At 72.6% G+C, this 114,603-nt stretch carries 102 protein-coding genes (2 of these 102 running past the window's edge); 60 read left to right on the top strand and 42 right to left on the bottom strand.

The window, feature by feature from the left end; translation table 11 throughout:
• Together AB0C17_RS14265 and AB0C17_RS14260 are read left to right on the top strand one after the other, a co-directional pair.
• Positions 1-887, top strand: partial view of an ABC transporter ATP-binding protein gene (locus tag AB0C17_RS14265; RefSeq protein ID WP_357478767.1) — the end only. The gene continues 922 nt to the left of window position 1, outside the view; the window shows 887 of its 1,809 coding nt (coding positions 923-1,809); its start codon lies off the left edge, out of view; its stop codon occupies positions 885-887.
• A 34-nt stretch (positions 888-921) separates the two neighbouring features.
• The gene (locus AB0C17_RS14260; protein WP_357478764.1) at positions 922-2,445 is read left to right on the top strand and encodes a class I SAM-dependent methyltransferase; all 1,524 of its coding nucleotides are present in this window, start codon (positions 922-924) and stop codon (positions 2,443-2,445) included.
• 78 nt (positions 2,446-2,523) lie between these two features.
• On the opposite strand, the gene AB0C17_RS14255 is transcribed toward AB0C17_RS14260, so the two are convergent.
• From AB0C17_RS14255 to AB0C17_RS14220, 8 genes are all read right to left on the bottom strand, one after another.
• Positions 2,524-2,886 carry a metalloregulator ArsR/SmtB family transcription factor gene (locus AB0C17_RS14255; protein ID WP_357382801.1) on the bottom strand — a complete coding sequence of 121 codons (363 nt, stop codon included), beginning with the start codon at positions 2,884-2,886 and terminating at the stop codon, positions 2,524-2,526.
• Between the two features lie 94 nt (positions 2,887-2,980).
• Positions 2,981-3,388 carry an arsenate reductase ArsC gene (locus AB0C17_RS14250; RefSeq protein ID WP_357382803.1) on the bottom strand — a complete coding sequence of 136 codons (408 nt, stop codon included), beginning with the start codon at positions 3,386-3,388 and terminating at the stop codon, positions 2,981-2,983.
• Positions 3,389-3,402: 14 nt separating this feature from the next.
• Positions 3,403-4,488, bottom strand: coding sequence for an ACR3 family arsenite efflux transporter (gene arsB, locus AB0C17_RS14245; RefSeq protein ID WP_357478761.1), 1,086 nt, complete (start codon positions 4,486-4,488; stop codon positions 3,403-3,405).
• Positions 4,489-4,520: 32 nt separating this feature from the next.
• Entirely contained in the window at positions 4,521-4,904 is a 384-nt protein-coding gene (locus tag AB0C17_RS14240; RefSeq protein WP_357478758.1) for a metalloregulator ArsR/SmtB family transcription factor, read from the bottom strand.
• Positions 4,905-4,990: 86 nt separating this feature from the next.
• Entirely contained in the window at positions 4,991-5,776 is a 786-nt protein-coding gene (locus tag AB0C17_RS14235) for a DUF2470 domain-containing protein (RefSeq protein ID WP_357478755.1), read from the bottom strand.
• A gap of 152 nt (positions 5,777-5,928) precedes the next feature.
• Positions 5,929-6,225: a DUF1540 domain-containing protein gene (locus tag AB0C17_RS14230; protein WP_357478752.1), complete on the bottom strand. Its 297-nt coding sequence runs from the start codon at positions 6,223-6,225 to the stop codon at positions 5,929-5,931.
• 348 nt (positions 6,226-6,573) lie between these two features.
• Positions 6,574-7,251 (bottom strand): response regulator transcription factor, encoded by a 678-nt coding sequence (locus AB0C17_RS14225; RefSeq protein WP_357382813.1) that lies wholly within the window; start codon positions 7,249-7,251, stop codon positions 6,574-6,576.
• On the bottom strand, positions 7,248-9,203 hold the full coding sequence (locus tag AB0C17_RS14220) for a sensor histidine kinase (protein WP_357478749.1): 1,956 nt from the start codon (positions 9,201-9,203) through the stop codon (positions 7,248-7,250). Before AB0C17_RS14220 ends, AB0C17_RS14225 begins: the two co-directional genes overlap by 4 nt.
• Positions 9,204-9,418: 215 nt before the next feature.
• Here AB0C17_RS14220 and AB0C17_RS14215 point away from each other — a divergent pair, with 215 nt between their 5' ends.
• The 3 genes from AB0C17_RS14215 (at position 9,419) to AB0C17_RS14205 (ending at position 11,328) form a co-directional block, all read left to right on the top strand.
• Positions 9,419-9,598, top strand: coding sequence for a hypothetical protein (locus tag AB0C17_RS14215; protein WP_357478746.1), 180 nt, complete (start codon positions 9,419-9,421; stop codon positions 9,596-9,598).
• Positions 9,595-10,608 carry a cupin-like domain-containing protein gene (locus tag AB0C17_RS14210; RefSeq protein ID WP_357478743.1) on the top strand — a complete coding sequence of 338 codons (1,014 nt, stop codon included), beginning with the start codon at positions 9,595-9,597 and terminating at the stop codon, positions 10,606-10,608. Before AB0C17_RS14215 ends, AB0C17_RS14210 begins: the two co-directional genes overlap by 4 nt.
• Positions 10,609-10,737: 129 nt before the next feature.
• Complete coding sequence (locus tag AB0C17_RS14205; RefSeq protein WP_357382821.1) at positions 10,738-11,328, top strand: VanZ family protein; 591 nt, start codon at positions 10,738-10,740, stop codon at positions 11,326-11,328.
• A gap of 78 nt (positions 11,329-11,406) precedes the next feature.
• On the opposite strand, the gene AB0C17_RS14200 is transcribed toward AB0C17_RS14205, so the two are convergent.
• Positions 11,407-14,112, bottom strand: a complete 2,706-nt coding sequence (locus AB0C17_RS14200) for a sugar-binding protein (RefSeq protein WP_357478740.1) — start codon at positions 14,110-14,112, stop codon at positions 11,407-11,409.
• A 528-nt stretch (positions 14,113-14,640) separates the two neighbouring features.
• Between AB0C17_RS14200 and AB0C17_RS14195 the strand changes: the two genes are divergently transcribed.
• From AB0C17_RS14195 to AB0C17_RS14165, 7 genes are all read left to right on the top strand, one after another.
• Entirely contained in the window at positions 14,641-15,789 is a 1,149-nt protein-coding gene (locus AB0C17_RS14195; protein WP_357478737.1) for an ROK family transcriptional regulator, read from the top strand.
• A 204-nt stretch (positions 15,790-15,993) separates the two neighbouring features.
• Entirely contained in the window at positions 15,994-17,046 is a 1,053-nt protein-coding gene (locus AB0C17_RS14190; RefSeq protein WP_357382827.1) for an extracellular solute-binding protein, read from the top strand.
• Between the two features lie 61 nt (positions 17,047-17,107).
• On the top strand, positions 17,108-18,181 hold the full coding sequence (locus AB0C17_RS14185; RefSeq protein WP_357478733.1) for an ABC transporter ATP-binding protein: 1,074 nt from the start codon (positions 17,108-17,110) through the stop codon (positions 18,179-18,181).
• Positions 18,178-19,926 carry an iron ABC transporter permease gene (locus AB0C17_RS14180; RefSeq protein ID WP_357478730.1) on the top strand — a complete coding sequence of 583 codons (1,749 nt, stop codon included), beginning with the start codon at positions 18,178-18,180 and terminating at the stop codon, positions 19,924-19,926. The genes AB0C17_RS14185 and AB0C17_RS14180 overlap by 4 nt, the downstream gene beginning before the upstream one ends.
• Positions 19,914-20,735: a creatininase family protein gene (locus AB0C17_RS14175; protein ID WP_357382833.1), complete on the top strand. Its 822-nt coding sequence runs from the start codon at positions 19,914-19,916 to the stop codon at positions 20,733-20,735. The genes AB0C17_RS14180 and AB0C17_RS14175 overlap by 13 nt, the downstream gene beginning before the upstream one ends.
• A gap of 47 nt (positions 20,736-20,782) precedes the next feature.
• Positions 20,783-22,237: a lyase family protein gene (locus tag AB0C17_RS14170; protein WP_357478727.1), complete on the top strand. Its 1,455-nt coding sequence runs from the start codon at positions 20,783-20,785 to the stop codon at positions 22,235-22,237.
• 95 nt (positions 22,238-22,332) lie between these two features.
• A complete protein-coding gene (locus tag AB0C17_RS14165) occupies positions 22,333-23,232 on the top strand; it encodes an ROK family protein (RefSeq protein ID WP_357478724.1) in 900 nt (299 codons plus the stop codon).
• A 70-nt stretch (positions 23,233-23,302) separates the two neighbouring features.
• Here AB0C17_RS14165 and AB0C17_RS14160 read toward each other — a convergent pair whose 3' ends face one another.
• The 11 genes from AB0C17_RS14160 to AB0C17_RS14110 are packed head-to-tail and all read right to left on the bottom strand — an operon-like array spanning position 23,303 to position 35,004.
• Entirely contained in the window at positions 23,303-24,052 is a 750-nt protein-coding gene (locus AB0C17_RS14160; RefSeq protein ID WP_357478721.1) for an enoyl-CoA hydratase, read from the bottom strand.
• Positions 24,049-26,163 (bottom strand): acyl-CoA dehydrogenase family protein, encoded by a 2,115-nt coding sequence (locus AB0C17_RS14155; RefSeq protein WP_357478718.1) that lies wholly within the window; start codon positions 26,161-26,163, stop codon positions 24,049-24,051. The genes AB0C17_RS14160 and AB0C17_RS14155 overlap by 4 nt, the downstream gene beginning before the upstream one ends.
• Positions 26,160-26,888, bottom strand: a complete 729-nt coding sequence (locus AB0C17_RS14150) for a co-chaperone HscB (RefSeq protein ID WP_357478715.1) — start codon at positions 26,886-26,888, stop codon at positions 26,160-26,162. Before AB0C17_RS14150 ends, AB0C17_RS14155 begins: the two co-directional genes overlap by 4 nt.
• Positions 26,885-27,679, bottom strand: coding sequence for a CoA-transferase (locus AB0C17_RS14145; protein ID WP_357382845.1), 795 nt, complete (start codon positions 27,677-27,679; stop codon positions 26,885-26,887). Before AB0C17_RS14145 ends, AB0C17_RS14150 begins: the two co-directional genes overlap by 4 nt.
• Positions 27,676-28,491: an SDR family oxidoreductase gene (locus AB0C17_RS14140; protein WP_357478712.1), complete on the bottom strand. Its 816-nt coding sequence runs from the start codon at positions 28,489-28,491 to the stop codon at positions 27,676-27,678. Before AB0C17_RS14140 ends, AB0C17_RS14145 begins: the two co-directional genes overlap by 4 nt.
• Complete coding sequence (locus tag AB0C17_RS14135; protein ID WP_357478709.1) at positions 28,488-29,891, bottom strand: 3-hydroxyacyl-CoA dehydrogenase NAD-binding domain-containing protein; 1,404 nt, start codon at positions 29,889-29,891, stop codon at positions 28,488-28,490. Before AB0C17_RS14135 ends, AB0C17_RS14140 begins: the two co-directional genes overlap by 4 nt.
• Positions 29,888-31,054, bottom strand: a complete 1,167-nt coding sequence (locus tag AB0C17_RS14130; protein WP_357383221.1) for a thiolase family protein — start codon at positions 31,052-31,054, stop codon at positions 29,888-29,890. The genes AB0C17_RS14135 and AB0C17_RS14130 overlap by 4 nt, the downstream gene beginning before the upstream one ends.
• On the bottom strand, positions 31,054-32,388 hold the full coding sequence (locus AB0C17_RS14125; RefSeq protein ID WP_357478707.1) for an AMP-binding protein: 1,335 nt from the start codon (positions 32,386-32,388) through the stop codon (positions 31,054-31,056). Before AB0C17_RS14125 ends, AB0C17_RS14130 begins: the two co-directional genes overlap by 1 nt.
• Complete coding sequence (locus AB0C17_RS14120) at positions 32,385-33,023, bottom strand: TetR/AcrR family transcriptional regulator (RefSeq protein WP_357478704.1); 639 nt, start codon at positions 33,021-33,023, stop codon at positions 32,385-32,387. The genes AB0C17_RS14125 and AB0C17_RS14120 overlap by 4 nt, the downstream gene beginning before the upstream one ends.
• Positions 33,020-33,853, bottom strand: coding sequence for a cyclase family protein (locus tag AB0C17_RS14115; protein WP_357478701.1), 834 nt, complete (start codon positions 33,851-33,853; stop codon positions 33,020-33,022). The genes AB0C17_RS14120 and AB0C17_RS14115 overlap by 4 nt, the downstream gene beginning before the upstream one ends.
• Positions 33,850-35,004 carry an acyl-CoA dehydrogenase family protein gene (locus AB0C17_RS14110; protein WP_357382857.1) on the bottom strand — a complete coding sequence of 385 codons (1,155 nt, stop codon included), beginning with the start codon at positions 35,002-35,004 and terminating at the stop codon, positions 33,850-33,852. The genes AB0C17_RS14115 and AB0C17_RS14110 overlap by 4 nt, the downstream gene beginning before the upstream one ends.
• A 215-nt stretch (positions 35,005-35,219) precedes the next feature.
• On the opposite strand from AB0C17_RS14110, the gene AB0C17_RS14105 reads away from it, so the two are divergent.
• A complete protein-coding gene (locus tag AB0C17_RS14105; protein ID WP_357382859.1) occupies positions 35,220-35,987 on the top strand; it encodes an enoyl-CoA hydratase-related protein in 768 nt (255 codons plus the stop codon).
• Positions 35,988-35,996: 9 nt separating this feature from the next.
• The gene (locus tag AB0C17_RS14100) at positions 35,997-36,626 is read left to right on the top strand and encodes an enoyl-CoA hydratase-related protein (RefSeq protein WP_357467849.1); all 630 of its coding nucleotides are present in this window, start codon (positions 35,997-35,999) and stop codon (positions 36,624-36,626) included.
• Positions 36,627-36,745: 119 nt separating this feature from the next.
• Here the strand turns inward: AB0C17_RS14100 and AB0C17_RS14095 are convergent, their stop codons facing one another.
• From AB0C17_RS14095 to AB0C17_RS14070, 6 genes are all read right to left on the bottom strand, one after another.
• On the bottom strand, positions 36,746-37,165 hold the full coding sequence (locus AB0C17_RS14095) for a heme-binding protein (protein WP_357382863.1): 420 nt from the start codon (positions 37,163-37,165) through the stop codon (positions 36,746-36,748).
• A 38-nt stretch (positions 37,166-37,203) separates the two neighbouring features.
• Positions 37,204-38,409 carry a CaiB/BaiF CoA-transferase family protein gene (locus AB0C17_RS14090; RefSeq protein WP_357467845.1) on the bottom strand — a complete coding sequence of 402 codons (1,206 nt, stop codon included), beginning with the start codon at positions 38,407-38,409 and terminating at the stop codon, positions 37,204-37,206.
• 47 nt (positions 38,410-38,456) lie between these two features.
• The gene (locus AB0C17_RS14085; protein ID WP_357382867.1) at positions 38,457-39,476 is read right to left on the bottom strand and encodes an ABC transporter permease; all 1,020 of its coding nucleotides are present in this window, start codon (positions 39,474-39,476) and stop codon (positions 38,457-38,459) included.
• The gene (locus AB0C17_RS14080) at positions 39,473-40,399 is read right to left on the bottom strand and encodes an ABC transporter permease (RefSeq protein ID WP_357478698.1); all 927 of its coding nucleotides are present in this window, start codon (positions 40,397-40,399) and stop codon (positions 39,473-39,475) included. Before AB0C17_RS14080 ends, AB0C17_RS14085 begins: the two co-directional genes overlap by 4 nt.
• 61 nt (positions 40,400-40,460) lie before the next feature.
• Complete coding sequence (locus AB0C17_RS14075) at positions 40,461-41,570, bottom strand: substrate-binding domain-containing protein (RefSeq protein ID WP_357478695.1); 1,110 nt, start codon at positions 41,568-41,570, stop codon at positions 40,461-40,463.
• Positions 41,571-41,613: 43 nt separating this feature from the next.
• Positions 41,614-42,459 carry an ATP-binding cassette domain-containing protein gene (locus AB0C17_RS14070; protein WP_357478692.1) on the bottom strand — a complete coding sequence of 282 codons (846 nt, stop codon included), beginning with the start codon at positions 42,457-42,459 and terminating at the stop codon, positions 41,614-41,616.
• Positions 42,460-42,795: 336 nt separating this feature from the next.
• On the opposite strand from AB0C17_RS14070, the gene AB0C17_RS14065 reads away from it, so the two are divergent.
• The 13 genes from AB0C17_RS14065 (at position 42,796) to AB0C17_RS14005 (ending at position 54,037) form a co-directional block, all read left to right on the top strand.
• Entirely contained in the window at positions 42,796-43,905 is a 1,110-nt protein-coding gene (locus AB0C17_RS14065; RefSeq protein WP_357382875.1) for an amidohydrolase family protein, read from the top strand.
• Positions 43,902-44,279, top strand: a complete 378-nt coding sequence (locus AB0C17_RS14060; protein ID WP_357382877.1) for a hypothetical protein — start codon at positions 43,902-43,904, stop codon at positions 44,277-44,279. Before AB0C17_RS14065 ends, AB0C17_RS14060 begins: the two co-directional genes overlap by 4 nt.
• Before the next feature lie 266 nt (positions 44,280-44,545).
• A complete protein-coding gene (locus AB0C17_RS14055) occupies positions 44,546-45,754 on the top strand; it encodes a substrate-binding domain-containing protein (protein ID WP_357382879.1) in 1,209 nt (402 codons plus the stop codon).
• Positions 45,751-46,527, top strand: coding sequence for an ATP-binding cassette domain-containing protein (locus AB0C17_RS14050; protein ID WP_357478689.1), 777 nt, complete (start codon positions 45,751-45,753; stop codon positions 46,525-46,527). Before AB0C17_RS14055 ends, AB0C17_RS14050 begins: the two co-directional genes overlap by 4 nt.
• Positions 46,524-47,621, top strand: a complete 1,098-nt coding sequence (locus tag AB0C17_RS14045) for an ABC transporter permease (protein ID WP_357382883.1) — start codon at positions 46,524-46,526, stop codon at positions 47,619-47,621. The genes AB0C17_RS14050 and AB0C17_RS14045 overlap by 4 nt, the downstream gene beginning before the upstream one ends.
• A complete protein-coding gene (locus AB0C17_RS14040; protein ID WP_357382885.1) occupies positions 47,618-48,658 on the top strand; it encodes an amidohydrolase family protein in 1,041 nt (346 codons plus the stop codon). Before AB0C17_RS14045 ends, AB0C17_RS14040 begins: the two co-directional genes overlap by 4 nt.
• On the top strand, positions 48,648-48,947 hold the full coding sequence (locus AB0C17_RS14035; protein ID WP_357382887.1) for a NifU family protein: 300 nt from the start codon (positions 48,648-48,650) through the stop codon (positions 48,945-48,947). Before AB0C17_RS14040 ends, AB0C17_RS14035 begins: the two co-directional genes overlap by 11 nt.
• Positions 48,944-50,152 carry a CoA transferase gene (locus AB0C17_RS14030; protein WP_357382889.1) on the top strand — a complete coding sequence of 403 codons (1,209 nt, stop codon included), beginning with the start codon at positions 48,944-48,946 and terminating at the stop codon, positions 50,150-50,152. Before AB0C17_RS14035 ends, AB0C17_RS14030 begins: the two co-directional genes overlap by 4 nt.
• Before the next feature lie 10 nt (positions 50,153-50,162).
• Positions 50,163-50,594, top strand: coding sequence for a heme-binding protein (locus AB0C17_RS14025; RefSeq protein WP_357382891.1), 432 nt, complete (start codon positions 50,163-50,165; stop codon positions 50,592-50,594).
• Positions 50,591-51,475 (top strand): hydroxymethylglutaryl-CoA lyase, encoded by an 885-nt coding sequence (locus AB0C17_RS14020; RefSeq protein WP_357382894.1) that lies wholly within the window; start codon positions 50,591-50,593, stop codon positions 51,473-51,475. The genes AB0C17_RS14025 and AB0C17_RS14020 overlap by 4 nt, the downstream gene beginning before the upstream one ends.
• Positions 51,472-52,626 (top strand): CoA transferase, encoded by a 1,155-nt coding sequence (locus tag AB0C17_RS14015; RefSeq protein WP_357382896.1) that lies wholly within the window; start codon positions 51,472-51,474, stop codon positions 52,624-52,626. The genes AB0C17_RS14020 and AB0C17_RS14015 overlap by 4 nt, the downstream gene beginning before the upstream one ends.
• Positions 52,623-53,372 carry an SDR family oxidoreductase gene (locus AB0C17_RS14010; RefSeq protein WP_357478687.1) on the top strand — a complete coding sequence of 250 codons (750 nt, stop codon included), beginning with the start codon at positions 52,623-52,625 and terminating at the stop codon, positions 53,370-53,372. Before AB0C17_RS14015 ends, AB0C17_RS14010 begins: the two co-directional genes overlap by 4 nt.
• Positions 53,373-53,401: 29 nt before the next feature.
• On the top strand, positions 53,402-54,037 hold the full coding sequence (locus tag AB0C17_RS14005) for a GntR family transcriptional regulator (RefSeq protein WP_357382900.1): 636 nt from the start codon (positions 53,402-53,404) through the stop codon (positions 54,035-54,037).
• Between the two features lie 56 nt (positions 54,038-54,093).
• On the opposite strand, the gene AB0C17_RS14000 is transcribed toward AB0C17_RS14005, so the two are convergent.
• The 6 genes from AB0C17_RS14000 to AB0C17_RS13975 all read right to left on the bottom strand — a co-directional run bounded on the left by AB0C17_RS14000 (position 54,094) and on the right by AB0C17_RS13975 (position 57,933).
• Positions 54,094-54,678 (bottom strand): TetR/AcrR family transcriptional regulator, encoded by a 585-nt coding sequence (locus AB0C17_RS14000; protein ID WP_357382902.1) that lies wholly within the window; start codon positions 54,676-54,678, stop codon positions 54,094-54,096.
• A 51-nt stretch (positions 54,679-54,729) separates the two neighbouring features.
• Positions 54,730-55,452 carry an ABC transporter ATP-binding protein gene (locus tag AB0C17_RS13995; protein ID WP_357382904.1) on the bottom strand — a complete coding sequence of 241 codons (723 nt, stop codon included), beginning with the start codon at positions 55,450-55,452 and terminating at the stop codon, positions 54,730-54,732.
• On the bottom strand, positions 55,449-56,579 hold the full coding sequence (locus AB0C17_RS13990) for an ABC transporter permease (RefSeq protein ID WP_357382906.1): 1,131 nt from the start codon (positions 56,577-56,579) through the stop codon (positions 55,449-55,451). The genes AB0C17_RS13995 and AB0C17_RS13990 overlap by 4 nt, the downstream gene beginning before the upstream one ends.
• A gap of 134 nt (positions 56,580-56,713) precedes the next feature.
• The gene (locus tag AB0C17_RS13985) at positions 56,714-57,139 is read right to left on the bottom strand and encodes a DUF6069 family protein (RefSeq protein WP_357382908.1); all 426 of its coding nucleotides are present in this window, start codon (positions 57,137-57,139) and stop codon (positions 56,714-56,716) included.
• Positions 57,132-57,599: an SRPBCC domain-containing protein gene (locus tag AB0C17_RS13980; protein ID WP_357382910.1), complete on the bottom strand. Its 468-nt coding sequence runs from the start codon at positions 57,597-57,599 to the stop codon at positions 57,132-57,134. Before AB0C17_RS13980 ends, AB0C17_RS13985 begins: the two co-directional genes overlap by 8 nt.
• Entirely contained in the window at positions 57,553-57,933 is a 381-nt protein-coding gene (locus AB0C17_RS13975) for a metalloregulator ArsR/SmtB family transcription factor (protein WP_357382912.1), read from the bottom strand. Before AB0C17_RS13975 ends, AB0C17_RS13980 begins: the two co-directional genes overlap by 47 nt.
• A 381-nt stretch (positions 57,934-58,314) precedes the next feature.
• Between AB0C17_RS13975 and AB0C17_RS13970 the strand changes: the two genes are divergently transcribed.
• From AB0C17_RS13970 to AB0C17_RS13925, 10 genes are all read left to right on the top strand, one after another.
• Positions 58,315-59,517 (top strand): membrane dipeptidase, encoded by a 1,203-nt coding sequence (locus tag AB0C17_RS13970; RefSeq protein WP_357382914.1) that lies wholly within the window; start codon positions 58,315-58,317, stop codon positions 59,515-59,517.
• Entirely contained in the window at positions 59,514-61,142 is a 1,629-nt protein-coding gene (locus AB0C17_RS13965) for an ABC transporter substrate-binding protein (protein WP_357382916.1), read from the top strand. The genes AB0C17_RS13970 and AB0C17_RS13965 overlap by 4 nt, the downstream gene beginning before the upstream one ends.
• A 34-nt stretch (positions 61,143-61,176) precedes the next feature.
• Positions 61,177-62,130 (top strand): ABC transporter permease, encoded by a 954-nt coding sequence (locus AB0C17_RS13960; RefSeq protein ID WP_043323238.1) that lies wholly within the window; start codon positions 61,177-61,179, stop codon positions 62,128-62,130.
• A 61-nt stretch (positions 62,131-62,191) separates the two neighbouring features.
• On the top strand, positions 62,192-63,073 hold the full coding sequence (locus AB0C17_RS13955) for an ABC transporter permease (RefSeq protein ID WP_262011951.1): 882 nt from the start codon (positions 62,192-62,194) through the stop codon (positions 63,071-63,073).
• 2 nt (positions 63,074-63,075) lie between these two features.
• Positions 63,076-64,257: a Xaa-Pro peptidase family protein gene (locus AB0C17_RS13950; RefSeq protein WP_357382919.1), complete on the top strand. Its 1,182-nt coding sequence runs from the start codon at positions 63,076-63,078 to the stop codon at positions 64,255-64,257.
• Positions 64,254-65,090 (top strand): alpha/beta hydrolase, encoded by an 837-nt coding sequence (locus AB0C17_RS13945; RefSeq protein WP_357382921.1) that lies wholly within the window; start codon positions 64,254-64,256, stop codon positions 65,088-65,090. Before AB0C17_RS13950 ends, AB0C17_RS13945 begins: the two co-directional genes overlap by 4 nt.
• A complete protein-coding gene (locus tag AB0C17_RS13940; protein WP_357478683.1) occupies positions 65,087-66,070 on the top strand; it encodes an ABC transporter ATP-binding protein in 984 nt (327 codons plus the stop codon). Before AB0C17_RS13945 ends, AB0C17_RS13940 begins: the two co-directional genes overlap by 4 nt.
• The gene (locus tag AB0C17_RS13935; protein ID WP_357382925.1) at positions 66,054-67,043 is read left to right on the top strand and encodes a dipeptide ABC transporter ATP-binding protein; all 990 of its coding nucleotides are present in this window, start codon (positions 66,054-66,056) and stop codon (positions 67,041-67,043) included. The genes AB0C17_RS13940 and AB0C17_RS13935 overlap by 17 nt, the downstream gene beginning before the upstream one ends.
• A gap of 29 nt (positions 67,044-67,072) precedes the next feature.
• Positions 67,073-68,275, top strand: coding sequence for a membrane dipeptidase (locus AB0C17_RS13930; RefSeq protein WP_357382927.1), 1,203 nt, complete (start codon positions 67,073-67,075; stop codon positions 68,273-68,275).
• Positions 68,276-68,362: 87 nt separating this feature from the next.
• Entirely contained in the window at positions 68,363-69,118 is a 756-nt protein-coding gene (locus AB0C17_RS13925) for a GntR family transcriptional regulator (protein WP_357382929.1), read from the top strand.
• Between the two features lie 77 nt (positions 69,119-69,195).
• On the opposite strand, the gene AB0C17_RS13920 is transcribed toward AB0C17_RS13925, so the two are convergent.
• A complete protein-coding gene (locus tag AB0C17_RS13920; protein ID WP_357478680.1) occupies positions 69,196-70,563 on the bottom strand; it encodes a PHB depolymerase family esterase in 1,368 nt (455 codons plus the stop codon).
• 238 nt (positions 70,564-70,801) lie between these two features.
• Between AB0C17_RS13920 and AB0C17_RS13915 the strand changes: the two genes are divergently transcribed.
• Positions 70,802-71,773 carry a PaaX family transcriptional regulator C-terminal domain-containing protein gene (locus AB0C17_RS13915; RefSeq protein ID WP_357382933.1) on the top strand — a complete coding sequence of 324 codons (972 nt, stop codon included), beginning with the start codon at positions 70,802-70,804 and terminating at the stop codon, positions 71,771-71,773.
• Positions 71,774-71,782: 9 nt separating this feature from the next.
• Here AB0C17_RS13915 and AB0C17_RS13910 read toward each other — a convergent pair whose 3' ends face one another.
• Positions 71,783-72,457: a 4'-phosphopantetheinyl transferase superfamily protein gene (locus AB0C17_RS13910; RefSeq protein ID WP_357382935.1), complete on the bottom strand. Its 675-nt coding sequence runs from the start codon at positions 72,455-72,457 to the stop codon at positions 71,783-71,785.
• A 109-nt stretch (positions 72,458-72,566) separates the two neighbouring features.
• On the opposite strand from AB0C17_RS13910, the gene AB0C17_RS13905 reads away from it, so the two are divergent.
• Positions 72,567-73,046 carry a hypothetical protein gene (locus AB0C17_RS13905; RefSeq protein ID WP_357382937.1) on the top strand — a complete coding sequence of 160 codons (480 nt, stop codon included), beginning with the start codon at positions 72,567-72,569 and terminating at the stop codon, positions 73,044-73,046.
• Between the two features lie 30 nt (positions 73,047-73,076).
• On the opposite strand, the gene AB0C17_RS13900 is transcribed toward AB0C17_RS13905, so the two are convergent.
• Entirely contained in the window at positions 73,077-74,657 is a 1,581-nt protein-coding gene (locus AB0C17_RS13900) for a ricin-type beta-trefoil lectin domain protein (RefSeq protein WP_357382939.1), read from the bottom strand.
• Positions 74,658-75,160: 503 nt separating this feature from the next.
• On the opposite strand from AB0C17_RS13900, the gene AB0C17_RS13895 reads away from it, so the two are divergent.
• The 4 genes from AB0C17_RS13895 to AB0C17_RS13880 all read left to right on the top strand — a co-directional run bounded on the left by AB0C17_RS13895 (position 75,161) and on the right by AB0C17_RS13880 (position 81,605).
• Positions 75,161-76,162, top strand: a complete 1,002-nt coding sequence (locus AB0C17_RS13895; RefSeq protein ID WP_357382941.1) for a glycoside hydrolase family 11 protein — start codon at positions 75,161-75,163, stop codon at positions 76,160-76,162.
• A 134-nt stretch (positions 76,163-76,296) separates the two neighbouring features.
• Positions 76,297-76,725, top strand: a complete 429-nt coding sequence (locus tag AB0C17_RS13890) for a Fur family transcriptional regulator (protein ID WP_302907400.1) — start codon at positions 76,297-76,299, stop codon at positions 76,723-76,725.
• Positions 76,726-76,747: 22 nt separating this feature from the next.
• On the top strand, positions 76,748-79,024 hold the full coding sequence (gene katG, locus AB0C17_RS13885) for a catalase/peroxidase HPI (RefSeq protein WP_357382944.1): 2,277 nt from the start codon (positions 76,748-76,750) through the stop codon (positions 79,022-79,024).
• Between the two features lie 364 nt (positions 79,025-79,388).
• A complete protein-coding gene (locus tag AB0C17_RS13880) occupies positions 79,389-81,605 on the top strand; it encodes a carbohydrate-binding module family 20 domain-containing protein (RefSeq protein WP_357382946.1) in 2,217 nt (738 codons plus the stop codon).
• Between the two features lie 20 nt (positions 81,606-81,625).
• Here the strand turns inward: AB0C17_RS13880 and AB0C17_RS13875 are convergent, their stop codons facing one another.
• From AB0C17_RS13875 to AB0C17_RS13860, 4 genes are all read right to left on the bottom strand, one after another.
• Complete coding sequence (locus AB0C17_RS13875; protein WP_357382948.1) at positions 81,626-82,801, bottom strand: MFS transporter; 1,176 nt, start codon at positions 82,799-82,801, stop codon at positions 81,626-81,628.
• Positions 82,802-82,880: 79 nt separating this feature from the next.
• Entirely contained in the window at positions 82,881-83,330 is a 450-nt protein-coding gene (locus tag AB0C17_RS13870) for a hypothetical protein (RefSeq protein WP_357383222.1), read from the bottom strand.
• A gap of 58 nt (positions 83,331-83,388) precedes the next feature.
• Entirely contained in the window at positions 83,389-83,577 is a 189-nt protein-coding gene (locus AB0C17_RS13865) for a ribonuclease (RefSeq protein WP_357382950.1), read from the bottom strand.
• A gap of 44 nt (positions 83,578-83,621) precedes the next feature.
• The gene (locus tag AB0C17_RS13860) at positions 83,622-84,434 is read right to left on the bottom strand and encodes a hypothetical protein (RefSeq protein ID WP_357382952.1); all 813 of its coding nucleotides are present in this window, start codon (positions 84,432-84,434) and stop codon (positions 83,622-83,624) included.
• Between the two features lie 111 nt (positions 84,435-84,545).
• On the opposite strand from AB0C17_RS13860, the gene AB0C17_RS13855 reads away from it, so the two are divergent.
• Entirely contained in the window at positions 84,546-87,206 is a 2,661-nt protein-coding gene (locus AB0C17_RS13855; RefSeq protein WP_357382954.1) for a cation-transporting P-type ATPase, read from the top strand.
• Positions 87,207-87,239: 33 nt separating this feature from the next.
• Entirely contained in the window at positions 87,240-88,121 is an 882-nt protein-coding gene (locus AB0C17_RS13850; RefSeq protein ID WP_357382956.1) for a universal stress protein, read from the top strand.
• Between the two features lie 33 nt (positions 88,122-88,154).
• On the opposite strand, the gene AB0C17_RS13845 is transcribed toward AB0C17_RS13850, so the two are convergent.
• Positions 88,155-88,454 carry an STAS domain-containing protein gene (locus AB0C17_RS13845; RefSeq protein ID WP_357382958.1) on the bottom strand — a complete coding sequence of 100 codons (300 nt, stop codon included), beginning with the start codon at positions 88,452-88,454 and terminating at the stop codon, positions 88,155-88,157.
• Positions 88,451-92,596, bottom strand: a complete 4,146-nt coding sequence (locus AB0C17_RS13840) for a SpoIIE family protein phosphatase (protein WP_357478676.1) — start codon at positions 92,594-92,596, stop codon at positions 88,451-88,453. The genes AB0C17_RS13845 and AB0C17_RS13840 overlap by 4 nt, the downstream gene beginning before the upstream one ends.
• Before the next feature lie 298 nt (positions 92,597-92,894).
• Between AB0C17_RS13840 and rph the strand changes: the two genes are divergently transcribed.
• The 7 genes from rph to mmsB all read left to right on the top strand — a co-directional run bounded on the left by rph (position 92,895) and on the right by mmsB (position 102,797).
• Complete coding sequence (rph, locus tag AB0C17_RS13835) at positions 92,895-95,489, top strand: rifamycin-inactivating phosphotransferase (protein WP_357382962.1); 2,595 nt, start codon at positions 92,895-92,897, stop codon at positions 95,487-95,489.
• Positions 95,490-95,537: 48 nt separating this feature from the next.
• Positions 95,538-95,906, top strand: coding sequence for a MerR family transcriptional regulator (locus AB0C17_RS13830; protein ID WP_357382964.1), 369 nt, complete (start codon positions 95,538-95,540; stop codon positions 95,904-95,906).
• A gap of 42 nt (positions 95,907-95,948) precedes the next feature.
• Positions 95,949-97,043, top strand: coding sequence for a 12-oxophytodienoate reductase (locus tag AB0C17_RS13825; protein WP_357478673.1), 1,095 nt, complete (start codon positions 95,949-95,951; stop codon positions 97,041-97,043).
• A gap of 168 nt (positions 97,044-97,211) precedes the next feature.
• On the top strand, positions 97,212-98,591 hold the full coding sequence (locus tag AB0C17_RS13820; RefSeq protein ID WP_357478670.1) for an endo-1,4-beta-xylanase: 1,380 nt from the start codon (positions 97,212-97,214) through the stop codon (positions 98,589-98,591).
• Between the two features lie 199 nt (positions 98,592-98,790).
• Complete coding sequence (gene chvE, locus AB0C17_RS13815; protein ID WP_357382970.1) at positions 98,791-99,930, top strand: multiple monosaccharide ABC transporter substrate-binding protein; 1,140 nt, start codon at positions 98,791-98,793, stop codon at positions 99,928-99,930.
• Between the two features lie 81 nt (positions 99,931-100,011).
• Positions 100,012-101,550 (top strand): multiple monosaccharide ABC transporter ATP-binding protein, encoded by a 1,539-nt coding sequence (mmsA, locus tag AB0C17_RS13810; protein WP_357478667.1) that lies wholly within the window; start codon positions 100,012-100,014, stop codon positions 101,548-101,550.
• A complete protein-coding gene (gene mmsB, locus AB0C17_RS13805) occupies positions 101,547-102,797 on the top strand; it encodes a multiple monosaccharide ABC transporter permease (RefSeq protein ID WP_357382974.1) in 1,251 nt (416 codons plus the stop codon). Before mmsA ends, mmsB begins: the two co-directional genes overlap by 4 nt.
• Before the next feature lie 59 nt (positions 102,798-102,856).
• Here mmsB and AB0C17_RS13800 read toward each other — a convergent pair whose 3' ends face one another.
• Entirely contained in the window at positions 102,857-104,512 is a 1,656-nt protein-coding gene (locus tag AB0C17_RS13800) for a ricin-type beta-trefoil lectin domain protein (protein WP_357382976.1), read from the bottom strand.
• A gap of 654 nt (positions 104,513-105,166) precedes the next feature.
• On the opposite strand from AB0C17_RS13800, the gene araB reads away from it, so the two are divergent.
• The 8 genes from araB to AB0C17_RS13760 form a co-directional block, all read left to right on the top strand.
• Positions 105,167-106,849 (top strand): ribulokinase, encoded by a 1,683-nt coding sequence (gene araB, locus AB0C17_RS13795; protein WP_357382978.1) that lies wholly within the window; start codon positions 105,167-105,169, stop codon positions 106,847-106,849.
• Positions 106,846-107,517, top strand: a complete 672-nt coding sequence (locus AB0C17_RS13790) for an L-ribulose-5-phosphate 4-epimerase (RefSeq protein ID WP_357382980.1) — start codon at positions 106,846-106,848, stop codon at positions 107,515-107,517. Before araB ends, AB0C17_RS13790 begins: the two co-directional genes overlap by 4 nt.
• Before the next feature lie 97 nt (positions 107,518-107,614).
• Positions 107,615-108,616 (top strand): ABC transporter substrate-binding protein, encoded by a 1,002-nt coding sequence (locus AB0C17_RS13785; RefSeq protein ID WP_357382982.1) that lies wholly within the window; start codon positions 107,615-107,617, stop codon positions 108,614-108,616.
• 69 nt (positions 108,617-108,685) lie between these two features.
• Positions 108,686-110,227, top strand: coding sequence for a sugar ABC transporter ATP-binding protein (locus AB0C17_RS13780; RefSeq protein ID WP_357467783.1), 1,542 nt, complete (start codon positions 108,686-108,688; stop codon positions 110,225-110,227).
• A complete protein-coding gene (locus AB0C17_RS13775; protein ID WP_357382986.1) occupies positions 110,224-111,294 on the top strand; it encodes an ABC transporter permease in 1,071 nt (356 codons plus the stop codon). The genes AB0C17_RS13780 and AB0C17_RS13775 overlap by 4 nt, the downstream gene beginning before the upstream one ends.
• Entirely contained in the window at positions 111,291-112,283 is a 993-nt protein-coding gene (gene yjfF / locus AB0C17_RS13770) for a galactofuranose ABC transporter, permease protein YjfF (protein WP_357382988.1), read from the top strand. The genes AB0C17_RS13775 and yjfF overlap by 4 nt, the downstream gene beginning before the upstream one ends.
• A 26-nt stretch (positions 112,284-112,309) precedes the next feature.
• A complete protein-coding gene (gene araA, locus AB0C17_RS13765) occupies positions 112,310-113,812 on the top strand; it encodes an L-arabinose isomerase (RefSeq protein WP_357478660.1) in 1,503 nt (500 codons plus the stop codon).
• 246 nt (positions 113,813-114,058) lie between these two features.
• Positions 114,059-114,603, top strand: the 5' portion of a protein-coding gene (locus AB0C17_RS13760; protein ID WP_357382992.1) for an RICIN domain-containing protein. It continues 1,531 nt past the right edge of the window; only the first 545 of its 2,076 coding nucleotides appear in the window; the start codon lies at positions 114,059-114,061; the stop codon falls past the right edge of the window.

Raw genomic sequence — 114,603 nt, 5'->3', positions numbered from 1 at the left:
GCCTGCTGCTGATGGAGTCCGACTCGGTGTTGCAGGCCGGCGCGAGCCTCGCCCGGCTGGTCGGCGTGGCCGAGCTGCCCGACACCGCGCCACCCGCCGCGTCCGGCCCACCCACCGCGTCCGGCCCGGCCGCCCGGCCCGCCGGCCCGCGCGGCGCGGCGGCGCTGGACGTCACGGTGCGCCGGCACCACTACGACGACGGCCCGCTGGTGCTGGCCGACGTCGAGCTGCGCCTGGCGCCGGGGGAGCGGGTCGCGCTCGTCGGTGCCAGCGGCGCCGGCAAGAGCACGCTCGCCGGCATCGCCGCCGGGATCATCGCGCCCACCGACGGATCGGTACGCCTGGACGGCGTGCCGCTGACCGGGACGGGCGAGGCCACCACCCGCCGCGACGTGGCGCTGGTCAGCCAGGAGGTGCACGTCTTCGCCGGTGCGCTCGCCGAGGACCTGCGCCTGGCCGCCCCGGACGCGACCGACGCCGAGCTGCTCGACGCGCTGGACCGGGTCGGCGCCACCACCTGGCTGCGTACCCTGCCGGACGGGCTGGCGACGGCGGTGGGCGAGGGCGGTCACCGGCTCACCGCCGCGCAGGCCCAGCAGGTCGCCCTGGCCCGGCTGGTGCTGACCGCGCCCGCCGTGGCCGTGCTGGACGAGGCGACCGCCGAGGCCGGCAGCGCCGGAGCCCGCGACCTGGACCGGGCGGCCCTCGCGGCCACGCGGGGGCGGACCACGCTGATCGTGGCGCACCGGCTCAGCCAGGCGGTCGGCGCGGACCGGATCGTCGTGCTCGACCACGGCCGGATCGTGGAGCAGGGCACGCACGACGAGCTGCTCGCCGCCGACGGCCGGTACGGGCACCTGTGGCGCTCCTGGCGCGTCCCGGTATGATCACCGACCGCTCCACGGCCCAGGCGAGGTGCCCATGACCGACCTGCCGACCCGCTTCGTGCTCTTCCCGGGGCGGCACCACCTGCTGACCCGGTTCCAGGCCGACTACCTGAGCCGGCTCGCCGGTGACGAGGCCACAGTGGTCTGGGCGGTGACGTCGGCCAACCACGAGAACACCCGTCGCAATCCCGTCGCGTACCACAGGCGGGAGGCCGCGATCGAGCGGTTCAGCGTGCTGACCGGGCTGCGCTCGCTGGCCGTGCCGATCTTCGACACCGCGTACACGGACGCGTTCGCGGAGGTGACGCTCAAGAGCATCGCGGTGGCCACCGGCATCGACCTCGTCCCGGCCGACACGGTGGTGGCCTGCTCCACCCCGGAGGTCGCCGAGCTGTACGAGCGGCTCGGCTTCCCGATCGCGCCGGTCGAGGCCGACCCGGACCTGCCGGAGACGCCCGAACGGCCGTGGGACGTGCTGCTGCGCCTGGCCGCCGGCGACGAGACCTGGCGTACGCTCACCCACCCGGCGACGATCGACGTGTTCGAGCGCTACCGGCTGGTCGAGGCGATCCGGTCGGTGGTGAACGACCCGCTGGTCGGGGACGAGGGCGGCCTCACCGTGACCCGCGACTACCGGACGTACGTGGAGGCGTTCGCCTCGGCCGCGCACCGCAAGTGGGACTCGGTGCGCCGGTACGTGCAGCCCGGCCGCATCGTGGACATCGGCTGCGGCGCGGGCTCGGTGCTGGAGCTGGCCGACCGGGAGGCCGCGCTGCGGGAGAGCGACCTGATCGGCGTGGAGGTGGCCCGCCACCTCTACCAGGAGTGCCTGCACAAGAAGGCGCAGGGCGTGTTCCGCAACGCCAACGTCTACTTCTTCCAGCGCAACGTGCTCGGCGGCGCGGTGTTCAAGGACCGCTCGGTGGACACCACGCTCACCTTCGCGCTCACCCACGAGATCTGGTCGTACGGGCGGCAGCGGGAGTCGCTGCTGGAGTTCGCCCGCCGCATCCACGACCACACCGCACCCGGCGGCGTGTGGATCAACAGCGACGTGTGCGGACCCGACGACGGCGGCCGGCCGGTGATCCTGCGGCTCGCCACCGACGACGGGGACAACCCGGCGACACCCCGCCGTGATCTTGCCGACCTGTCCTCGGCCGAGGTCAGGCGGTACGTCTCCGGACTGTCGACGCGGGCGCGGCTGGACCAGTTCGCCGTGGACTTCGCGTTCGGCCTCGCCTACGAGCCGCTGGCCGGCGGCGCGGTCCGCATCGCCCTGGGCGCGGCGATGGACTACCTGACCCGCAAGGACTACACCGACAACTGGCTGTCGGAGACGAGGGAGCAGTTCTGCGGCCTCAGCTTCGCCGACTGGACCGACCTGCTCACCGAGGTTGGCTTCGAGATCGGCCCGGCCTCGGCCCCGGTCCGCAACGACTGGGTGCTCGACAATCGGATCGCGCCGGTCGCGTCGCTGACCGACCTGGACGGCCGGCCGCTGGACTGGCCGACCACCCACGTCCTCACCGTCGCCCACCGCCCGCGCAACGCCTGATCACCGGCGTCGCCGGAGCCGGCCGTGGTGCGGCCGGGCCGGCGGGCGCCGGGGTACTGGTGCTCTGCGGTCCCCGGCTCAGCGGACCTTCTTCGTCGGCCGTTTGCGAGGCGGCGTCAACAACTCGGCGATCGCCGAGATCGCGGACGGGACCAGGCGGTAGTACGCCCACACACCCCGCTTCTCCCGCTCGATCAGGCCCGCCTCGGTGAGGATCCGGAGGTGATGGCTGACCGTCGGCTGGGAGAGACCGAGCGGCGCGGTGAGGTCGCTGACGGACGCCTCGCCGTCCGGAGCGGATTGGATCAGGCTGAGCAGGCGTAGCCGGGCCGGGTCGGCGAACGCCTTCAGCACTCCCGCGAGCCGTTCGGCGTCGGCGCGCTTGATCGGCTCACCGGCGAGCGGCGAGATGGCAGGGGTGGCAGTCTTCGCAGTTCCCACGCCTGCATCGTTGCACCAACTCCGGCCGCGTGCCGGTGCAACCAGGACCGGACCACCGTCAGTGCGACGCCGGCGGGTGACCGTACGGGCGGTGTCAGGCATCGGGGCGCAGCTCGGCGAGCAACCGTTCCACCCTGGTGCGGATCTCGTCCCGGATGGGACGCACCGCGTCGACGCCCTTGCCCGCGGGGTCGTCGAGCTTCCAGTCCTCGTACCGCTTGCCGGGGAAGACGGGGCAGGCGTCACCGCAGCCCATGGTGACGATGACGTCCGAGGACTCCGCCGTCTCGTACCGGAGGAGCCGGGGGGTCTGACCGGTGATGTCGATGCCGACCTCCCGCATGGCCTCGACGGCGGCAGGGTTGACCCGGTCGGCGGGTGCGCTGCCGGCGGACCGGACCTCGACGGTGTCGCCGGCGAGGTGGCGCAGCCACCCGGCGGCCATCTGGGATCGGCCGGCGTTGTGCACGCAGACGAACAGGACGCTGGGCTTGCCGCTCATCGGGCCTCCGTATGTCATGGCCGGGTTCCCGGCGTGGCGAACAGGCGGGCGCGGGCCCACAGCGACACGTAGACCAGGCCGACGAGAACCGGGACCTCGATCAGCGGGCCGACGACACCGGCGAGAGCCTGGCCGGAGGCGATCCCGAAGGTGCCGATCGCGACCGCGATGGCCAGTTCGAAGTTGTTGCCCGCGGCGGTGAACGCCAGCGTGGTGGTGCGTTCGTAGTTCAGGCCGATGGCCCGGCCGAGCAGGTAGGAGCCGGCCCACATGAGGGCGAAGTAGGCCAGCAGCGGCAGGGCGATGCGGGCCACGTCGACCGGCCGGTCGGTGATGGCCTCGCCCTGCAGAGCGAACAGAACGACGATGGTGAACAGCAGCCCGTACAGTGCGACGGGCCCGACCCGGGGCAGGAATCGCCGCTCGTACCAGTCGCGGCCCCTGGCGCGCTCGCCGAGGCGGCGGGAGAGATAGCCGGCGAGCAGTGGGATGCCGAGGAAGACGAGCACGTTGCCGGCGATGTCCCAGCCGGAGACCTCCAGCGCGGCGCCGTCCAGACCGAGCCAGCCCGGCAGCACGGACAGGTAGAACCAGCCGAGCAGGCCGAAGGCGAGGACCTGGAACACCGAGTTGATGGCCACGAGGACCGCTGCCGCCTCCCGGTCGCCGCAGGCCAGGTCATTCCAGATGATGACCATCGCGATGCAGCGGGCCAGGCCGACGATGATCAGACCGGTGCGGTACTCCGGCTGGTCGGCCAGGAACACCCAGGCCAAGGCGAACATGAGTGCGGGACCGACGATCCAGTTGAGGATCAGCGACGAGACCAGGAGACGCCGGTCGCCGGTGACGGTGTCGAGGCGGTCGTAGCGGACCTTGGCCAGCACCGGATACATCATGATCAGCAGGCCGAGGGCGATGGGCAGGGAGATGCCGCCGACCTTGACGGCGTCGAGAGCGTCGTCCAGGCCGGGAACGATCCGGCCGAGCAGCAGGCCGGCGACCATGGCCAGGCCGATCCAGACCGGCAGTAACCGGTCCAGGCGCGACAGGCGTGCCGCCACCGGCGGGGCGTGGCCGGCCCCGGTGAGGGTGCTCATGGGTACTCCTGTGGGTGTCGGCGCCACAGCGGCTACCGCTGCGCCGCGGCGGCCGGATCGATCGACAGCAGGCCGGCGAGCTGGCGCAGGATCTGCGGTCGTGGGCGGTAGTAGACCCAGGTGCCCCGCCGCTCGGCGTCGACCAGGCCCGCCTCGCGCAACGTCCGGAGATGGTGGGAGATCGTCGGCCCGGTCAGGTCGAACGCCGGTGTCAGGTCGCACACGCACACCTCGCCGGCCTCGGCGGAGGCGATCATCGACATCAGCTGCAGCCGGACCGGGTCGCCGAGGGCCTTGAAGGCGGGTGCGAGGACCGCAGCCGTCTCGGCCGGGACCCGGCGCTGCGCCAGTGAGGGGCAGCACGACGGGTCGGCGTCGAGGTCGACGAGGGGGATCGGCGCCTGCTGATTCGACATGCCTCTAGGTTGACAGGTATCTAATCAACGTGCAAGCCCCCGGCCGTGCCCCGCCGCCTCGCCGTCACCGTCACACACGGCGTCCGCTAGCGGGCGAGCAGCGTCCGCAGCGCCTCGGCCAGGCCGGTGCCCGAGGTGACCGGGCGGGCGAAGGGTAGCCGGGTGTCGGCGTGACCGTCCGGCCGCTCCGCGCGCAGCACGATGCCGCCGGTGTCGAGCGCGACCGGGACGATCCGGGTCGCGCCGGTGCTGACGGCGGGGTCGACGAGCGCGGCGAGCCGGTCGAGGACGTCGCCGTGGCAGCGGGCCAGGTGCGCGAGGTGGGCGGCCTCGTCGACGGCGATCGGGTCCGGCCGGGCGGCGAGGTACGCGCCGGGGTCCACCACGACGGGAGCGGCGGCCCGGTCGAGGACGATCTCGTCCGGCTCGATCGCCCACAACGCCACCGGGGGCAGGTCGAGCAGCGACATGACGGTGACCGGATCGCAGGCGTCGAGGACTGCCGGGTCGAAGCGGCGGACGGTGCCGAGGACCCGCAGCCGGGCCCGCACCCGGGAGCGTACGGCGACCGGGGCGAGGTCGGTCACGTCGAGGCGTACCGCGCCGCCGTGGCCGCGCGCGGCGACCAGCAGGCCACCGGTGCGGCTCATCGCGTCGACAGCCAGGACGATCGTGCCGTCGGGGAGGACGACGTGGGCGCGGAGGAGATCGGCTGTGGTGTCGCCGAGCGTGAGCCGCAGCGAGGAGGCGGCGCTCAGCACGCACCGGGCGGCGACGGCGTCGCGAGGCGTGGCGGTGACCGCCGACGGCCCCACGATGAGCGGGGCGACGCCGGCCGGCAGGGCCGGGCGCCCGGCGGGGTGCAACGCCATGTCTGTCTCCTCGGCCGGGAAGGGTGATGTCGGCCCAGGTCAGACGGTAGTAGGTAAGGCTTACCTGTGCAACGGCGGGTCGAGTGCCGCACGTGCGGGACGGGTCACGACGGTGACCGTCGTGACCCGTCCGAGCGCGGTGTCCGGATTCGTCAGGCGGGCTGGTAGGTCAGGCAGTCGCTGACCGTGGCGCCCGGCCCGACCGTGATCGACTCGGCCGTGCACGCGAGGTTGGCGTTGAACACGCACTCGGCCCGCGCGCACGCGCCCACCGCGCCGGTGACCTCAGCGATCCCGCCGCTGAGCGACGACTCGACGAAGGTCGCGCAGGAGGCCGCGTCGGCGGACGCCGCGACGGTGATCGCGGGAGCGTGACAGCCGTTGTCGTTGAAGCTGCACGCGGTGGCGGCGCACTCACGTACCGGCGGAGACTGCAACAGCGTCTTCATGGTGCCTCCAAGTCATGCGGGCCGGCGGAACGGAAAGGCCGGCCTCGTGGTGCTCGAACGCCATCTGGTATTTGCCGAGCGGCCGGTTCGCAAACCCGTCGGCCGCCAGTTCGGATCATGCTCACCCTAACAACAGAATACGGGGCCGGTGGCGGTTAACCGCCGTTTCCGTGTGGTGTCCGGGCTCGGCGAAGATGAGCCTTGCCTTCGTTAGGGAAGGCTTTGTTTCCTCGCGCGTGCCTGCCCTTTACCGATCCGCTCCCGGCCTGGTCAGGTGCGCCGGAATCGGCACCCGGTGCCGGCGCGGAATCGCCCGGGATCGGAAAGCGGAACTGCGCGGCCCGCCGGTCAGCGGGCCCGGGACGGAGGCAGTTCCGGGGCGTTCGGCACACCGATGCCGTGGTCGCGCGCCCGGGCTATCGCCTCGGCGCGGCTGCCGAGGCGGAGTTTCACCAGAATGGCGGAGACGTTGTTGCGCACCGTCTTGGCGCTCAGCCCGAGCCGGTGTGCGATGAGCGGGTTCGACAGGCCCCGGGCGAGCAGGTCCAGCACCTCACGTTCCCGTTCGGTCAGCTCTGGGAACGGGCCGTCGGCGCGGGCGCCCAGCAGGGCGGCCGCGCGGTCGGCGAGCGGACCGCCGAGGACCAGATCCCCGCCGGCCACGCCCCTGATGCCCCGTTCCACGTCCGCGGCCGACGCACCCTTGAGCACGTAACCACGCGCTCCGGCACGTACCGCGGCGACGAGTGAGGCGTCGTCGTTGAGCATGGTCACCACCAGCACCCGGACCTCCGGATGCGCCCGGCTCAGCGCGCGGGTGGCCTCGATCCCGGATCCCTGACCGAGATGCAGGTCCATCAGCACCACGTCGGGCCGGGCCCGGTCGACGAGCGTCCCGGCCCCGGTCGCGTCGGCGGCCTCGCCGACGCACTCGATGCCGTCGAGGGTGTCCAGCAGCGCGCTCATGCCGAGCCGGAAGACCGGGTGGTCGTCCACCACGACGACGCGGATCGGGCGGTCGGTCACCGGCGCTCCAGGGGGACGGTCAGGCAGACGGTGGTGCCACGGGAGGCGGCCGGTCCGACGGTCAGCGTCGCGCCGACCGCCTGTGCGCGTTCCCGCATGGCGTGCAGGCCCACGCCCGGGCGGACCGGCCCGGCGGCCACCCCCCGGCCCTCGTCGGTGACGGTGACCCGGAGCAGATCCGGCCGCCGGTCCAGCGACACGGTGCAGGTGTCCACACCGGCGTGCCGGTGCACGTTGCGCACCGCCTCGGCGGTGACGCCGTACGCGGCGGTGGCGACCGGCTCCGGCAGCGGGTCCAGCGAGGCGGGAGCCCGCATCACGATCCGCAGCCCGGCCCGCGCGTACTGCGCGCGCAGCACGTCCAGGGCGGGGCGCAGCCCGCCGTCGGCGAGCACCGGAGGCAGCAGTCCGTGTGCCATCTCCCGCACCTCCGCCGCCCGGGCGGTCAGCTCCTCGGTCAACCGGTCCAGCAGCTCCTCGGCCCGGTCCGGGTCGCGGCGCAGCAGGTTGCGGGTGGCCGCCAGGCCCAGTCCGATGCCGCTGAGCGCCGGCCCGAGGCCGTCGTGCAGGTCCCGGCGCAGGGAGCGGCGCTCCTCGTCGCGTACCTCCGCCAGCCGTTGCCGCGACCGGGCCAGATCCCGGTTGGTGCCGACCAGCTCCACCATCGCGGCGACCACCGGGGCGAGCACGGCGAGCGCCTCGCCGGCCCGCTCGTCGAGCAGCTCGCCGGGCCGGGGCCAGGCGTGCAGGTGGCCGACGAGCCGGTCGCCCCGCAGCAGCGGCACGGTGACCGGCGGGCCGCCCTCACGCGGCGGCGGCTGCGCCTCGTCCTCGGTGATCAGCACGTCGGCCAGCCGTAGCGCGGTGGCCACCGCCGCGCCGATGTCGCTCGTGCTGCCGCCGCTGCGCACCACCCGGTGCAGCAGGAGTTCGGGCGCCTCACCGTGCACGAGGCCGTCCACCCGTCGCTGCACGAGCGCGCGGACCGGCTGGAACGCGGCCGCGATCGCGCCGGTGACCAGCAGCTGCGGCAGCGGCACGGCCCGCGGCAGCAGCCGGTCGAGCAACGCGACCGCCACGCAGTAGGCGGCGATCACCATGGCGGTCATCAGGTACCAGACCAGGGTGCGCCGCACGGCCAGCCGCATTCCCCACAACTGCTGGCGCAGCACCACCACTGCCACCGCGGCGGGGAAGAACGCCTGGGAGGCGAGCATCAGCAGCGCGGGCGCGGTCGGCGGCGCCACCGCCGGCGGCAGGAGCGTGGTCAGGAAGGCCAGGGTGAGCAGCGCGCTGCCCGCGGTCACCCAGCCGAGGCCGTTGCGCCGTGTGGGCTCCCCGCGCCGCCACCGCCACGCGACGCCGGCGGCGGCCAGCACGCCGAGCACGACCAGCGCGTACGGCAGCACGGGCGACAGCTGTCGCAGCAGCGCGGCGCGTGCCTCGCGCAGTTCCGGCGTCAGCGGCACCACGCCCACCGGAGGCGGCGCGGTGACGAGGACGGCCACCGTCAGCGCCACGTACCCGAGGCCGGCCGCGACGGCGATCCGCTCGAGCCGGCCGGGTGGCCGCTCCGGCAGCAGCCAGGGCATGACCACGACGAGCGAGTAGAGGCCCGGCACCCAGGCCCAGTGGTGCAGGGCGGTCAACAGCGCGGGCCCGCCGACGGCGAGCTGCCACTGGCCGCAGCACGCGGCGAGCGCGCCGCCGAGCGCCGTCGCGGTGGCGATCCACCCCGGAAGCCGGCCGCCGCTGCGCCGGCGACTCAGGATCAGCCACGCCACCGCGCCGTAGACGACGCCGTCGAGCAGGTCGACGAGCGAGTAGAGCTGCGTGGCGGTGAACGAGGGAGTCGCCACCGCCCAGCCGGCGACCGCGCCGAGGGTGAGCACGCCGGTGGCGGCGAGGACCGCCCAGGCCACCGCCCTCCGGGTACGGAAGTCGTCACGCATATCGGGTCCACTGTGTCAGGACGCACGGCGCCGGGGACCACCTGAACGGCGTGAGCCGGATGGCGGGCCGGGCGGGGGTGTCCCGGCGGCCGGGGGCGGATGTCCCGGCCGGGACGGGACCGGGGATCGGCCGTGCGGCGTGGTGGCGGCGTCCCGGGCCGGACGGGATCGGCGTCCCTGGCGGACCGGGACGCCTCGCCGCTTGACTGCCCGGCATGACCGAAACCACGCCGGACCACATCCCGGCCCACGTCAAGAATTCCTACGTCAACTGCTCCGAGTACACCCGGGCGCCCCGGCTCACCCCGCCGCCCACCGACGGCCGCGTCGACGCCGTGGTGCTGGCACTACGGCCGTCCGCGCCGGCCGCTCCGTCCGCCGAGGCCACCCGGTGACCGTGGCCGCCGCGCCGGGCCTGCTCCCCGTCTGGCGGGAGTGGCTCGCCGAGAACCTGGCGATGGGAGTCGCCGCCGGGCAGGCCCGGGCGGCGGCCGTGGCCGGCGGCGCGGACGCCGACGCCGTCGACGCCGAGCTGGCGGCGCTCGCCGACCATCCGTACTTCGCCGTCTGCCGGCGGCTCGCGCTGCGCTACGACTGGATGGAGTCGGTGCTGGACACCTACCGGGTGCTGCGCGACGACGACGGGGGCCGCGTCCTGGAGCGCCGGGCCGACATCACCGCCGAGGAGTTCTTCGGCCGTTACTACTACGGCAACCGGCCGGTCGTGCTCGACGGCCTGATGGCGGACTGGCCGGCGCTGGACTGGACACTGGACCGGATGGCTCGGAGCTGCCCGGACGCGGTCGTCGAGGTGATGACCGGCCGGGAGGCGAACCCCGACCACGCCTGGCAGTACGACAGGCACCGCACCACCATGGCCTTCGTCGACTACCTGGCGATGCTCGGCTCCGGCGCGCGGACGAACGACTACTACATGGTGCCCCGCAACGAGAACTGGAACGGGGCGCTGCGGGCGCTCGCCGCCGACGTGCGGCCGCCCGCGCACCTCGTCGACCCGGCCGGCGGCGGCCACCTGCTGCTGGGACCGGCGGGCACCGTGACGCCGCTGCACGTGGACAACAGCACGGTGCTGCTCTGCCAGGTGCTCGGCCGCAAGCACGTCCGGCTGGTGCCGTCGTACCAGCGGCATCTGGTCCACCCCCGCGGCGGGACGTTCAGCGCGGTGGACGCGGCGCGGCCGGACCTCGACCGGCATCCCCGGTACGCCGAGGCGACGGTGCTGGAGACCGTGCTCGAACCGGGGCAGATGCTGCTGGTGCCGGTCGGGTGGTGGCACTGGGTGCACGCGCTCGATCTCAGCGCCACCGTCACGTTCCACCACTTCCGGGTGCCCGGCCAGAATCACCGGATGGCCACGCCGCCGGCGGCCCGCGCCGACGGGTGAGGACCGGGGGCGTGCCGGCCGGGCTCCCCGCGTACTCGACGGGACCGGCCGGTGCTCGCGGAGGACGACGCGCGGCAGGAGGCAGGATGGCACCCGGACGGCTGCCGGCCGGACGGAGGTGGAGGTGGCGTGGTCGCGGGATGGCACGGCTGGTTCGGCACGATCACCGGGGTCGTGCTCGTCACGGTGGCCGCGTTGCCGGCCGCCGCGCTCGCCGTGTGGCTCCTGGCCCGCCGGCGCGGCGCCGGGGCGGCGGTGTGGCGCAGGTCGGTGGCCGAGGTGGGCATCGTCTACGGGACCGCGCCCTGGGTCTGGATGATCATGCTGCCGGGGGAGCGGGCCGGTGCCGTCCCCGGCCGGGTGAGCCTGGTGCCGCTGCGGGACCTGCTCACCGTCCTCGCGAGCGGGCCGCTGACGGTGACGGTCCAGATCGTCGGCAACCTGCTGGTCTTCGCGGCGCTCGGGTTCTTCGCCCCGCTGCGGTTCGCGGCGCTGGCATCGGTGCCGCGGATCCTGGCGCTCGCCGCCGGCTGCTCGGTAGTGGTCGAGGTGGCGCAGTACGTCCTGCGGCTGGACCGGGTCTCCTCGGTCGACGACGTCCTGCTCAACGCCGCCGGGGCCGGGCTGGCCGCGCTGGCGTCACGCCGCTGGTGGCGGGAGCCGGCCGAGGCGCCGGCCGCGATCGGCGCCGGTCCGCCGATCGGCTCACGGTCCGGGTAGTACGACGGCACGATGGGCCGGGCCTGCCGGCCCGGCCCATCGCGGCGCACGCGTCAGGTCGACGCACTCACCGTCCGGTCAGCTCAGCTTCTTCGCCGAAGCGGTGGTGGCGCCGTCGTGCTCGTACGAGACGAGCAGCGAGGTGCCGGCCGGAAGCGACCCGCTCACCGGCAGGACGAGCGTGCCGTCCTTGCGCAGGTCGGCCTTGGCCTGCGCCACGACCCGGGTGCCGTCCCAGATGAAGGCCCGGGCGGTGCCCGCCTTCTTCACCTGGAGCTGGACCGACACCTTGTTCGCGGTGTGGGTGACCTTCTTGATCTTCACGGTGTCGTCCGGCAGCTTGGCGTAGCCGCCGGGCGCCACCCCGTCCGAGACGGACTGCAGGAGGGTCTGCGGCGAGTCGACACTCAGCGCCGCGGTGTCCGGCATGATCGGAGCCTTCGGCGCCGACGGCTTCGCCGCCAGGTCCGGCAGCGTCGCGTTGCCCCAGCGCCACGGGTCGGCCCGTACGCCGCTCCAGGTCGACCAGCCGACCCGGGTCTGCGCGGTCAGGTCCTGCGTGTCCGAGTCGTTGACCAGGATGTTCAGGCCCATCCGGTTCGGGTCGATGGTGTCCGGCAGCACGCTGAACGGGATCTTGACCTCGATCCGGTACCCCGTGTACGGGTTGCTGGTCACGACGGAGGCGATCTCCACACCCGGCGCGGTCTCCGGGCCGCCCTGGTGGTTGTCCCGCTCCCGGGCGAAGCACGGCGGGTTCCCGTTGGCCGGGTCGTTCGTGGCCGGGAAGAGCGCCATGTTGAACACGGTGGAGGTGTTCGCCGAGTTGCCGCGCGGGTCGATGCCGAACTCGATGTTGTCGTTACGCCGCGGACGCTTGCAGTCCTCCGGCGGCAGGACGGTGCCGAGCACGTCGTCGGTGATGGTGAAGAGGGCGTACAGGGCGTCGTCGGTGTGGGTCAGCTGGGCGGTGCCGGAGATGTCCGACGCCGGGGCGGCGGTGCCCTCCCAGCGGGTGGAGATGTCGATGACCTCGCCGGTGTACTCGTGGTCGTGGGCGTGCCCGTCCACAGTCGGCGCGGTGGTGGCCTTCGGGATCGTGGTGACCGGGACCAGGTTGAACGCGCCGGGCTCGCTGGCGCTGCCCCCGGTGTAGCTGGTCTCGATCTGCACCCGGTAGGCGCCGTTGTCCGGCGCCCGGTTGGCCGTCGGCAGCGACGTGTCGGTGTTGGTGACGGTGAACGTCACCGAGGTGCTGGCGCCCGGCTGCAGCCCGCTGTACGGCACCTGCTGCTCGGCCACCGAGAAGCCGGCGGGGACGTTCAGCTTGACCGCGCCGGACTCGACGCGGGTGCCGTGGTTGGTCAGGTTGACCTTGACGCTGCGGGTGCCACCGCTGGGGATGTTCAGCAGGGACTCGATGAGCGCGTCGAGCTGCTGGGTCTTGTTCCGCACGGCCCATGCGCGGAAGTCGGCGATCTCCTCCAGCGGCTCCAGCGTGCCGCGCACCGGCGCGGTGCCCTGAACCCGGGCGCTGCTGGTGCCGCTGCCGTCCTTCTTGCTGGTCAGCGTGGCGTCGAGCTTGAAGCGGGTGCCCACCTCGACCTGCGCGGGCGGCGTGACGGTGAAGGTCTTCACGACCTGCTTACGCGGGGTCAGCGTGCCGACCTCGCCGTTGCCGCTGACCGTCCAGCCGGCCGGCGCGTTCAGGGTGACCTTGGCGCCCGGGATGGCCTTCTCGGCGTACAGGACGGTGTCCACCTTGATGGGCTGGCCCGCGACGGCCTCCCAGGTGCGCGGACGCACGTGGACCTCGGTGCCCAGCGGCAGGCCGCCCGGGGCGCGCACGGTGGCGCCCTGGAGCGCGCCCGTGCCGGCGCCGACGTTCGGGTCCGGGTACGGGGTGCGGGTGTCGATCAGCGTCAGCCGGTTGCAGCCGATGGCGTCGGGGTTGGTGGTCGGGAAGGAGCTGTTGCCCCAGCCCTGCGACACGTACTCCCGGCGGGCCCAGGTCTGGACCGTGTTCCACCGGTTGCCGTCGTGGCGCGCCGACTCGTAGCCCTGCCAGGTGCCGAAGACGACGTTGCTGGCCTCGGCCGGCGTGAACGTGGTCTCGCAGGCGGGGCCGTTGCTGGCGGTGCCGCTGCCGCCGGTCTGGAAGATGCGGGAGACCCGCCAGGGCGCGAGGCCCTCCTTCTTGATCTGGTCCGGGAACGCCTTCGGGTCGGCCGCCGCGTAGAAGGCCTCCACGGCCAGCATGGCCGCCTTCTGGTGGTTGCCGTGGTTGCCCTGCGTCGCCGACGGGTTCATCGTGAGGATGACCTCGGGCTTGGTGGTCCGCAGGACCCGCACGATCCGGGACAGCGTCTCCTGGTGGCCCCAGACCTCCTCGGTCAGCGGGGCGCTGGCGGTGTACCAGAAGTCGAGCGCGTCCAGGTTGTAGATGTGCTCGACGCCGGCCCAGCCGACGGCCTTGCGCTCCTCGGCCTCCCGCAGGATGCCGAGCTCCGGGCCCTCTTCGAGACCGGTGGCGTTGCCGCCGCCCTCGCCGCGGGTGGTGGTGATGACGCCCGCCTTCATGCCGTGATACTCGTTCCAGTATCCGAGCATGCCGAGCTGGCCGGCCTCGTCGTCCGGGTGGGCGCCGATGAACATGATGTCCAGGTCGACGGGCTTGTCGGACTTCTTCGGTGCTGCGTTCTGGGGGTTGGCCTGGGCCGGAGTGGCCAGGCCCAACGACAGCAGACCGCACATGGCGATCGCCGCGCTGGTGCGCCATCTCATGGGCATACCTCTTCGTCTCGAAGCGGGAGTGCTGCGGCTGGGGGACGGTCACGGACCCGGCGCGGGCCGGCTGACCCGGTGGCTCGCGTCGGGCCGTGACACGGACAGCTGTCCACTGAGGACAACGCGTCCTCACTGGTCGTGGTGCTCGACAACGGGATGGTGGTTACGCGCACCGTCACGGCGTGAGCGGTGCAGACGGTGGGAACGGGTCGATCCACCGGAAGGCCTTCGGGCCGTAACCTAGGGATCTTGCGGAGGCGTCGTCAATAGCCCTCGCCGACTTTCTTCCTTATTCGAAGAAACGATCCACGCAGCTCAGCGGTCTGCGTGTCGAAGCGGCGGCAGGCGCGGGAAATACTTTGTCCGGTTTTGCGGGGCCAATGTGGACGCGAGGGCCCAATTTTGCGCGCCATGTCGGGGTGGCCCCGGCCCGCCCGGCTTGCGGCTTACCAAAAATCTCCTGCTCGGAGCGTCGAGATCATCTCGTTACTTGACGCCACACTTTTTTCTCACTAGGAAGAAAGCGTGTCTGACAAAGCCCCGACCAGCCCGGTCAGCCGAGAGCGGTCCCGTGAGATCAAGCGTCTCTCGGTGATCTTGGCCGCCCGGCAGGCCCGACGGCTGTCCCGGGTGGACCTCGCCGAGATGACCGGCCTCTCGGCGGCCACCGTGACCGCGCTCGTGCGGGAGCTGGTCGCCGAGGGCTACCTCATCGAACGCGGCCCCGGCGCGCCCACCACCGGCCGGCCCCGGGAGATGCTCGAGTTCAACCCCCGCGCCGAGCTCGTCGCGGCGGTGTCGCTGGAGCCGCCCCGGATCAGCTGCGAGATCGCCGACAGCGAGGGCTCGGTCATCGCGCACCGCGTCGCGCGGCTCGGCGCGGACGTGGTGGAGACCGTCTGCGAGTTCGTGCTCGACCTGGTCGGCGACAACCTGCCGTCGCTTCGCGGCGTCGCGATCGCGGTGCCCGGGGTGTCCAGCAACGGCGCGGTACGCCTCGCGCCGTCGGTCGGACTGGTCGAGGCGTGGCCGATCGGCGAGTCGGTGCAGCGGCGGCTCGGCGTACCGGTGGTCGTCGACAACGACGTCAACCTCATGGCCGCCGGCGAGTGCGTCGCCGGCGCCGGTGCGGACGTGGCCAACCTGCTGCTGATCCACGTGGCCGACGGCATCGGCGCCGGGCTCGTGCTCGACGGCAAGGTCCGCCGCGGCGCCAGCGGGGCCGCGGGCGAGGTCGGCTTCCTGCCGCTGGGCGGCGCGACCGAGCGCCGCTACACCGGTGTGGGCGAGTTCGAGGCCCAGTGGTCGGTGAACGCCATAGCGGAGCGGGTGGTCGCGCTCAACCCGGGCCGCCGGCCCGAGTCGCCGGTACGGGAGCTGAGCCGGCTTGCCGCGACCTCGGCGCCCGCCCGCGACTACCTCGACGAGGTGCTCGGCGCCTGGGCCGGGCTCATCCTCTCCTGTGCCTGCGTGGTCGATCCGGGAATGGTGCTGCTCAGCGGCGCCGCCGCGGAACTCGACGACGCGGCCCTGGACCAGCTCCAGGCCCTCGTCTCCGCCCGGACGCCGGCCCCCACCGAGGTGCGCCGCGCCACCCTGGGCGACCAGGCCGTGCTGCACGGAGCGATCAGCTACGCGCTCTCGGCCGCGGTGCCCCGACCCTCGCTTCCCTGACCACCACCCGACCCCGGCCCCCGACCACCCCTGACCCCGGCCCCGACACCACACCCACCCCATCGTCACCGCCGTCCTCGCGGCGACCACGTCCGTACGCCGGACGGCCGGTCGCGGCGCGATGCGGCACACCCCGGTCCCGGGACGGGATCGCACACCGACTTTCCCCGCTTCCGATAGTTCCCCCGCAAAATGGAGGTACCAATGAAACGTCGTTTGGCCCTGGCCGTCGCGTTCAGCGCACTGCTTGCCGTCAGCGCGTGCGGCAGCAGCGACGACGACAAGGACACCGGCTCCTCCGGCTCCGCGTCGGCCGAGAAGGTCGTCATCTACAGCGCCCGTGACAAGTCGGTCACCGACTACGTCGTCGAGCAGTTCACGGCCAAGAACCCCGAGTACAAGGGCAAGGTCGAGGTGCTCAACATGGGCGCCCAGGAGGTGCTCGAGCGGGTCCGCGCCGAGAAGGCCAACCCGCAGGCGTCGGTCTGGTGGGGCGGCACCCAGCAGGGCCTCGCCGCCGGCGCGTCGGAGGGCCTGCTGGAGTCCTGGCAGCCGTCCTTCGCCTCGAAGATCGACGCGCGGTACAAGGACGCCGAGGGCCGCTGGTTCGGCGAGATCCTGCTGCCCGAGGTCATCATGTACAACAACAAGGCGCTGACCCCGGAGACCGCGCCGAAGGACTGGGACGACCTGGTCGACCCGAAGTGGAAAGACAAGATCATCATTCGGGACGTGGCCGCCTCCGGCACCATGCGCTCGATCTACGCCTCGATGATCCAGCGCTTCACGGCCGACGGGTCGAACCCGCAGCCCGGCTACGACTGGCTGCGCAAGCTCGACGCCAACACCGTCGAGTACGCCGCCAACCCCAGCGACCTCTACCTGAAGATGTCGCGTGAGCAGGGCGTGGTCAGCGCCTGGAACCTCCAGGACATCCTGCTGCAGGCCAACGAGAAGATGCCCTTCGGCTACGTGATGCCGGCCTCCGGTGCGCCGGTGCTCGTCGACGGCGTCGCGGCGGTCAAGGGCGGCAACAGCGAGGGCGCGAAGAAGTTCCTCGAGTTCCTGTTCGACGACTCGCTGCGGGCCAGCCTGGCCAAGGACTACTTCCAGATCCCCGCCGTCGACATCGCCGAGAAGCCCGAGTGGCTGACCAAGCTCGACCTCAAGCCGATGGACGTCGACTGGAACGTGATCGGCAAGAACGAGACCGCCTGGATCACCCACTGGAACGCCCAGATCAAGGGCAAGGGCTAAGACGCTCGGAACCGGGCCGTGCTCCGGCACGGCCCGGCTTCGTCCTGGAAGGACCCACGAAATGATCGATGTCCGACTGACGGCGGTCAGTAAGCGCTTCGCCAAGTCGAGCGACTCCGCGGCGGTCGATGACGTCACCGTCACCATCGGAGCCGGCGAGTTCTTCACGCTGCTCGGACCGAGCGGTTGTGGCAAGACGACGACGCTGCGCATGGTGGCCGGCTTCTACTTCCCGACGTCCGGTCACATCCACTTCGGCGACGACGACGTCACCCACTGGACGCCGAACAAGCGGGACACCGGCATGGTGTTCCAGAACTACGCCCTGTTCCCGCACATGACTGTGGCGCAGAACGTCGCGTACGGGCTCAAGGTCCGCCGGGTCTCCCGCGCCGAGCAGACCCGCCGGGTCACCGAGGCGCTCGCCCAGGTGCACCTCGCCGGGTACGGCGACCGGCGCATCGACGCGCTCTCCGGCGGCCAGCAGCAGCGCGTCGCGCTGGCGCGGGCCCTGGTCATCCGTCCCCGCACCATGCTGCTCGACGAGCCGCTGTCGAACCTCGACGCGAAGCTGCGCGAGGAGACCCGCGCCGAGATCCGGCGCATCCAGCGGGAGAGCGGCACCACCTCGATCTACGTCACGCACGACCAGGCCGAGGCGATGGCGATGTCGGACCGGATCGCCGTGATGGAGTCCGGCCGGGTCCAGCAGGTCGGCACCCCGCACGAGGTCTACTACCAGCCCGCGAACGCGTTCGTGGCCCGGTTCATCGGACGCAGCAACGTGCTGAGCCTGCCGGTGACCGGCGCGACGGAGCAGCGCGTCCGGGTACGCCTGCCCGGCGGCGCCACCATCGAGATCGGCGCGCCCACCGGACACGGTCTCGCCGAGGGCGACACCGCGCTGGTCTCCGCGCGCCCCGAGCACATCGCGCTCGGCGGCGACGACGAGACGGCGGCCATGCGCGGCCGGGTCAGCCACGTCGAGTTCACCGGCATGGCCACCCACGTGACTGTCGACGTCGACGGCGACGACGTGATGGCCGCCCTGGTCGACGCGCCCGCCGGCATCGCGCTCGGCGACGTCGTGGGCCTGCGGCTCACACCGGAGCGGCTCTGGGTGGTCAAGCCGTGACCGCTGCGACCCCGCCCGCCCCCGGCTGGGCGGCGGCCCTCGGCCAGCGCCTGGCCGGCGGGGCGAACTCCCGATGGTTCCCCTACCTGCTGGTGCTGCCGCTGGTCCTGGTGCTCTGGGGCTTCGTCGTCCAGCCGATGTTCGCCACCTTCCGGGAGAGCGTCAGCGCCAACGGCAGCGACAACTACCTCCAGTTCCTCTCCTCCTCCGGGGTGGCCCGCGAGTCGCTGTTCACCTCGCTGTTCATCTCGGCCGCGAGCGTGCTGCTCTGCGGCGTCGTCGGCGTGGCGATGGCGTTCCTGCTCAAGCGGTTCCACTTCCGCGGCCGGCGGCTCATCGAGGCGTTCATCCTGGTGCCGGCGGCGCTGCCGCCGCTGATCGGCGCCGTGTCCTTCCAGCTGCTCTACAGCAACATCGGCATCGTGCCGCGCGGCCTCCAGGCGCTGCTCGGCACCGACAAGCCGGTCCTTGCCTTCGACGGCATCGCCGGCGTGCTGGTGGTGCACACGTTCACCATGTACCCGTTCTTCTTCCTGGCCGCCTCGGCGGCGCTGGCCGGCATGGACCCGTCGGTCGAGGAGGCCGCGTACAACCTCGGCGCGGGCCGGGTCCGCGTGTGGCGCACCGTCCTGCTGCCGATGCTCACCCCGGCGCTGATCTCGGCGTCGCTGCTGGTCTTCATGACGTCGCTGGCGTCCTACACCGCGCCGCTGCTGTTCAACGTCAGCCAGACCATGACGATGCAGATCTACATCAACCGCACCAACGGCGACCTGCCGATGGCCTCCGCGTACGCCTCGGTGCTCGGCATCGTCTCGATCATCTTCCTGCTGAGCATGCGCTGGTACGAGGGGCGGCGTAACTACCAGTCCCAGTCCAAGGGCGTCTCGGCGGTCCGGCGGGAGATCACCAACCCGATCGGCCGCTGGCTGGCCCCGCTCGCCTCGGTGCTGGCCACGCTGGTCCTGCTCGCCCCGGTCGGCGCGATCGCGCTCGTCGCGTTCTCCGAGGACCGGTCCTGGACCACCGAGGTGCTGCCGCCGACGTACACCTTCGAGAACTTCGTCACCATCTTCACCGACCCCAAGGCGTTCCAGCCGATCCTCAACTCGGTGCAGATGAGCCTCCTCGCGGTCGTGGGCTGCGTGGTGATCGGCGTGCTCGTCGCGTACGCGGTGCGGCGGCTGACGTTCGTCGGGCGCGGCCTGCTCGACGTGGCCGTGATGATCGCCTGGGCGCTGCCCGGCACCGTCGTGGCGATCAACCTGATCTCGGCGTTCAGCACCGGCAACGCCTTCAGCTTCGGGCAGGTGCTGGTCGGCACGTTCTGGATCCTGCCGCTTGCCTACTTCGTGCGGTTCCTGCCGATCGTGTTCCGGTCCAGCTCCGCGACGCTGGCGCTGATCGACCCGTCGCTGGAGGACGCGGCGCGCAACCTGGGCGCCTCCTGGCTGCGCGCGTTCTACACGATCACCGTGCGGCTGATGCTGCCCGGCGTGCTCGCCGGCGCGTTGCTGGCGTTCGTGCACGGTGTCGGCGAGTTCGTCGCCTCGGTGCTCATCTACACCTCGTCGACGGTGCCGATCTCGGTCGCCATCAACAACCGGATGTACAGCTTCGAGCTGGGCACCGCGGCCGCCTACGGCATGCTCCAGGTGCTGCTCATCTTCGTGGTGATGTGGTTCTCCGGGCGGCTGGAGAGCAGCCGCACCGCGACCCGGAGGGCCGAGCAGTGGACGAACTGATCGAGCGGTGGCGGACCGGGGGAGGGCTGCTCCCGGTCACCCGGGTGCCCGGGCACGCGTTCGCCGCCGTGACCGAGGCGGCCGACCTGGCGGTGCTGCCGGTCGGCGCGGTCGAGTGGCACGGTCCGCACCTGCCGATCGGCACCGACCTGATCCTGGCCGAGGGCTTCGCCGGGGAACTGGCCACCGGGTCCGCCCGGGCGGTGCTGTTCCCGGCCACGCCGTACGCCGCCTGCCCGGGCCAGACCCGGCAGTGGCCGGGCACCGTGGCGCTGCGGCCGGAGATCGCCGTCGGCTACCTCGCCGACGTGCTCGCCGGCATCGTCGAGGCGGGCTTCACCCGGGTGCTCGTGGTCAACGGGCACGACGCCAACATGTCCACCGTCCGCGCCGCGATGGAGTGGGTGTCCGGGCGGCACCGGGCCAGCATGATGCTGGTGAACTGGTTCCAGCTCGTCGGCCCGGACGAGACCACCGAGATGTTCGGTGAGCTGCCGGCCCGGGGACACGGCGGCGCGTACGAGAGCTCCGCGGTGCTCGGCTTCGACCCGGACGCGGTGCGCCTCGACGCGGCGCCGGACCTGCCGCCGAAACCGAAGCTGCCCACCCCGTACCCGTACGTGCTGGTGGAGTCGCGGCCGGATCCCTGGCAGGGCTGGTCGGGCCACGTCTCGCTGGCCGGCCGGGAGGCCGGCGACCGGATCCGCGTCACCGCCGGCACCCGCCTGCGCCAGCTGGTCGAGGCGTGGCTGGCCGCGCCGCTGCCCGGGCCGCCCGGCGCCGACCGGCCGGACCGGACGACCGGATGACCACGCGCGGCACGCCGCACGACAACGCACCACCTCGGGAGGCCACCATGAGCCCGTCACTGACCGTCTACCAACAGCACCATCTGCGCGTCGTGTTCGACCACCACGTCGCCCACCTCTACCCGGCGATGGTCACGGCCAGCAAGGCCCACGTCGTGATGCTCGCCGAGCAGGGACTGATCTCCGACGAGGCCGCCGCGACGATGCTGCGAGGCCTGGTCGCCCTCACCGGCGACCGGCCGGAGGAACTGGAGTACGACGGCAGCGTCGAGGACGTCTACTACACGCTGGAGAAGCGGCTCGCCGCCGCGGCCGGCATCGAGGTGTCGCAACTGAGCGTGCAGCTCGCGCGCAGCCGCAACGACCTCGACGCCGGCGTGTTCCGGATGGTGCTGCGCGACCAGCTGCTCCAGGTGCTCGACGCGCTGCTGGCCACCGGCCGTACCGTGCTGGACCGCGCGGACCGGCACGCCGACGTGGTGATCACCGGCTACACGCACCGCCGCCCGGCCCAGCCGACCAGCATCGGGCACGTCTTCGCCGGCTACGCCGAGGCGCTCGCCGGTGAGGCCGCCGCGTACGCCGACCTGCTGGACGAGATGAACCGCTCGCCGCTGGGCTCCTGCGCGTTCGCCGGCACCGACCTGGACATCTCGCCCCGCCGACTGGCCGACCTGCTCGGCTTCGACCAGCTGATCGTCAACTCGTACGAGGCGGTGGCCGGCGCGGACCACCTGGTCCGGGTCGCCACGCTCAACGCGCAGGCGCTGGCCACCGGCGCCCGGCTGGCCCGCACGCTGATGGACTGGCTGAGCTGGGGCTGGGTGGTCACGCCCGGCGAGTTCACCCAGGGCAGCAGCATCATGCCGCAGAAGCGCAACCCGGTGGTGCTGGAGCACCTCGTCTCGATGGCGGGCGCCTCGGCGGCCGACGCGGCGAGCGTGCTGAACAACGTCGGCGCGGCCTGGTGGGAGGACTCCAACAACGCCACCACCGACGTGCAGGCCCGGCTCTGGGACGGCGACGACCGGGCGTACCGGTTCTTCTCCCTGCTCGGCGGCCTGATCGAGAAGCTGGACCCGCAGCGCCCGCCGTCCGGTGAGGAGATCGTGGCCTCCGGCGCCACCACCACCGCCGCGGCCGACGCGCTGGCCCGCCACGGCGTGCCGTTCCGGGGCGCCCACTCGCTGCTCGGCCGGCTGGTACGCGGCGGCGCTCCGGCCACCTGGACCGGGGAGCTGGTCCGGTCCACCGCGGCCGACCTCGGCCTGACGCTCGACGACGCCGCGGTACGGGACCTGCTGGCCGCCGCCGTCCGCCCCGAACTCGTGCTGCGCCGGGCCCAGGCCGACGGGCCCGGCGAGGCGGCCGTCCGGGACCAGGTCGGACGACTGTCTACAATGCTCGACGCGGTGCAGGAGCGGGCGCAGGCGTTGCGCGACCGGCTGACCCGTGCCGACGCGGCTCTCGCCGAGGCGGTCGCGGCGAGGGCAGGCCAGTGACGGGCCGGCCGACGCCGCTGGCCGTGGTCGCGGACGTCGTGTCGCGGCGACCACGTGATCTGGACCGACGGCCCGAAGGGCGATCTGACATCACCATGGAACGACCGGCAAACCCGCGCCTGCTCGGCATCGACTTCGGCGGCACCAAGATGGCCATCGGCGTGGGTGACACCGACGGCCGGCTGCTCGTTTCCGAGCGCCTGCCCACGAACGCCGAGCAGGGCGCGCCGCAGGCCCTCACCCGGGCGCTGGACCGGGCGCGCGACCTCGCCGAGCAGACCGGCGGCACCATCGTCGCGGCCGGCATCGCCTCACCCGGCATCGTGCACGACGACGGCATCGAGCTGGCGCCGAACGTCCCCGGCTGGGAGCGGCTGCGGCTGGCCGACGCGGTCCGCGCCCACCTGAACCTGACGCACGTGCGGGTGGTGAACGACCTGAAGGCCGCCGCGCACGCCGAGCTGCGGCTCGGCGCGCTGCGCGACGCCGACCCGGGACTGGTCGTCGGGCTGGGGACCGGGGTGGCCGCGGCGGTCACCGTCAACGGCGAGGTGCTGCCGGGTCGCCACGGCGCGTCCGGCGAGATCGCCTACGGACTGACCGACCTCAGCTGGCCGCCCCGCCTGGAACCGATGCTGGAGACGACGTTCTCCGGCCGGGCCCTCGACGAGCTGGCGCAGCGGCTCGGGGTGGACGGCCGGGCGGCCGGACTGTGCGCGGCCGCGGAACAGCCCGGCCCGGTACGCGAGCAGCTCCGCCTCCGGGTGGACGAACTGGCCCGCCAGCTGGTGACGTGCTGCCTGCTGCTCGACCCGCAGCGGATCGTGCTGGTCGGCAGCGTCGCCGGCAACGACCTGGTGCGGGAGCTGCTGACCGAACGGCTCAACCACACGCTGCCGTACCCGCCGGAGATCGTGCTGTCGGACTTCGCGCAGGACGCCGCGCTGCTCGGCTCGCTCGCCCTGGCCGTCGAGGCGCAGCCCGCTGTGGTCTGACCGCAACCACCGGCAGACGCCGCCGGGCGGGGCGCACAGGAGCGCCCCGCCCGGTCCGGTGCCGGCCGGCTCACCTGCGGAACGCGGCCACCGCCTCCTGGATCGCCGGCCCGGTCGCCGAGGACGCCTGCGCCCACGACTCGAACTCCAGGGCGGCGGCGAAACCGGACGTCTCCGCGGTGCGCACCGACGTCTTGATGTCCCGGGCCAGCGCCGGGTCCAGCGCCGCCCACCGCTCGGCGCGCTCGTGCGCGGCCGCCAGCGGGTCGTCGGCGAGCGTCGCGGCGAGCCCGACGCGTACCGCCTCGGGTCCGTCCACGCTCCCGCCGTCGAGCAGCAGTTGCAGGGCGCGCTCCGGGCCGAGCGCCCGGGTGAGGAACCAGGTGCAGCCGCCCCCCGGGTGCAGGCCGAGCTTCGTGAACGACGCGATCAGCTTCGCCTTCGGCCCGACGATCCGGGTGTCGCACGCCAGCGCCAGGTTCAGCCCGGCGCCCACCGCCGGTCCCTGCACCGCGGCGATCGTCGGGATCGGCAGCGCCCGTACCCGCAGGAAGCTGTCGTAGACGCGGTGCAGGTCGGCGCGGATCTCCGCGACGCCGCGGCCGGGCTCGCCGAACATCGCGGGCAGGTCGGCGCCCGCGCAGAACGCCGTGCCCGCGCCGGTGACCACGAGCGTACGGGCGTGCCGGTCGGCGGCCACCTCGGCGATCGCGTCACCGAGCGCGTCGCGCATCTCCGCGTCGATGGCGTTGCGCCGATCCGGGTCGTTGAGTGTGAGCGTCCAGCGCCCGTCCGCGTTGTGCAGTTCCACTCTGCTCATGACTCGTCCTCCTGCTCGGTCAGCCAGGACCAGACGCCCGCGCTGCCGCGCGGCACCAGTGCCGCGCCGAGCGTGGCGGCCCAGAATCGCTGAGTGCCGTTCTCGTCCCGCCAGGACCAGAGCCTGCGGGTGGACAGGTGCAGCGGGTGCTCCCGGGTCACGCCCATCGCCCCGTGCAGTTGGTGCGCGCCGCGCGCCACCAGCGTCGCGGCCCGGGCGCTGAGCACCCGCGCGGCGGCGACCCGCAGCGGCTCCGGGCCGGCCAGCGCGGCGTCCACCGCGGTGCCGGCCAGCAGCGTGTGCGACGTCATCCGGGCCAGTGTCTGCCCGACCGCCTGGAACGCCAGCAACGGCCGGCCGAACTGCTCCCGCGTCGTCACGTGCTGCCGGGTGTGCTCCACGGCGGTCTCCAGCGCGCCGGTGAGCGCGGCGGCGGTCAGCACCGCTGCCTCGGCGCGTATCGTCGCGGCGGGGGCGGCGCCGGTGAGCCGCATGCCGTCGGTGACCGGCACGTCGAACGCGACGTCGTCGCGCGGCTCGGCGGCCAGGTTGCGGCCGGGGGCGACCCGGACGCCGGGATGGTCGGCGGGCACCACGAAGGCCTCGTCGCCCGCGTACACCAGCAGGGTCCGCGCGGCGGCGGCCCACGGCACGCGGGCGGCCGTGCCGCGCAGCCGCCCGCCGGCCACCGTGAGCCCGCCTCCGGTGACCACAGTGGCGACGCCGTCGGGCAGGTCGCGGCCGGCGGCGGCGAGCTGCCGGGCGGCCAGCACGGTCTCGGCCAGCGGCAGGGAGACGCCGTGGCGGCCCAGCCCGCGGACGAGCGCGGCCAGGTCGGTGAGCGTGCCGCCGGAGCCGCCCGCGCCCTCGGGCACCGACACGCCGGTCCAGCCCAGCTCGTGCACCGTGGACCAGAGCGCGGGCAGGCCGTCCGGGTCGCCGCCGTGCCCGCCGAGCACGTCGTCGGTCAGTTCCCGCAGCTCGTCGCCGCCGCGCCGGGGCGCCCGGGCGGCGCCCTTGGCGATGATTGTGCGCAGCACCTCGGTGGTACCGCCGCGGATCGAGAAGCCCGGCGCGGCCAGCAGCCCCTGGGCGAGCAGCCCGGCCGGTCCGTCGCCGTCGGGGTCGGGCTCGACGTCGAGCACGGTACGGGCGATCTCGTTGACGTCCGCCTCGAACTCGGTGCCCAGGTCCTTCAGCACCGCCGCCGCGTGCACCGGGGCCCGCCCGCCGTCCAGCTCACCGGCGATGCGCCAGGCCAGGCCGCGCAGCCCGGCCAGCCGGGCCAGCGCCTCGCCGAGCACCGCGTCCGCGTCCCGCCGGTCCGCGCACGCGTCGATCGTGGCGGCCAGCAGCGGATACGTGCTGAGCACCCGCTCCATCCCGCCGCGCTCGAAGGACAGCTGCTCGGTGACCTGCGTCCAGCCGTTGCCGGCGGTGCCCAGCACGTGGTCGCCGGGCACGCGCACGTCGTCGAAGACGACCTCGTTGAAGTGGTGCTCGCCGCGCAGGTCGACGATCGGCCGGACGGTGACACCGGGCGCGGACATGTCCACGATCAGCTCGGTCAGCCCCTCGTGCCGGTCGCCGCCGGCGCCGGTACGGCACAGCACGTAGGCGTGCGTGGACCGGTGGGCGTGACTGGTCCAGATCTTGCCGCCGGTGAGCCGCCAGCCGTCGCCGTCCGGGCGGGCGGTGGTACGCACCGAGGCGAGGTCGCTGCCGGACTCGGTCTCGCTCATGCCGAGGCAGAACGTCACCGCACCGGCGGCGATCGCCGGCAGGTACCGCTCGCGCAGCGCGGGGGAGCCGTACCGCAGGACGGCCGGGCCGATCTGCCGGTCCGCGATCCAGTGCGCCGCCACCGGCGCCCCGGCGCGCAGCAGCTCCTCGGTGACCACCAGCCGGGCCCGGTTCGAGCGGGCCTGCCCGCCGTACTCGCGCGGCCAGGTCAGGCCGATCCAGCCCCGGCCGGCCAGCGCGCGGCTGAACTCCGTGTCGTACGAGCGCAGCCACGCGTCGCACACCGGCCGGAACCGGTCGTCGTCGCGCCACTCGCCGACCAGCTCCCGTACCTGCCGGCGCAGCTTGCCGAGATCGTCGTCAGTCATCCCCTGTCCGTTCCCTTCGCCACTGAGTAACCGCGCGCGGCGGCCCGCCGCAGTACGCCGACCGCCGCGGCGCGTTCGGCCGCGGTGACCGGCGGCCGGGGGACCGCGTCGTCGACGGGCACGCCGAGCGCGGCCAGGTGGGCGCGCAGCATCTCGCCGTCGGTGGTGACCTCCTCCAGCCGTGGGTCGGCGCCGAGCCGCGCCACGCCCCACCGGGTGTGCAGCCGCACCAGCGCGTCCGGTGCGGGCGCGGCGGTCACGTGCTCGACCGCGCGCACGATCCGGCGCGGATCCCTCGCCCCGTGCAGCAGCACCAGTTCCCGCGCCGCCGCCGCGATGTCGGCGGCGCCCCCGCCGCCTGGCAGCCGCACCGTGGGCCGCTCCCGGGGGCCCAGGTACGACGAGTTGATCCGGCCGCGCAGGTCGACGTTGCCGGCGTCGAGCACCACCCGGTCGAACCGGTGACCCATCGCCAGCAGCACGTCGGCGGTGCCGCCCAGCCAGCCGAACCCGTCGGCGTACGCCGGGTAGTCGGTGGTGCTTGTCGGCACGTCGGCGCCGGGCCGGTGCGCGCTGGCGCCGGCCTCGAAGACCTGACTGAACGGCTCGCCGGGCAGCGCGTACGCGCACTGGCCGGCGAGCACCGGCCAGTGGAAGCCGGTGAACACCCAGCCGCCGCGCCGGAACTCCCGGGCCGCCCGGACCAGGAAGTCGGCGGTGGTCACCGCACCTCCTCGGCGAGCCACCGCCGGAACCCGTCGGGCGTGGCCGAACAGCTGGCGTACCGCTCGTACGCCCGCACGTCGCGCGGGTACCGGCCGACCGCGCCGTCCGGGCGCACCGCGCCGGGGTGCTCGACCACCGCGTCGACGAGCAGCCCGGGGATGCTGATCCCGGCGGCGCGGACCGTCTCCGCGTCGGTGACCTGCTCGGCGACGAGCACGGTACGGCGGGACGCCTGGGCGGCCACCAGCACCTCACCCAGCGGGCCCCGGATCACGCCGTTGCCGCCGGTGTCTGCCAGGTCCACGTGGACGAACGCCACGTCGGGCCGCTCGGCCCGCACCACCCGGGCCGCCCCGAACGCCGAGTCGACCCGGGACAGCCGGCCCCGGCTCCAGTCCTCGTCCACGTAGCCGGTGCCGGGCAGGTCCGGCACCGGCATGAACGGCACCCGCCAGGCGCCGGCGGTGAGCGCGGCGGTGAGCAGCCCGAGACTCAGCTCGTGCAGCGTGACCCGGGTGTCGCCGTCCTGCGCGGCCCGCCGGAAGTTCCAGGCCGGCGCCGGGCCGACCGGGCTCCAGCAGTGGCCGTACGTGGCCGACCGCAGCACGCCGGCCCCGAGCAACTGGTCCATCAGCAGCCCGCCGGAGGCGATCACCACGTCGACGTCGCGGATCCGCTGCCGGATCATCTCGTGGCCCACGGCGAACAGTTGCGCGCCGAAGTTGCCCAGGTAGACCCGCCGGCCCGGTCGTACGTGCTCGGCCACGACGGCGGCGAGGGCGCGGCTCACCGGTACGCCTCCGCCAGCATGTGCAGCCCCGGGCCCAGGTGCGCGCCGCCGTCGAGCTGGATGAGCTGGCCGGTCATCATGGCGGCGGCCGGGCCGGCCAGGAACGCCACCAGCTCGGCGACCTCCTCGGCGCGGGTCGGGCGGCGCAGCGGCGTGGCCCGGTCCACCAGGTTTTCCCGGACGTGCCGGTCGGCCTCGGCGTCGAGCGCGGCGGTGAGCACCGTGCCCGGCCCGAGGCAGTTGAGGCGGATGCCGTCGGCGGCCCACTCCAGGGCCAGCGTCCGGGTCAGCCCGAGCACCCCGGCACGGGCCGCGACGGCGTGCGCCATGCCCTGCCCGCCGCGTTCCACACCGGACAGCGACATGTTCACCACCGCGCCCCGGGCGCGCCGCAGGTACGGGTACGCGGCGGTGGTGAGGTGGAAGACGCTTGTCAGGTTCAGGTCGACCACTGCCGCCCAGCCGCCCGCCGAGATCCGCGTGGCGGGGGCGAAGAACTGCCCGCCGGCGTTGTTCACCAGCAGGTCGATGCCGTGCGCCTCGCCTGCCCCGGCGACGGTGGCGGCGGCGCGGTCGTGGTCGCGGACGTCGCAGACCGCGTACGTGTAACGCCCGCCGCCGGTGGCCGCCTCGCCGGTGGCGGCGAGCGTGTCCGCGTGCCGGCCCAGGCCGGTGACGTGTGCGCCCAGCTCCACCAGGCGTACCGCCACCGCCCGGCCGATGCCGCTGCCGGCGCCGGTCACCACGGCGTGCCGACCGGCGAGGAGGCCGGCGCGCAGCACGCGTACGCCGGTGTCGTCGCCCCGCGTCACCGGGCGGCCCTCGCCTCGCCGATCGCCTGCCGCCGCAGCAGTTGCGCCGGCCGGTAGCGGGGATCGCCGAACGCGTCGGCCATCGACCGCAGCGCCTCGTACACGGTCCCCGCCCCTGTCGATCGCAGCGTCTCGAACGGGCCGCGCGGATGGTTCATCGCCAGGCGCAGCGCCACGTCCACGTCGTCGGCGGTGGCGGTGCCCTCCTCGACCACGGTGGCCGCCTCGTTCACCAGGCAGTGGGCGAGCCGATCGCCGACCAGGCCGGGCAGCGCCGGCACCCGCACCGACGGCGCGCCGAGGTGATCCAGCAGCCGGTCGACGAAGCCGGGGACGGCGACGCCCGCGACCGGGTCCTCGACCACCTCGGCGAACACGGCGTCGTCGGCGCGCCGGTGCAGCCGGATCCAGCCGACCTCGGCGGGCAGCACGTCGGCCCAGCCGGCGTCGGAGCTGTCCAGCACCACGTTCTGCCGCCCCGCCAGCCGGGCCAGCTCCGCCACCCGCTGCGGGGTCGGCGCGCCGAGGCTCACCACGCGGGCCGCCGGACCGTTCGGCGGCCCGGGCCGCCGGACCACCCGGGCGTTGGCGTCGCGCGGCGGCTCGGTGGCGTAGTCGTAGAAGCCGCGGCCGGCGGCCTTGCCGGTCAGGCCGGCCCGGACCAGGGCGCGCACCTGGGGGATGGGCCGGTAGCGGGGGTCGCCGAACTCGCGCAGCGCGGTCTCCGAGGAGGCCAGGTGCGTGTGCAGCCCGGTGAAGTCGAGCAGTTGCAGCGGTCCCATCGGGTGCCCGAGCGCGCCCCGGGCGACCGCGTCCACCACCGCCGCCTCGACGCCCTGCGCGAGCAGGAGCTGCGCCTCGTAGTACAGCGGCCGGCAGACCCGGTTGACGATGAAGTTCGGCGAGTCCCGGCACACCACAGCGGTCTTGCCGAGCGACTCCACGAGCGCCAGCGCCCGCCGTACGGCCGCCTCGCCGGTGGCCGCGCCGGAGATCACCTCCACCAGGCGCATCCGGGTGGGCGGGTTGAAGAAGTGCAGCCCGAGCAGGCGTTCCGGGGCGCCGAACGCGCGGCCCATCTCGTTGACGCTCAGCGACGACGTGTTGGAGGCGACGAGCAGGTCCGGCCCGCCGGCGGCGGCGACCCGGGCGAGCAGGGCGCGCTTGGCGTCCATGTCCTCCACGATCGCCTCGATCAGCACGTCGGCGCCGGCCAGCGCGGTCTCCACGTCGGCGGCGGCGTCGAGATCGCCGGTCGCGCCGTCGGCACGGATCCGCTCCAGGCCGGCGCGGCCCAGCTCGGCGGTGGCGTCCACGACCCGGACGGTGTGCCCCGCCCCGGCGAGGACCTGCGCGATGCCCCGGCCCATCGGGCCCAGGCCGACCACGACGGCGATCACCGGGTCACCCGCTCGATCACCGCGGCGATGCCCTGCCCGCCGCCGACGCAGAGGCTCGCCACGCCGTACCGGCCGTCGCGGCGGGCCAGCTCGTGCAGCAGTGAGACGACCAGCCGGGCGCCGCTCTGGCCGGTCGGGTGGCCGAGGGCGATGCCGCCGCCGTTGACGTTCACCCGCTCCTCGTCCAGGCCCAGCGCGCGCACGTTCTGCACGATCTGCGCGCCGAACGCCTCGTTGATCTCGAACAGGTCCACGTCGCGTACGGTCAGCCCGGCCCGGCGCAGGGCCAGCGGGATCGCCTCCGCCGGTCCGACGCCCATCATCGTCGGGTCGACGCCGACTGCCGCGAACCCGACGATCCGGCCCAGCGGGGTGAGCCCGTGCCGCCGTACCGCCTCGCCGCCGGCCACCACCACCGCGGCGGCGCCGTCGGCCATCTGGCTGGCGTTGCCGGCCGTGACGGTGCCGCCGTCGGTGAAGGACGGGCGCAGCCGGGCGAGCCGGTCCGGTGTGGTGTCGGGGCGTACCGTCTCGTCGCGGTCCAGTTCGTCCAGCGGCAGCACCTCCCGCGCCATCGCGCCGGACTCCCAGGCCCGGGCCAGCCGCTGGTGGCTGCGCGCCGACCAGGCGTCCTGGTCGGCGCGGGACACGCCGAACTCACGGGCCACCTTCTCCGCCGTCTCACCCATGCTCATGCCGCAGATCGGGTCGGTGCCGCCGTCGCGCCAGCCGTCCTGGAGCAGGACGTCGCCGCGCCGCACCCCGTCCCAGCGCAGCGTGTACGGCGCCAGGTACGGCATCGTGCTCATGCTCTCGGCCGCCACCGCCAGCGCCACGTCGGCCTCGCCGGACAGCACCGACCGGTGCGCGAGCTGCACCGCCTTGAGGCCGGAGGCGCAGGCCATGTTGATCGTCTGCGCCGGGACCGGCACCGGCACACCGGCCGCGAGCGAGATCTGCCGTCCCGGGTTCGGCCCGTTGCCCGCCTGGCGGCAGTTGGCCACCACCGTCTCGTCCACCGCCTCGGCGGGCACGCCGGCCCGCGCCAGCGCCTCGGCGCCGGCCAGCCCGCCCAGGCGCACCACCCGCACGTCGCGCAGCGCGCCACCGTACCGGCCGTGCGGGGTCCGCACGGCGCCGACCAGGAACGCTTGCCTGTCCATCACGGAGCCTCTCGGTCGGCGCGTACGACGCGCTTGCTCTTGTGGGTGCTGCGCGGCAGCGTGCCCTCGGCGACGGTCTCCACCACCGCGCGCACCGTCAGCTCGGCGCGCACGGCGTGCGCCAGCTCGCGCGCGACCCGCCGGCCGTCGCCGGCCACCTCGACGCGCAGCTTGATGCCGGTGAGGTAGCCCGTCGCCGGGTCGGTGACGTCCTCGTCGAGGACGATCAGGTATTCGCCGCAGGTGCCGGGCGTGGCCCGGACGACCTGCTCGACTGCGGACGGGAACAGGTTCACCCCGCGTACCACGAGCATGTCGTCGGCCCGGCCGACGACGCCGCCCGGCAGCCGGGCGAGCGTGCGCCCGCACGGGCAGGCGGCGCTGTCGCGGACCACCACGTCGCCGGTCGCCCACCGCACCAGCGGCGTGGCCCGCTTGTCCAGGTGGGTGAGCACCAGCAGGCCGGGCGTGCCGTCGGGCACCGGCTCGTGGGTGTACGGGTCGAGCACCTCGGCGTACGCGAAGTCCTCGGCCAGGTGGCCGCCGGCCTGTTCCTCGCACTCCCAGGCGATCGGCTGGAACTCCAGGCTGCCGTACCCGTCGAAGCACTTCGCGCCCCAGCGCTGCTCGATGTGCGCGCGGGTGGCCGGCACCCCGGCGCCCGGTTCGCCGCCGACCTGGATGCGCCGCACCGGCGAGTCGCGCAGCGGGGTGCCGGCGCGTTCCGCGGTCTCGGCCAGGTGCAGCATGAACGACGGTGTGCCGCCGACGGCTGTGGTGCCGTACCGGAAGATCGTGTCGATCTGGCGCTGGGTGTCGCCGGAGCCGGCGGGCAGCAGCGTCACGCCGATGCGCTGGTAGCCGGCTGTCGCGCCGAGCCCGCCGACGAACCAGGCGTAGCTGAACAGGCACTGGTACACGTCGGTGTCCCGCACGCCCTGGCTGTACGCGGCCCGCGCGTACAGGTCGGCCCAGCGGTCCAGGTCGTGCGCGGTCCACAGCACCGGAGTGGGGTTCGAGGTGGTGCCGGAGGAGAAGTGCACGCGGCGGCGGTCGGCGACCGGCGCCGCCACGGCGCTGCCCCACGGCGGGTGGGCGGCCAGGTCGGCCACGTAGTCGGCCTTGCCGACCAGCGGCAGGCGGCGCAGGTCGGCCAGTTCGCGCACGTCGCCCGGGTGGAAGCCGAGCGCGTCCCACCGGGTGCGGTAGAAGTCGCTGGCGGCGTACACGTAGGACAGTTGCGACTTCAGGCGGGTGAGCTGGTACGCGGCCAGCCGCTCGCGCGGCCACGTCTCGGCCTCGTGCCAGTGGCGCTCGGAGAACGGCCCGGTCATCGCGGGCTCCGGCGCAGCCCGCCGACGATGAAGTCGGCGTACTCGTCGGCGAGCCGCTGGCGGGTGTTGTAGTCACCGCGCTGCGGGTCGTACCAGAGGCTGATCCAGTTCAGCGCGCCGAGCAGCGGCTTGGTGGCCAGCCGGCTGTCCACCTCGCGGAACACCCCGGCCTTGCGGCCCTCGTCGATGACGTCGGCGAAGATCTGTTCGTACCGGTCGCGCATGGCGATCACGGTCTCCAACGCCTGCTGCTGGGCCGGCGCCTCGCCGAGCCGGCGCATCTCGACCGCGCGCATCGCCACCCGCTGGAACGAGTTGCGGGTCATCATCAGGCCGGCGTGGTGGTGCGCCATCCGCCAGAGCCGGCTGGCCGGATCGAGGCCGGCGTTGCCGGCGATCGGCTCGATCCCGTCGATCAGCTCCTGCATGCCGGTGGTGACGATGTCCAGGAAGACGTCCGCCTTCGCCCGGTAGTAGTGGTAGACGCGGCCCTTCGTGGCGCCCATCTCGCGGGCGATGTCGTCGATGGTGGTGGCCGCGTACCCGTTGCGGGTGAACGCGGTGGCGGCGGCCTCCAGGATGTCCCGCCGGCCGGGGGCGGGCGGACGCGCGGTGGTCTCGTCGTCGGCGGTCATGCAGTGGTCTCCGGTGCGGTGGTGTCGGGTACGACGGCGAGCGGGCGGATCGGCGACCCGGTGCCGCCCCGGATGGACAGCGGGGCGGCGATGAAGAAGAAGTCCCAGACCCGCTCGGCGGCCAGCGGCGCGAGGTTCATCGCCTCCATGATCGGCACGCCGTGGTCGACGAGCAGGTGGCAGTGCACGGCCAGCGCGGGGCTGGGCATGTGCTCGAACGCGATGGTGTCCGCGCCGGCCGCCACCACGCCGTGGTCGGTGAGCCAGCGCGCGCCGCTGACGTCCACGCCGGGTGCGCCGGTGGCGACACCGAGGTACGCGGCGTTGTCCGTCCACTTCTCGTCCCAGCCGGTGCGCACCAGCACCACGGCGCCGGGGCGGGGGCGGGGCCGGTCGGCGAACCAGCGCTCGAACAGCTCCGCGCCGACGCCGTCGGCCGGTGTCAACGGCCGGCCGAGCGCCACTGTCGCGTCCACCAGGTGACCGGGCGCCAGCATCGGCGGCAGCTCGTGCACCGACACGTCCGGCACCCCGCCGGCGTACGACTGGCTCGCGGTGACATCCACGCCGCCGTACACCTTGCCGAGCCGGGAGACGTGGGCGAGCCCGTCGACGTGGGTGCCCACGTGTCCGCCCGTGGTGATCATCTCGGCGGCGGCGGAGACGCCGTCCGGGTACATGATCTCGCCGTGCCGCTTGGTGAGTGTGAAGCTGTACGGCGGGTGGTTCGGGTGGTGCGGGATGCCCGTGTACATCTGCTGCGCCAGGTCGAACACCCGCGCGGCGCCGGACGCGGGCCAGTCGACGCTCAGCCGCCAGGACGCGCTCATGCCGCCACCGACGCCTTGATCGCCCGGCCCAGCACCAGCCGCTGGATCTCCGAGGTGCCCTCGTAGATCTCCAGGATCCGCTGGTCCCGGTAGAGCCGTTCGGCCGGGCAGGGCTTGCAGAAGCCGTCGCCGCCGAACACCTGCACGGCGGTGTCCACCGCCCGGTGCGCGACCTCGCTGGCGTACAGCTTGGCCATCGCGCCGAGGATGCCGACGTCGCCGCCCTCCTGGTGCGTCCGGGCGGCCTCGAACGTGATCATCCGGGCCGCGGTGATGCCGGTGGCCACGTCCGCCAGCGGGAACGAGATGCCCTGGTTGTCGATGATCGGCCGGCCGAACGTCTCCCGCCGGGCCGCCTCCCGCGACGCGACGTCGAAGCCGGCCAGGGCGACGCCGAGCGACTGGGCCGCGACACTGATCCGCCCGGCGGACAGCGTCCGCATGGCCAGCCGCATGCCCCGGTTGAGGTCGCCGAGCACGTCGCCGTCGGGCACCCAGATGTCCAGCTTGAGGTTGCTGGTGAGCGTCCCGCGGATGCCCATCTTGTCCTCGTACCTGTCGATGACCACGCCGTCGGCGTCCTTGTCCACCAGGAACGCGGTGATGCCGCGGGTGCCGGCCTGCGGGTCGGTCAGCGCGAAGACCACGTAGTACCGCGACGCGCCGCCGTTGCCGATGTAGATCTTCTCGCCGCGTAGCCGCCAGCCCGCGCCCTCGCGCTCGGCTGTGGTGCGGATCCGGGCGGCGTCGCTGCCGGCACCCTCCTCGGTCAGCGCGAAGCTGATCGCCTCGCCCCGGGCCAGGCCGCCCAGGTAGCGCTCGCGCTGCTGGGGCGTGCCGGCCAGCATCAGCGGGGTGGCGCCGAGCGCGTACGCGGTGAGGATCGCGCCGGTCGACGGGCAGGCGCGGGAGACCTCCTCGATGACCGCGCAGGCGGTCACGAACGACGCGCCCCGCCCGCCGTGCTCGCGTTCCACGAGCAGCCCGGCCAGCCCCTGCTCGACGAGCACCCGCACGCTCTCCCACGGGTAGCGCTGCTCCCGGTCGAGTTCCTCGGCCAGCGGCGCGAAGTGGCGTGCCGCCACGTCCCGGGCGAGGTCGCGCCAGTGGCGCCCCTCGTCGTCGAGGCGTGGCTCCCAGATCACGGACACGTGGTGCCTCCCGGTTCTCCGGCGCGGGCCGGTCGTTGCGCGCAGCGCCATACCGTTGCGTATGTCTAGATGTCTAGGTGGTGCCAGGCAGGCATGTCAAGCGCTTCCCGGATGCTGTTTTCCCTTGTGCATTGCGCTTCTTCCGCCGTCCACGAAGATCTTGACGACATACCGAAGAGTATGTTCGCCTGGTGTGGACGACAGGGAGGTGATCCGTGGAACCCGTCGGTTACGCGGTACACGACGCGGTGGCGGTCGCCACCATCGACCGGCCGCAGACACGCAACGCGCTCAGCGCCGACGTCCTGCGCGCGCTCGCCGCGGCGATGGACCGGGCCGAGGCCGACCCGGCGGTACGGGTGCTGGTGCTGACCGGCGGCCCCCGGCTGTTCGCCTCCGGCGCGGACATCCGCGAGCTGCGCCGCACGTCCCCGGCCGACTACCTGCTCTCCGAACGGCTGGAGTGCTGGCACCGGTTCGCCCGCTTCGGCAAGCCGGCCGTCGCCGCCGTCGCCGGATACGTGCTGGGCGGCGGGTGCGAACTGGCCATGACGTGTGACGCCGTGGTCGCCGCCGACTCCGCCGTGTTCGGCCAGCCGGAGATCAACCTCGGCATCATCCCGGGTGCCGGCGGCACGCAGCGCTGGGCCCGTGTCGCCGGCCGGTTCCGGGCCGCCGAGCTGGTCCTGGGCGGTCGCCTCGTGGACGCCTGGACCGCGCAGCGCATCGGCCTGGTCAGCCAGGTGGTGCCCGCCGAACGGGTGGTCGAGGCGGGGATCGCGCTGGCCGCCTCGATCGCCGCCCGCAGCCCGGTGGCGGCCCGCCTCGGCAAGCAGGCGCTGCGTACCGCCGAGGAGGTCGGCCTGACCGCCGGCCTCGCCCACGAGCGTTCGCTGCTGCTGACGCTGCTGTCCACAGACGACCACATCGAGGGCATCGACGCGTTCCTGGAGAAGCGTCCGGCCCGCTTCACCGGCCGATAGGAGAGACACGTGACGCAGGTACACGAGGCCACCGACCCGGGTGCGGGCGAACGGCTCGGCCCGGCCGCCCGCGCGGCCCTGCTCGACGCGCTCAAGCGCCACGCCCGTACGCCGGGGGAGCCGCTGCTGATCCGGGTCCAGGGCGACGCCTGGCGGCACGAGCCCGACGACCTCGCCCAGCCGGTCGTACGCGGGCAGTTGCACGAACTGGTGCTGCGGGTGCAGGCCGCGCCCGGCCCGGTGGTCGTCCACGTGACCGGCGCGGTACGCGGTCTCGGGCTCGGCCTGGCGCTCGCGGCGGACCTGCGCGTCGCCGCGCCGACCGCGACGTTCGGCACCGGCTCGCCCGCGGCGTTCCTGGCCGGCGGCGCCGGACGGCTGCTCGCCGGTGTCGCCGGCGCCGGCGTGCTGGCGCACCTGGCCTGGACCGGCGCCACGCTCGACGCCGAGGAGGCGCTGCGGCACGGCCTGGTCGGCTCGGTGTCGGACGATCCGGACGCCGGGGCCGCGCTCGCCGGGAGGCTCGCCTCGATCGGCGCGGGCCCGGCCTCGGCGCTGGCCCGCGCGCTGCGCGGCCGGGACCGGCCGGAGCTGACCGCCGCGCTCGACTACGAGTCCTGGCTGGCCGGCATCGAGTGAACCGGCCGCTCCGGCCCGCCCCGGCCGTTCCGCCCCGGCGGGACCAGCCGGGGCGCGCCGGGCGGGAGCCGGCACGGGGCCGAGGGCCGGGCGGCCCCCCTCCCGTGCCGGCATCCGGCTCACGCGACGGCGTCCAGCCCGGCGCGCGCGACCTCCATGTCCTGCGTGTAGTGCCCGCCGCTGACCCCGATGCCGCCGATCACCGCGCCGTCGGCGGTGATCGGGTAGCCGCCGCCGAAGACCACCAGCCGGTCGATGCCGGTGGTCGCACCGGTGGCCAGCGGCGCGTCGTCCTTGATGAAGTCGTACCAGCCGTCGGTGGGCATGCCGAATCCCGCCGCCGTGTACGCCTTGTCCTGCGCGACCTGCACCGACAGCAGCGCGGCGCCGTCCATCCGGGCGAACGCCTTCAGCACGCCGCTCTCGTCGACGACGGCGATGACGCAGGGCAGCGCCATCTGCTCGGCCTTGCCGATCGCGGCGGCGAGGATCCGTTGCGCCGCGCCGATGGTGACCGACGTCTTGGTGAAGTTGTCCATGAGGGGCTTCCTTCCGTGGTGGGTGGGTGGAGCGGGGCTCAGACGACGCCTGCGGCGCGCAGGCGCGAGATCTCGTCGCCGTCGAGTCCGGCGACGTCGCGGAGCACCTCGTCGGTGTGCTCGCCCAGCTCGGGCCCGACGCGGCGGACACCGCCGGGCGTCGCGGTCAGCTTGGGCACGACGTTCTGCATCGGGAACTCCCCGAGGTCCGGGTGCTCCAGCCGGACGATCGCGTCCCGGGCGGCGAAGTGCGGGTCGGCGAGCATCTCCTTGGCGGTGTAGATCCGCCCGGCGGGCACACCGTGGCGGTGCAGCAGCTCCAGCAGCTCGTCCCCGGCGTAGCCGGCGCACCACTTGGCGATCAGCTCGTCCAGCTCGCGCTGGTGCCGGCCGCGGTCGGTGTGCCCGGCGAACCGCGGGTCGGCGGCCAGCTCCGGCTGCGCCATCGCCTCGGCGAGCCGCCGGAAGACGGTGTCCTGGTTCGCCGCGATCACCACCATGCCGCCGTCGGAGGCGACGTAGACGTTGCTCGGCGCGATGTTCGGCAGGATCGAGCCGGTGCGTTCCCGGGTGTAGCCGCCGATCGCGTACTCCGGCACCAGCGACTCCATCAGCGCGAGCACCGACTCGTAGATGGCGCTGTCGACGATCTGGCCCCGGCCGGTCGCCTCGGCCACCCGCAGCGCGCCCATCGCGCCCACAGCGGCGAACGTGCCGGCCAGCGAGTCGCCGATGCTGATGCCGACGCGGCTGGGCAGCGAGTCGGGATCGCCAGTGGTGTAGCGGATGCCGCCCATCGCCTCGCCGATCGAGCCGTACCCGGCGCGTTCGGCGTACGGCCCGGACTGCCCGTACGCGGACACCCGGACGATCACCAGCCGCGGGTTGATGTCCCACAGCACGTCCGGGCCGACGCCCCAGCGCTCCAGCGTGCCGGGCCGGAAGTTCTCCACCAGCACGTCGGCCTCGGCGGCGAGCCGGCGCAGCACCTCCTGCCCCTCCGGGACGCGCAGGTTGAGGGTCACCGAGCGCTTGTTCCGGCCGAGCACCGGGAACCACAGCGACTTGCCGTACGGGCGCTCGCGTCCCCACTCGCGCATCGGGTCACCCCGCCCCGGCTCCTCCAGTTTGATCACGTCGGCGCCGAGGTCGCCGAGGATCTGGCCGCAGAACGGCCCGGCCAGCAGGACCCCGGCTTCGATCACGCGCAAGCCGGACAGCGGGCCGCGGGCGTAGTCGTTCATGTCGTCCCTGTTCTCTCGTCGGTCGTCTCGTTGGTGCGGGCGGAGGCTCAGGCCGGCACGGCGTGCGGCCGGGCCTCCGGTTCGGGTTCCGGCTCGGGGGAGTGCCGCTGCGTGCGCTCGCGGATCCAGCCGAGCGACACCGCGCCGAGCAGCGTCACGCCGAGCAGGATGTCGCCCAGCGGCAGCGGCATGCCGCGCAGCCGGAAGATGTTCAGCACGATGCTCAGCGAGAGCAGGCTCAGGAACGCGGTCATCGGGCTTCCGTGCCCGCCGCCGGCCAGCCGGAACCCGGCGATCAGCAGCGCGCCGTAGACGTACAGCTCGGTGCCCTCGCCGAGGGTGATGGCCGAGGCGCCGGTGCGCATGACCTGGACGCAGCCGGCGACCGCGGCGGCGGTGCTGGTCAGCACGAACAGCGCCAGCCGGACCCGGCCGGCCCGGATGCCGGCGCGGGCGGCGACGACCTCGTCGCCCCCGGTGGCCCGCAGGTGGGTGCCCCAGCGGGACCGGCGGACCAGCGCGCTGCACACCAGCGCGAGTCCCAGCACCACCAGGACCGGCACCGGCAGCGGCCCGATCGTGGTCTTCAGCGCGGTGCTCAGCTCCGGGGTGTACGCCGCCACCGAGCTGCCGTCGCTGATCACCTTGGCCAGGCCCCGGGCGGCGACGAGCATGCCCAGCGTGGCGATCAGCGGCCAGACGCCGAACGCCAGGGCGAGGACGCCGTTTGTGAGTCCGGCCAGCAGCCCGACGCCGAGCGCGGCGAGCACGCCCGCCTGCCACGAACCCGAAGCGGTGTAGACGGTGGCGTAGACGACCGCGCCGAGGCCGAGGACCGAGCCCACGCTCAGGTCGGCGACGCCGCCGGTCATCGCCAGGCTCGCCGCCAGCAGGATGATCGCCGGGGCGAGCAGGTCGCCGAGCATGCTGGAGATGTTGGCGCGGCTGGCGAAGTCGGGCGCGAAGCTCAGCGCGGCGGCCAGCGCCACCACGAACAGCAGCACGCTCGTGGCGGACGGGCGGCTGAGCAGGCCGGTCCATCCGGCCCGGGTACGTGTGGTCGTCATGGTGTGCTCCTGACGCTGTTGACGGCGAGCGCGACCGCGAGCACGACTCCCTCGACGACCGGCTGCCAACTGGAGGAGACCCCCCAGGTGACGATGGCCGTGGGCAGCGTGTTGAGCAGCAGCAGCGCTGCGGCGACGCCGACGAAGCTGCCCCGGCCGCCGGTGAGCGCCATCCCGCCGAGCAGCAGGATCGAGATCACCCGGAACTCGGTGCCCGGGGTCAGCGTGGACTGGACGATGTCGCCCTGGGAGGCGAGGACCAGCCCGGCGAGCCCGGCGACCAGGCCGCAGAACACCAGCGCGCCGGCCTGGATCCGGTCCGGACGCAGACCCCGTACGAGCGCGGCGTGCCGGTTTCCGCCCACCGCGACGACGTGCCGGCCCAGGCGGGTCCGGCCGACCACGAACGCGACGGCGGCGAGCAGCAGCACCATGATCCAGAAGACCCGCGGTACGCCGAACAGGTCGCCGGCGACGTGCCGGCGCAGGAAGCTGTCGCGCGGGATCGGCACGAACTCGATGAACAGCCGGGTGGTGCCGCTGACCAGGAACATCGTGCCGAGGGTGGCGACGATGGGGTGGATGCGCACGCGCACGATCAGCACCGCGTTCACGATGCCGATGAGCGTGCCGAACACCAGCACCGCCACCAGGACCACGGCGAACGACGCGCCGTCGGTCAGCAACTGGGCGGCGATCAGCGCGGCGGCGACCGCCGTGACGCCGACGGACAGGTCGAACTCGGCGCCGCTGAGCATCACCAGGCTGACGCCGACGACGAGGACGCCGATGAACGCCATGTTGAAGGCCACGGCGATGACGGTCTGGTGGGACAGGAAGGCCGGCGACTTCGCGGCGGTGGCCAATACCAGCGCGACCCAGAGCGCGACCAGGGCGAGTGTGGCGCCGTGGCGGCGGAGCACGGGAAGGACCGTGCTCCGCCGGACGGCTGCCTGCGGGGCAGACAGGGACATGGTCAGGTGCTCACTTGTCGAGCCCGTACGTCTCGGTGCCCGCGGGACAGTACTGCTCGGCGGCAGACTTGGCCGGGGCGTCCTTGGCGTAGAGCGCGTCGATCCGCTCCTTGAGCGGGGGGATGGACGGCACGGCGTCCTTCGGGAACGCGCACACCGGGTTGAACAGCGCGTTCGGGTCCTTCGGCGAGTCGACCACGGGGATCTTCTCGCCGCCGACCATCCGGTCGAGGATCGTGTAGATCTGCTTGGCGTAGCCCTCGTACCAGAACGCTGTCGAGCCGCCCAGGCCCGGCGTGTCGACCCCGAACAGCATGAGGTCGGCGCCGAGGCCGTAGCCGTAGATGTCACCGGCGCGGCTGAGCTGCTCCGCGGCGTTGATGGTGCCGATGATCATGTTGTCGTTGCCGCCGAGCGCCAGGATCTTCTTCGCGTCGGGCTTGGAGACCAGGATGTCGCGGGCGACACCCTGGGCGCCGTCCGGCGTGGTCGGCGAGTTGCGCCGGGTGATGACGCCGTCGATGTCCGGGCACACCTCCTTGAGTCCCTTGAGGATGCCCTCGGTGCGCAGCAGCGCCACGTCACCCGACTCCTCGTTCTCCAGCACCGTGACGAGGTGCGGCTTGCAGTCCCACTTCTCCTTCGCGTACGTCCCGCCGGCCCGGCCGGACAGCCGCCCCGACTCGACGTTGTTGATCCCGAAGAAGTGCGCGCCCGGGTGGGCGATGTCGATCGCGATGACCGGGATCCCGGCCTTGTTGAAGATGTCCATGATCTGCGGCGCGACCTTGCCGTCGCCCTGGAACTCCACGACGTGGGTGACGCCGCGCGAGACCATCGTCTCGGCGTTGGCGACAGCTGTCGGCCCGTCCCGGTCGTTGTTGAGCACGAGAATCTCCCACCCGCGCTTCTCGGCCTCCTTGCGCATGCCGACGTCGATGGCCCCGAGGACGGGGCTGGCCGGCTCCGCGAAGTTGGCGAACCCGATCCGGACGTCCTTGGCCTCCATCGCCTTGCCCTCCGCGGGCGCCGCCGGGGCGGCCCCCTCGGTGGAGCAGGCCGCCGCCGTCATACCCAGCGCGACGACGAGCGCGGCGCTCGCGAACGATCTGCGTCTCACTCTGATCCCTTCTCTCGGCTTGCTTCGGCCGGTGTGGCCGGTGTCAGGACTCGGTCACCGTCGCGGCGGGCGCCGCTCCGGTGATCAGCGCGACGATGTCGCCGGAGGACGCCTCGGCGGTGGTCAGCTCGCCGACCGTGCGTCCCTGTCGCATGACCGTGACCCGGTCGGCGACGCGGAAGACGTGTTCGAGGTTGTGCGAGATCATCAGCACGGCGATGTCCTGCTGTTTGAGCGCGGTGATGATCTCCAGGACGTGCCCGGACTCGGTGACGCCGAGCGCCGCGGTCGGCTCGTCGAGCATCACGATGTTGCGGCCCCACATGGTGGCCCGCGCGACGGCGAGCGCCTGGCGCTGCCCGCCGGACATCGAGGACACGTGGGAGGACAGCGAGGGCAGCCGGGCGCCGATGCGGTCGACGGCCTTCTGCGTCCGCTGCGCCATCGTCCGGCGGTCCACCAGGCGCAGCAGCCGGGACACCGGGCCGCGGCCCAGCGGCTCCCGGCCGAGGAAGACGTTCTCCGCCGCGCTCATCGAGTCGATCAGTGACAGGTCCTGGTAGACGGTCTCGATGCCGGCGTCGAGCGCGTCGGCGGGACCGGCGAACCGGCGGGGCGTCCCGTCGACCAGGATCTCGCCGCGGTCCGGTGTGACCACGCCGGCGAGCGTCTTCACCAGCGTCGACTTGCCGGCGCCGTTGTCGCCCATCAGTGCCATGACCTCGCCGCGCCGCAACGTCAGCGACGCGTCGCGCAGTGCCCGCACGGCGCCGAAGCTGCGAGCGATGCCCCGCGCATGCAGGACCGGTGTGGTGGTGGGGGGTGGGACCTCGTCCCGGCGGCGCTCGACGTCCCCGGGACGTGGGACTGCCGCTGCCTGCTCTGTCATGCCGAGGGAGTCAAGCAATGTATGCAATCACTGTCAAGGGTTCGCGATGAGGCGAGGCCTGTAGCGCTCCAGGTTGGGTTCCATTCGACCCGACGTGTCGAGAAAATCGGGAAAAACACCAGGTGATGGCGTCGCCGCGGTGCGCGCCGGTCGCCCTTGTTGGCGGCGGCACCTTCTTGACCGCCCGGAAGTGCGCCCCTATGTTGTGTACATTCTCGGGCCGATGGTGGCCGCGATCACATGCCGCGCACTGCTGCGACGGGCGGCCGGCGCGGTGACCGGCCGTGCCCGTCCACCGCCTCGTCGCACTCCCGTCGACAGGAGAACGGAGTTGACATGATCAATGGGATGGTCGTGGTGGACGGTGTCGTCCACGGGTACGACTTCCGGCCCGGGAACCGGGCGCCGCACTGCTCCCAGGCCGCGTACGACGGCATGGTGAACGCGCTGTACCGCATCGGCCACACCTCGGTCGAGTCGCCGGCGCCCGGTTACCTCATGACCCGGGACGAGTTCACCGCCGGCTGGACCGCCGAGGAACTGGCGGACATCGTGTTCGTGGAGAGCGCCGTCGACGTGATGATCTACCACGGGGTGGAGATCGACGGGTTCTTCGACGGCGGCGCGTCGCCGTACGAGCTGGGCCGCGAGCTGAAGCGGCGGTACCCGGACCGGGTGCTGCTCTTCGCGCCGGTGGATCCGCTGCGCGGCCCCGCCGAGCTGGACCTGATGCAGCAGCGCGCCGAAGAGGACGACATCGACGGGTTCAAGTTCTACCCGACGAACGGGCTGATCGACCCGGAGGTGAACTCCTCGAAGCTGATGCTGCTGGACGACCGCGAGCTGGCGTTTCCCTACCTCCAGAAGGCTCTCGACCTCGGCGTCCGTCACATCGGCGCGCACAAGGCGGTGCCCGCCGGGGCCGGGCCGCGGGTGCTCAACCACGTGGACGACGTGACCTGCGCGGCGATCGCCTTCCCGGACCTGACGTTCGAGGTGGTGCACAGCGGCTGGGCGTTCCTGGAGGACTGCGCGCTGCAACTGCGGACGCACCCGAACATCTGGGCGACGATCGAGTCGGTGTCGAACATGATCGTGCGCAAGCCGCGCCGGTTTGCCGAGATCGTCGGCATGCTCATGATGCACGGCGGCACGGACCGCATCATGTTCGCCACCGGCGTGCCGTCCGCGCACCCGCAGCCGATCATCGACGCCCTGATGAGTTTCGAGATGCCCCGGGACCTGGTGGACGGGTGGGGCTTCCCGGAGTTCACCCCGGACGTGCTCGCCAAGCTGATGGGCGGCAACGCCCTGCGCCTGCACGGCCTGGACGAGGAGAAGGTGCGCGCGGCGGTGGCCGGTGACGAGCCGGCCCGGCGGCGCGAGGAGTATCTCGCGCACGCCCCCCGGCCGTGGGCCCGCCACCGGGAACGGCTGGCCGCGTGAGCGGCGTGGACCCGGCCGCGGCCGAGCTGCGGGCACGCCTGCTGCGGGCCTGCAACACCGTCTACGACCCCTGCGGGCTGGGTGTCGGCCGGCGCGTGGGCATCGTCGACATGGGGCTGGTGCGTGACGTGCGGGCGCGCCGGGAGCCGGACGGCCGGCTGCGGGTGTCGCTCGACCTGATCACCACAGGTCCGTTCTGCATGTACACGCCGTTCTTCGAGCAGAGCGTGCGGCGGGAGATCGGACGGCTGGCGCCGGAGGTCGACGAGGTCGAGGTCGAGTGGGGCGACAGCACCGGCTGGTCCGAGGCGTCGATGACCGAGCACGGCCGGGAGATCCTGAGCGTCGGTCGTCCGAGGGCGTCCGCCCACTGACGCGCATCGAGATCCGCACGTCGGAAAAATACAATTTCTCCGTCCGGTCGGGGTGAATCCTGCCCCTTCCCGGGCTGCGGAAACGCCCTCTAACAGGGCTTATGTTTCGGCATTGTGAACTATTGACTGTCGATGTTGATCGTGTTGGACTGCGATTGCATGCAACCCGAGGCGCCGTCCCGCGCCAGGTTCGGTTCTTGCCCCTCTGCGCCGACTCATCGACTCGCTTCTCTTCGACGCCTGCCACCCACCGAGGGAGTAGCACCGTGACACACACTTTCGGAGCCCGCCGGCTCCGCGCCGCAGCCGCCGCGTTCGGGGTGGCCGCCCTTCTGCTCACCACCGCCGCCTGCGGCTCGGGTGAGGACAGTGCGGCCTCCGGCACGCCCGCCGCGGTCAACGACGAGTACACCGAGATGGCCCGCAAGCTGATCGACGCCGGCACCGGCGGGATGCTCTACTTCGAGGGCAAGGAAGCCGACATCACCCTCGACAAGATCAAGGTCTACGAGGAGTGGTCCGGGCCGACGACGTCGGTGAAGCCGCCGGCCAACGGCAAGCTCAACATCATCGTCTGCAAGATCGGCACCTCCTGCGAGGAGGTCGGCAAGCGGGCCACCGCCATCGCCGAGAAGCTCGGCTGGAGCGCCGAGATCCTGGACGGGCAGGGCACCCCGGAGGGCTACCAGAAGGCGCTGGCCACCGCCGCCGCCAACAAGCCCACCGCCGTCATCACCGTCGCGATCCCGGAGAACCAGGTCGCCGACGGCATCGCCGAACTGCAGAAGGCGAAGATCCCGGTCGTCGGTGTCTCCGCCGTCGCCGAGGGCGGCGCGGTCGGATACGACGCGCACGTGTCCAGCCGGGAGACGTTCCAGGCGGTGCTGGCCACCGCCAAGGCCGTCGCCGACTCCAACGGCAAGGCCAAGGTCGTCTTCCTCTGGGACGTCGGCTACCCGCACCTTGTCGAGGCGCTCAACGCCAGCAAGCGCGTGCTCGCCGGCTGCACCGGCTGCGAGCTGCTGGAGGTCCGCGAGCGCACGCTGGCGCAGGCGGTCGACCCGATCGAGATGCAGAACATCACCACCTCGCTGATCCAGAAGCACGGCGACAAGCTGCAGTACATCCTCACCCCGTACGGCAACGGCGTGGAGTCCGTCATCGCCGCCATCCGGGCCGCCGGCCGCAACGACATCAAGGTGCTGTCCAAGAACGCGGAGCCGGAGCGGCTGGGCAGCGTGGCCGCCGGTGACCAGCTCGCCGACTTCGGCGCGATCCGCGGCTGGAACGCCTACGCCGCCATCGACCAGGTCGGCCGGCTGGCCGCCGGTCAGCCCGCGCTCCCCGACGCCGAGCAGGGCATCCCGGCGACCGTGTTCGACAAGTCGAACGCCCCCAAGGACGGCGCGGTCGACTGGAACAGCTACGTGAACTACGCCGAGCGCTACGAGAAGATGTGGAGCGAGGCCCGATGAGTGCCGCCCCGGTGCTGGAGGCGGTGGGCGTCAGCAAGTCCTACGGCCGGGTACGCGCCGTCACCGATGTCTCCTTCGACGTACGCCCGGGCGAGATCCTGGGCGTCGTCGGGGACAACGGCGCCGGCAAGTCGACGCTGATGAGCATGGTCAGCGGCGCGCTGGCACCGGACTCCGGCCGCCTGCGGGTGGCCGGCCGGGACCTCGCACCGCACACCATCGGCGCGGCCCGGGCCGCCGGGATCGAGATGATCTACCAGGATCTCGGGCTCTCCGACAACCTGAGCATCGTCGAGAACGTCTTCCTCGGCCGGGAGTGGACCGGCGGCGTGCGCGGCCTGCCCGTCCTGCGCAAGCGGGCGATGCGCGAGCGCACCCGGGCGGTGCTGGAGGAACTGGGCATCGACCTGCACGACATGAACGTCCTGGTCGAAGGGCTCTCCGGCGGGCAGCGGCAGATGGTCGCCATCGCCCGCGCGCTGGTCACCGAGAACGAGCCGCGCGTGATGGTGATGGACGAGCCGACCGCCGCGCTCGGCACCACCGAGTCCGACGGCGTCAACGCCCTCATCCGCCGCCTCCGGGACCGGGGCTACGCGGTCATCGTGATCAGCCACCGGATCCCGGAGATCCTCTCGATGGCCGACCGGCTGCTGGTGATGAAGGGCGGCCGCAACGTCTACCACGGCCCCACCGAAGGGCTCGACGTCGAACGGTGCGTGCAGTTGATCGTCGCCGGCACGCTCGTCACGGCGGGGGAGGCGGTCCGATGACCGCCGCCACGACACGGAAGCCGCCGGGCGGCGGCCGTACGGTCGTCAAGCAGAGCGCCGACCGGTCCCGCGCCGGGGCCGGGGAGCGGGCGGTCGAAGGGGTGAGCCGGTTCGGGCTGCTCGGCATGCTCGTGCTGGTGATCGCGGTCTTCTCCGTGCTCACCCCGGACACCTACTTCACCACCACGAACTTCCGGCTGATCCTGGTCAACCAGACCGTGACGGTGATCGTGGCGATGGCGGCCACGCTGCCGCTGCTGGCGCACTACCTGGACGCGTCGGTCGGCCCGATGCTGGGCCTGGCGCAGGGCGTGAGCATCTGGCTGATGGCGGTGCGGGACGTGCCGATCTGGCTGGCCCTGCTCGCCGTGCTCGCCGTCGGCGTCGCGGTCGGCCTGCTCAACAGCCTGCTGGTGCTGAAGTTCGGGATGAGTTCCATCATCGCCACGCTCGCCGTGGGCAGCCTGCTGATGGGTCTGCTCTACATGGTCACCGGCGGCCGGGTGCTGTACCAGAACGTGCCGCCGGCGTTCACCGAGATCGCCCGAGGCGACCTGGGCGGCGTCCCGCTGCCGCTGATCTACCTCGTGGTGCTGGTGCTGGTGCTGGAGTTCATCGTCGTGTGGACGCCCTTCGGGCAGCGGCTCTACGCGATGGACGGCAACCTGCGCGGCGCCGCCCGGGCGGGCATCAACGTCCGCAGCTACACCATCCGGGCGTTCGTCGGCGCGGCGGTGCTCGCCTCGCTCGCGGGCGTGCTGCTGGCCTCGCGGATCGGCTCGGCCCAGCCCACTGTCGGTGAGCAGTTCCTGCTGCCCGCCTTCGCCGCCGCCTTCCTCGGCGCCGCCGCGCTGCGGCCCGGCCGGGTCAACATCCTCGGCACGGTGATCGCCGCGTACTTCATCACCTTCACCATCGCCGGCCTGCAACACCTCGGCGCCGCGACCTGGATCGAGCGCGTCTTCAACGGCCTCGCCGTCATCGCCGGCGTCTCGGTCGCCGCGTGGTCGGTGCGGCGCCGCCGCCAGCTCGCGGTCCGGCACGTCGAACGCCTGGAGAACGACACCACCCCGAAGGGACGCCCCAGCACATGAAGAACGACTTCTTCGTCCTCGACAACGCGATCCACATGTACAAGCTCACCGACGAGAACATCGACTTCAACCACGGCGGCAAGAAGTCGACGAACGCGCTCGTCGAGTACGCCCGCAAGTACTCCGCCCCGGGCTACCCGTACGACGACATCTCCGGCCGGGAACTCTCCGTCGAGGACGCGTACCGGCTGATGTTCGAGGAGTCCGACACCGACATGGCGATGGCCCAGACGGTGCCCAGCCACGGCGGCTGGAAGCTGGGGTTCTCCCCGGCGGAGAACAACTACAAGCTCAAGGAGGCGTACCCGGACCGGGTGCTGTTCTGCGGCGGCGTCGACCCGATCACCCACGGCCGCTACGGCGCGGTGACCGAGATGATCCGGCAGATCGAGGAGTGGGGCGCGACCAGCTTCAAGTTCTACCAGGCGCACTCCGGCGGCCTGTCCTGGAAGATCGACGACCGGCAGGTCGCGTACCCGCTGTGGGAGACCGCCCTCGAACACGGCGTGACGAACGTGCAGTTCCACAAGGGGCTGGCGTTCAACACCCAGCACATCGCCGACCTGGCGCCGTACGACCTGGAGCGCGCGGCGCAGGACTTCCCCGAGATGACGTTCATCGTGCACCACCTCGGTGAGCCGTTCATCAACGAGACGATCAACATCGCGGCCCGGTACGAGAACATCCACCTCGCGCTGACCGCCTGGATCAACCAGTACCCGGTCGCGCCCCGGGCCGCGCTGCACGCCATCGGCAAGTGCCTGCTGCACGTCGGCCCGGACCGGCTGCTGTGGGGCTCCGAGGCGTTCGTCTGGCCGAAGGTGCAGGCGTACATCGACCTGTTCGCCGAGATGCGCATGCCGGAGGACCTCCAGGACGGCTACGGCTACCCGGAGCTGACCGACGAGATCAAGGAGAAGATCTTCGGCCTGAACTTCGCCCGGGTGCTCGGCATCGACGTGAAGGCCAAGAAGAAGGAGCTGTACGGCAAGAGCGGCAAGAAGTCCGCGAAGAAGGGCCGCAAGGATGGGCGCTGAGAAGACGGCGAAGGCCGCCGACCGCGCGCTGGACGGCAAGGTACGCCAGCTCGTCGAGGCGCACGGCGGCGGCGTCACGGTCGACGTGGACGCCGACGGCGACGCCCGGGTGACGTTCCACGGCCGCTGCGCGGCCTGCCCGTCCGCGCCGGTCACCATGGGCTCGCTGGTCCGCCCCGCGCTGCTGAAGATCGAGGGGGTGCGCTCGGTGTCCCGCGCGGGCGCGGTCTCCCGGTTCGCCGAGGCGCGCATCGAGCGGATGTTCGGCCTGTCGGAGCCGGCCGGATGACCGGCGGCTTTCCCGACGGGCCGCTCACCGGCGTACGCGTGGTGGAGGCCGGCGTGCTGCTGGCCGGGCCGTTCTGCGCGCAGCTCCTCGGCGACTTCGGCGCCGAGGTGATCAAGGTCGAGCAGCCGGACGGCGGCGACCCGATGCGGCAGTGGGGGCGGGAGAAGCCGCACGGCAAGTCGCTGTGGTTCCCGGTCGTGGCCCGCAACAAGAAGTCGGTCACCTGCAACCTGCGCATGCCCGAGGGGCAGCAGGTGATGCGCGACCTGCTCGCCGGCGCCGACGTGTTCGTGGAGAACTTCCGCCCGGGCACGCTGGAGCGCTGGGGGCTGGCGCCGGAGGAGCTGCACCGGATCAACCCGCGGCTGGTAGTCGTGCGGGTCACCGCCTTCGGGCAGGACGGCCCGTACGCCTCCCGGGCCGGCTACGGCTCGATCGGCGAGGCGATGGGCGGCATCCGCTACGTCACCGGTGACCCGTCCACGCCGCCGAGCCGCATCGGCGTCAGCCTCGGCGACTCGCTGGCCGGCACGTTCGCCGCGCTCGGCGCCATGATGGCGTTGCGGGTGGCGGGCAGCACCGGCCAGGGCCAGGTGGTGGACAGCGCCATCTACGAGTCGGTGCTGGCCCTGATGGAGTCGCTGGTGCCGGAGTACGCGCTCACCGGCTACATCCGGGAGCGGACCGGCTCGATCCTGCCCAACGTGGCGCCCAGCAACGCGTACCCGACGCGCGACGGCGCCACCGTCCTGATCGCCGCGAACCAGGACACCGTGTTCCGCCGCCTGGCCGCGGTGATGGACCGGCCGGAGCTGGCCGACGATCCCCGCTACGCCACCCACGCCGCCCGTGGGGCGCACCAGGCCGAACTGGACGACCTGATCGCGGCGTGGACCGTCACGTTCGAGCCGGCCGCGCTGCTGCGGCTGCTGCATCTCGGCGGCGTTCCGGCCGGGTCGGTGTACACCGCCCGGGAGATGCTGGCCGACGAGCACTTCGCCGCGCGCGAGGCGATCGTCGAACTCGACCACCCCGAGATGGGCGCGTTCCCGATGCAGAACGTCGCGCCCCGGCTGTCCCGCACCCCGGGCCGGCTGCGTTCGGTGGGCCCCCGGCTGGGCGAGCACACCGACGAGGTCCTGCGCCAGGTGTTGTGCCTGGCCGACGACCGGATCACCGAACTGCGCGCCGCCGGCGCGATCTGAGGAGGCAGTCATGGCGAAGAACCCGTACGTGGTGAAGAAGCGCTCGATCTCCGGGCCGGCCGCGCGGGCGATGGTGGCCGCCGCCGTCGCCCGGGCCGAGGAGATGGGCTTCGCGGTCACCGTCGCCGTGTGCGACGAGAGCGGGGTGCTCAAGGCGTACGAGCGGATGGACGGCGCGCCGCTGGTGAGCGTGCAGCTGGCGCAGGACAAGGCGTACACGGCGGTGGGTTTCGGGCTCAGCAGCGACGGCTGGTACGACTTCATCAAGGACGACGGCCCGCTGGCGATGGGCGCCCCGCCCGCGATCGACCGGCTGGTGACCTTCGGCGGCGGCTATCCGGTGAAGGTCGACGACGTGCTGGTCGGCGGCATCGGGGTCAGCGGCGGCCACTACACGCAGGACATGGAGGTCGCGCAGGCCGGACTGAAGGCGCTGTCTTGAACGTCGAGATCGTCGAGGTGGGCCCCCGGGACGGCCTGCAGAACCACCCGGCGGAGCTGACCACCGGGCAGAAGGCCGAACTGGTACGCCGCGCGGTCGCGGCGGGCAGCCGGCGCGTCGAGGTGACGAGCTTCGTCAACCCGGCGAAGGTGCCGAAGCTCGCCGACGCCGACGCGGTGATGGCACTGGTCCGCGACGAGCCGGGCCTGGCCTCGATCGGCCTGGTGATGAACGGGCGCGGCCTGGACCGGGCGGTCGCGGCCGGCGTCACCGAGGTCAACTTCGTGGTCGTCGCCACCGACACGTTCTGCCGGCGCAACCAGGGCACGTCCACCGCCGAGGCGGTGGCGCAGGTGCGGCGGCTGCTGCCCCGCGCCCGCGAGCAGGGGCTGCGCACGTCGGTGACGGTCGGGGCCGCGTTCGGCTGCCCGTTCGAGGGCGAGACGCCCGCGGGGCGCGTGCTGCGCGTCGTGGACGACCTGGCACCGGTGGCGCCGGACGAGGTGGCGCTGGCCGACACCATCGGCGTCGCCGTGCCGTCGCAGGTGGAGCGCCTGTTCACCGCCGTACGGGACCGCACCGGCGCGAGCCTGCGCGGGCACTTCCACAACACCCGCAACCTGGGCACGGCCAACGTCCTGGCCGCCGTCGGGGCCGGGGCGCGGGCGATCGACGCCAGCGTCGGCGGCATCGGCGGCTGCCCGTTCGCGCCGGCCGCCACCGGCAACGTGGCCACCGAGGACGTGGTGTACGCGCTGGAACGCTCCGGGACGCGTACCGGGGTGTCGCTGGACGCGGCGATCGGCAACGCCAGGTGGCTGGGCGAAGTGTTCGGCGCCGAACTGCCGGGCGTGCTGAGCCGGGCCGGTGGGTTCCCGTGACCGGGCCGCTGACCGGACTGCGGGTGCTGGACCTGACCAGCACGTTCTCCGGCCCGTACTGCACGCTGATGCTGGCCGACCTGGGCGCCGAGGTGATCAAGGTGGAGGCGCCGGGCGGCGACATCGCCCGCCAGCTCGGCGCCGCCCGCACCCCCGGCATGGCGGCGGTGTTCCTCAACATGAACCGGGGCAAGAAGAGCGTCCTGCTGGACCTCAAGGCGCCCGCCGACCGGGCCGCCTTCGACCGGCTGGTGCCGGCCGTGGACGTGCTGGTGCACAACATGCGCCCGGCCGCCGCGGCCCGGCTCGCGCTCACCTACGACGACGTACGCGCGCTGCACCCGGCGATCGTCTACTGCGCGATCCCGGGCTTCCGCGGCACCAGCCGGCACGCCGACCGGCCCGCCTACGACGACGTGATCCAGGGCGCCTCCGGGATCGCCGCGCTCCAGAGCGTCAACCAGGACCAGCCCGGGTACGTCGTCACGCCGCTCGCCGACAAGATCACCGGGCTCACCGCGTCCACCGCCGTGCTCGCCGCGCTGCGGCACCGCGACGCCACCGGCGAGGGGCAGCGGGTCGAGGTGCCGATGTTCGACACGATGGTCGCCTTCGGCCTGCTCGAACAGCTCGACGGCTGGACGTTCGACCCGCCGACCGGGCCGCCGCGCTACCCGCGTACCGCCGCGCCGAACCGCCGCCCGTACGCCACCGCCGACGGGCACCTCTGCGTCCTGATCTACACCGGCCGGCAGTGGGAACGGTTCCTCACCCTGGTCGGCCGCGCCGACCTGTTGCGCCATCCCGACTACGACACGGTCGGCAAGCGGATCGCCAACGCCGACGGGCTCTACCGGGTGGTCGCCGAGGTGCTGCGCGGGCGTACCACGGCCGAGTGGCTGGCGGAGCTGTCGGCGATCGACGTGCCGTGCGCGCCGCTGGCCGGCTACGAGGAGATCCTGCGCGACGAGGAGTCGGCCGAGTCGGGCCTGGTGTCGACGGTCGAGCACCCGGTGGCCGGACGGCTGCGCAGCATCGCCTCGCCGATCGTCATGTCGGCCTCGCCGCTGCCGCGCGGCCGGCTCGCGCCGACGCTCGGCGAACACAACGACGAGGTGCTCGCTGGCGGCGCCGAGGGGAGCAGCGGATGAGGGGCACTGTCGCCGTCGTCACCGGCGCCGGATCGGGGATCGGGCTCGCCGTCGCCCGCCGGCTGGCCGGCGAGGGCGCCGAGGTGCTCTCCGCCGACCTGGACGTGTCCGCCTGCGCCGGGGTCGCGGTCACCGCCGACCTGGGCACCCCGGCCGGCGTCGCCGCCGTCGTGCGGGAGGTGACCAGCCGGTACGGCGGCGCTGACGTGCTCGTCAACAACGTGGCGCTCGCGCCGTACCGGGACGCGTTCACCGACATCGACGACGCGGCTTGGCAGCGCACCTGGGACGTCAACGTGATGTCCTGCGTGCGCCTGTGCCGCGCGCTCGTGCCGCTCATGGTCGAGCGGGGCGGCGGCAGCGTGGTCAACATCGGCTCCGAGGCGGCGCGGCACCCGAAGCCGCACATGCTCGACTACGCGGTCAGCAAGGCGGCGCTGCTCAGCCTCGCCAAGGGCCTGGCGCTGGAGTACGGCTCCCGGGGCGTGCGGGTGAACACCGTCGCACCCGGCCCGACGCGGACCGCGACCATGGACGCCTACCTGGCGTCGGTCGCGCTCCGGCTGGGCATCGACGTCTCCGCCGCCGCCGACCACGTCGTGCGTGACCTGCGCAAGCTCCTGCTGGGCCGGATGAACGAGCCGGAGGACGTCGCCGAGGTGGTGCTGTTCCTCGCCGGGGAGCGGGCCCGGCAGGTGACCGGCTCGGAGTACGCCGTCAACGGCGGTTCCACCGCGTCGATGTAGGTTCACCATCGGTGAACAAAGGGGGACGCATGGGCCGGGCCACGCAGTCGGCGTACGAGTCGATCAAGACGCGCATCCTCGGCGGGGCGTACGAGCCGGGGAAGAAGCTCTCCGAGGAGGATCTCGCCGCAGCGGTGGGGGTGAGCCGTACCCCCGTGCGGGAGGCGCTGCGCCGGCTGCACGCCGAGGGCCTGGTGGACTGGGAGGCCAACCGGGGCGCCACCGTCCCGGCCTGGCGGGAGCAGGACCTGGAGGAGATCTTCGAGCTGCGCGCCCTGCTGGAGGGCTACGGCGCGGAGCTGGCCGCGACCCGGATCACGCCGGAGGAGATCGCCCGGCTGCGTGAGCTGTGCACCGAGATGGAGGGCTACGCGGCCGGCCAGCGCCGGGACCGGGCGGACCGGATCGCGGTCTGCAACGCGCAGTTCCACGAGATCATCCTCGGCGCCGGGCGGAACCGGCGGTTGAGCGCGCTGCTCGGGGCGGTGGTGCAGACGCCGCTGGTGAACCGCACCTTCCGCCGCTACGACGAGGCGGCGATGGCGCGCAGCATGTCGCACCACCGGGAGCTGATCGACGCGTTCGAGGCGCGGGACCGGGCCTGGGCCGGCTCGGTGATGCGGGCGCACATCCTGGCCGCCCGCGCCACCCTCGGCACGCCCTGACCCGCGCCGGGCCGGCACCCGTCGCACCCGCCGCCGGCCCGGCTGCGGGCTCCGGGTCAGCCGGCGTCCGGGCGCAGGTACGGCGTGAGCAGCTCGCGGGCGAGACCGGTCGCGACCGCCAGGTCGAGCCCGTTCTCGATCATCCGGCTGAGGGTGTACACGATGGACTGGACGAGTTCGGCCATCCGGTCCGGGTCGCTGGCCCCGTGCTCGGTGAGCGCGGCGCGCAGCGGCGCTTCGAGGCTGTCGTGCAGCAGCCGGCTGGAGGTCGCCAGCACCTCGCTGTCACCCGCCGACGCCAGCGCCCGGGCCAGCGCGTGGTCCCCCCGGGCGACCAGTTGCAGGTTGGCCTCGACGTACGCCAGGATCCTCGCCCCCGGTGTGCAGGCCTCGGCCATCTGCTCCTCGACGAAGGCCGACCACCGGGGGAAGGTGTCGGCGACCAGCACGTCGAACATGTCGGTGCGGGACTTGAAGTACGAGTACGCGCTGGACCGGGCCAGCCCGGCGTGCCGGGCCACGTCGGCGAGGCTCGGGATCCGCTCCGGGTGCTCGGAGAGCAGGGCGCGGGCGGCGTCGAGCAACGCCGCCCGCTGCGCGGCCCGGTGTTCCGCAACGGTCGAGGCTTGGATCTTCGGCACGCCGACCTCCCCGTCTCTGTCCGCCGCCCGCGTCGTTCCCCGCCGTCGTGCTCAGCTCGCGGCGAGCTTGCCGTCGACCATCTCGTAAACGGTGTCACAGTATTGCAGCACGTCATGGTCGTGAGTGACCATCACGACCGCCACCGAGCGCTCCCGCGCCTCCTGGGCGAGCAGCTGGACGATGTCGTGGCTGCGGGCCCGGTCCAGGGCCGCTGTCGGCTCGTCCACCAGCAGCACCGAGGGCTCGGTCATCAGCGCCCGGGCGATACCGACCCGCTGGCGCTCGCCACCGGAGAGCTGGTGCGGCCGGCGGTCGGCCTTGCCGGCCAGGCCGACGTGCGCGAGCATCTCCAGCGGGTCGCGTCCGGACCGCTCCCGCCGCCCGCCCAGCCGAAGCGGCAGGCGCAGCTGGTCGGCGGCGGTCAGCGCGGGCAGCAGGTTGCCCGACTGGAACACGAACCCGACGTGCCGGCGGCGCAGCTCGGTGCGCGCCCGGCGGCTGGATACGGTCATGTCGTGCCCGGCCACCGTGACGGTGCCCTCGTCGGGGCGGGCCAGCCCGCCGGCGACGGCGAGCAGGCTGGACTTGCCCGCGCCGGACGGCCCGACGATCGCGGCCAGCTCGCCCGGCGTGACGGTCAGGTCGACGTCGTCGAGCGCGTGCACGGTCTCCGCGCCGTCGCCGTGGCGAAGGTGCACGCCGCGCATGACCAGGCCGAGTTCGGCCGGGGCGGTGCCCGGCGTCGAGGGGGACGGGGTGGTCCGGCTGCTCATCGGTTGCCTCCCAGGGCGGTCGCCGGGTCGATGGAGGTGAGGCGGACGACGGCGGCTGCCGCGCCGACCAGGCCGAGCACGAGCAGCCCGGCCGCGGCGGCGGCGATGCTCTGCGGGTGCAGCGCGAACGGCACGTTGCCGCCGGAGATCAGCGCGCCGAGTCCGAGGCCGATCCCCATGCCGACGGCGATGGCGAGGGCCAGCAGGATCAGCGCCTGGGTGAGGGCGTCGCGCAGCACCCAGCGGGTCGAGGCGCCGAGTGCCCGCAGCACCGCGACCTCCTGCTTGCGTTGGATCGCCCAGACCGCGAAGAACGCGCCGGCCACGAGCGCCGAGATCGCGTAGAGGAAGCCCTGGATCAACTGGAGCGTGGTCGTCTCGGCGGTGTAGCCCGGCGAGGCGCCGTAGGACTCCTCGAGGGTCAGGCTCTCCGTGCCCGCGGCCTTGTCGCCCGCGGCCAGGTTCACCGAGTCGCCGTCGGCCGCGCGGACCGCGACGGCGGTGATCTCCTGGGCCGCCTGCGCCGGCACCTGCGCGCCGGCCGGGGTGCCGGACTTGACCGCCTGCCAGGTGGCCAGCGGCACGTACGCCACGTCGACGTGGCCGAAGGTGTCCTGCTGTTCGGTGACGCCGACCACGCGCAGCCGCGTGCCGAGCCGGTCCACCGTCACGGTGTCGCCCACGCGCAGGCCCGCGTCGATGGCGGTGGGGCTCACCACGATCCCGTCCGCCGGGCCGAGGCGGTCGCCCTCGCTGACGGCGGGCGACAGGAACGAGTCGGTCTCGACGCCGAACAGCGCCAGGTCGACCTCGGTGCCCCCGTCGGTGCGCCCGTTGATGAGCGTGTTGCCGAACGGGGTCGCCTCCGCCACGCCGGGCTGGTCGCGCCAGGTGTCCACCGCCGAGGCGTCCACCACGCTGCGCGAGAAGGCCGAGTCGTGCTGCACGCCGTGGGCGAAGGCGAACGAGGTGACCGGCAGGTTCTGCAGGCCGGAGACGCCGTCACGGACCAGCCCGACGGACAGGCCGGACAGCATCACCATCAACACCGAGATCAGCGCGATCACGGCCCCCATCAGGGCGAATCGCAGCCGTGCGAACCCCAGCTCGCGAATGGCCAGGAACATCAGCCGCCACCTCTCAAACTTGTCGACACCATGTCGCTATGTTAACAACGCGGTGTCGGCAAGATGGTGGTGGTGGTTGTCTACCCGGCCACACTCCGTGACGGGCCGGCGACGCGCGCCCTGCCGCGCCGGCGTCAGGCGGCCACCGGGCCCGCGGTGGCGCGACGCGCGCGCCGGCCGAGGGCGCTTACCGCGACCACGATGATCGGCGCGAGCGTGAGGTGGCACGCGGCCAGCGTGATCGTGCTGGTGGCGTCCAGGCCGGCGGGCAGCGTCATGGTGGCGATCGTGAGCACCGCGAGCGCCGGGCCGACGATCAGCGCCGCCCGGACCACCCAGGCGTACCGGGACGCCAGTACGGCGACGGCGGTGAGCCCGAGCGCCAGCGGCAGCGCGCTGAAGTCCGCGACGGTCACCGCGTCGACCTCGACCCGCCGGTCGTCGGCGGTGAACAGGAAGCTGCCGCCGGCCGCCCGGCCGATCGCGTACACGATCAGGTTGACGACCACCGCGACGGCGGTGGCGAGGGCGACGACGGCGGTTCGGGGCAGGTCAGCCACGGGAGGTCTCCTCTGCGTGCTCTCGGGTCAGGTACGCCTCGATGCGGGCGAACGCCCCCGTCCAGACCTCGCCGACGAAGAAGTCGCGCAGTTGCGGGGTGGGGAAGCCGCTCTGCACCACAGTCATCAGCGTGCCGCCGTCGCGCGCCTCGAAGGTGACCTCGATGCGCGTGGTCATGGTCGTGCCGTCCGGGCCGGTGCCCGTCGACTCGGTGACCAGCCGGTGCGGGCGGTCGATCTCCAGGAACGTCTGCGTCTCGCGGAACAGCATGTCGGGGGAGGGGCCCCAGATCGCGGTCTGTCTCCCGCCGACCCGCAGGTCGACGTCGATCTCCACGATGCCGGGCTCCTCGTCGAGGATGCCGAACCAGATCTTCTGTTTGCCGGCGTCGGTGTAGGCGTCGAACGCCTCGTCAGGGGTGCCCGGAAGGTGTCGTGTCACGCGCATGTGGAGCGTCATGGTCGCGGTCCTCCGTGGTGAGTGTGAGGTAGGCGTCGAGGCCGTCGAGGCGACGGGCCCAGAGCCGTCGGTAGAAGGCGATCCAGGCCATCGCCGAGTCCAGCGGTGCCTCGCTGAGCCGGCACTGCCGGGACCGGCCGACCTTGCGCGTCACCACGAGGCCCGCGTCCTCCAGCGCGCGGACGTGCTTGCGCATGCCGGTGAGGGTCATCCCGGTGGGCTCGGTGAGCTCGGTGATGGTGGCCGGGCCTGCGCCGAGCCGGATCAGGATGTCGCGCCGGGTCGGGTCGGCCAGGCTGGCGAACACCCGGTCGAGCGTCTCTTGCTGAACCACGAGGTTCACCGTAGGACACTGAACCGATCGGTTCAACGTTTTGTCGGTCCGGGGCGTACGCGCCTCGGTTGCGGGTCTCTGCGGATCTGGGTGCCGCCCATTGCTCAGTGGTCTGACCACCCGGAGGCTTGTGGGTGGTGGTTGGGGTGGATCGCGGTCGCTCACCCGTTCGGCGCGACGGCCTCGGGCGTTCGGTCCGGCCTGGCTCCGTTGTGCGGCCCTGCGCGCCCATACCTGTCCCGACCTGCGGGAATGTTCCCCGATTTAGGTAACGGAAAGGTCACGGAGTATTCCTGTGCCGTGGTCGCGCTCGGTACGTTCCACGAGGCATGAGGTCAGACCTCGATCCTCATGCCTCTAGCTGACGAGGTGAGTAGACCAGTGCAGGAACCCGCCCCCCGCTACGCCGGATACCGGTCCTTCGACTACCTGGTGCCGCATGTGGACTACAAGGTCTTCGAGCTCGCGCCGCAGATCGGCCGGGTGCCGGAGCACGACCTCGGCCTGAGCGACGAGCAGCGAGCCCGGGTCTCCCGGTTGCTGCGTGAGCACATGGCGATCTCGCTCCACGAGCACCCGAAGATCCTGCCGGCCGACGTCACGCAGTTGCGCGACTACAACCGGACCGGCCGCAACGCCTTCGGGTTCGAGGGCCTGGCCCGGTCCGGCATGACCGCGGTCTTCGACAACTTCATGAACGGCACCGGCTGCGTGACCAGTGAGCACGCCTGGAAGTGGGACGACGTCATCTACGACATCGGCCTGCGCTTCGCCGACGTCGCCAAGCAGGACCACGTGGTGGTGGCGACCACGCTCGAACAGATCTTCGAGGCCAAGCGCAACGGGCAGATCGCCCTGGTGGCCGGCCTGGAAGCAGCCACGATGATCGAGAACGAGCTGGACCGGATCGACATCCTCTACGGCTTCGGCGTACGCCAGATGGGCATCGCGTACAGCCAGGCGAACATGCTCGGTTCCGGCCTCTCCGAGGACCGCGACGGCGGGCTGACGCACTTCGGCCGGCGGGCGGTCGACCGGATGAACAAGCTCGGCATCGCCATCGACATCTCGCACTCCGGCGACCAGACGTCGCTGGACGTGATCGAGGCCAGCCGGGTACCGGTGTTCATCACCCACGCCGGTGCCCGCTCGGTCTGGAACACCCCCCGGATGAAGCCGGACGAGGTGATCCGGGCCTGTGCCGAGCGGGGTGGCGTGATCGGCATCGAGGCCGCTCCGCACACCACCCTCTCGGGCGACCACCCGCACCACTCGATCGAGTCGGTGATGGACCACTTCACCTACTGCGTGGAGCTGGTCGGCATCGACCACGTGGCGTTCGGCCCGGACACCAACTTCGGTGACCACGTCGGACTGCACGACAGCTTCACCCAGCACCTGGCGATCGGAAAGGCCCACGGCGTGGTGGACCACCCACGGGTTCCGTACGTGAGTGGCATGGAGAACCCGGCGGAGTGCTTCAGCAACATCGTCGGGTGGCTGGTCACGCACGGTTACTCCGACGACGAGATCGCCAAGGTCATCGGCGGCAACATCATCCGGGTTCTTCAGGAGGTTTGGTGAACAAGACAGTCAAGGGCCGGTGGCGGCTCGCTGTCGCGCTCGGCGTGGCGGCCACGCTCGGTGTCTCCGGCTGCGGTCTGAACGAGGATGGGTCCTCCTCCTCCAGCGGCTCGTCGTCGGACTCGGTGCTGCGGATCGGCACCACCACCGACGTGAGCAACTTCAACCCGCTCCAGTCGCTGAGCAAGACGGACTCGTGGATCCTCAACGCGATGTACCCGCACCTGCTGCGGATCGACGAGAACGCGAAGAAGTCGCCGGAGCTGGCCAAGGAGTACCGCTACGAGGACGACGGCAAGACCGCCGTCTTCGTGCTGCGCGACGACTTCAAGTGGACCGACGGCAAGCCGGTGGTCGCCGAGGACGTGAAGTTCTCCGCCGAGTCGATCATGAAGTACAAGCTCGGCAACGTCGCGGCGAAGCTGACCTGGGTCGAGTCGGTCGAGGCGCCGGACGCCACCACCGTCAAGTTCAAGCTCTCCCAGCCGTACGCGCCGTTCGCCGAGGGCGTCGGCTTCTGGATGTCGGTCGTGCCGAAGCACATCTTCGAGCCGGCCGGTGACCTGTCCAAGTTCGCCAACGACTCCAACTGGGTCGGCGCCGGGCCGTTCGTCCTGGACAGCATCACCAAGGGCCAGCGCTACGTCATGAAGCGCAACGAGCACTACCCGCTCGCGCCGGGTGGCAAGGCCGCGGTGAGCCAGGTCGAGTACCGGGTCTACCCGGACGTGAACACCATGATGCTGGCGCTGCGCAACGGTGACATCGACATGATGGGCACCCCGGTGCCGGTCTCGGCGGCGAAGACCTTCGAGAACGACGACAAGATCAAGCTGAAGAAGGTCGGCGCCCTCGGCTTCGCGCACCTGACCTACAACATGAAGAACAAGTACCTCGCCGACCAGGACGTCCGGCAGGCGCTGTCGATGGCGATCGACACCAAGGCGATCATCTCGGCCGTGCTGCAGGGCGACGGCCAGCAGATGGCCGGCCCGATCTCGCCGATCTTCTCCGAGTACGACAACACCGAGCTGCAGCCGTACCCGTTCGACCCCCAGGCCGCGAAGGCCAAGCTGAGCGCGGCCGGCTACAAGGACGCCAACAACGACGGCTTCTTCGACGAGCTGAAGTTCGGCGTGGCGTGCGACCAGTCCAACGCCAACATCACCCGGGTCGTGCAGCTGTTCCGGGAGAGCGCGGCCAAGGCCGGCGTGAAGCTGGAGAACGAGTGCGTGGAGCGGAACACCTTCCTCACCCGCACCAAGAACGGCGAGTACGACATCGACGCCTCGCAGTGGGGCGTCTTCGACAACCCGATGGACCAGCTGCGCAGCACCTATCTGTCCAGCAACCCGGGTGGCATCAACTACAACCTGCTCGAGTCGGCGGAGATGGACGCGCTGATCAACGACGCGGCCGGCACCACCGACGCGGAGGCGTTCAAGACCAAGATCAAGAACATTGACAAGGTCGTGCACGAGCAGGCGTACCTGACCCCGCTGTACGTGGAGAACTTCCAGTTCGCCTACAACGCCAGCAAGTTCACCGGCTTCGTCCCGTCGCCGTCGGACCTGCTCGGCATGGTGACCGCGTACTCGCTGGCCCAGGTCACTCCGGTCAAGTAACCCACCCAACCTAGAGGGAGAGGAGGGGTCCCCCGTGGCGCGTTTCGTGCTCAGCCGGGCATTGAAGGCCGTCCTGACCGTGTGGATCGCGATCACTTCGACGTTCTTTCTGCTCCGGCTCCTGCCGGGGGACCCCACGACCCTCATGGTCGAGGGCGACATGACACCGGAGATGCAGGCGGCGCTGCTCAAGACGTACGGCCTGGACCGTCCGCTGTGGGAGCAGTACGTGTCGTACCTGCGCGAGCTGGTCCAGGGCAACCTGGGCATCTCGTTCCGTCAGATCCAGCCGGTCACCGACATCATCCTCGACCGGCTGCCCTGGACGTTGCTGCTGGCCGGCAGCGCGTTCGTCCTGACCGTCGCCGTCGGTATCCCGATCGGCGTGGCCGCCGCGGTCAACCGTGGCAAGTGGCTCGACCGCGCGTTGCAGGGCTTCGGGATCAGCGCGAACGCGCTGTTCGTGCCCAGCGTCGCGATCCTGCTGCTGGTCTTCTTCGGCGCCCAGCTCGGCTGGTTCCCGATCGGTGGGGCGATCGACCCGGACACCCGGGGCGCGGCGGCCTACCTGAGCCTGGCCCACCACCTGGTGCTTCCGGTGCTCTCCCTGGTCCTGGTGCAGCTCGGCCCGTACGCGCTCACCCTTCGCACCAACATGATCGAGGTTCTCGGTGAGGACTACATCCGCGCGGCGCAGGCGCGTGGTCTCTCGGCCCGGCGCCGGGTATGGAAGCACGGCCTGCGTAACGCGATCCTGCCGGCACTGACCCTGATGGGCCTGCAACTGGGCACCCTGGTCGGCGGCGCGGTGCTGACCGAGACGGTCTTCGCCTACCCCGGGGTCGGCCGGCTGATCTACGAGGCGGTCGGGCAGCAGGACTACCCGGTGATCCAGGGGGCGTTCATCATGCTCGCCGTCACCGTGGTGATCGCCAACGCCCTGACCGACATGCTCTACGCGGTCCTCAACCCCCGGATCCGGCTGTGAACGCGCGCAGCGTCGCGGCACGTCGCCCGGATCCGTCCGCCGCCACCGAAGGGAGGGTGCAGTGAGTGCTCCCGTGCTGACCGAGCAGGCGCTGCCGCCGGCCCCGGCCGCGCCCAAGCGGTCCTTCCTCTCCGGCTACCTGCGTCAGCCCGTCGTGGCGCTGTCCGTGCTGGTGCTGCTCGTGATGGCGTTGCTGGCGATCTTCGCGCCGCTGATCGCCGACGAGCCCGCCGGCGCCGGCGCGGACGTGCTGCAACCCCCCTCCGGGGCGCACTGGTTCGGCACCGACGACCTCGGGCAGGACATCTTCGCCCAGGTGGTCTGGGGCACCCGGACCAGCATGGTGATCGGCCTGGCCGCGTCGCTGCTCGCCATCGTGCTGGGCACCGCGATCGGGCTGGCCGCTGCGTACTTCCGGCCGTTCGACGCGGTCGCCACGGTGATCACCGACGTGATGCTGGCGCTGCCCACCCTGCCGCTGATGATCATGCTGGCGGCGGTGGTGAGCCCGAGCGTCACGACGCTGACCCTGATCATCGGGTTCTTCGCCTGGCCCGAGGTCGCCCGGCTGATCCGGTCGCAGGGCCTGGTGATCAGCGCGATGCCCTACATCGACGGCGCCCGGGTGCTCGGGGCCACCGGCTGGCGGATCGTCACCCGGGAGATCCTGCCCGCCGTCGTCTCGCTGATGGTGGTCAGCGTGCTGCTCACCGCCTCCCGGGCGGTGATCTCCGAGGCGGGCCTGAGCTTCCTCGGCCTCGGCGACCCGGACGCCTGGTCCTGGGGACGGATCCTGCTCAACGCCCAGCGCAGCGGCACGATCGCGATCGCCTGGTGGCAGACGCTCTTCCCGTCCCTGGCGATCTTGTTCCTGGTGCTGGCGGCGACCCTCGCCGGAACCCGGTTCAACGACACTCGCGACCCCCGTCGCAACGGAGGCTGACCATGCGACTGCCCGAGAGCTTCTACCACAGTGTCCGAAGCCGGCTAGCCGAGGCGCTCGAACAACGTGGTCTGGACGGGTTCCTGGCCACCTCGCCGGCGGAGGTCGCCTTCCTCAGCGGCTTCTTCTACATCGCCACCGAACGTCCGGTGTATCTCTGGCTGCCGCGTGCGGGGGATCCGCTGCTGGTGATCCCGCGCCTCGACGAGGAGTACGCGGCCCAGCAGGGCGTGACGGTCCCGACCGTCACCTACTTCGAGTACCCGGGCGTGGTCACCGCCGAGGAGACGCTCGCCTCGGCGTTGCCCCGCCCGGGCGGTCCGGTCCGCCGCATCGGCGTGGGCGCGGGCCTTTCGGTCGGCACGTTCCGGGCGCTGTCCCGGGCCATCGGCGGGGCCACCCTGGAGACCACGGACGCGGTCGCCGCGCTGCGGCTGCGCAAGTTCCCCGAGGAGATCCCGTTCCACGAGGCCGCCGCGCGGATCTGCGACGAGATGCTGGCCGCCGGACGGGCCCTGATCGAGGAGGCGCTCGCCGCCGGCGGGCCGCTGCCGCGCGAGGACGAGATCGCCCGGCACGTGATCGGCTACGGCACCGACCGGATGTACGCCGATTACGACCTCGTCGTCTACACCACCAAGCTGGCCGGCGGGCTGGTCTACGCCGGCCCGAACTCCGCCCTGCCGCACGGCCTGCCGACCCGTCGGCGGCTCCAGCCGGGTGACACCCTGATCCTCTCCCTCGGCGCGGCGGTGGCCAGCCGGTTCGTGGAGAGCGAACGGACGTTCGTCATCGGCGAGCCCACCGCCGAGCAGGTGCGCTACTACGAGGCCGACCGGGAGGCGCAGGAGGTGGGCACCCAGGCGATGATCGCCGGGCGTACCTGCGCCGAGGTCAACCGGATCTGCCTGGACGTCCTGCGGGACCGGGGCTTGGGCGACTACATCCGGCACCGGCAGGGCCACGGCATCGGGCTGCAGAACCACGAGGCGCCCTGGGTCGAGGACGGGGACCACACCGTGCTCGCCCCCGGGATGCTGCTGTCGAGCGAGCCCGGCGTCTACGTGCCCGGCCACGCCGGCTACCGCATCTCCGACACGGTCCTGGTGCAGGACGACGGCCCGCGCCGGCTCACCCGGTACCCGCGTGACCTGGCATCCAACATCATCGAGGGGATCCGATGAGAATCAACGGAGCGGAACTGGTCGTCGAGGCGTTCGGCCCGGTCGACGGCCCGGCCATGATCGTGCACCACGGCGCCCCGGGCCTCGGTTCCCGCCAGGAGCCGAAGCGGTCGTTCGGCCCGTTCGCCGACCGGATGCGGGTCATCGTCTTCGACGCCCGCGGCTCCGGCGAGTCCAGCGACGACGGACCGTTCACCCACGAGCAGTGGGTGGCCGACGTGGACGCCATCCGCGCGCACTTCGGCTACGAGACCATCGTCATGGCCGGCGGCTCGTACGGCGGGTTCATCGCCATGGAGTACGCCATCGCCCACCCGGACCGGGTCTCCGCGCTGGTGCTGCGCGACACCGCCGCGGACACCGCGCACGACCACCTGGCGGTGGAGCGGGCCCGCAACACGGACCGTTCGGTGATCCCGGAGTGGGTCATCGACCGGATCGGCACCGGCCGGTTCGAGAGCAACGAGCAGTTGCGCGAGTACTGGCGAGCGATCCTGCCGCTCTACGACCACCGGCACGACCCGGCCAAGGACGAGGCGCGTTTGGCCGCCACCCGGTTCCACTACCGCACCCACAACGCCGCCTTCGGGCAGAACATGCCCCGCTACGACCTGAAGCCGAAGCTGCCGTCGATCACGTGCCCGACCCTGGTGACCGTGGGCCGGCACGACTGGCGTACGCCGGTGGCCGCCTCTCAGGTCATCGCGGACCTGGTGCCCCACGGCGAGCTGGTGGTATTCGAGTCCTCCGGCCACTCGCCGCAGCTGGAGGAGCCGGAGCGGTTCCAGCAGGTGGTGCGGGACTTCCTCAGCCGGGCCGGAGTGCTCCGATGAGCCTGCTGGAGATCGCCGACCTGCGGGTCGCGTTCCCGGGCCCGACCGGCCCGGTGAACGCGGTGAACGGGGTGTCGCTGCGGGTCGAGTCGGGCCAGACCCTTGCCATCCTCGGTGAGTCCGGCTCCGGCAAGAGCGTCACCGCGCAGGCGGTGACGGGCATCCTCGACGTGCCGCCGGCGACGGTCACCGGCTCGGTCCAGCTGCGGGGCCGGGAGCTGCTGACCCTGCCACGCAAGCAGCGGGAGCGGGTCAGTGGCGAAGAGATCGGGATGGTCTTCCAGGACGCGATGGCCGCGCTCAACCCGGTCTTCACCGTCGGACACCAGATCGTGGAGGTGCTGCGGGTCCGGCGGGGCATGTCCCGGGCCGACGCCCGGCGCCGCGCCGTCGAACTGGTCGACCGGGTGCGGATCCCGGCGGCCAAGGACCGGATCCGGGACTACCCGCACCAGTTCTCCGGCGGCATGCGCCAGCGCATCATGATCGCGTTGGCGATCGCCCTGGAACCGGACCTGCTGATCGCGGACGAGCCCACCACCGCGCTGGACGTGACGGTGCAGGCCCAGGTGATGGAGTTGCTCGCGGAGATCCAGCGGGACAGCGGAATGGGCCTGCTGCTGATCACCCACGATCTGGGGGTGGTCGCCGAGGTCGCCGACGACGTGGCGGTGATGTACGCCGGCCGGATCGTCGAACGGGGCACCGTCGAGCAGATCTTCGCCGGTCCGGCGCACCCCTACACCGAAGGGCTGCTCAACTCGATGCCCCGGGTGGACCGGCGCGACGAGCAGCTCTACGCGATTCCCGGAGCTCCGCCCAACCCGGCTCGGCTCCCCGCCGGCTGCCCGTTCCACCTGCGTTGTCACCGGGCCACCGACGAGTGCCGGGTCGTCTTGCCGCCGCTGCGGGCGCTGCCGGCCGACCGGGCCAGCGCCTGTCACCACCACGAGGAGGTGTTCGATGCCACCCGCCGATGAGGTCGTGCTGCGGGTCGAGAACCTGGTCAAGCACTTCCCGCTCAAAGGGCGGGTCCCGTTCGCCTCCGGCGGCGTGGTCAAAGCCGTCGACGGCGTCTCCTTCGACCTGCGCCGGGGCGAGACGCTCGGCGTGGTGGGCGAGTCCGGCTGCGGCAAGAGCACGCTGGCCCGCATGCTCGTCGGGCTGGAGCAGCCCACCTCCGGCGCGGTGCGCTTCGGCACGTCAGTGGTGCACCAGGCCAGGGGACGGGAGCTGCGGGCCCTGCGCCGGCGGATCCAGATCGTGCTTCAAGACCCGTACACCTCGTTGAACCCCCGCCGCACGATCCGGGAGATCCTGCTCCAGCCGTTCGAGATCCATCCGGACGTGCTTGACCGCCGGCGCCGGGTCGAGCGGATCAAGGAGCTGCTCGACCTGGTCGGTCTCGACCCCGGCCTGCACCTGGACCGCTACCCGCACCAGTTCTCCGGCGGGCAGCGTCAGCGCATCGGCATCGCCCGGGCGCTCGCGTTGAACCCCGACGTGATCGTCTGCGACGAGCCCGTCTCCGCACTGGACGTGTCGGTCCAGGCGCAGGTGGTCAACCTCCTGGAGCGGCTCCAGGAGGAACTCGGCGTCGCGTACGTCTTCATCGCCCACGACCTGTCCGTGGTGCGCCACATCTCCGACCGGGTCGCCGTGATGTACCTGGGCAAGCTCGTGGAGACCGGCCCGGAGACCAGCCTCTACGAGTCGCCCCGGCACCCGTACACCCGGGCGCTGCTGTCGGCCGTGCCGGTGCCGGACCCGGCCGGCCGGCGGCAGCGGCAGCGCATCCTGCTGGCCGGCGACCCGCCCAGCCCGGTCGATCCGCCCTCCGGCTGCCGTTTCCGGACCCGCTGCTGGCAGGCGACCGACGCCTGTGCCAGCACCGAGCCGACGCTGGCCGCCGGGCCGCATCCGGTTGCCTGCCACTTCCCGCTGGCCGCGTGACGGCCGGCGATCGCCAAAGGAGAAGCGTCTTGCTGCAAGAACCCGCACCCCGGTACAAGGGCCACAGGTCGTACTCGTACCTGGAGCCGCACTCGGACTACCGGGTGTTCACGTTGGCCGAGGAGATCGGCCGGGTGCCGGAGCACGACCTCGGCCTGACCGACGTCCAGCGGGCGCGGGTGACGCGGCTGCTCACCGAGCACGCCGCCATCTCGCTGCACGAGCATCCGGTTGTCCTGCCGGCCGACGTCAGTGAGCTGCGGGCCTACAACCGCACGGCCCGCCAGCGCACCGGATACGAAGGGCTGGCGCGCTCCGGCCTGACCGCCGTCTTCGACAACTTCATGGCCGGCGCCTCCTGTGTGACGAGCGAGAACGGCTGGAAGTGGAACGACCTCGTCTACGCCCTCGGGATGCGGATGAGTGACCTCTACAAGCAGGACCACGTCTTCCTGGCCACGTCCCTGGACGACATCCACGCCGCGAAGCGGGACGGCCGGCTGGCCCTGGTCGCGGGCCTGGAGTGCAGCAGCCCGATCGAGAACGAGCTGGACCGGATCGACATCCTCTACGGCTTCGGCGTACGCCAGCTCGGCATCGCGTACAGCCAGGCGAACATGCTCGGTGGGGGCCTGTCGGAGAAGCACGACGGTGGGTTGACGCACTTCGGCCGGCGGGCGGTGGACCGGATGAACAAGCTCGGCATCGCCATCGACATCTCGCACTCCGGCGACCAGACCTGCCTGGATGTGATCGAGGCCAGCCGGGTGCCGGTGTTCATCACCCACGCCGGTGCCCGCTCGGTCTGGAACACCTCGCGGATGAAGCCGGACGAGGTGATCCGGGCCTGTGCCGAGCGGGGTGGCGTGATCGGCATCGAGGCCGCCCCGCACACCACTCTCTCCGAGGCGCACCAGCGCCACTCGATCGAGTCGGTGATGGACCACTTCACCTACTGCGTGGACCTGGTCGGCATCGACCATGTCACGTTCGGCCCGGACACCATGTTCGGCGACCACGTGGGCGTGCACGACACCTACGCCGGCAACTACGCCCACGACGCCGGCAACCGTCCGCAGCACCCCCGGGTGGAGTACGTGTCCGGACTGGAGAATCCGGGTGAGGCGTTCGGGAACATCGTGGGCTGGCTGGTGGCGCACGACTACTCCGACGACGAGATCGCCAAGGTGATCGGCGGCAACACCATCCGGGTGCTGGAGCAGGTCTGGTGAGGCCGCCCCGGTGATCGGCTGAGCGCACGCGGACGAACTACACTCCGTACGCCGACGCGGCGGCGGGCAGTGATGAGGTGAGGGCGGATGGCTCGGCGGGAGACCGCGCTACAGGCAGCGCACGGCCGGCTTCGGCAGTTGATCGGCAGCGAGTTCCGGTCGGGGGAGAAGCTGCCCAACGAGCGGGACCTGGCCGAGCGTCTGGAGGTCAGTCGCGCGACCGTACGCGAGGTGCTGGGGCAACTCGTCGCCGAGGGGGTGGTGACCCGGACCTGGGGGATCGGCACCTTCGTGCACGACGACGCCGAACGGGTGCCGGTGTCCATCGGGGACGTCACCGCGCTTCGGGACCGGATCACCGCCTCGGGCCACCGTCCGACGCTTCAGGACGCGGGGGTCAGCCGGGCGAAGTGCCCGACCGACTGCGCCCGCGTGCTCGGGCTGGAACCGGACTCGCCGGTGTGGCGGGTCGACCGGCTCTTCGCCGTGGACGGGGTACCGGCGGCCTGGATCCGTGACCACCTGCCGCTGCGCTTCGACGGCCGCGACCTCGACCCGTCCGGGTTGCTCAGCATCGACCTGGACCTGTTCGAGTTTCTGGCCAGCGCGACCGGCATGCCGGTGCGGCGGGCGGAGATCGAACTCTCCGCGGTGCTCGCCGACGAGGAGGCCACCGAGCGGCTCGGCGTGGCGATCGGACACCCGCTGGTCACCGCGACCCAGGTCGGTTACGGGACGGGCGGCGCACCGCTGTTCCACGGCCACATCACTGTACGCACCGACGTGTTGACCCTGCGGATCAGTCGCGGCGGGGAGCCGGAACCGGCGCCACCGGCCGAGTAGATGACGGCCCCGCGACCTCTCGGGTCGCGGGGCCGTCCCCGGCGCCGTGGGAAGAACGCCGGAGTGTGGAGCGCCGGTCAGGCGAGCGTGCAGGGCGCGCCGTTGAGGCTGAACGAGCCGGGCCGGCCGGTGTTGCCGGTGTGCGTGGCCTGGAACCCGATGCTGGTCGAGCCGCGAGCCGGGATGACCGCGTTGTACCCGACGTTGCGCGCGGTCACCTGACCCGAGGAGGGGGAGTAGGACGCGTTCCAGCCCGAGGTGATGGTCTGGCCGCCGGGCAGCGTGAACGTCAGCGACCAGCCGTTCACCGTGGTCGAGCCGGTGTTGGTGATGGTGATGTTCTCGGTCAGCCCGTTGTTCCAGGCGTTCAGCTCGATGCTCACCGAGCAGGCGCCGGTGCCGGGCGGGGGCGTGGTCGGACCCGGCGGCGGGGTGGTCGGGCCCGGCGGGGGAGTGGTCGGTCCGGGCGGGGGCGTGGTGGGGCCGGGCGGGGGCGTGGTCGGGCCGGGCGTGGTGGTCAGGCCGAAGAACGCCACGGCGGCAGCGGCCATGCCGGCGGACGGCAGGCTGTGCCCGGCGCCCTGGATGCTGTACGCCTCGACCTGGACCGTGCCGGTGCTGTCCGCGTAGCGGCGCCGGTTCCAGCCGGACTGCGGTGTGTCGGTGGACGTGGGCGTCTGGCTGAGCCCGAACACGTTCGTCCACTGCTCGATCGTCTCCTGGAGCAGCGAGTACGGCACCAGCGTGTCGTTGGTGCCGTGCCACAACTGCACCCGGGGACGGGGCCCGGTGTAGCCGGGGTACGCCTGGCGGACCGCGTCACCCCACTGCTGCGGGGTGCGGTTCATGTTCCCGCCGGTGCACTGGCTGGAGCCGGGGGGATAGTCGGCGGCGCCGGCGAAGCAGTTGAACGGCACGCCCATGAACGCCGCGCCGGCCTTGAAGACGTCCGGGTAGAGCGCCAGCATGTGGTTGGTCATCATGCCGCCGGACGAGCTTCCGGTGGCGTAGACCCGGTTCGGGTCCGCGCCGTACTGCTGCTGGACGTAGCGGATCATCGAGATGATCGACACCGGGTCGCTGCCGCCGCCGCGGCGCTTGGCCGCGTCGGACCAGGTGTCGAAGCAGTTGCCGAAGCCGGCCTGCTGGGTGGCGCTGGGGTAGATGACGATGAACCCGTACCGGTCGGCCAGGCCGGCGAACTCGCTGCCGGAGTAGAAGCCGGGGCCGGATCCGCCGCAGCCGTGCATGGCCACCACTGTGGCCGGCCGGGTCGGGCGGTTGTCCGGCACGTAGACGTGCATGCGCATCCGGCCGGGGTTGTCGCCGAAGCTGGTCACCTCGGCCAGCGACGCCGCGTACGCGGGTTGGACGGTGGGGAGCACCAGGCCGGCCGCCGCCAGCGACGCGGCCAGGGCCACCACCATCTTGGCTCTGATTCTCACGGAATCTCCTTCGATCGCCCTGTGCGGGCGGTGACGGGCGGGTACGCGCCGCGTCGGCGGCCCGGACCGCCGCGGTTGCCGCGTCTCGCCCACTGACGTGTCTCGCCCGGCCCGGCTCCGTCGTGTGGCACATAGTGTTCCCGCCGGACGCTGAAGTGTCAATCGATGCACTCCGATGAGCTGCGGCGGCGTTCGTCTACAGTCGGTGCACCGTCCCTGAGCCGAGCCCGGAGCGCGCGTGGCAGACCCGTTCGACATCGAGGAGATCTACCCGGACGAGGGGCCCGCGGCGCGGCTGCCCCGGCGGCAGGCGGGCACGTCGCCGCAGAGCGTCGCGGTGACCCTGCTCGCCGACTACACGCTGCGAACCCGGGCCGCCCTGCCGTCCGCGGCGATCGTCGCCCTGCTCGGCGAGGCCGGCGTGACGAGCGCCGGCGCCCGTACCGCGATCAGCCGGCTGGCCCGCCGCGGTGTCCTGGAGGGCAGCCGGCAGGGCCGCAACAGCTTCTACCGGCTCAGCCGCTCCGCCGCCGAGTACCTGTCCGCCGGCGGGAACTGGATCATCGCCTCCACGACCGACGTGCAGGCGTGGGACGGCTGCTGGACCATCGTCGCCTTCTCGCTGCCGCAGGACCACGGCGCGCAGCGCCGGGCGCTGCGCGGCCAGTTGCGCTGGCTCGGTTTCGCGCCGCTCTACGACGGGCTGTGGATCTCGCCGTACGAGCTCGCCGCGCCCGCGCGGGCCCGGCTCGCCCAGCTCGCCCTCGGCGCGGTCACCGTGTTCCGGGGTCGGCAGGACGCGCTGGACACGATCGGCCAGCGTGCCCCAGTCGACGCCTGGGACGTCGACGCGATAAGCGGACGGTACGAGGCGTTCCTGCGCCGGTGGAGCCCGCTGGTGTCACGTCTGGCCACAGTCGACGGCGCCACCGCCGTGCGGGCGCGGACCGAGGTGATGGACACGTACCGGCGGTTTCCCACCCTCGACCCGCGGCTGCCGCTGGAACTGCTCCCGGCCGGGTGGCCGCGCCGGGCGGCCCGGGACGTGTTCGTGGCCGTCTACGACGGCCTGGCCGAGCCCGCCGAGACCCACGTCCGCGCGGTCGTCGCGCGGTTCGCCGACCCGGTGCCGCCCGGCATCCGGGCGCACACCACCACCGACATGCTCGCCGGTGTCGGCGAGGACGGGTGCGGCGCCACCGCGGGCTGACCGCGACCGTCACCCGCCGGCGCCGCAGTGGCGCTCGACGGCGTACGGCCCGTCGCCGGCCAGCGCCACAGCCACCGCGACCCCGGCGGGCGCGGGCAGGTCGGCGAGCCGGTGCGGGCCGGCCGGCTCGACGCACTCGACCACGTCGCCCCGGTGCACCGGCATGCCGAGATTGGGCCACAGCCGGCCCCCGGCCGCCTTGACGGCCGCCTCCTTGCGGGCCCACAGCCGGGTGAACCGCAGCGCCCGGTCGGCGTGGTCGGCCCCGGCGGCGACGTGCCGTGCCTCCTGCGGATGGAAGAGACGCAGGGACGCGGACACCGGATCCCCGCCCGGCGCGACGTGCTGGATGTCCACCCCCACCGGCCGGCCCTCGCTCAACGCGACCGCCACGAGATCGCCGGAGTACGACAGGCTCGTGTGCAGGCCGTCCCACGGCCCGGTCAGCGCCGGTTTGCCGTACCGGCCCGGCCGCCAGGCCAGCGTCGCCGGTGCCGCGCCGGTGGCCCGCCCGGCCAGGAGACGCAGCGCGCCGTGCGCGACGGTGAACCGGTGCCGCAGCGCCTCGGTGTCCAGCCGCGCGGCCCGGCGCCGCTCGTCCGCGTCGAGCACCGCCCGGTAGCGGGCCAGCTCGTCCGCCGGCACCGCGACGGCGACGATCCAGACCCGGACGACGTCCCGCATGGACGGCAGCGTAACCGCGCCCGTCACGCCGGCACCGCGCCCGCGCGCCCGGTGCCACGGGCCGTCAGGCGAAGATCGACGGTTGGCGGGGCCGTGCCAGAATCTGGCCGTGTCCTACCTCCCCTCGCAGCCGTACCCGCCGATGCCCGGCGGCGTCAGCCCGCTGATCGCCTACCCGCACCCGATCGCCCCGCCGCCCGGCTGCGGCGTGCTCGTCGTCTCGGTGAACCGCGGGCCGTACATGATCCCCGCGCCGGTGACCAGCCGCTTCAAGATCGACCGGCAGCTGGTCGCGATTCCCGGCGAGGGGACGTGGCACGTGGCGGTCCCGGCCGGGTCGCACGACGTCCGGTACACCGACTTCATGGGTGTCCCGCTCATCACCACGGCGCTCGCGGTCCAGCCGGGGGCGGCGCACCACCTCTCGTTCCGCTTCGGCGGGTGGCGCAACCGGGTCTACGACGGGTACGGCACCGACGTCACCCGGTTCGGCCTGTGGTCCAACTACAGCTTCCTGCTGGTCACGCTGGCCGTCGTCGGCCTGGTCTGCTGCGGGGTGTTCGGGGTTTTCCTGGCCACGACCCCCTGATCCGGTCCGGCTGGCGGCCCGGCCGCACCGCTAGCGCAGCGACCAGGTCTGCTTCACGTTGAACACGCAGGTCCAGGCGTTCAGCGGGGCGCCCGCGGCGTGCCCGTCGACGTCCAGGCAGCGGTCGGTCGCCCGGTTGAACAGCGAACGCCGCCCCTGACTCTCGATCCACTCCCACTTCTGGGCCGGGTTGCCGCTGCACCACGCGGTCTGCACCGGCACGCCGTCGCGCTTCTCGCCCCAGGCCACGTCCAGGCAGAGGCCGCCGTCGACCCGGACGCTGCCGTCGGACGCGAACGTCCACCACTGCAGGCGCTCCTCCCGGCACTGCCGCAGCACGACGCGTACGCCGTCTCCGCTGCCGCCGCTGGCGCACAGGCCGGTCTCCTTGCCGACGAGTTGCTTCGCCCCGGCCGGGCGGGCCGGTGCGGCCGGCTTCTCCGGCTCGTCCGGACGGCCCGCCGCCGGTGACGGCGTGGAGGGGCGCGTGGACGGGGACGACGACGGCTTCGGCGTACGCGTGCCAGGAGTGGGCGTGGCGGAGCCCGGCGTCGTGCCGCGCAGCCGGCCGTCGAGGGCGTAGAAGTCGGTGAACTCCCGGACCGTGCGCAGGAACGCCTGCGTGCCGGCGTCGAAGTCGCCACCGGTGTGGCGCACGGCGTCGGTCCCGTTGCGGTACGCCGCCAGCGCCAGCAGGTCCGGGTCGCCGTCGAGCGCGGCCAGTTCCCGGCGCAGCGCGCAGAGCGTGGCGCCGGCCGCCGGCACGGCCGCCTGCGGATCCCACGGCGAGGCGCCGGCCGGCCCGTGGGCACGCCACACGTCGGGCCGGAACTGGGCGATGCCCTTGCGGCCGTCGTCGCCGAGCAGGTTCGGGTCGAAGCCGGAGGAGGCCATCAGCTGGGCGGCGACCGCGGCCGGCGGCACCTGCGGGCACACCGAGCCGGCCCGCACCACCAGGCGGACGTACGCGGCGGGGACCGCCTTCGGCTGCCGCCGATCGCCCTCGCCCGCCGGACCGGACTCGGTGAAGCCGGCCAGCCGGCCGTAGTGCGCGGCGTACCGGGTCGCCTCGTCGACGTACCCGGTCGCCGCCGCCGGCACCCCGGCGGCGGACCGGACCTCGTCGAAGCCGGTGTGGAAGGCGGCCAGCGACAGCCGCCACGGGTCGCCGGGCACGGCCGCCGCGCGCAGCTGCCCGGTCAGGTCGCACATGTGGTGCGCCAGCGCGAGGACGTTGGCGCCGGCGTCCGTGCGCTGCGCGTCCGGCCACGGTGCCCAGGCCCGCCACCGCTCGTCGTCCAGTCCGGCCAGGCCCCGCCCGCCGGACGCGGTCCGCTCGGCCCGTCCGTCCAGACCCGACTCGGCCATCAACTGGCCGGCCAGCCGCGCCGGGGTCAGCACGGGGCAGGACCGGCTCGCGGCCCGGATGGCGGTGAGCTGCTCGGCGGTGACGGTCCGGCCGGCCGGCGCGTCGTCGCGGGCGGTGGCGACGTTCCAGCCGAGGGCGGCGACCACCAGGCTCAGCGCCGCCAGGCCGGCGGCTCCGGCGGCGACGACGCCGCGCGGGATCCGGCGCGGCCGGGAGCGCGGGCCGGGGGCATCGGGGGTCACAGGCGGTCCTTCCGGTGATGGCGTACGCCGGACGGGTGTGCGACGTCCTCGGTTCACCCGGCCGGAATCGGTCCGGCTCCGATCCGGCCGCCATTGAACCGACCGGCCGGCGGGGCCGTCAATGTGGACACTCCGACGGGGCGGCCCGGGTGCGGCGACGGTGATCCGGAACGGATCCGAAAGTTTCGGAAACCGACACCGGTTCGCCCCCGGTTGGCGGCCCGCTGCCCCCTCCGTAGGCGCTGATCGGACGCCCTTTCCGGCTGCCGTAACGCCCGTTCAGGGCCCGGGCTGCGGTTACCACAACATTTCCGGAACTTGTTGACAGGATGAACCAGGGCTCCAATACTGTGGCCATCGGCGTATCTCGATTGACGTCGATGTCCCACCACCGCCGTGGCGCGGCTGTCGCCCCGGTCCCGCCGTCCGCGGGCGGGCGAGCGCACGCGGCTCGCGCCACCCGGCTGGCCGCCCGCCAGCCGTCACAGGGAGGAAACCCGTCCATGAAAGACGCCCCCGTCCGTACGGGCATCCGCAGGCGCGGACGCCTCAGGATGGTCCTCGGCGGCGCCTGCGCCGTGGCGCTGATCGCCGCCGGGGCGACGGCGGTCACGTCGGGTCCGGCCTACGCCGACACCACCGTCACGTCGAACTCGACAGGCACCAACAACGGCTACTTCTATTCCTTCTGGAAAGACAGTGGCAACGTCTCCATGACCATGGGCAACGGCGGTCAGTACAGCACCCAGTGGAGCAATATCAACAACTTCGTCGCCGGCAAGGGCTGGAACCCGGGCTCGCGCCGCACGGTCAGCTACTCCGGCAGCTTCAACCCGTCCGGCAACGCGTACCTGACGCTCTACGGGTGGACGCGCAACCCGCTGGTCGAGTACTACATCGTCGACAGCTGGGGTAGCTGGCGCCCGCCGGGCAGCGGCTACATGGGCTCGGTGTCCTCCGACGGCGGCACGTACGACATCTACCGGACCCAGCGGGTCAACGCCCCGTCGATCGAGGGCACCCGGACGTTCTACCAGTACTGGAGCGTCCGGCAGTCGAAGCGCGTGGGCGGCACCATCACCGCCGGCAACCACTTCGACGCCTGGTCCCGCTACGGCATGAACCTCGGTACGCACGACTACCAGATCCTGGCCACCGAGGGCTACCAGAGCAGCGGCAACTCCAACATCACGATCGGCGGGACCAGCGGTGGCAACCCGACCACCCCGCCGCCGAACAACGGTGGCTGCACGGTCAGCGTCAGCCGGGCCGAGGAGTGGGGCGACCGGTTCAACGTGACCTTCTCGGTCAGCGGCACCAGCAACTGGGTGGTCAACATCCAGACCCAGGGTGGCCAGAGCCTGCAGAACAGCTGGAACGCGTCGGTCAGCGGCACCAGCGGCACGCTCACCGCGCGCCCGAACGGCAACGGCAACAACTTCGGCATCACGCTCTACAAGAACGGCAACAGCAACACGCCGACGGCGAGCTGCTCCGCCGCCTGAACCTTCTTCCGGGGAGGGGGTGCCGCGCCTGGCGCGGCACCCCCGTTTCGCGTGCCCGAAGCGCGGTCATGTGACAGCCGACACACCTCGGCAAAAACTTGATTCATTCCAAAAGACCGGACTAAGGTCGTCGTATGACGGCCGACTTCGAGACGCAGCTCCGGGCGGTCTCGTTGCGGGTGACCCGGCCCCGCCTGGCGGTGCTGGCCGCGCTGCGTGACCACCCGCACGTCGACACCGACACCGTGATCGCACTGGTCCGCGCCGAGCAGCCCACCGTCTCCCACCAGGCGGTTTACGATGTGCTGCGGGCACTCACCGATGCCGGGCTGATCCGGCGCATCCAGCCGGCCGGCGCCACGGCGCGCTACGAATCGCGGGTGGGAGACAACCACCACCACGTCGTGTGCCGTTCCTGCGGCGCCATCGCCGACGTCGAGTGCGCCGTCGGCCGCGCCCCCTGTCTCACCGCCTCCGACGACCACGGCTTCGTGGTGGACGAGGCGGAGGTCGTCTACTGGGGCACCTGCCCCGGCTGCGCGGCCGACCGCACCGCCCAGTGATCCGCAGTTCGGAAGGAAGCAGATGAGCGACACCCAGGACAACCGGCCCGTCAGCCCGCAGGGCGTGGACGCCAAGGAGGCGGCCGGCTGCCCGGTCGCGCACGACTCCGTGACCGCGCACGGCAGCGAGAGCGAGAACCCGGCGATCGACTCGCCGACCCCGAAGACCGGCGGTCGTCCGCGTAGCAACCGCGACTGGTGGCCCAACCAGCTCGACCTGTCGGTGCTGCACGCCCACGCGGACAAGGGCAACCCGCTGGGGCCGGAGTTCAGCTACGCCAGGGAGTTCGCCAAGCTCGACGTCGAGGCGCTCAAGCGGGACATCACCGAGGTGCTCACCACCTCGCAGGACTGGTGGCCGGCCGACTTCGGCCACTACGGCGGCCTGATGATCCGGATGAGCTGGCACGCCGCCGGCACCTACCGGATCGAGGACGGCCGCGGTGGCGCCGGCGACGGCGGGCAGCGGTTCGCTCCGCTGAACAGCTGGCCGGACAACGCCAACCTGGACAAGGCCCGCCGCCTGCTCTGGCCGGTCAAGCAGAAGTACGGCCAGAAGATCTCCTGGGCCGACCTGCTGGTGCTCGCCGGCAACGTGTCGCTAGAGGCGATGGGCTTCAAGACCTTCGGCTTCGGCTTCGGCCGTGAGGACGTCTGGGAGCCGGAGGAGATCTTCTGGGGCCCCGAGGACGCCTGGCTGGGCGACGAGCGCTACTCCTCCGAGAAGGAGATGGTGGCCGGCGTCGGCGCGACCGAGATGGGTCTGATCTACGTCAACCCCGAGGGCCCGCGCGGCAACGCCGACCCGCTGGCGGCGGCGCACTTCATCCGCGAGACGTTCCGCCGGATGGCGATGAACGACGAGGAGACCGTCGCGCTGATCGCCGGTGGCCACACCTTCGGCAAGACCCACGGCGCCGGCCCCGCCGACCGGCACGTCGGCCCCGAGCCGGAGGCCGCGCCGCTGGAGGCCCAGGGCCTCGGCTGGCTGAGCACGTACGGCGAGGGCAAGGGCGGCGACACGATCACCAGCGGTCTCGAGGTGACCTGGACCGACCGCCCGACCGAGTGGAGCAACCGGTTCTTCGAGATCCTCTTCGGCTACGAGTGGGAGCTGACCACCAGCCCCGGCGGCGCGAAGCAGTGGGTCGCCAAGGACGCCGAGGCGATCATCCCGGACGCCCACGACCCGTCCAAGAAGCACAAGCCGACCATGCTGACGACTGACCTGTCGCTGCGCGTCGACCCGGCGTACGAGAAGATCTCCCGCCGCTTCCTGGAGAACCCGGACGAGTTCGCGCTGGCGTTCGCCAAGGCCTGGTACAAGCTGCTGCACCGTGACATGGGCCCGGTCAGCCGTTTCCTCGGCCCGTGGGTGCCGGAGGCCCAGCTCTGGCAGGACCCGGTGCCGGCTGTCGAGCACGAGCTGGTGAACGACGCCGACGTCGCCGCGCTCAAGGCAAAGGTGCTGGAGTCCGGCCTCACCACCGCCCAGCTGGTCTCCACCGCCTGGGCGTCGGCCGCCAGCTACCGCTCCACCGACAAGCGCGGTGGCGCCAACGGCGCGCGGATCCGGCTCGAGCCGCAGCGCAACTGGGAGGTCAACCAGCCCGAGCAGCTCGCCACCGTGCTGTCCACCCTGGAGGGCATCCAGCAGGAGTTCAACGCCGCCGGTGGCGCCCGGATCTCGCTCGCGGACCTGATCGTGCTGGCCGGTTCGGCCGCTGTCGAGCAGGCGGCGCGCGACGCCGGTGTCGAGGTGACGGTGCCGTTCCACCCGGGCCGCACCGACGCCACGCAGGAGCAGACCGACGTCGAGTCGTTCCGGGTGATGGAGCCGCGCGCCGACGGGTTCCGCAACTACCTGCGGCCGGGCGAGAAGACCCAGCCGGAGGTGCTGCTCATCGACCGCGCGTACATGCTGAACCTGACCGCGCCGGAGATGACCGTCCTGGTCGGCGGCCTGCGCGCGCTCGGCAACAACGTCGGTGGCGCCGCGCACGGCGTGCTCACCGACCGGCCCGGAGTGCTCACGAACGACTTCTTCGTCAACCTGCTGTCCCCGGGCACCCGGTGGAAGGCCGCGGAGTCCGAGGAGCACGTGTACGAGATCCGGGACCTGGCGACCGACCAGGTGAAGTGGACCGCCACCGCTGTCGACCTCATCTTCGGCTCCAACTCGCAGCTGCGGGCGCTCGCCGAGGTCTACGCCAGCGACGACGCGCGGGAGAAGTTCGTCCGCGACTTCGTCGCCGCCTGGACGAAGGTCATGGAGCTGGACCGCTTCGACCTGGCCTGATCCGCCACATCTGAGCGAGCCCCGGCCCGTCGCGCCGCGACGGGCCGGGGCTCGTCCGTGTCCGGCGGGGTGTCGGGCGCCCCGCAAACGCTGGAAAATCTGTTCGGAAGTTGCGGTCGTCCCGCGAAGTGAGCCAACCCCTCCCGCGCATCGGGAAGCTCCTCCGATGTCCGGCCGCGCTGTCCAGCGTGGATCGCCGCTGGTGAACGTAAATCCGGCCCCATTCGTGTTGCCTGCTGGTTTCGAAAGCTTTGCCGCAAGCTCTTGCAAAGACTTTCATGGATGGCGCATGGTGTTCGCTACCCGGGACGGCCGCCCCACCCCCCGCTCACCCTTTCGACCCCACGGAAGAGGTCCCCCGACCATGCCATCCGCCAGGCCACACCCCCGTGGCCGCGCCGGTCGCCTGCTGCTCGCCGCCGCGCTCGTCGCGGCCGGCGGCACTGTCGCCGTCGCCGCTGCCACCACCACCCCGACCCCCGCCCGCGCAGCCGTCGTCCTCAACGACAGCGAGGTGACCGCCAACCTCTGGGAATGGAACTGGACCTCGGTCGCCGCCGCCTGCACCGACCACCTCGGACCGGCCGGCTACGGCGCGGTGCAGGTGGCGCCGCCGCAGGAGTCGGTGAAGCTGCCGGCCAGCGCCGACGGCGCGTACCCCTGGTACGAGGTGTACCAGCCGGTGTCGTACAAGCTGGACAGCCGGTTCGGCAACCGCCAGCAGTTCGCCGCCATGGTCACCGCGTGCCACAACGCGGGTGTCCGCGTCTACGTCGACGCGGTGGTCAACCACATGGCCGGCACCAACAACCCGGCCGGTACGCGCGGCTACGCCGGCACCGAGTTCTCCGGCTACAGCTACCCGGCCGTGCCGTACGGCGCCGGCGACTTCCACCGCCCCGGTGACAACTGCCCGACCGGCGGCGCGATCAGCGACTGGAACAACGAGGCCCAGGTCACGAGCTGCGAGCTGCTGTCGCTGTCCGACCTGTACACCGAGAAGGAAGCGGTCCGCAACAAGATCGCCGGCTACCTCAACGACCTGATCGGGCTCGGCGTCGACGGCTTCCGGGTCGACGCGGTCAAGCACATCCGCAAGGACGACTTCGCGGCCATCCTCGGCAAGCTGAACAACACGGCCGCCGAGGGCCGGCGTCCGTACGTCGCGCAGGAGATCTTCGACGGGGCGAGCAACCCGGCGTTGCAGGCCCGCGCGTACATCGGCAACGGCGACGTGCTCGACTTCGCGTACGCCAAGGGCATCCGCTCGGCGTTCCAGGGCTCCGTCTCGGCGCTGGCGAACGTGCCGAGCTGGAACCTCGACGCGCCCGGCGCGAACGTCTTCGCCATGGTCACCAACCATGACCTGGAGCGCGACGGCGTGGTGCTGTCGTACAAGAACGGCACCGACTACGTGCTGGCCAACTACTTCGCGCTTGCCTATCCGCACGGCAAGCCGTCGGTCTACGACAGCTTCACCTGGTCCAACCGCAACCAGTCCCCGCCGCACGACGGCACCGGACGGGTCACCGACACGGTCTGCGGCACCGCCTGGACCTGCCTGAGCCGCAGCACCGGCGTCAAGGGCATGGTGGGCTGGGCCAACACCGCCCGCCAGGTGAAGACCGTCTCGGACTTCACCACTGTGAGCAGCAACGTGATCGGCTTCCACCGGGGCGACCGGGCGTGGATCGGCATCAACGACTCCGGCTCCGCCACCACCGCCACCTTCGTCACCGAGCTCGCCGACGGCCGGTACTGCGACGTCATCTCCGGCGTCGCCACCGGCAGCGGCTGCACCGGCTCCACGGTGACCGTCTCCGGCGGCCGGGCGACGGTGACGATCCCGGCCAACGACGCGGTCGCGATCCACGTGAACGCCCGGCCGGGCGCGAACCCGTCCCCGACGGCCTCCCCGACCACTTCTCCGACCGCGTCGCCGACGGCCTCGCCGACCGCGTCCCCCACGGTCAGCCCGAGTGACCGGATCGCCACCACGTTCACCGTCACCGCGAACCTGGCCGCCGGCCAGGACGTGTACGTCGTCGGCGGCATCCCCGAGCTGGGCTCGTGGACGCCCGCGCGCGGCGTCAAGCTCACCGCGCAGGGCGGCGGCACCTACCGCGCCACCGTCGACCTGCCCCGGTCCACCGCGCTGGAGTACAAGTTCGTCAAGCTGACCGCCTCCGGTGCCGCCACCTGGGAGTCCGGCGCGAACCGGACGCTCACCACGCCGGCCGGCGGCACGGCCGCGGTGAGCGAGACGTTCCGCGGCGACACCGTCAGCACGGCTGTCGCCACCACGTTCGCCGTCACCGCGACCACCGTCTACGGGCAGAACGTGTTCGTGGTCGGCAACATCCCGGCGCTCGGCGGCTGGAACCCGGCCAGCGCGGTCGCGCTCTCGTCGGCCGCCTACCCCGTGTGGCGGGCCACCGTCGACCTGCCCGCCAACACCGCGGTCGAGTACAAGTACGTCAAGAAGAACCCGGACGGCACGGTGACCTGGGAGTCCGGCGCGAACCGGACGCTCACCACGCCGGCCGGCGGCACCCGGGCCGTCAGCGACACCTGGCGCTGACGATCGTGCGGCCCGTCCCCTCACCCCTGGGGGACGGGCCGCATCCGCGCGGTCAGGCGGCCGCGAACGACCAGCGCCGCGGCCAGGCACACCACTGCGGCGAGCACCAGTGGCGGCCGGCCGCCGACGGCGACCGCCGCCGACCCGAGCGGGATGGCGAGTGTGATCGGGCCGAACATCGCCGTGTTCGCGCTTGCGGCGACCCGCCCGAGCATCGCCTGCGGCGTGTACGTCTGCACGGCGGTGACCGCCGCGACGAGCGTCCACGGCAGACCGACGCCGATCACCACCGAGGCGGTGAGCGTGCCCGGCCACCACGGCAGGCAGCGTCCCAGGCAGCCGGCGGCGAACAGGACGGCGCCGGCGACCCCGACCGTGATCTCGCCGTGGCGGCGGACGAGCCGGCCGACGACCAGCCCGGCGAGCAGCGAGCCCCCGCCCTGCGCGCTCGCCAGCGCGCCGAGAAAGGTCGCCGGCAGCGCCAGGTCCGTCACCACCACGTCGTACAGCGCCGCGGTGGTGAAACCGGACATCGCGATGGACACCGCCGCGAGCGCCACCGGCACGCGTACCGCCCGCCGGGCCAGGAGCGCGGCGAGCCCGTCCCGCACTCCCACCGGGCGCGCGGGCGGGGGAACGGGTGCCGTCCGCGTCAGGCGTAACGCGCCGTACAGGGCGGCCACGAGCACCGGTACGACGGCGGCGAGCACCGCGACGACGTGCCCGCCCTGCCACGCGTACAGACCCGCCCCGGCCAGCGGCGCCACCAGCTTCATGCCCTCCTGCGCGCTCGACCGCCAGCCGTTGACGTCGGCCAGCCGGGCCGGCGGGAGCGCGGCGGGCAGCAGCGCGGTCTCGCCGGCGTCGACGAGCACGTAGCCGACGCCGTAGGCGAGCGAGACGGCGTAGATCAGCCACGCCTGGCCGGGCCCGCGGACCGCCAGCAGGCTCAGCAGCGCGGCGGCCAGCGCGAGGTCGACGCCGATCACCAGGGGGCGCCGGGGCGCCCGGTCGAGCAGGCCGCCGAGCCACGGTCCGGCCAGTGTCGGGGCGTAGACGCAGAGACCGGCCAGGGCGGCGAGCCCGGTGGAACCGGTGAGGTCCAGGATCCAGATGCCGGAGACCAGCGCCATGGCGCTGCCGCCGAGGCCGGACAGCAGTGAGACGGCCACGAACAGGACGGCGTTGCGACGCATGGATCCCCCGAAAGGTTGAGTCCGATGGACTCACATCCTTCCGAGTTGAGCCATGACGAGGCAATGTGTCGATCGCATGTCAACGAAAGGTTGACAGTGCGGTGGTGATGCGCCGGGCCGCGTCGCGTGCCGGGCCGGGCAGCCGCTGCCCGGCGCCGGCCAGGTCGTCGGCGAGGTGTGCGGCCAGCGTGTGCAGTGGCCCGGCGGCGGCGTCGAGCGCGAGCGCGCAGGTGCGGCGGGTCAGTGCCGCGCGGGGGAAGCGGCCGTCCCACGCACGGTCCGCGTCGATCCAGCGGTGCAGGTCGGTGACGCCTGCCCGGAGCGCGGGCAGATCGGGGGAGCCGGCCGGGTCGAGCCGGCTCAGCCGGGCACGGCGGGCCGCCACGAGGCGTTGCCGGCGCTGCTCGGCGGCCTGCCGGCTGGCCAGGCCCAGCGCCTGCGCGATCTCGGCCCAGGTGGCGCCGTCGTGGCGGGCCCGGTCGATCAGGTCCAGCTCGCGGTCGTCCAGCGCGACCCGGGCCGCGGCCATCTCGGACAGGCTCCCCAGGGTCACCCGTCAACGCTACATTGACATCCGGGTCGGGGTGTCAGTCCTCCGGGACGCCCGGGCCGACCTCGCCGCGTGCCAGGTGCTCGGCGTTGCGGTCGGCCTCGCTCTCGGCGTTCTCCGCCCCGGCGCCCGGATCCCGGGTGCGCCGCCCCTCCGCGTCCTGGAACACCTGCCCGCGCTCGAGCGCGCCCTCCTGCTGCCGCTGGGACTGCTCCGGATCCGTCATGCCCGTCAGGTGCCCCGGCCGTCGCGCGGCAAACCGGCACGTGCTCAGCGCGGCGGTGAGACGTACAGGCCCGTCTTGCAGCCGGTCTCGCCCGGTTCCAGCCAGATCCGGTCGTACCCGGGAGAGTCGATCTTCCCGGCGGGCGTGCGGACGAGCAGCAGGCAGTCCCGTTCGGCCGGTACGCCGACGGCGGCGACGAGCGCGCCCTCGTGCACAGTCGTGTCGACCGTGATCCACTCCTGCGGGAAGGCCGCCCGCACCGCTGCGGCGAGCGTGGCGGGGGTGGCGTCGCGCAGCACCGCTGTCAGCCGCTTCCGCCCGTCCTCGGGCAGGCGCGGCACCGGCGCGGCAGTGGGCGGCGGGGGAGCAGCGCCGCTCGGGCAGCCGATCTCGTGGTACGTCGTGTAGCGGTAGAGCTGGAACTCGTAGCGGTAGCAGCGGACGGCCTCACCGGCGGTGTTGCTCGCGCCGCCGATCGACACCGCCGGCTGCTCGGGCACCGTCACCACGAACCGCACGTCGACGGTGGCCCGCTCGTCCCCGGCGGTGCGGCCGGACCAGGCCAGCGCCTCCCGCCGGACTGCCGCACCGCCGCCCGACGTGGCGTCCTCCGTCTCCTGGACGATCTCGGCCGCCGCGATCGACCCCGCGTCGCGCACCCGGTTACGGTGGCCCAACTCCGTGTTGAGCTGCTTCGCCTCCACCGCCGCGGCGTCGCGCGCCAGTGTGTCGCCGCTCTGCTCCCCGATCGCCTTCCCGCAGCCGACCGACGCGAGCAGAAGCACCGCGAGCGCGCCGCGGACCCACCGGTGACCCGAGTGAGGTCTCGGCCCGGTGGCGCTGAGTGTCCGGCTCACCGCGCAGACATTACCGACGAGCCGGGCGCCGCGCTGCCCCGTACCGCGCAGGGCCGTTGGTCCCGGGCCCGGCGGGCCCTCGGGCCTGCTAACCGGGGACAATCGCGCGGCATGCTGGTAATGCCCGGCGCGGGCGGCGACGACATGGAGGACGATGTGGTGATCAACGGCGGGCCCGCTACAGCGACGACGCCCACCGAGATCTCTCCGGCCCCCGCGACCGGGCTCGGCTCCGCCGAGGCGGCCGCCCGGCTGCGCGCCGACGGGCCGAACACCGTGGCCGCCCCGCGCAAGCGCGGCCTCGCCGGCCGGGTCCTCCGCCAGCTCACCGACCCGCTGGTGGCGCTCCTGCTGGCCGCCGCAGTGGTGACCACGCTGCTGCGCGACTACCCGGACACCGCGGTGATCGTCCTGGTCGTCCTGATCAACACGGCGATCGGCGTGGTGCAGGAGGTACGCGCCGACCGGGCGGTCGCGGCGCTGGACCGGCTCGCCGCGCCGACCGCGCGCGTCGTACGCGACGGCCGCGACCTCGTGCTGCCCGCCGCCGACCTGGTCCGCGGCGACCTGGTCCGGCTGGAGGCGGGCGACGTGGTGCCCGCCGACCTGGGCCTCACCGACGCGGTACGCCTCAGCCTGGACGAGTCGGCGCTGACCGGCGAGTCGGTGCCGGTGGCCCGGGTCGCGGGGGAGGAGGCGAGCGCGGGCACCGTGGTCACCACCGGCCGTGCCACCGGAACCGTGGTACGTACCGGCGCGGCGAGCGCACTGGGCCGGATCAGCGCCCTGGTCGCGGCGACCCGGCCGGCGCCCACCCCGCTGCAACGACGCCTCTCCTCGCTCGGCCGGGTGCTCGGCCTGACCGCCGTGCTGCTCTCCGGGCTGGTCTTCGCCATCGGCGTGCTCGACGGGCGGCCGGTCACGCAGATGGCGGTCACCGCGGTCAGCCTCGTGGTGGCGGCCGTACCGGAATCGCTGCCCGCCGTCGTCACGCTCGCGCTCGCCCTGGGCGCGCGCCGGATGGCCGGCAGCCGGGCCATCCCCCGCCGCCTGCACGCGGTGGAGACCCTCGGCTCGGTCACGGTGATCGCCTCCGACAAGACCGGCACGCTCACCGAAGGCCGGATGGCGGTGCAGTACGCGGTCGTCCCCGGCCGCGACCGCTACGCCGTCACCGGCACCGGCTACGCGCCCGACGGCGAGGTGCACCACCGGGGCGAACCGGTGAGTGCCCCCGACGAGCTGCGCGCCCTCGCCCGCGCCGGGCTGCTCTGCAACGACGCCACGGTGAGCGCGCCCACCGACGAACGGCCGGAGTGGACCGCCATCGGTGACCCGCTGGAGGCGGCGCTCGTCACGTTCGGCGCCCGGTGCGGTCTGGACCCGGACACCACCCGCGACGCCTGGCCCCGGGTCGCGGAGGCCCCGTTCGACCAGGACCTGCGCCGGATGACCACAGTGCACCGCCGTAGCGACGGGCGCTACCTGATGGTCTGCAAGGGCGCACCGGAGAACCTGCTGGCCGCGCCGCTGGTGGACGCCGACGCCGGGGAACTGGCCGAGCTGACCGACGCCGCGCACCGGCTCGCCGCCGAAGGGCTGCGCGTGCTCGCGGTCGCCTCGGCGGTGGCCGACACCCTGCCGGACCCGGCCCGGCCGACCGGCCTGCGCCCGCTGGGCCTGGTCGCGGTCGGCGACCCGCTGCGCGCGGCGGCGCCCGGCATCGCCGCGGGTTTCGAGGAGGCCGGCATCCGGCTGGTCCTCATCACCGGCGACCACCCGGCGACCGCCGCCGCCATCGGCGGGCGGCTCGGGCTCTGGCGCGACGGCGACCCGCTCGCCAACGGCGACGACGGCGACCCGGGCCGCGCCCACCCCGAGACCCGGGTGTACGCGCGGACCCAGCCGGAGCAGAAGCTCGACATCATCGCCGGTCTCCAGACCCAGGGCCACGTGGTGGCGATGACAGGTGACGGCGTCAACGACGCCCCGGCGCTGCGCCGCGCCGACATCGGAGTGGCCATGGGCGGCGGCACCGAGGTGGCCCGGCAGGCATCCGACCTGGTGCTCGTCGACGACGACCTGACCACCGTGGCGACCGCCATCGGCGAGGGCCGCCGGATCTACGACAACATCCGCCGGTTCCTGCGCTACGCGCTCGCCGGTGGCGTGGCCGAGATCGCGGTGATGCTCCTCGGTCCGCTGTTCGGCCTGCCGGTGCCGCTGCTGCCGGCGCAGATCCTCTGGATCAACCTGCTCACCCACGGCGTTCCCGGGGTGGCGCTCGGCGCGGAACCGGCCGAGCCGGGCACGCTGCGCCGGCCACCCCGCTCCCCGCAGGAGTCGGTCCTCGGCGGCGGCCTGGGCCGGGACGTGCTGCTCACCGGCGCGCTGATCGCCGCGGCGACGCTCGGCGCCGGTGTGTGGGCCGCCGCGGCGGACCGGCCGTGGCAGTCGGTGGTGTTCGTGGTGCTCGGCCTGGCCCAGCTCGGCGTCGCGCTGGCGGTCCGCGCGACCCGCACCCCGGGCACGCGCGAACGCAACCTCGCGCTGCCGGTGGCCGTCGCGATCTCCGCTGTGCTCCAGGTGGCGGGCGTGCTGCTGCCGCCGCTGCGCGAGCTGCTCGGCACGTCCCCGCTGAGCGCGCTCGACCTGCTCGCCTGCGCCGCGATCGGTGTGCTGCCCGGCCTGGTGCTGCGTCTGACCCGCCGCTTTCGCGGGACCAACGACCCCCACGCCGGGACCGCGGGCCCTGCCCGGCCGGCCGCCTGACGGGCAGGCTGAGGACGAGTGAAGGAGGACGACATGACGCTCCACTCGCAGGCCCCCGTCGTGGTGGGTGTGGACGGCTCCGCCGCCTCGCTGGACGCGGTCCGGGTGGCCGCCCGTGAGGCCGCCGACCGGAACCGCCCGCTGCAGGTGGTCCACGCGTTCATCTGGCCGCTGACCCGCGCGCCGCTCACCCCGGCCCCGGGTGCGCCGGCCGGCGCCGGCCTGCGCAACCAGGCCGAGCGCTGCGCCGCCGAGGCGGTCGCCGAGGCCCGCAAGGTCGCGCCGGACGTACCGGTGACCGGCGTGGTGGTCGACGGCGCTCCGGCGGCGGTGCTGGTCGCCGAGTCCCGCGACGCGGCGCTGGTCGTGCTCGGCCACCGCGGCCTGGGCGGATTCGCCGGTCTGCTGATCGGCTCGGTCACGCTCCAGGTGTCGGCCCGCGCGCACTGCCCGGTGCTGGTGACGCGCGGCGAGGCGCGCGCCGACGGCCCGGTCGTGGTCGGTGTGGACGGCTCCGAGCTGTCCACGGCGGCGGTCGGATTCGCGTACGAGGAGGCCGACCGCCGGAGCGCGCCGCTGATCGTGGTGCACGCCTGGCTGTACCCCACTCCGATCGGCCCCGGCGACATCCTCCCCCTGGTGTACGACCCGGAGGCGCTCGCCGAGGAGTCCCGGCGCGTCGTCGCCGAGTCGATCGCCGGCTGGGCCGAGCGTTACCCGGACGTGCCGGTGCGGCAGCGGTCGATCTCCGGCGCCCCGGCCCGGGTGCTGGTCGAGGAGTCGAAGGACGCCCAGCTGGTCGTGGTCGGCGCGCACGGCCGCGGCGCGCTGGGCGGGCTGCTTCTCGGCTCGGTCAGCCACGCGGTGCTGCACCACGCCCACTCGCCGCTGGTGATCGTGCGCCACGGCGCCTGACCTCGCGGGCGGCGCCTGACGCCCGTGCGGGTGTCAGGCGCCGCGGACCGTGGTGAGGTCGGCCAGCCCGGAGATGGTCAGCAGCGGCTCCAGCAGCGGGCCGGCGATCAACGCGATCCGGTCGGCGTGCGGGAACAGCGCGGCCAGCCCGGCGCTGTCCAGGTACTCCACCTTGGTGAGGTCCACCACCAGGGGTTCACCGTCGGGGCGTACGGCCTCGGCCAGCGCGTCGGCGAACGTGGACGCGTTGCTCATGTCGATCTCACCGACGGCGGTCAGCACGCGTACGCCGTCGGGGCTGTCGCTCGTGGTCAGAGTCAGGGACGTGCTCATGGCGTGATCCTCGCCTGCATGTCGACTGTGGTGCCGGTGGCCCCGGGGGTGACGCTGATGCTGTCCATCAGCGCGCGCATGAGCCCGAGTCCCCGGCCGCGGTGCGGGTCGGGAGGCTGGTCCCGGTCCCGCCAGTGCCCGCTGTCGGTGACGCTCAGGCGCAGGCCGCCGGCGGTGGCGGCGGCGCGTAGCCGGATCCGGCCGCCCGGGTCGTCGCGGTGCCCGTGCTCGATCGCGTTGGCGCACGCCTCCCCGGCCGCCACCAGGATGTTGTAGGCGTGGGCCGGGGCGAGCCCGCAGCGGTCCAGCCAGCCCCGCAGCGCGGTGCGGACCTCGGCCAGCCGCGTCGACTCGGCGGGGAACTCGAGTTCCAGCGGCCCGGGGTGGCGGTAGAGCAGCAGCGCCACGTCGTCGTGGTAGCCGCCGTCGGGGGTGAGCCGGTCCATGATCTCCGTGGCCAGGGTCTCGACCGGTGCCTGGTGGCCCTGCTGGATCGCGTCGGTCGCGCGGGCGATGCCGGTGGTGATCGGCTGGCGGCGGCGCTCCACCAGGCCGTCGGTGTAGAGCATCAGGGTGGCGCGCGGCGGCACCGTCGCCTCCGCCTCCGGCCGTTCCTGGCCCGCGCGTACGGCCAGCGGCCGGGACCGGCCGTGCTGCAGGAGCTCGGGAGTGCCGTCGGCGCGGACCACGATGGCCGGCGGGTGACCGGCGCTGGAGTAGCGCAGCAGGCCGGTGGCCGGGTCGAGGACGCCGCAGAAGACGGTGGCGCAGGCCGCACCCGGCAGCAGCGCGGCGAACCGGTCCAGGGCCACGAGCGTCCCGGCCGGGCTGGGGTCCTGCAACAGCAGCGCCCGGCAGGCGCTGCGCAACTGCCCCATCACCGTCGCGGCCCGCAGGCCGTGTCCCACGCAGTCGCCGACCACGATGCCGATGCGCCCGTCCGGGAGTTCCACTGTGTCGTACCAGTCGCCGCCGACCTTGAGCGGCATCGCGGCGGGGGAGTACCGCACCGCGAAACCGGCGGGTAGTTGCGCCGGGCCGAGGATCGCCCGCTGCAGGGCCAGCGCGGTCTCCCGCTGCTGGTCGATCTGGTGCACCCGGTGCAGTCCCTGGCCGATGTGGCCGGCCAGCAGCGCCAGCAGGGTCTGGTCCTGCTCGGTGAAGGGCCGCTTCTCGCCCAGGTCGATCCAGAGCGCCATGGTGCCGTGCGGGTGTTCGACGGCGATGCCGGCCCCGTGCGTACGTGTCGCCACCGGGGTCAGCAGCGGCGTGTCCCGCAGCGCGAGCAACGCCTGCCGGCGCTCGTGCGGCAACGTCTCCCACCGTGCCGCCGGGTCGGTGGCGGTCACGTCGGGGGCGGGCAGGTCACCGAAGACGGCGGTGAGCACGCCCGCCGCCCGCCACAGCTTGCGCAGCTCGTCCAGCACCCCGTGCAGCGCGTCGGTGAGGTCCTCGGCCTGCGACAGCCGCATGCTCAGCCCGGCCAGGGCGGTCTCCCGCTGCACCGCGTAGTGCTCGGCGGTGACGTCCCGGAACGTGCCGACGATCATCCGGCGCCCGCCGTCCGGGTCGTCGACCTGGTTGAACGCGGCCGAGATCCAGATCCGGTGCCCGTCGCGATGGGTGACCGGCACGGTGTAGGTGCCACGGGTCTGCCCGACGAGCGTGGAGAACGCCTCCGCCACCTGGCGGTGCGCCTCGGGCTCGGCCTCCCGGTCCGGCCACCACGGGTGCACCGCCGGGTAGGGCAGGCCGTCGGTGTCGTAGCCGAGGATGCCGGTGAACGCCGCGTTGATCTCGATCACCGCGCCCTCCTCGTCGCAGACGAAGAACGCCTCCTGCAACGAGTCGACGAGCGCGGTACGCCAGCGGGCGTGGTGGTTGCGCAGCCGGGCCAGCTCCACGTTGGCGCGTACGCGGGCCAGCAGCTCGGCGGCCGGGAACGGCTTGACCAGGTAGTCGTCGGCGCCGGCCTCCAGCCCCTCGATCGAGGCCTCCTGACCGGCGCGGGCGGACAGCAGCAGCACCGGGGTGCCGGCCGTACGCTGGTCGGCGCGCAGCGCGGCGACCAGTTGCAGGCCGTCGAGCCGGGGCATCATCACGTCGCTGACCACCAGGTCCGGGGTGTGCGCGCGGGCGGCCTCCAGCGCGGCCTGCCCGTCGGCGACGGCCTGCACCTCGTGCCCGGCCGAGCGCAGCAGCCGGGTGAGGTACTCCCGCATGTCGGTGTTGTCGTCGGCCACCAGGACGCGGGCCGGCGCCCCGCCGGGCAGCGGCTGGACCGGCCCGCCGGCCGGATCGTCGCCACCGAGCGCGGCTCCCGGGTCGGCGGGCAGCCAGCGCAGTGCCTCCTGCACGAACGGTTCGGCCGACGCGGGCGTCCGGCCGGTGCCCGCCGGGGCGAGCGCGTCGGCGGGCAGGTGGGCGGCGCCGAACGGCAGCCGGATCGTGAAGGTGGTGCCGCTGCCCACCGCGCTGTGCGCGTCGATGTCGCCGCCGTGCAGCGTGACCAGTTCCTTGACCAGGGCCAGGCCGATCCCGCTGCCCTCGTCGGAGCGGGAACGGGCGTTCTCGATGCGGTGGAACCGCTCGAACAGGCGCGGCATCTCGTCGGCGGGTACGCCGATGCCGGTGTCGGAGATCCGCAGCACTGCCGCGTCGCCCTCGGCGCGCAGCTCCACCCGGATGGCGCCGTCGAAGGTGAACTTCAGCGCGTTGCTGAGCAGGTTGAGCACCACCTTCTCCCACATGCCGACGTCCAGGTGCACCGGCTCGGGCAGCGGCGGGCAGTCGACCTCGAAGGACAGACCGGCCCGTTCGATCGCCGACCGGAAGACGCTCGCCAGGTCGGCGGTCACCGCGGCCAGGTCCACCGGTTCGTAGCGGGCCTGCATCCGCCCGGCCTCGATCCGGGAGAAGTCGAGCAGGCTGTTCACCAGCTTGCCCAGACGCAGCCCGTTGCGGCGGATGACGTCCAGCTCGGCGCGGACCTGTTCGTCGGCGTCCGGCAACCGGCCGCGCAGCTCGTCCAGCGGTCCCATGATCAATGTGAGGGGGGTGCGGAACTCGTGGCTGATGTTGGAGAAGAACGCGGTCTTCGCGCGGTCCAGCTCGGCGAGCTCCTCGGCCCGCCGCTGCTGCGCCTGGTAGCTGCGCGCGCTGGCGATACCGGTGGCCAGGTGTCCGGCGGTCAGCTCCACGAAGCCGCGGTATCCGTCGTCCAGCGCCCGGTAGCGGTTCAGCCCGGCGACCAGGAAACCGTACGGCGCCCCGCCCTGCTGCCGTAGCGGGACCAGGAGCGCCTCGGTGGGCGCGGCGGCCCAGACACCCGCGGGAAGGTCCGTGAAGGCCGGGCCGTCGAGCGCGACCCGCACCGACTCGCCGTCGGCCGGAGCGCCGGCCGGCCATGGCGCCGCCGGGTCACCGGGGGACAGGACGGCCGGCGCTGCCGGGTGACCCGGCGTCAGCCCGGTCGCCTCCACCAGCCGGGCGCCGTCGTCGTCGTACAGGTAGGTGAGCGTGAACGGCAGGTCCTGCGGGTTGCGGGCCAACTGGCGGCTGACGAACGCCAGCGTCTCCTGCTCGGTGCGGATGACGCTCGGGTCCGAGCCGAGGTCACGCAGCGTGGCCATCCGCCGCTCACCGATGACCCGCTCGGTGTCCTCGCTGACCACGCAGAGCATCCCGACCAGGCCGCCGTCGTCGTCCCGCAGCGGGCTGTAGGAGAACGTGTGGTACGTCTCCTCCCGGTAGCCGGCGCGCTCCAGGAACAGCAGCAGGCCCTCGTCCCAGGTGGCCTCGCCGGTGCGCAGCACGGTGTCGACGCGCGGGCCGATGTCGTCCCAGATCTCCGCCCACACCTCGTTCGCCGGCAGCCCCAGCGCCCACGGGTACTTGCGGCCCAGAGTGTCCCGCCGGTAGGCGGCGTTGCAGAAGAAGCTGAGCTGCGGCCCCCAGGCCATCCACATCGGGAACCGGGAGGACAGCAGGATCCGCACCGCGGTCCGCAGGCTCTGCGGCCAGGTGTCCGGCGGCCCGAGGGGATGCGCCGACCAGTCGATCCGCGCCAGGTCCGGCCCGATCTCACCGTCCACGGCGAAGACGTCGGCACGCGTACGCGGGTCGGTGTCAGCGCCGCTCATCGCCCGAGTCTCCCCCACCCCGTCCGGTCCCGCTCGTCCAGTCCGCGGCGTGCCCGCGGCCTCGTGGTCGATTCTTGCCCCGTCGCGCCCTCGGCACTCCACCCGGGGTGGGGAGATCTGACTCACCAGGCGGCGGGTCAGGGCAGGGGGTCCGTGGGGAGCGCAAAACGAATGGCAAGGAGACAGATCTCCTCGCCACTATCAACATATATCGCACCCCGGGTCTTGCCGCAAGGCCCGGGTGGTGCCGCAGAATTCTCGCCCGACGCGGATCGAGCTGCGGAAACGGGGGCACGGCATGGCCGGACGGTACGTGTGGGAACTGCGCGAGGTGGACGAGACACGCATCGCCGCGGTCGGCGGCAAGGGCGCGCATCTGGGCGCGTTGACGCGGATCGACGGGGTCCGCGTACCCAGTGGTTTCTGCGTCACGACCGGCGCCTTCCGGCTGGCCGTGGCGCGGACGCCGGCGCTCGCCGGCCCGCTGGACCGGCTGGCCCGCGCGGACGCGGACGACCCGGCGGCGATCCGGACGGCCGCCGCCGAGGTCCGCCGCGTCGTCGAGGGGACCGCGTTGCCCGGCGAGGTCGCGGCGGCGGTCACCGCCGCGCTGGCCGGGCTCGGCGCGGACGCCGCGTACGCCGTGCGGTCGAGCGCGACGGCGGAGGACCTGCCGGCCGCCTCGTTCGCGGGCCAGCAGGACACCTACCTGAACGTGGTGGGCACGGCCGAGGTGCTGCGGCACATCGGCCGCTGCTGGGCCTCGCTGTTCACCGAGCGGGCGGTGACCTACCGGCGGCGGCACGACATCGACGACCGCGCCGTGGAGATGGCGGTGGTGGTGCAGCGGATGGTCGTTCCGGACGCGTCCGGGATCATGTTCACCGCCGACCCGGTCACCGGAAACCGGACCGTGGTCTCGGTGGAGGCCGGCTTCGGTCTCGGTGAGGCACTGGTCTCCGGCCTGGTGAACCCGGACGTCTTCACGGTGCGCGACGGCGCGGTGGTGGCCAGGACGATCGGCGCGAAGTCCCGGGCGGTGCACGCGGCGCCCGGCGGCGGCACCCGGGAGACCGAGGTCGATCCGGCGCGGCGGGCCCGGCCCGCGCTGACCGACGACCAGGCGGTACGCCTGGCCGCGCTGGGCCGGCTGATCGAGGCGCGCTTCGGCTGCCCGCAGGACATCGAGTGGGCCCTGACCGGGGACGACATCCACATCCTCCAGAGCCGGCCGATCACCACGCTGTACCCGGTGCCGGCCGCCGCTGACGGGCGGTTCCACGTCTACCTCTCGGTCGGCCACCAGCAGATGATGACCGACGCGATGACGCCGCTGGGCCTGTCGATGTGGCGGCTCACCGCCATGGCGCCGATGCACGAGGCGGGCGGCCGGCTGTTCGTCGACGCCACGCCGCACCTGGCCACCCGGGCAGGCCGTGCCGCGTTCCTGGACATGATCGGCCGGGCCGACCCGCTCACCCGGGACGCGCTGGAGACGATCCTCGCCCGCGACGTCCTGCCGGCCGCGCCGGATCCGGCCCCGACCGACCGCCCGGCCGGCGGCCCGCCGCCCCCGATCGACACCGACCCGGCGATCGTCGCCACGCTGGTCGAGCGCAGCCGGGCGTCCGTCGCCGCCCTGCGCCGCGACATCCGCGGCCGATCCGGAACCGAGCTGTTCGACTTCCTGACCGGCGCGTTCGCCGAACACAAGCGGGTGCTCACCGACCCGCTGAGCGGCCAGGTGATCATGGCGGGAATGCAGGCCGCCTGGTGGCTCGACGACAGGCTGGGGGAGTGGCTCGGCGAGCGCGGCGCGACCGACACGCTCACGCTGTCCGCACCCGGCAACGTCACCGCGGAGATGGGGCTGGCGCTGCTCGACGTGGCCGACGTGATCCGCGCGTACCCCGAGGTGGTGGCGTTCCTGCGGGACGCCGCAGGCGACGACTTCCTGGACGAGCTGCCGAAGCTGCCGGGCGGCGCGCGGGCGCGCGACGCCATCGCCGGCTACCTCGACCGGTACGGCATGCGCTGCGTCGGGGAGATCGACATCAGCCGGCCCCGGTGGAGCGAGCGGCCCGCCACGCTCGTGCCGCTGATCCTGGACAACGTCCGCACCTTCGCCCCGGGCGCCGCCGCGCGCCGCTTCGCCCACGGCCGGGAGCGGGCCGAGGCCAAGGCCCGGGAGGTGCTCGACCGCCTGCGCGCGCTGCCCGACGGCGACCGCAGGGCCGCCGAGGCACAGGCCATGATCGAGCGGGTACGGACGTTCGCCGGCTACCGCGAGTACCCGAAGTACGACATCGTGAGCCGCTACGCCGTCTACAAGCAGGCGCTGACGGCCGAGGCCGGCCGGCTGACCCGAGCCGGCGTGCTCGCCGACCCCGAGGACGTCTTCTACCTGACCTTCGACGAGTTCCGCGCGGTCGCGGCCACCGGCCGGGTGGACGCCGGGCTGATCCGCCGGCGCCGGGAGGAGTTCCGGGCGCACCAGGCGCTCACCCCGCCCCGGGTGCTCACCTCCGAGGGCGAGGCGCTCGACGGCGCGTACCGGCGCGACGACGTGCCGCCGGGCGCCCTGGCCGGGCTGGCGGTCTCGGCCGGCGTCGTCGAGGGGCGGGCGCGGGTCGTGGCGGACCTGGCCGGTGCCGACCTGGAGCCGGGCGACATCCTCGTCACCGCGTACACCGATCCGAGCTGGACGCCGCTGTTCGTGGCCGTCGCCGGCCTGGTGACGGAGGTGGGCGGCCTGATGACGCACGGCGCGGTGATCGCCCGCGAGTACGGCCTGCCCGCGGTGGTCGCGGTGCCGGACGCGACCCGGCTGATCCCCGACGGCGGGCGGATCCGCGTGCACGGCACCGACGGCTACGTCGAGCTGCTGTCCTGACCGGCGCGGCATGCTCGATGATGGAGGTCCGGCGAGCGGGGAGGCGCGATGCGGATCGGGGAGCTGTCGGCGCGTACCGGGGTCAGCGCCCGGTCCATCCGGTACTACGAGCAGCAGGGCCTGCTCGCCGCCCTGCGGACGCCGAGCGGGCAGCGGGTCTTCGCCGAGCCGGCGGTGGAGCGGGTCCGGCTCATCCAGCGGCTGTTCGACGCCGGCCTCAGCAGTCGCCGGATGGCCGAGCTGCTGCCCTGCGTGACCGATCCGGAGATCCGCACCTCGTGGCTCACCGACCGGCTGCGCGAGGAGCGGGCACGGATGACAGCGGAGATGGCGCGGCTCGCGCACGCCGTCGCGGTGCTCGACGACGTGGTGGCCGACATGACGGTGACCGGGGACACCCGGGAACCGGCCGCCTGAACGCTTGCCCTTGACACCGGTGTCAACTCCTAGCGTCGGGTCATGAACGCGACACTGGACACCGCATCGCCGCTGGCGCCGCTGCTGGAGCCGGTCACCGTCGCCGGACTGCCGTTGGCGTCCCGCTTCGTGATGGCGCCGATGACCCGTAACCGCGCGCCGGGTGGCGTGCCGACAGCGCACATGGCCGACTACTACGGGCGCCGAGCCGCGGCGGGCATCGGCCTGATCGTCACCGAGGGCGTGCTCGTCGACCATCCCAGCGCCGGCCACGAGGACACCGTGCCCCGGATGACCGCCGGCGCGGCCGAGGCCGGCTGGCGGGGCGTGGTCGAGGCGGTGCACGCCGCCGGCGGCCGGATCGCCGCGCAACTGTGGCATCTGGGCAGCCTCCGCGAACCGGTGGACGGCCGTCCGGCCTGGACCCCCTCGGGAGTACGCGAGCCGGGCCGCCCGGTGCCGCACGCGATGACCGTCGCCGACGCGGACGCCCTGCTGGCGGCGTACGCGGACGCGGCGGAGGTGGCGGTCCGGGCCGGGTTCGACGCGATCGAGATCCACGCCGCGCACGGTTACCTGCTGGACGAGTTCCTCTGGCCGTACACGAACCGCCGGACCGACACGTTCGGTGGCTCACCGGCCCGGCGGGCGGCGTTCCCGGCGGCGGTGGTGCGTGCGGTACGCGCGCGGGTCCCGGGGGGCCGGCCGGTGATCGTGCGGTTCTCCCAGTTCAAGGAGCGTGCGTTCGACGCGCGGATCGCCGAGACCCCGGCCGAACTGGCACAGATCCTCACCGCGTTCGCCGAGGCCGGCGCGGACGTCCTGCACGCCTCGCAACGGCGCTTCTGGCAACCGGCGTTCGCCGGCTCGGCGCTGAACCTGGCCGGCTGGGCCAAGCGCCTCACCGGCCTGCCGGCGATCACCGTCGGCTCGGTGGGGCTGCGGCGGGACTTCCTGCGCCCGGCCGGACCGGAGTCGGTGGCGGGGCTGGCCGCGCGGCTGGCGGACGGGGAGTTCGACCTGGTCGCGCTCGGCCGCGCGCTGCTGGGCAACCCGGCCTGGGTGAGGTACGCGGTCGCCGGGCGGTTGGACGAGATCGCCGACTACCGCAAGGCGCACGAGGACGTCTATCCCTAGGGCAGGGGTTGACGCCGGGGGATGTTATCGCTCACAGTCGATGGCAGGGCATGAGCACCGCAAGGCTCACCGGGCGAGCCGCGCTGGTCGTACCCCGACACCGCCACCGGACGCGGGGTCGGGACGTCGCACCACCACCATCGCGTAACCCCCGGAAGAGGAATCCGCATGAGACGAAAGAGAGCCTTGCTGACCACCGGCATCCTGGCCGGCGCGCTCGCCGCCGGGATGGCGGTGGCCCTGGCGCCGTCCGCGAGCGCCGGCACCACGCTGCGCGCGGCGGCGGCCGAGAAGGGCCGCTACTTCGGTGCCGCGGTCGCCACCGGCAAGCTGTCCGACAACACGTACACCACGGTGCTGAACCGCGAGTTCAACTCCGTGGTGGCCGAGAACGAGATGAAGTGGGACGCCACCGAGCCCCAGCAGGGGCGGTTCTCCTACACCGGCGGTGACCGGCTGGTCAGCCACGCCAGGGCCAACGGGATGAGCGTGCGCGGGCACGCCCTGCTCTGGCACCAGCAGCAGCCGAGCTGGGCGCAGGGCCTGTCCGGCACCGCGCTGCGCAACGCGGCGATCAACCACGTCACCCAGGTGGCGACCCACTTCCGGGGCCAGATCTACGCCTGGGACGTGGTGAACGAGGCGTTCGCCGACGGCGGCAGCGGCGGTCGCCGTGACTCGAACCTCCAGCGCACCGGCAACGACTGGATCGAGGCGGCGTTCCGGGCGGCCCGCGCGGCCGACCCGGGCGCGAAGCTCTGCTACAACGACTACAACACCGACGGCATCAACGCGAAGTCGACGGGCATCTACAACATGGTCCGCGACTTCAAGTCGCGCGGCGTGCCGATCGACTGCGTCGGCTTCCAGTCGCACCTGGGCACCACGATCCCCGGCGACTACCAGGCCAACCTCCAGCGCTTCGCCGACCTGGGCGTCGAGGTGCAGATCACCGAGCTGGACGTGATGACCGGCGGTAACCAGGCGAACATCTACGCCGCCGTCACCCGCGCCTGCCTGGCGGTGTCGCGCTGCGCCGGCATCACCGTGTGGGGCGTGCGCGACTGCGACTCGTGGCGCGGCTCGGACAACGCGCTGCTGTTCGACTGCGGGGGCAACAAGAAGGCGGCGTACAACGCGGTGCTCGACGCGCTGAACTCCGGCACCAACAACCCGCCGCCGCCGACCACCACCCCGCCGCCGAACAACCCGACCACCCCGCCACCGAACAACCCGACCACGCCGCCGCCGGGTCAGGGCGGATGTTCGGCGTCGGTGACGCTGAACTCGTGGACCGGCGGGTTCGTGGCGACGGTGAAGGTGACGGCGGGCTCGTCGGGCACCCGGGGCTGGACCGTCAGCATGACGCTGCCGGGCGGCGCGAGCATCACGAACACCTGGAGCGCGACGGCCAGCGGGAACAGCGGCACGGTGCGGTTCACGAACGTGGACTACAACGGCCAGCTCGGCGCCGGTCAGAGCACCGAGTTCGGTTTCCAGGGCAACGGCAGCGGATCGGGCATGACGCCCACCTGCTCCGCCAGCTGAACCGGGTCACCGCGGGGGCGGCGTGCCGTCGCCCCGCGGTGCTCCACCCCGTGTCCCGTCCGACCTGGACCGTCGTCTCTGTTACGAGAAAGAGACATGCGCATTTCGCGCGATTGGTTGACGGGGCAACTTGTGAGCGTTAACACTCCCCGTGAGGGTTACCTGTGTCACAGGGACCGCCACGACAGGGAGGACGCTCGTGCGCAGACGACTTCTGGCCGCACTCAGCGGTGCCGCGCTCGTGATCAGCCTGACCGCCTGCAGCGGTGAGGGCGCGGGAGGCGGCGGAGACACCAGCTCGGCCAAGCCCGGCGACCTGACGATCGGCGTCTCGATGCCGACCCAGACCTCGGAACGCTGGATCGCCGACGGCAACTCGGTGAAGGAGAAGCTGCAGGCGAAGGGCTACAAGGTCGACCTCCAGTACGCCGGGGACGACATCCCCACCCAGTCGCAGCAGATCGACCAGATGATCACCAAGGGCGCGGACGTGCTGGTCATCGCCCCGATCGACGGCACCGCCCTCAGCGGCCAGCTCCAGGCCGCCGCGGCGGCGAAGATCCCGGTCATCTCCTACGACCGGCTCATCCGCAACAGCCCCAACGTCAGCTTCTACGTCAGCTTCGACAACTACAAGGTCGGGGTGGCGCAGGCCAACGCGCTCCTGGTCGGGCTCGGCCTGCTCACCAAGGACGGCGCCAAGGGCACCGCGACCGGCCCGTTCAACGTGGAGCTGTTCGCCGGCTCGCTCGACGACAACAACGCCGGCTTCTTCTTCAACGGCGCGATGGACACGCTCAAGCCGTACTTCGACGCCGGGACGCTGAAGGTCAAGTCGGGGCAGACCAAGATCGAACAGGCCGCCATCCTGCGCTGGCAGCAGGAGACCGCGCAGAAGCGGATGGAGGACCTGCTCACCTCCAGCTACAACGACGGCAGCAAGGTCGACGGCGTGCTGTCGCCGTTCGACGGCCTGTCCCGCGGCATCATCACCGCGCTGCAGAACGCCGGATACCGCGGCGGCGCGAAGAAGATGCCGGTGGTGACCGGCCAGGACGCCGAGGTCGCCTCGGTCAAGCTCATCAACGACGGCGTGCAGAGCTCCACCGTGTTCAAGGACACCCGCCTGCTGGCCGAGCAGGCGGTCATCGCCGCCGAGGCGTTCCTGCGCAAGGAGGAGCCGAAGGCCAACGAGACCAAGGCGTACAACAACGGCGTCAAGGTCGTGCCCGCCTTCCTGCTGCCGGTGCAGACCGTCTACAAGGAGGACATCAAGTCCGTCCTCATCGACTCGGGCTACCTGACCGAGGCGGAGGTGGCCGCCGGCCGGGCCGGCTGACCCGCGGCGACGGGCCCGGCGGCCACCGCGCCCCGGGCCCGCCCGCTCCGGACACCACGACCACGAGCAGGACGGATACCCATGAGCGATCACATCCTCGAGATGCGTGGCATCACGAAGACCTTCCCCGGGGTGACCGCGCTCCAGGACGTCTCGCTCGCCGTACGGCGCGGCGAGATCCACGCGATCTGCGGTGAGAACGGCGCCGGCAAGTCCACCCTGATGAAGGTGCTGTCCGGCGTCCATCCGGCGGGTAGCTACGACGGTCAGATCGTCTTCGACGGCGAGCCGGTCGGGTTCCGGGGGATCCAGGACAGCGAGGCCCGCGGCATCGTGATCATCCACCAGGAACTGGCGCTGGTGCCCTACCTGTCGATCGCCGAGAACATCTTCCTCGGCAACGAGCGCCGCGGCCGCAGCGGGCTCATCGACTGGCACCGGACGAACGCGGAGGCCGCGGCGTTGCTGCGGTCGGTCGGGCTGCACGAGAACCCGGTCACCCCGGTCATCCAGCTCGGTGTCGGCAAGCAGCAACTCGTGGAGATCGCCAAGGCGCTGTCCAAGCGGGTCCGGCTGCTGATCCTCGACGAGCCGACCGCGGCGCTCAACGACGTCGACTCGGCGCACCTGCTGGACCTGCTGCGCCGGCTGCGCGACCAGGGCATCACCTGCATCATGATCTCGCACAAGCTCGGCGAGATCACCGCCGTCGCCGACTCGACGACTGTGATCCGCGACGGCCGTACCGTCGAGACGCTGGACATGTCCGACGGCGCCGTCACCCAGGACCGGATCATCCGCGGCATGGTCGGTCGCGACCTGGCCGCCTTCTACCCGACCCGCAGCGTGACGCCCGGCGAGGAGGTGCTGCGGATCGAGGACTGGTCGGTGCGCCACCCGACCCAGGACCGCCTGGTCGTCGACCGGGCCTCGCTGCGCGTGCGGGCCGGCGAGGTGGTCGGCATCGCCGGCCTGATGGGCGCCGGGCGCACCGAGCTGGCGATGAGCGTGTTCGGCCGGTCGTACGGCCGGGACATCCGCGGCCAGCTGTTCGTCAAGGGCCGCGAGGTGCGGGCGCGCACGGTGGCCGAGGCCATCGCCAACGGCATCGCGTACGCCACCGAGGACCGCAAGCACTACGGCCTCAACCTGATCGACGACGTGCGGGGCAACGTCTCCGCCGCCGCGCTCGACAAGCTGGCCCACCGTGGCTGGATCGACGGCAACCGGGAGATCCAGGTCGCCGAGCGGGGGCGGCGCGACATGAACATCAAGGCGCCGACGGTGATGTCGGTGGTGGGCAAGCTCTCCGGCGGCAACCAGCAGAAGGTCGTGCTGGCGAAGTGGCTGTTCACCGACCCGGACGTGCTGATCCTCGACGAGCCGACCCGGGGCATCGACGTGGGTGCCAAGTTCGAGATCTACACGATCGTCAACCGGCTGGTGGCCGACGGCAAGGCCGTCGTGCTCATCTCCTCCGAACTGCCCGAGCTGCTCGGCATGTGCGACCGCATCTACACCCTGGCGGCCGGACGGATCACCGGGGAGATGCCGGTGGCCGACGCCACCCAGGAGAACCTGATGGAACTCATGACCAAGGACAGGGATCTCGTCCGATGACCAGCACGAAGCCTCCCCCCGCCACGAAGATCGCCACCCCGGACACCGGCGCGGCGGCGACCCTGCACACCGGCACCAGTGACCCGCGCACGCTGATCCTGGGCAACCTGCGGCAGAGCGGCATCTACATCGCCCTGGTGGTGATCGTGGCGCTGTTCGCGGTCCTCACCGACGGCGTCTCGCTGAGCCCCGGCAACCTGACGAACATCGTCCTGCAGTACTCCTACATCCTGGTGCTCGCGATCGGCATGGTCATCGTGATCATCGGCGGGCACATCGACCTGTCGGTGGGATCGGTGGTGGCGCTCACCGGAGCGGTCTCGGCGGTGCTCGTCATCCGCGAGGGCCTGCCCTGGTGGGTAGGCGTCCTGGCCGCGCTCGCGGTGGGTGTCGCGGTCGGCGCGTGGCACGGCCTCTGGGTCGCGTACGCCGGCATCCCGGCGTTCATCGTCACCCTGGCCGGCATGCTCCTGTTCCGTGGCCTGACGCTGCGCGTGCTGGACAACATCTCGCTGTCGCCGTTCCCCGAGGAGTACCAGCGGGTGGCCGCAGGGTTCCTCAACGGACTGCTGGGCGGCCAGGGCTACGACGCGTTCACGCTGTTCATCGGCGCGTTCGCGGTGGTCGGGTACGCCGCGAGCGTGTTCCGCACCCGGGTCGCCCGGGTGCGCCACGAGCAGCCGGTGGAGTCGTTCCCGCTGTTCGTCCTGCGGGTCGTGGTGGTCGGCGCCGTGGTCATGTGGTTCGCCTGGCAGCTCGCCCATGCCCGGGGCCTGCCGATCGTGCTGATCGTGCTCGCCGTGCTCGTGCTCGTCTACGGCCTGCTCACCCGCCGGACGGTGTTCGGCCGCCGGGTGTACGCGATCGGCGGCAACCTGCCGGCGGCGATGCTGTCCGGCGTACGGGTGAAGCGGGTCAACTTCTGGATCTTCGTCAACATGGGCTTCCTGTCCGGGGTGGCGGGCGTGATCTACTCGTCCCGCTCCAACGGGGCCCAGCCGGCGGCGGGGAACATGTTCGAGCTGGACGCGATCGCCGCGGCGTTCATCGGCGGCGCGGCGGTCACCGGTGGCGTCGGCACCGTGGTCGGCGCCATGGTGGGTGGCCTGATCATGGCGGTGATGAGCAACGGGATGCAGCTCATGAGCATCGACCAGTCGGTCCAGTCGGTGGTGAAGGGCCTGGTGCTGCTCGTCGCGGTGGCATTCGACATCTGGAACAAGCGCCGGGCCGCCGGCGCCCGGTGACGGCCGGCCGGACGCTCGCCCCTTCGTCCGGCCGGCCGCCGTTCACCGGCGGTAGCCGCTCACGCCCGGCTCCACCGTTGGTTGGTGTTGCCGTGGCAGGTCCAGAGGATGACCCGGGTGCCGTTCGCGGTGCCCGCGTTGTCGACGTCCAGGCACAGCGACGGGAAGCGCACGTTGCTCACCGTGCCGTTGCCGTTGAACGTCCACTGCTGGTTGGTGCCGCCGTTGCAGTCCCAGATCTGCACCCGGGTGCCGGCCGTCGCGCTGGTCGGCACGTCCAGGCACTTGCCGAGCACCTGCAACGCCTGCCCGTTGGCGGTGAACTGCTGGTTGGCGTTGGTGTGGCAGTCCCAGATCAGCGTTCCGGTCCCGTTGGCGGTGCCGGCGTTGTCGACGTCGAGGCACCGGCCGGACGACTCGCTGCGCAGCCGGAACGTGGTCGGGACCGGAGGCGGGGTGGTGGTGCCGCCCCCGCTGACCCGGTAGACCACCGTGCCGTGCGCGGGCACGCTCGCCGAGATCGTCCCGGTGCTGGTGGACGTGGCGTCGGTCCACGCGTCGCGCAACGTGAACGAGCTGCCGCTCTTGCCCACCGCCGCCGCCGTGGTGGAGACGGTGGTGGTCGAGCCGCCCTGGTTGAACAGGGCCACCGCGACGTCGCCGTTTGCGAGCGGCTTGGCCAGCACCCGGCGGGTGCCGTCGAAGGAGACCTGGACCGCCTGGCGGCCGAGCGTGTCCTGGTTGATCGCGACCAGGTTCGCGTTGCGCAGGATGGCGAGGGTGGCCGCGTTCGCCGAACGTACGTCGTTGCCCATCATCAGCGGCGAGGCCAGGATCGACCAGAGCGCGAAGTGGCTGCGCATCTCGGTGTCGTTCATCCCGCCCCGGCCGACTTCGAGCATGTCCGGGTCGTTGAACCCGCCGGGGCCGGCGTACCCGGCCAGGGGCACCGTGACGTCGACGATGTTCTGGATGCCCATCGGGTAGCCGTTTGTCTGGCCGGTGTTCCACGCGTTCGTGATGTCCTCGGTGGTCCGCCACAGGTTCGCCACGTCGCTCCAGTTGCGCTGCGGCCCGGTCTTGGCGTGGTAGCTGTTGGGGTTGATGCTGTAGACGATCGGCCGGCCGGTGGCGGCCAGCGCGTCGCGCATGATCCCGAACCGCGCCACCTGGTCGTTTATGGTGCCGGTGGAGGAGCACCAGTCGTACTTCAGGTAGTCCACGCCCCACGCGGCGAACTGGCGGGCGTCCTGGTACTCGTGGTTGAGGCTGCCGGTGGCGCCGGGGAACGCGCCGCCGACCTGGGCGCAGGTCTTGTCCAGCGGCACCTGGTAGATGCCGAACAGCAGGCCGCGGGCGTGCAGGTAGTCACCGAGCGACTTCATCCCGCTGGGGAACCGCTGCGGGTGCGCCTGGAGGTTGCCCTGCGCGTCCCGGTTCGGGTCGAACCAGCAGTCGTCCACGACGACGTACTTGTATCCGAGGTCGCGCAGGCCGTTGCTGACGATCGCGTCGGCGGTCTGGCGGATGAGGGTCTCGTTGATGTTGCAGCCGAAGGTGTTCCAGGTGTTCCAGCCCATCGGCGGGGTACGGGCGACGCCGTTGTTCAGCGCCTGGGCGGGGCGCGGGGCCATCGCCTGGCCGGTGACTGTGGCGGCGAGCGCCACCGCCGCGACGCCCAGGACGGCGAGCGTCCGTCGGGTCCATCTGCGCACTGATCCTCCTCGGTCGCCGGGCGCCGGCCGTGCCGGCGTCCGGTTGGGAGCGGCCCGCCGAGCGCACGACGTCGCCCGTGGGGCACCGGGCGTACGCGGCACGGCAGTCGAGAGGGGGCCGGCCGGTCACCGGCGGGCGCTCGTGGGTGGTGGGTCCGGCGGTCGACGGGGTCGCCGTCCACGTCGCCGCCCGGCTGCGGCGCCGGGGTTTCCCGGACGGCGGCGCCACGAAGCTGGGATGGCGAGAATGTTATCGCTGACATCCAGACCTGTAAATAGCAGAGGCCCCCGCGGCGACGGCGGCGACCACCGCTCAGGCGGGTGGCGCGGCCGGGAAAAGTGCCGCTGAGCGGCACCGTGAGGGCCCGAACGGCATCCCCCCCGGCACTCCGGTCCATGGTGCCGGCTGCGCCCGCTTGGCGATCTCCGAAGGCATCGATTGTTGTCGCTAACATCGCTGTTTTCCAGAGCTGGGGACCGGGCCGGCGGCGCGCCCGTGTGGATCTCCCTGGGCGGTGGCCGCGCCGGTCCGTCCGGGCCGGTCGGGGCGTGTCCGGAAGAGCCGATCCTCGTTACGCACCTGTTGCCCGGACGTGTCTTGACGGATGTATATGTGAGCGCTAACACTATCCCCGTGACACGGCGGAGGTGCAAATGAGCGAAGTGGACGCGTCCGACCGGTACGTGATCGGGGTCGATTTCGGCACGCTGTCCGGGCGGGCGCTCGTGGTCCGCGTCCGTGACGGCGCCGAACTCGGCACGGCGGTGCACGAGTACCGGCACGGGGTCATCGAGACCGCGCTACCCGACGGCGGCCCGGCACTGCCCCCGGACTGGGCCCTGCAGGACCCGGACGACTACCGCGAGGTGCTGCGTAACGCCGTGCCGGCGGCGCTCGCCGAAGCCGGCGTCGACCCGTCCCGGGTGGTGGGCATCGGCACCGACTTCACCGCCTGCACTGTGCTTCCCACGCTCGCCGACGGCACACCGCTGTGCGAGCTCCCGGAGCTGCGCGAACGGCCGCACGCCTGGGTGAAGCTCTGGAAGCACCACGCCGCGCAGCCGCACGCCGACCGGATCAACGCGCTGGCGGCCGAACGCGGCGAGCCGTGGCTCGGCCGCTACGGCGGCAAGATCTCCGCGGAGTGGCAGTTCGCCAAGGGCCTGCAGATCCTGGAGGAGGACCCGGAGGTCTACCGGCGGGCCGAGCGCTTCATCGAGGCCGCCGACTGGATCGTGTGGCAGCTCTGCGACGCCGAGACGCGCAACGTCTGCACCGCCGGCTACAAGGGCATCCGGCAGGACGGCCGGTACCCGTCGCCGGACTACCTGGCCGCCCTCGATCCCGGTTTCACCGACTTCGTGGCCAAGCTGGACGGTCCGCTGCTGCCGCTGGGCGCGCGGGCCGGCACGCTCGGCGCCCGCGCCGCCGCCTGGACCGGTCTGCCCGAGGGCATCGCGGTAGCGGTCGGCAACGTCGACGCGCACGTCACGGCCGCCGCCGCCCAGGCGCTGCGCCCGGGCCGGCTGGTCGCCATCATGGGCACCTCCACCTGTCACGTGCTCAACGGCACCCACCCGGCCGAGGTGCCGGGCATGTGCGGCGTGGTCGACGGCGGCATCAGCCCCGGCGCCTGGGGCTTCGAGGCCGGGCAGAGCGGCGTGGGGGACATCTTCGGCTGGTTCGTCCGCCACGCCGCCCCGGCCGGGTTCGACTCGCACGAGCGGCTCACCGAGGCCGCCGCCGCCCAGCCGGTCGGCGCGCACGGCCTGGTGGCGCTGGACTGGTGGAACGGCAACCGGTCCCTGCTGGTCAACCACGACCTCAGCGGCATGGTCGTCGGGCTGACGCTCGCCACCCGGCCGCCGGACGTCTACCGGGCGCTGCTGGAGGCCACCGCGTACGGCACCCGGATGATCGTCGAGGCGTTCGCGCAGGCCGGCGTGCCGGTCGACGACCTGGTGGTGGCCGGCGGGCTCACCTCCAACCGGCTGCTCATGCAGATCTACGCCGACGTGACGAACCGGCCGCTGAGCATCATCGGCTCCGCCCAGGGCCCGGCGCTCGGCTCGGCCGTCCACGCGGCTGTCGCCGCCGGGGCGTACCCGACGATCCACGAGGCGTCCGCGGCGATGGGGCGCATCGACGAGGCCGTCTACCGGCCCGTACCGGAGAACGTGCGGGCGTACGACGCCCTGTACGCCGAGTACCGCGCGCTGCACGACCACTTCGGTCGCGGCGCGAACGACGTGATGCTCCGCCTGCGGGCGATCCGCAACGCGGCGGCCGACGCCGCCGCGGACCGCGCCCCCGCGACCCTGGAGGTGGTCGGATGAACAGCCAGGTCGACGCGCTGCGCGAGACGGTGGCCCGCCTGCACCGCGAACTGACCCGCTACGACCTGGTGGCCTGGACCGCCGGCAACGTGTCGGCCCGCGTACCCGGTCAGGACCTGATGGTCATCAAGCCCAGCGGGGTCGACTACGACGACCTGACCGCCGAGGCCATGGTGGTCTGCGACCTGGGCGGCACTGTGGTCGACGGCGACGGCGCCCCGTCCAGCGACACCGCCGCGCACGCCTACGTCTACCGCGCGATGCCCGAGGTCGGCGGCGTCGTGCACACCCACAGCGGGTACGCCACCGCCTGGGCGGCCCGCGGCGAGGCGATCCCGTGCTGGCTGACCGCGCAGGCCGACGAGTTCGGCGGGGAGATCCCGATCGGACCGTTCGCGCTGATCGGCGGCGACGACATCGGCAAGGGCATCGTCAGCACGCTGTCCGGGCACCGCTCACCCGCGGTGCTCATGCGCAACCACGGCGTCTTCACCATCGGCCGCGACGCACGGGCGGCGGTCAAGGCGGCCGTGATGTGCGAGGACGTCGCCAGAACCGCCCACCTGGCCCGTGCGCTCGGGCAGCCGGTGCCGATCGCGCCGGCCGACATCGACTCGCTCTACGACCGCTACCAGAACGTGTACGGCCAACGCCCGCCGGCGCACTGAACCCCGGGAGCGCCGCGCACCCCCCACCACCACACCCGGGCCGCTCCGGCTCCCCGCCGGTCGCGCGCCCGGAACATCCAACCCCGGAGGAGAATCGATGAGAAGCAGGAGCACGGCACGCAAGGTCGTCGCGGCCTTCGCCGGCGTGCTGCTCGCCGCCAGCATGGCCGCGTGCGGCAACAGCGACACCGGCGACGGTTCCGGCAGCGGCAGCGGCAACGACAAGATCGTCCTGGGCTTCTCCCAGGTGGGCGCCGAGAGTGGCTGGCGCACCGCGAACACCACCTCGATCAAGGAGGCGGCTGCCGAGGCGGGCATCGAGCTGAAGTTCGACGACGCCCAGCAGAAGCAGGAGAACCAGATCAAGGCGATCCGCAACTTCATCCAGCAGAAGGTCGACGTGATCGCCTTCTCGCCGGTGGTGGAGTCCGGCTGGGACACCGTGCTCAAGGAGGCCAAGGACGCCAAGATCCCGGTGATCCTGACCGACCGCGCGGTCGACTCGGCCGACAAGTCGCTCTACAAGACGTTCCTCGGCTCGGACTTCGTCAAGGAGGGCCGCCTCGCCGGCGAGTGGCTGGTGGAGCAGAAGAAGGCGGCGTCCGGCCCGGTCAACATCGTGGAGCTGCAGGGCACCACCGGCTCGGCGCCGGCCAACGACCGGAAGAAGGGCTTCGCCGAGGCCATCGCCGCCAACCCCAACCTCAAGATCGTCGCCTCGCAGTCGGGTGACTTCACCCGCGCCGGCGGCAAGCAGGTGATGGAGCAGTTCCTCAAGGCCAACCCGAAGATCGACGTGCTCTTCGCGCACAACGACGACATGGGCCTGGGCGCGCTCGAGGCGATCACCGCGGCGGGCAAGACGCCCGGCAAGGACATCACCATCATCACCGTCGACGCGGTGAAGGACGGCATGCAGGCCCTCGCGGACGGCAAGTTCAACTTCATCGCCGAGTGCAGCCCGCTGCTCGGCCCGCAGCTGATGGACCTGGCCAAGAAGGTCAAGGCCGGCGAGGAGGTCCCCGCCCGGATCGAGACCGAGGAGACCACCTTCACCCAGGAGCAGGCCAAGGAGGCACTGCCCAACCGCAAGTACTGACCCACCCCGGGGGTCGCCGTCGCGAGACGGCGGCCCCCGTGCCACCACGTCTAGAAGAGGTCCGATGGGATGACGGGTAACCGTCCGGTCCTGACCATGACCGGCATCAGCAAGACCTTCCCCGGGGTCCGCGCGCTGCACGACGTCGACTTCCGGCTGTTCCCGGGCGAGGTCCACGCCCTGATGGGTGAGAACGGCGCCGGCAAGTCCACCCTGATCAAGGTGCTGACAGGCGTCTACGGGACCGATGCGGGCGTCATCACCCTCGACGGCGAGCAGGTCTCGTTCAGCGGGCCGATGCAGGCCGCCGCGGCCGGCGTCAGCACCGTCTACCAGGAGGTCAACCTCTGCACCAACCTGTCGGTGGCGGAGAACGTCTTCATCGGCCGCGAGCCGCGCCGGCTCGGCGCGGTGCGCTGGGGCGAGATGCGCCGGCGGGCGCGCGACCTGCTGGTCCGGCTCGACCTCGACCTCGACGTCGCCGCGCCGCTCGGCACGTACTCGCTCGCGGTGCAGCAGATGGTGGCCATCGCCCGGGCGATCGACGTGCGGGCGCGGGTGCTGATCCTGGACGAGCCGACGTCCAGCCTGGACGCCGGCGAGGTCGCGCAGCTGTTCCGGATCATGCGCCAACTGCGCGACGAGGGGATCGCGATCCTGTTCGTCACCCACTTCCTCGACCAGGTCTACGGCATCGCCGACCGGATCACGGTGCTGCGCAACGGCCAGCTCGTGGGGGAGTACCGCACCGAGGAGCTGCCGCAGTTCAGCCTGGTCGAGAAGATGATCGGGCAGGAGCTGGACGTGCTGGAGCGGCTGGACGAGCAGCAGAAGCGCGCCACTGTCGTACCGGACGGCAAGGCGCCGCTGGTGGACGCCGCCGGCGTCGGCCGGCGCGGCGCGGTCGCCCCGTTCAGCCTGCGCATCCACGCCGGTGAGGTGGTCGGCCTGGCCGGCCTGCTCGGCTCCGGCCGGACCGAGGTGGCGCGGCTGATCTTCGGCGCGGACCGGGCCGACCACGGCCAGGTCCGGCTCGACCGCGGCCGGGCGCCGGTGCGCAACCCGATCCAGGCCATCGAGCACGGCGTCGGGTTCTGCTCCGAGAACCGCCGGGCCGAGGGCATCGTCCCGGAGCTGTCGGTCCGGGAGAACATGATCCTGGCGATGCAGGCCGCGCGCGGCTGGCTGCGCCCGATCCCGCGCCGCAGGCAGGACGAGCTGGTCCGCAGGTACATGGAAGCGCTCAGCATCCGTCCGGCCAACCCGGAACTGCCGGTGCGCAACCTCTCCGGTGGCAACCAGCAGAAGGTGTTGCTGGCCCGCTGGCTGATCACCGAACCGCGCCTGCTCATCCTGGACGAACCGACCCGCGGTATCGACGTCGGCGCCAAGGCCGAGATCCAGAAGCTGGTCGTGCAGCTCTCCGACGGCGGCATGGCGGTGCTGTTCATCTCCGCCGAGCTGGAGGAGGTGCTGCGCCTGAGCCACCGGGTCGCGGTCATGCGCGACCGCGAGATGGTCGCCCAGCTCGACAACGACGACACGCTCGACGCCGACCGCGTCATGCGCACCATCGCCAGTGGAACGCCCCGGGAGGAGGTGACCCGATGACCGCCGTCGCCGACCGCCTCCGCCCGCTGACCGGCCACCGCCTGTTCTGGCCGGCGCTCGTGCTCGTGGTCATGATCGCCGCGAACACCGTCTACCGTCCCGGCTTCCTCGCCGTCGAGGTCAAGAACGGCCACCTGTACGGCACACCGATCGACATCCTCCGGCTGAGCGCGCCGCTGATCCTGGTCGCGCTCGGGATGACGCTGGTCATCGCCACCGGTGGCATCGACCTGTCGGTCGGCTCGCTCTGCGCGATCAGCGGCGCCATCGCCTGCCTGCACATCAGCGGGGCGGCCGACCAGAGCAGCCCGGCCACGGTGGCCACCGCGCTGGCGCTGGCCTTCGGCGCCGCGCTCGTGCTCGGCGCGTGGAACGGCGTGCTGGTCGCGGTCATCGGCATCCAGCCGATCATCGCCACGCTGATCCTCATGGTGGCCGGGCGGGGCATCGCCCAGCTCGTCACCGAGGGGCAGATCATCACGATCAACTCCGGTCCGTACCGGGCGATCGGGCTCGGGCACTTCCTGACGCTGCCGCTGGCCATCCTGATCGCGCTCGCCGCCGCGCTGCTCGTGGCCGCGTTCACCCGCCGTACCGCGCTCGGGCTGATCGTCGAGTCGGTCGGCGGCAACGCCGAGGCCAGCCGGCTCGCCGGCATCCGGTCGCGCCGCATCATCTTCCTCGTCTACGTGATCAGCGCCGCCTGTGCCGCGCTCGCCGGCTTCATGGTCACCGCCAACGTCTCCAGCGCCGACGGCAACGCCGCCGGCCTGTGGATCGAACTCGACGCGATCCTGGCCGTCGTCATCGGCGGCACATCGCTGGCCGGCGGCCGGTTCTCCCTCGGCGGCACCGTCCTCGGCGCGCTGATCATCCAGACCCTCACCACCACCGTGTACGCGATGAACATCTCGCCGCAGACGTCACTGCTGTTCAAGGCGGTCGTCGTGATCGCCGTCTGCCTCGTGCAGGCCCCGGCGTTCCGCGCCCGGTTCCGCCGTCGCAGGCGCGGCACCGAACCCGGCCCGGCGGCGCCGCAGCGGGAGAAGGAGCAGGTGCCGGCATGAGCAGCACGTCGTTGACCTCCGGCCGCTCCTGGCGGCCCAGCCTGCCCCGGCGGCACGTCCCGGTGCTGGCCACGCTCGCGCTGCTGCTGGTCATGTACGGCGTCGGGGTGTCCCAGTACCGCGCCTTCTCCAACGTCCAGGTCGTCTTCAACGTCTTCATCGACAACGGCTTCCTGCTCGTCGTCGCGGTCGGCATGACGTTCGTGATCCTCACCGGCGGCATCGACCTGTCCGTCGGCTCGGTGGTCGCGATGACCGCGATGGTGTCGGCCGCGCTGCTGCGCGACGGCCTGCCCGCCGTCCTGGTGCTGGTGATCGCGCTGCTGATCGGCCCGACGCTCGGTTTCCTGATGGGCTGCGCGATCCATTTCTTCGAGATCCAGCCGTTCATCGTGACACTCGCCGGGATGTTCTTCGCCCGGGGCATGTGCACGTTCATCAGTGACGCCTCCATCTCCATCACCGACGGCTTCTGGACGTCGATGTCGCAGCAGCGCATCGGTGATCCGGCCGGCAACTTCGTGTCGATAAGCGTGCTGATCGCGTTCGCGGTGGTGCTGATCGCGGCGTACGTGCTGGCGTACACCCGGTTCGGCCGCAACGTGTACGCGGTCGGCGGCAACGCGCAGTCGGCGCTGCTGATGGGCCTGCCGGTGGCGCGGACCAGGATCGCCGTCTACACGATCAGCGGGCTCTGCTCGGCCATCGGCGGCATCCTGCTGTCGTTCTACACGCTCTCCGGCGCGCCGCTGATCGCGGTCGGGATGGAGCTGGACGTGATCGCCGCGGTCGTGATCGGCGGCACCGTGCTCACCGGCGGTTCCGGGTACGTCTTCGGCACCGTGCTCGGTGTGCTGGTGCTCGGCGTGATCCAGACCCTGATCACGTTCGACGGCAGCCTCAACTCCTGGTGGACCAAGATCGTGATCGGCGGCCTGCTCTTCGCGTTCATCCTCCTCCAGCGCCTCATCGGCATCCGGTTCAAGTGACGGTTCCTAGCGCGGAAGGCAACAACATGGCAACTCACCCCCAGCCCGAGGTCTGGTTCCTCACCGGCAGCCAGGGCCTCTACGGCGAGGACACCCTGCGGCAGGTCGCCGAGCAGTCCCGGCAGATCGCCGCGCGCCTGGACGAGTCGCCGGACATTCCCGTACGCGTGGTCTGGAAGCCGGTCCTCACCTCCAGCGCGGACATCCTGGCGGTGTGCCGGGACGCCGCCGTGCAGGGCGCGGTCGGGGTGATCGCCTGGATGCACACGTTCTCCCCGGCCAAGATGTGGATCTCCGGGCTGGACGCGCTGCGGACGCCGCTGCTGCACCTGCACACGCAGGCGAACGTGGCGCTGCCGTGGGACGAGATCGACATGGACTTCATGAACCTCAACCAGGCCGCGCACGGCGACCGGGAGTTCGGGTTCGTCCAGACCCGGCTCGGGGTGGCCCGCAAGACCGTCGCCGGCCACGTCACCGACCCCCGGGTCGTCGGCCGGGTCGCGGCCTGGGCCCGGGCCGCCGTCGGCTGGTCGGCGGTGCGGACGCTGCGGCTGGCGCGCTTCGGCGACAACATGCGCGACGTCGCGGTCACCGAGGGGGACAAGGTCGAGGCGGAGCTGCGCTTCGGCGTCTCGGTGAACACCTACGGCGTGAACGACCTCGTCGCGGCCGTCGACCAGGTGGCGGACGCGCAGGTGGACGACCTGGTCAAGGAGTACGACGACACCTTCCGGGTCGCCGCCGAGCTGCGGCCCGGCGGGGACCGGCACGACTCGCTGCGGTACGCGGCGCGGCAGGAGCTGGGCCTGCGCGCGTTCCTGGAGGCCGGCGGGTTCCGGGCGTTCACCACGAACTTCGAGGACCTCGGCGGGCTGCGCCAGCTCCCCGGGATCGCGGTGCAGCGCCTGATGGCCGACGGCTACGGCTTCGGCGGTGAGGGGGACTGGAAGACCTCCGTGCTCGTGCACACGCTCAAGGCGATGGCCGTCGGCGTGCCCGGCGGCACGTCGTTCATGGAGGACTACACCTACGATCTGACGTTCGGCCAGGAGCTGATCCTCGGCGCGCACATGCTGGAGGTGTGCCCGAGCATCGCCGCCGACGTGCCGAGCGCGGAGGTGCACCCGCTGAGCATCGGCGGGCGGGAGGACCCGGTACGCCTGGTCTTCGACGCGGCGTCCGGTCCGGCCGTCGTGCTGGGCATGGTGGACATGGGGGAGCGGTTCCGGCTGATCGCCAACGCGGTGGACGTGGTGCCGCCGCCGCAGCCGCTGCGCCGGCTGCCGGTGGCGCGCGCGGTCTGGCGCCCGCAGCCCGACCTGGCCGGCTCGGCGGAGGCGTGGATCACCGCCGGCGCCCCGCACCACACGGTGCTGTCCCAGGCCGTCGGCATGGAGGAACTGCGCGACCTGGCCAACATGGCCCGGACCGAGCTGGTGGTCATCGACGCCGAGACGCGCCCGCACCGCTTCGCCGACGAGCTGCGCTGGAATCAGGCGTACTACCGCCTCGCCCGGGGCTTCTGAGCCCTCGCCGGCCGGCCGTGCCGGCCCGCGGCGGTGCCCCGTGTTACGGCTTGACGAACGACATGTTATCGCTCACAGTCGATGGATAGGGTCACCGGCACCGCTCGCGGGCCGTTCCGGGCGCGATCTGCGCCGCAGTTGCCAGGGATCCGACTCCGCCTGGGTGGGCTTCGCTGTTAGCGATAACGCTGCCGTGGTCGGCGCGTGCCGCCGTGCCCGGGCTCCGGTCGACGAAGGAGGATCGTGGTGACGGCTCGACTGTCCCGTGGACGTGGACGCCTGTCCCGGCTGCTGGCCGGGGTGGTGGCGCTGCTGGTGGGGGGTGTGGTGGTGGGCGCCGTGCCCGCGCCGGTATCGGCGGCCACAGTGGACACCAGCGCGTACTACGTGCTGGTGAACCGCAACAGCGGCAAGGCGCTGGACCTGTACAACCAGGCGACGAACGACGGGGCGCGGATCACCCAGTGGACGCGCAACGACGGCGCCTGGCAGCAGTGGCAGTTCGTGGACTCCGGCGGTGGCTACTACCGGCTGCGCTCCCGGCACTCCGGCAAGGTGCTGGACGTGAGCGGCGCGTCCACCGCCAACGGCGCCGCGGTGGTCCAGTGGACCGACCACGGCGGCAACAACCAGCAGTTCCGGCTGGCCGACTCCGACAGCGGGTACGTCCGGCTGATCAACCGGAACTCGAACAAGGTGATGGAGGTGCAGAACGCCTCCACCGCCGACGGCGGCAACATCGTGCAGTACGACGACTGGAACGGCGCGAACCAGCAGTGGCAGCTCGTCCG

The sequence above is a fragment of the Micromonospora sp. NPDC048887 genome, from assembly GCF_040649715.1.
GTDB lineage: Bacteria > Actinomycetota > Actinomycetes > Mycobacteriales > Micromonosporaceae > Micromonospora.
This window is presented reverse-complemented; position numbering and strand designations above follow the sequence as displayed.

What these genes read in the sequence shown, in the direction of transcription:
- AB0C17_RS14155 (WP_357478718.1), bottom strand. Translation starts at nt 26,163, where the DNA reads ATGACTGACGACGATCTCGGCAAGCTGCGCCGGCAGGTACGGGAGCTG.
- AB0C17_RS14050 (WP_357478689.1), top strand. Translation starts at nt 45,751, where the DNA reads ATGAGTGCCGCCCCGGTGCTGGAGGCGGTGGGCGTCAGCAAGTCCTAC.
- AB0C17_RS13925 (WP_357382929.1), top strand. Translation starts at nt 68,363, where the DNA reads ATGGCTCGGCGGGAGACCGCGCTACAGGCAGCGCACGGCCGGCTTCGG.
- AB0C17_RS13995 (WP_357382904.1), bottom strand. Translation starts at nt 55,452, where the DNA reads ATGAGCAGCCGGACCACCCCGTCCCCCTCGACGCCGGGCACCGCCCCG.
- AB0C17_RS14250 (WP_357382803.1), bottom strand. Translation starts at nt 3,388, where the DNA reads ATGAGCGGCAAGCCCAGCGTCCTGTTCGTCTGCGTGCACAACGCCGGC.
- AB0C17_RS13990 (WP_357382906.1), bottom strand. Translation starts at nt 56,579, where the DNA reads ATGTTCCTGGCCATTCGCGAGCTGGGGTTCGCACGGCTGCGATTCGCC.
- AB0C17_RS14120 (WP_357478704.1), bottom strand. Translation starts at nt 33,023, where the DNA reads ATGACCGCCGACGACGAGACCACCGCGCGTCCGCCCGCCCCCGGCCGG.
- AB0C17_RS13825 (WP_357478673.1), top strand. Translation starts at nt 95,949, where the DNA reads ATGAACGCGACACTGGACACCGCATCGCCGCTGGCGCCGCTGCTGGAG.
- AB0C17_RS13785 (WP_357382982.1), top strand. Translation starts at nt 107,615, where the DNA reads ATGAGAAGCAGGAGCACGGCACGCAAGGTCGTCGCGGCCTTCGCCGGC.
- AB0C17_RS13790 (WP_357382980.1), top strand. Translation starts at nt 106,846, where the DNA reads ATGAACAGCCAGGTCGACGCGCTGCGCGAGACGGTGGCCCGCCTGCAC.
- AB0C17_RS13775 (WP_357382986.1), top strand. Translation starts at nt 110,224, where the DNA reads ATGACCGCCGTCGCCGACCGCCTCCGCCCGCTGACCGGCCACCGCCTG.
- arsB (WP_357478761.1), bottom strand. Translation starts at nt 4,488, where the DNA reads ATGAGCACCCTCACCGGGGCCGGCCACGCCCCGCCGGTGGCGGCACGC.
- AB0C17_RS13845 (WP_357382958.1), bottom strand. Translation starts at nt 88,454, where the DNA reads ATGAGCACGTCCCTGACTCTGACCACGAGCGACAGCCCCGACGGCGTA.
- AB0C17_RS14040 (WP_357382885.1), top strand. Translation starts at nt 47,618, where the DNA reads ATGAAGAACGACTTCTTCGTCCTCGACAACGCGATCCACATGTACAAG.
- araA (WP_357478660.1), top strand. Translation starts at nt 112,310, where the DNA reads ATGGCAACTCACCCCCAGCCCGAGGTCTGGTTCCTCACCGGCAGCCAG.
- araB (WP_357382978.1), top strand. Translation starts at nt 105,167, where the DNA reads ATGAGCGAAGTGGACGCGTCCGACCGGTACGTGATCGGGGTCGATTTC.
- AB0C17_RS14240 (WP_357478758.1), bottom strand. Translation starts at nt 4,904, where the DNA reads ATGTCGAATCAGCAGGCGCCGATCCCCCTCGTCGACCTCGACGCCGAC.
- rph (WP_357382962.1), top strand. Translation starts at nt 92,895, where the DNA reads ATGGCCGGACGGTACGTGTGGGAACTGCGCGAGGTGGACGAGACACGC.
- AB0C17_RS14190 (WP_357382827.1), top strand. Translation starts at nt 15,994, where the DNA reads ATGAAACGTCGTTTGGCCCTGGCCGTCGCGTTCAGCGCACTGCTTGCC.
- AB0C17_RS14035 (WP_357382887.1), top strand. Translation starts at nt 48,648, where the DNA reads ATGGGCGCTGAGAAGACGGCGAAGGCCGCCGACCGCGCGCTGGACGGC.
- AB0C17_RS14065 (WP_357382875.1), top strand. Translation starts at nt 42,796, where the DNA reads ATGATCAATGGGATGGTCGTGGTGGACGGTGTCGTCCACGGGTACGAC.
- AB0C17_RS13780 (WP_357467783.1), top strand. Translation starts at nt 108,686, where the DNA reads ATGACGGGTAACCGTCCGGTCCTGACCATGACCGGCATCAGCAAGACC.
- AB0C17_RS14230 (WP_357478752.1), bottom strand. Translation starts at nt 6,225, where the DNA reads ATGAAGACGCTGTTGCAGTCTCCGCCGGTACGTGAGTGCGCCGCCACC.
- AB0C17_RS13940 (WP_357478683.1), top strand. Translation starts at nt 65,087, where the DNA reads ATGAGCCTGCTGGAGATCGCCGACCTGCGGGTCGCGTTCCCGGGCCCG.
- AB0C17_RS13830 (WP_357382964.1), top strand. Translation starts at nt 95,538, where the DNA reads ATGCGGATCGGGGAGCTGTCGGCGCGTACCGGGGTCAGCGCCCGGTCC.
- AB0C17_RS14085 (WP_357382867.1), bottom strand. Translation starts at nt 39,476, where the DNA reads ATGACGACCACACGTACCCGGGCCGGATGGACCGGCCTGCTCAGCCGC.
- AB0C17_RS14160 (WP_357478721.1), bottom strand. Translation starts at nt 24,052, where the DNA reads ATGAGCAGAGTGGAACTGCACAACGCGGACGGGCGCTGGACGCTCACA.
- AB0C17_RS14045 (WP_357382883.1), top strand. Translation starts at nt 46,524, where the DNA reads ATGACCGCCGCCACGACACGGAAGCCGCCGGGCGGCGGCCGTACGGTC.
- AB0C17_RS14005 (WP_357382900.1), top strand. Translation starts at nt 53,402, where the DNA reads ATGGGCCGGGCCACGCAGTCGGCGTACGAGTCGATCAAGACGCGCATC.
- AB0C17_RS14030 (WP_357382889.1), top strand. Translation starts at nt 48,944, where the DNA reads ATGACCGGCGGCTTTCCCGACGGGCCGCTCACCGGCGTACGCGTGGTG.
- katG (WP_357382944.1), top strand. Translation starts at nt 76,748, where the DNA reads ATGAGCGACACCCAGGACAACCGGCCCGTCAGCCCGCAGGGCGTGGAC.
- AB0C17_RS14025 (WP_357382891.1), top strand. Translation starts at nt 50,163, where the DNA reads ATGGCGAAGAACCCGTACGTGGTGAAGAAGCGCTCGATCTCCGGGCCG.
- mmsB (WP_357382974.1), top strand. Translation starts at nt 101,547, where the DNA reads ATGACCAGCACGAAGCCTCCCCCCGCCACGAAGATCGCCACCCCGGAC.
- AB0C17_RS13895 (WP_357382941.1), top strand. Translation starts at nt 75,161, where the DNA reads ATGAAAGACGCCCCCGTCCGTACGGGCATCCGCAGGCGCGGACGCCTC.
- AB0C17_RS14125 (WP_357478707.1), bottom strand. Translation starts at nt 32,388, where the DNA reads ATGACCGGGCCGTTCTCCGAGCGCCACTGGCACGAGGCCGAGACGTGG.
- AB0C17_RS14235 (WP_357478755.1), bottom strand. Translation starts at nt 5,776, where the DNA reads ATGGCGTTGCACCCCGCCGGGCGCCCGGCCCTGCCGGCCGGCGTCGCC.
- AB0C17_RS14010 (WP_357478687.1), top strand. Translation starts at nt 52,623, where the DNA reads ATGAGGGGCACTGTCGCCGTCGTCACCGGCGCCGGATCGGGGATCGGG.
- AB0C17_RS13865 (WP_357382950.1), bottom strand. Translation starts at nt 83,577, where the DNA reads ATGACGGATCCGGAGCAGTCCCAGCGGCAGCAGGAGGGCGCGCTCGAG.
- AB0C17_RS14070 (WP_357478692.1), bottom strand. Translation starts at nt 42,459, where the DNA reads ATGACAGAGCAGGCAGCGGCAGTCCCACGTCCCGGGGACGTCGAGCGC.
- AB0C17_RS14095 (WP_357382863.1), bottom strand. Translation starts at nt 37,165, where the DNA reads ATGGACAACTTCACCAAGACGTCGGTCACCATCGGCGCGGCGCAACGG.
- AB0C17_RS14260 (WP_357478764.1), top strand. Translation starts at nt 922, where the DNA reads ATGACCGACCTGCCGACCCGCTTCGTGCTCTTCCCGGGGCGGCACCAC.
- AB0C17_RS13980 (WP_357382910.1), bottom strand. Translation starts at nt 57,599, where the DNA reads ATGACGCTCCACATGCGCGTGACACGACACCTTCCGGGCACCCCTGAC.
- AB0C17_RS14220 (WP_357478749.1), bottom strand. Translation starts at nt 9,203, where the DNA reads ATGCGTGACGACTTCCGTACCCGGAGGGCGGTGGCCTGGGCGGTCCTC.
- AB0C17_RS13875 (WP_357382948.1), bottom strand. Translation starts at nt 82,801, where the DNA reads ATGCGTCGCAACGCCGTCCTGTTCGTGGCCGTCTCACTGCTGTCCGGC.
- mmsA (WP_357478667.1), top strand. Translation starts at nt 100,012, where the DNA reads ATGAGCGATCACATCCTCGAGATGCGTGGCATCACGAAGACCTTCCCC.
- AB0C17_RS14165 (WP_357478724.1), top strand. Translation starts at nt 22,333, where the DNA reads ATGGAACGACCGGCAAACCCGCGCCTGCTCGGCATCGACTTCGGCGGC.
- AB0C17_RS13855 (WP_357382954.1), top strand. Translation starts at nt 84,546, where the DNA reads ATGCTGGTAATGCCCGGCGCGGGCGGCGACGACATGGAGGACGATGTG.
- AB0C17_RS13890 (WP_302907400.1), top strand. Translation starts at nt 76,297, where the DNA reads ATGACGGCCGACTTCGAGACGCAGCTCCGGGCGGTCTCGTTGCGGGTG.
- AB0C17_RS14090 (WP_357467845.1), bottom strand. Translation starts at nt 38,409, where the DNA reads ATGAACGACTACGCCCGCGGCCCGCTGTCCGGCTTGCGCGTGATCGAA.
- AB0C17_RS13950 (WP_357382919.1), top strand. Translation starts at nt 63,076, where the DNA reads ATGCGACTGCCCGAGAGCTTCTACCACAGTGTCCGAAGCCGGCTAGCC.
- AB0C17_RS13850 (WP_357382956.1), top strand. Translation starts at nt 87,240, where the DNA reads ATGACGCTCCACTCGCAGGCCCCCGTCGTGGTGGGTGTGGACGGCTCC.
- AB0C17_RS14200 (WP_357478740.1), bottom strand. Translation starts at nt 14,112, where the DNA reads ATGAGATGGCGCACCAGCGCGGCGATCGCCATGTGCGGTCTGCTGTCG.
- AB0C17_RS13910 (WP_357382935.1), bottom strand. Translation starts at nt 72,457, where the DNA reads ATGCGGGACGTCGTCCGGGTCTGGATCGTCGCCGTCGCGGTGCCGGCG.
- AB0C17_RS13945 (WP_357382921.1), top strand. Translation starts at nt 64,254, where the DNA reads ATGAGAATCAACGGAGCGGAACTGGTCGTCGAGGCGTTCGGCCCGGTC.
- AB0C17_RS13840 (WP_357478676.1), bottom strand. Translation starts at nt 92,596, where the DNA reads ATGAGCGGCGCTGACACCGACCCGCGTACGCGTGCCGACGTCTTCGCC.
- AB0C17_RS13870 (WP_357383222.1), bottom strand. Translation starts at nt 83,330, where the DNA reads ATGGCCGCGGCCCGGGTCGCGCTGGACGACCGCGAGCTGGACCTGATC.
- yjfF (WP_357382988.1), top strand. Translation starts at nt 111,291, where the DNA reads ATGAGCAGCACGTCGTTGACCTCCGGCCGCTCCTGGCGGCCCAGCCTG.
- AB0C17_RS13820 (WP_357478670.1), top strand. Translation starts at nt 97,212, where the DNA reads ATGAGACGAAAGAGAGCCTTGCTGACCACCGGCATCCTGGCCGGCGCG.
- AB0C17_RS13935 (WP_357382925.1), top strand. Translation starts at nt 66,054, where the DNA reads ATGCCACCCGCCGATGAGGTCGTGCTGCGGGTCGAGAACCTGGTCAAG.
- AB0C17_RS14115 (WP_357478701.1), bottom strand. Translation starts at nt 33,853, where the DNA reads ATGAGCGCGTCCTGGCGGCTGAGCGTCGACTGGCCCGCGTCCGGCGCC.
- AB0C17_RS14185 (WP_357478733.1), top strand. Translation starts at nt 17,108, where the DNA reads ATGATCGATGTCCGACTGACGGCGGTCAGTAAGCGCTTCGCCAAGTCG.
- AB0C17_RS14170 (WP_357478727.1), top strand. Translation starts at nt 20,783, where the DNA reads ATGAGCCCGTCACTGACCGTCTACCAACAGCACCATCTGCGCGTCGTG.
- AB0C17_RS13880 (WP_357382946.1), top strand. Translation starts at nt 79,389, where the DNA reads ATGCCATCCGCCAGGCCACACCCCCGTGGCCGCGCCGGTCGCCTGCTG.
- AB0C17_RS14215 (WP_357478746.1), top strand. Translation starts at nt 9,419, where the DNA reads ATGACCGAAACCACGCCGGACCACATCCCGGCCCACGTCAAGAATTCC.
- AB0C17_RS14130 (WP_357383221.1), bottom strand. Translation starts at nt 31,054, where the DNA reads ATGGACAGGCAAGCGTTCCTGGTCGGCGCCGTGCGGACCCCGCACGGC.